We start from the raw sequence: 115,343 nt of genomic DNA, 5'->3' as shown, positions 1-115,343 counted from the left end.
ATCATGAGCGAAATTATTTACGGCATTCACGCCGTCAAAGCCCTGTTAGACAATGATCCACAACGTTTTCTGGAAGTTTTTATTCTGAAAGGCCGTGATGATCGTCGCCTACAGCCGTTGATTGCCGAACTCGAAGCTGCCGGTTTGGTCATTCAGGTTGCTAGCCGCCAATGGCTGGATTCACAAGTTGAGGGTGGTGTCCATCAGGGGATCGTGGCGCGAGTCCGTGAAGGGCGTCAGTATCAGGAAAATGATTTACCGGCCTTGCTGGAAAGTGTGGAAACACCTTTCCTATTGGTGCTCGATGGGGTAACAGATCCACACAACTTGGGTGCCTGTTTACGTAGCGCAGATGCGGCGGGCGTGCATGCGGTTATCGTGCCACGGGATCGTTCTGCACAACTTAACGCGATCGCGAAGAAAGTCGCCAGTGGCGCGGCCGAGAATGTACCACTGATTAAAGTCACGAATCTGGCTCGTACTTTGCGGGTGTTGCAGGAACACAATGTCTGGATTGTTGGGACTGCCGGTGAAGCAGACCACACGTTGTATCAGAGCAAAATGACCGGCCCAATGGCGCTGGTGATGGGAGCCGAAGGTGAAGGTATGCGTCGGTTGACTCGCGAGCACTGTGATGAATTAATTAGTATTCCAATGGCCGGTAGTGTTTCCTCACTGAATGTGTCGGTCGCAACGGGTGTCTGCCTATTTGAAGCGGTGCGTCAGCGAGCACTGAAAACCCAATAAGCTGTTCGTTTTATAAACAATTTTTCTTAAAAAGCCAATATTTCCGGATATTGGCTTTTTGTTTTTTATTTTTAATATAGGGAATTTAATAGCTTTATCAGTGAGATGTAGCGAATAAATCCTAGCCTGTGATGGCGTCTGTCAGCAAAAAACCCCGTCTGCATCATACTTAAGCCTGATTTATGGATACTGATTTCGTAATTAAGTACCGAAATGGAGGAAGGTATGGAGTGGCAGACTCACTTGGTTTTCAATCAGCCTGAGCCCTTGTCGAACAGTAACTTATTTCTGTCAGATATGGCCTTGCGGGAAGCGGTGATACGGGAACATGCTGGCTGGGATGGGGAGGATCTTGCTCAGATAGGGCGACAACTTGGCTCGCAGGAATCACTGGAATTAGGGCGACTGGCTAACGCCAATCCTCCTGAGTTATTGCGTTACGATGCTGCAGGGCAACGCTTGGATCAGGTGCGTTTTCACCCAGCCTGGTATGTGTTGATGCAAGAACTGGTTAGCCATCGGGTACACAATTTACCTTGGCAAGAGGATGCCCGAATAGGGTCTTTTGTCGCGCGCGCGGCACGGTTTATCTTACATGCTCAGGTAGAAGCGGGAACGTTATGCCCAATAACCATGACATTTGGTGCCATTCCGTTGCTGCAAAAGATGCTTCCCCCACTTTTTCAAGATTGGCTGCCGCCACTGCTGTCGGACCGTTATGACTCTCACCACGTCATCGGTGGGCAGAAACGGGGTTTGCTGATTGGTATGGGAATGACAGAAAAGCAGGGTGGCTCTGATGTGTTAAGTAACACCACGAGGGCAGAGCCACTGGATGCGCGCGGCAAGGGCGAAGCTTATCGTCTGGTTGGGCATAAGTGGTTTTTCTCCGTCCCGCAAAGTGATGCGCACCTCGTGTTGGCGCAAGCTGAGGGGGGGCTATCCTGTTTCTTCCTGCCTAAAATATTGCCAGATGGCACCTATAACGCTATTCGATTAGAACGTTTGAAAGAGAAACTCGGCAATCGCTCCAATGCCAGCAGTGAAGTTGAATTTGACAATGCCACGGCTTGGTTATTGGGAGATGAGGGCGAGGGTATTCGCCAAATTCTGAAAATGGGCGGATATACTCGTTTTGATTGTGCGCTGGGTAGCCATGGGTTGATGAGGCGGGCTTTCTCTGTCGCGCTGTATCACGCTTGGCAGCGTCAGGCTTTTGGCAAGGCATTGGTAGACCAGCCCTTGATGCGACAGGGACTCAGCCGCATGGCATTGCGCTTAGAGGGCCATACTGCATTACTGATGCGTTTGGCCAGCGCTTGGGGGAAAACCGGTGATCCCCATGAGCAGATATTCAGCCGATTACTGACTCCCGCGGCCAAATATCGTGTCTGTGGGCTGGGCAGTGCATTTGTTGCGCAGGCGATGGAGGTTTTAGGCGGGATTGGCTATTGCGAACAGAGTGAGTTACCGCGACTTTATCGCGAAATGCCGGTAAACAGCATTTGGGAAGGCTCTGGCAATATTATGTGTCTGGATGTGTTGCGCACATTACACAAGCTGCCAACCGCGCTGGAAATGTTGCAGCAAGAGTTTTACCCGGTGCGTGGACAGAATCGGTTGTTTGACCGTGCATGGCGGCAATTACAGCAGCGGCTGAAAAACCCCAAAGAAGAGCAAGGGCGTGCTTTAACTCAGCAACTGTTTGATTTGTGCTGCGCGGCTCAATTACTGCGTTTTGCCTCACCACCATTGGCGGATGCCTGGTGTCGAATGACGCTGGACCATCGTGACCAGTATATGTTGCCGGAGGTGGTTTGCGCGCGCTTACTTAGTCGCGCAACGGGAGGGCAATAGATCCTCCCTTCTTACTTATACAGCAATGCATTGGCATACCAGATGCCGGGGTAAACACTGTCTGACATCATGATAATCAAATAATAAGGCGCACCACTGGCATTAGCCTTGCGCTTAATTTCTGCCTCAACATCCATCGGGCTGCCAAATACCTGAGCTGAAATAGTGCCCATTTTCTGTAAGTTAGCACTTTGGGCGCGGGTGATTTCTTGTGCATAAGGCTGGGGGGCGGGAGGGGGAACAGGCGTCACGTGAAAAGCACTGCAAGCCGAAAGCCCCAAAGTGATTGCCAAGAACAGCATCGCGCGTTTCATTTTCATCTTTACCTCTTTGTTAGCAGGGCGGTTACTGCCACGTTCGTGATTTCTCTAGTGTAACTCTGTGGCATCAAGTCTGTGGGTAATATCTTGGAAGAAATTGATTTAAGACTTTATATCTGTGTTTTGGCACACTGAATTTATTCGGTATAAATGGCTTTCTCGCGTTTATGCCCAGCCTAATACACAAAGGATTCTCACCATGATTGAGATGTCGCTGGAAAATATTAAGGGTATTGAGGTCATCCATGCAGCCCCTGTGGGTAAGCGCCAGCAGCCATTACCGACTATTTTCTTTTATCACGGTTATACCTCGTCAAAAGAGGTTTACTCCTATTTTGCCTATGCTTTTGCTCAAGCGGGCTTTCGCACAATCGCACCGGATGCGGATATGCATGGTGCACGTTTCAATGGCGATGATACTGAGCGGCAATCTCATTTCTGGGCGATCTTGAAATCGAATATTGATGAGTTACCCGTCCTTAAGCAGCACTATCAGCAAGCGGGATTGATTGAGGGCGAACGTATTGGTGTTGCGGGCGCATCGATGGGGGGAATGACCACGTTGGGGGCTTTTGCTCGCTATCCTTGGGTCAGGGTAGCCGCCGATTTTATGGGGTCAGGTTATTTTACTTCTCTGGCGAAAACACTGTTTCCTCCATTAAACGCTGGTCGCCAAGTCAGCTCGGCAGAATTTCAACGCCGTCTGTTACCTTTGGCCGATTATGATCTTGCTCATCAGTTGGAGAAAATTGCTGATCGCCCACTCTTGGTCTGGCATGGTGAAGCAGATGATGTCGTGCCTGCGGCAGAGAGCGCGAGGTTAGTACAGGAACTGAGGGCAAGTGGGAGGGACAACCACCTGACCTATCTTACCGAAGCGGGCATCGGCCATAAAATTACCCCTACCGCGCTGTCCGCGGGGGTGCGTTTTTTCAGCAAACACCTATAAAAAACCCCCGACAAGCGGGGGGAATTGAGCATGAGGGTTTTCTTTTTATCGGGCTTTCTCTGGTGTTGTATTTGTTTATTGAATCCTAGCGATAGAGAACTGCGTTAACGTGCATAGAACTATTGTCGCCAGGCTCATGCATCGCGATGATCTGATAAGAACTTGCGCCACGTTCATCGGCTAATTTACTGAGTTGCGCAGTGGCATCGTCAGGGGAAATCACATTGTGACCCAGTGACAGTGCTCCAATACTGACGCGCTGTTGTTGCATAGCCTGCTGGGCCGTAATTTCCGTGGCAGCAAATGTACTGGCGGAAAGGAAAAAGCTCAGGATGGCGGCGATGGTAAGTGTATTTTTCATGGGTGACTCCAATATCTTATTTATATACTTTGAATAACTTATCTAGCTGTTGCGCCGCTTGTTATGCGGTGGATGTAAATAATTCTAGTCGCTTTTGTTCATTTAAAAATACGCTTCAATTGATTTACTTGGTCAAAAAAAATGAACGATTATTGAGTTGAGCTAATGATTTTATTGAAAGATTTAGCAAACTAATGGTTTTACATACATTGGTTATTTAATGAACAAAAAGTGCGGTTTTGGTCGCGCAATCCGTTGTACAAGAATAAATCCCCGTCAGTCCTTGAGTTTCCAGCCGCCGACAAGTATAGTTACGCGTCATTTTTCAGCCGCACACAAATACGTTCCTTGCCTCCATGGGCCGCGGTTGACCCTATCAGGAGGCTGAATAATCCGTAAGGAGCAATAATCGATGCGTCATTACGAAATCGTTTTTATGGTCCATCCTGACCAAAGCGAACAGGTTCCGGGCATGATCGAGCGCTATAGTGCAACTATCACTAATGCTGCTGGTACGATCCACCGTCTGGAAGACTGGGGCCGCCGTCAACTGGCTTACCCGATCAACAAACTGCACAAAGCTCACTACGTTCTGCTGAACGTTGAAGCTCCGCAGGAAGCGATCGATGAGCTGGAAACAAACTTCCGCTTCAACGACGCCGTTATCCGTAGCATGGTTATGCGCGTAAAACACGCGGTAACTGAAGCATCACCAATGGTTAAAGCGAAAGACGAACGCCGTGAGCGTCACGACTTCGCGTCTGAAGCCAATGATGATTCTGAAGCTGGGGATTCTGAAGAGTAATTGCCGTGGTGACCACTAATCGTCTGGTACTCTCTGGCACTGTGTGCAAGACACCGGTTCGAAAAGTAAGTCCTTCTGGAATTCCGCATTGTCAATTTGTGCTTGAGCACCGATCAACACAGCAGGAAGCCGGATTTAGCCGACAAACATGGTGCAGAATGCCCATCATCGTTAGCGGGCAAAAGTCACAAGCATTAACTCACAGTATAACGGTCGGCAGTCAGTTAACCGTTGAAGGCTTCATTAGCTGCCATCAAGGCCGCAATGGGCTAAACAAACTGGTTCTGCATGCCGAGCAGATTGAATTTATAGATTCTGGAGACTAGCCAAATGGCACGTTATTTCCGTCGTCGCAAGTTCTGCCGTTTTACCGCGGAAGGCGTTGTAGAGATTGATTATAAAGATATCGCTACGCTGAAAAACTATATCACTGAAAGTGGTAAAATTGTCCCGAGCCGTATCACCGGTACTCGCGCAAAATACCAGCGTCAGCTCGCCCGTTGTATCAAGCGCGCACGCTACCTGTCTTTGTTGCCGTACACTGATCGTCATCAGTAATCGGCCACTGTCCATTAACGACTTTGAGAGGATAAGGTAATGCAAGTTATTCTGCTTGATAAAGTAGCAAACCTGGGCAGCCTGGGTGACCAAGTGAACGTTAAAGCGGGCTACGCTCGTAACTTCCTGGTTCCACAAGGTAAAGCTGTTCCGGCAACTAAGAAAAACGTAGAGTTCTTTGAAGCACGCCGTGCAGAATTAGAAGCCAAATTGGCTGGCGTTCTGGCTGCTGCTGAAGCTCGCGCAGCTAAAATCAACGAACTGGGCAGCGTCACCATCGCATCTAAATCTGGCGATGAAGGCAAACTGTTCGGCTCTATCGGTACTCGCGACATCGCTGATGCAGTCACTGCAGCTGGCGTTGAAGTGGCCAAGAGCGAAGTTCGTCTGCCGAATGGCGTTCTGCGTACCACAGGTGATCATGAAGTTCACTTCCAGGTACACAGCGACGTGTTCGCGCAACTGAACGTGATCGTGGTTGCAGAAGCGTAAGTTACGCTGCTGTTAACCTGCTAAAACGCCAGCCTCGTGCTGGCGTTTTGCTTTTTGACATAGAGCAAAGTGAGTTTAGGGCGTAGTGCCAGACTCTACAATATCAAATTGACATTCTTCGGCCGCCACTCCTGAGCATTGGTAAATCTCAAGGAAGGCTGTTTTTTGGTAGGCCCAGTGGGGTTTCCCATTGATGGATACCGGCCAGGTTTTATTCCCGTAATACATATCAACCTGCCGACCTGCGTCATGTAAATTGTACGTACACTTCTGAAATATCCCCTGCATAGCGTTTTTATCTTTATCACTTTCATTATCGATAATTAAAAGTGCCTCACTAAAATCTTTAATCGCTGCTTTGTTTTCAGGTATAGATTCTTGTAATACCCCAATCCACTCGTCATCCCCATTGCCTGTGGCCGTGTAAATTTGTGCTGCCTGTTTGATTGCACTTATTGCAGGGCAATGATGTTCAGCCAATGCCCCAAAGGGGGTAAAGAAGAGAAGCAAAAAAGGTGTTTTATATTTCATAATCACTCCCTTGTGAATATGGTTATTTGTTGGTGTTATGGATGACGTGAACCACCCAGAAAACAACCTAATTCGGGAGTGAGGCAGCAACAATATCAAAGAAGATAAGGCGGTAGATAGAAAGGGACTATAGCGTGCAGTACTTAACGATCACGACGATAGCTGCCATCGCTTTGCCGGGTAAACAGCACTTGTGTATTGCGAGTGGTTTCAATCGTCAGGGCTGCAACCGCCCCTTGCGCATCCAGCATAATTTTGACTTCTTGCCCGGCTTTGAGGTTACTCAGCGGCTTATCATTACCCTCGACCTGTGCCATCGCAAAAACTTCATTGACTGGCAAATTATTGTCGCGGAATAGCTGCGCCAGTGTTTTCCCTGATTGAATCTGATAACTCTGCCAATTCTCCTGTACTGGGGGAGTGGCTTCAGGTGTCACAGAAGGCGCCACCGTAGGAGGTGGCGGAGCATCAAGATCGTTCTGTAAATGGGCCTGTAGCGGTATCTCAGTCGACGGTGCGCTAACCGGGAATGTGTTATCGGTGTTATCGCGAGACACCGGCCATAGCAGGGCTAGCAGCAAGACTGCCGCCGCAATAATAACCCAGCGACGATGGAATAAAGGCAATGGTTCCATCCACTGAAAATTGTCTGGTAAGTGCCAGATTTTCAGCCATAACCCTTTAATACCGGCTTCCCGCCACGTTGTCGTCACAGGTTCAGGGGCGATATTATTTTCAGTAGAGGCAATATCCTCGGCGGGAGAAATAGGTGCTGATGCACTGACTTCAGACAATAGATTTTGATCATCAGCCGTTTTCGCACCCGGCAAAATCCTCTGCCTGATACTCAGCCAAGTGTGTAGCAGTGGTTGATAAACCCGCGTGCTTTTCCTTCTCCTGGGCGCGATTCTGCCCATGGTGACCTCTCTTCAACTGCGTAGAACAACATAAATATTAAAATGACAATGTACCAATAGGCTTCTAAGTATAACCCTTCTTACTTGAAGTTGATGCAGTCGCTATCTGGTTGATGCTAAAAGACAGAATACTCTGATATCCCTATCGGCTAGCATGCTGCCATTGTTTCTTTTTCTTCGACAAAAGTCATCATTCACGAAGCAAGATTTTACCGCGCTCCCCTGCTGCTGTTATGCTGGCGGCTTCGACATGATTAGCGACTAAAGGAAAATCCATGACAACCCCTTCTTTTGATAGCGTTGAAGCGCAAGCAAGCTACGGAATTGGTTTACAAATCGGGCAGCAATTACAAGAGTCCGGGCTGGAAGGTTTATTGCCAGAAGCATTATTGGCAGGTTTGCGTGACGCGATGGAAGGGAATACACCGACCGTCCCTGTTGATGTAGTTCATCGTGCACTGCGTGAAGTTCACGAGCGTGCTGATAAAGTCCGTGTTGAGCGCCAACAGGCTTTGGTTGAAGAAGGGAAAACGTTCCTGGAAGAGAATGCCAAGCGTGATGACGTCACCACGACAGAATCTGGTTTACAGTTCTCGGTATTGCAGGCCGGTGAAGGCCCAATCCCATCCCGCCAAGACCGTGTTCGTGTGCACTATACCGGTCGTCTGGTTGACGGCACCGTATTTGATAGCTCAGTTGAACGTGGCCAGCCAGCAGAGTTCCCAGTCAGCGGTGTTATTCCGGGCTGGATTGAAGCGTTGTCGATGATGCCGGTAGGGTCTAAGTGGAAATTGTATATCCCGCACAATCTGGCTTATGGCGAGCGTGGCGCGGGTGCAACCATCCCACCATTCAGTGCATTGATGTTTGAAGTGGAACTGCTGGAAATTCTGTAATATTCCTATGCAGTGATATCAGAGAGGGCGACATCTGTCGCCCTTTTGCATTTATTGACCGCGATAGCGTTTGATTGTGAATTTATTCGCCTTTCAGCGCGCGGGGAAACAGCAAATTGTTTTCCAGATGAATATGTTCCATCAGGTCAGTGATGAATTCATTGATGCCGGTGTAAAGCGCCCGCCAGGTATTACAGGCTCCTTCTGGTGGGGTCATGTTTTGTGTCAATTGCTTCACTACTTCCAACTGCTGCCCAACCGCATCGTGTTCCGCTTCCATCACAAATATTGGCCCACCAGCCTGAGAACCCATGCCGCGTTTGATCATCGGGAACAGAATTTCTTCTTCTTTGTACATATGCTGGGTTAGTTCTTCGAGAATCGCCATCAGTTCTACCGCCAATCCGCGAGGGCAGGCTGGTTTTTCACCATGTACGCGCTCAACTTTTTCAGCCATCAGAATCAATTCTGGCAGTTGTTCGCGATGGCGGTTGTGATAGCGGCTAATAATAAAATCAATGATGTCAGTCAGGGAACGTTGCTGCCAGTCTTCAGATGACTGAGGTTCGGTGTGCAATGCACTCAGTTGCGCTTCTAGCTCATCAATATCCAGATTTAGCTTATTGGCTGCCCGCAGTAGTGTTTGCTTGCCCCCACAGCAGAAATCCAATTGATGTTGACGGAAGAGCTTTGTAGCACGTGGGATAGCAATAGCCAGAGCGCCGAGAGATTGATTGCGGTAATCCATGATGACACCTCATTGAGTTATTAAATATCTATAACATGTATAATAAATACATGTTATAGAATGCGATATAGCTCTAAAGGGGTATGTCGAGAGATCAACAGCGCTCCGTAAAGCGCTGTTGCCAGAGATTACTTCTTCTGTAAATCGATTTGGTAAACCTCGAAACCAATCTCGTCAGTTCCCATGGCTTTCATCGGATATTGTGCTTTTTGCTTAATAAATTCAGCTGCTTTGGTACTTGGTGAAGTTTCAAAACGGATATCCAATGGCTGTTTACTCTCAAGGGCTGTCAAACGCCAGTTGTTATCGGCTCGCGGAGTGACTTGCCCATGCTTTTTGGTTTCAGCGCTGATATAAGCAGACAGAACTGCCCGGTTTTCATCCGGCGATGCGAAAGCAATATGGCTGTCACCGGTGCCTGCAAATTTACCGCTGTAAGCACGGTAATTGTTGGTAGCGATCAGGAACGTGGCTTTAGGATCAATGGGTTTGCTGTTAAAAGTGAGGTTTTTAATACGCTCGGCTTTGTCGTTAATTAGTGCGCATTCACCATCATAACGAGCCGGTTGGCTCACATCGATTTCATAATTAACACCATCGATGACATCGAAATTATACGTGCGGAAACCATCCCAATTAATAAGTGATTGTGGCTTATCACTGTTAACGTCAATTTGATTATATTGCGCGGCAGAGCACTCTAACCACTGCTTCACTTCGGCACCACTGGCTTTCACCACAACTAATGTATTCGGGTAAAGGTACAAATCTGCGGCATTACGGAAAGTCAGCTCACCTTTTTCTACTTCGACAAAACTGGCTGGATCATTTTTGCGCCCGCCCGCTTTAAACGGTGCCGCAGCAGAAAGTACCGGTAAGTCAGCCAAATCAGGATCACCCTGAATAAAGTGTTCGGTATAGGCGCGCTGGGCGTTATTCACAATTTGTACTGTTGGGTCATCTTGGATCAGCGCCAGATAGCTATACATATTATCTGATGCGTTGCCGATAGGTTGGCTAACAAAATCACGAGTGCCCTGATGGTCAGCGGCTAACACTTTCACCAACTGTGCATCTTCAGCGGCTAGCGATTTTTGTGTGGTTTTATCAAAGATAGGGCGTGCTTCGGCTTTGGCCTGAGTCACTTGCCACGGGCCTTTGTCATTATTCAGGACAAAATCGACAACCCCCAGATGGTCACCCCACTGGCCTGGCATCACTGCTGGAATACCATTAAGTGTCCCTTGGGTAATATCCGCACCTTTAATCGCAGCAAAATCTTTGCTCGGGAAGACGGCGTGGGCATGACCGAACATGATGGCATCGATACCCGGTACTTGGCTGAGGTAATAGACCGAGTTTTCAGCCATAGCTTTATAAGGCACACTGGACAGGCCTGAGTGGGGGATTGCGACCACTAAATCCGCCCCTTGCTTGCGCATTTCTGGCACCCACTTTTTGGCGGTCTCGGTGATATCGTTAACGGTAACTTTACCGCTCAGATTGGCTTTATCCCATATCATCACTTGGGGCGGTACAAAACCGATGTAGCCTATCCGTAGGTTATGTGTTTTCCCTTCGCGATCTTTTACTGGGGTATCGGCAATAATATAAGGTTGAAACAGCGGTTTACCCGTTTTGACATCAATGACGTTAGCATTCACATAGGGAAATTTGGCGCCTGCCAGTGATTTTTTCAGATAATCCAGACCATAATTAAACTCATGGTTGCCGATATTACCGACGGCATAGTCCAGAGTATTCATTGCCTTGTAGACAGGATGAATTTCCCCGGCGTTGAGTCCTTTGGCTGCCATGTAGTCGCCAAGCGGGCTGCCCTGAATTAGGTCACCATTGTCTACCAGAACGCTGTTTGTCGCTTGTTGGCGGGCGGCATTAATCAGACTTGCCGTACGCACCAGACCGAACTTTTCCGTGGGTTTATCTTTGTAGTAATCGAAATCCATCATGTTGCTGTGCAGGTCAGTGGTTTCCAGTACACGCAAATCAACGGTCGCGGCCTGTGTTGTGCCCATCGTCATTGATGTTGCGATGGCAATCAGGCTGGTAAGCAGGGATAACGTCATCGGACGCTTAGACATGGCTCTCTCCATAGTGGCTTTTCCATTAACAAAAACAACTCGATATGTATCGCAAAAGAATATGTAAATTTAATAAATCGTCATGACAAAGTGTGAAGTTTGGCAGAAAACAGCTTTGGATAACGCGGAGGTACTCACAATTGCAGCAGGTTGATCCTACTGATTTTATTGAGAGTAAGACAAGAAAGGTGGCAATCGGGCAAGGAAATTATTAGTCTGCCAAACCAGTGACAAGCTTTGTGATGATTAATTTTTATTTTGGTTTTGCGTTCTAAAATAAATGTAGAGTGGGTAAGACAGTCCCAAATCATTGTCGAACGGCAGAGATCAATCGAGTGCATTCTGACTATCAATATTCGGCATGACTCATAATACCAAGGGGTGGATGATGTTAGAGCAAATTTGCCAGTTGGCCCGCGAGGCAGGCGTGGCGATTATGGCGGTCTATCAGGGGGAAAAACCCTTAGATGTGGCCCACAAAAAAGATGATTCTCCAGTCACTGCGGCTGATCTTGCGGCACACCAAATTATCAAAGCTGGATTGGCGGCATTGACTCCTGATATCCCCCTGCTATCTGAAGAGGATCCACCAACGTGGGCAGTGCGCCAGCACTGGCAGCGCTATTGGCTGGTTGATCCTTTGGATGGCACCAAAGAATTCTTGAACCGTAATGGTGAGTTTACAGTCAATATTGCCCTGATTGACCAAGGGATTCCGGTGCTGGGTGTGGTTTATACCCCGGTGACGGAGGTGATGTATAGCGCCGAGAATGGTAAGGCGTGGAAGGAAGAATGTGGTAGGCGCATGCAGATTCAAGTGCGCGATGCATTGCCGCCGCTGGTGGTTGTCAGCCGTTCTCACAGTGATGCGGAGTTGGAAGATTATTTGTCGCAATTGGGCGAGCATCAGACGGTATCAGTGGGATCATCGTTGAAGTTTTGTCTGGTGGCTGAAGGGAAAGCACAGCTATACCCGCGCTTTGGGCCAACCAATGTATGGGATACCGCTGCTGGGCATGCTGTTGCTATTGCTGCCGGGGCGCAGGTTCACGATTGGCAGGGTAAGCCATTATCTTATACCCCACGTGAATCATTCCTGAACCCCGGTTTTCGCGTATCGCTGTTTTAAAGTTTCAGCAGTTGGTGCAGTTGGGCGATGACCTGCTGCACTTCTTCGGCTGTCAGAGCGCCATCTTTGACAAATTTAACGTTTCCTTGCGGGTCCAGCACCACTATGGCTGAACCTTTTTCCGCTAAACCCCAAGCCTTTTGAACATTCCCCTTACTGTCTACCACAAACTGTGACCAAGGGAATTCGCGCTTATTACTTTCAATGCTGCTACGCACAAACACCGCAGTGCCAATAATCGCATCATCGGTATTGACGATTGTCGTCGTTTGGTAACGATCGTGTGGCAAATTAGCATGCTTGATAGCTTCTACGAGCGGAGCATTGAGTTCCTTTGCTGAGGTGCGGCCAGCAATATGCTGGACCACTCGCACTTTGCCGGGCAATTGCGAGCTATTCCAGTTTTTATAGCTAAACTGATCAGTAGCCTTATCATAATTCAATTCGCCTTTATCACTGACACCTACCGGCGGTACGCGCTGGTCAAGTTGGAGATTGTGAGCACTGGCAATGAAAGGGGTGAACAGCAGCGATAGGATAAGCAGGCTATTTTTTATCATGGGATGTCCTTGTGGATCTTATGAGTCATGTTGGGCACTTATTTCTGTACCTTGTAATCTACTGGGTATCAGTTTTCCAATCATAGGTGCTGATCAGAGGTCTGTCCTGTTTGTTGAGAATAATTATTTCTACCATTGACTAGATGGTTATTCTGTCTCTATCTCTCATTTTCTCTTTGTGACTCTGTAATTTTATGTAAATCCAGCATCAATGACTAATTTTGGGGGAACTTAAGCCCATACTCTAGGTCTATTACTCTGCAATTATCTTACGCTACCTGTGATCTTGGTCGCTAAGTCGCCAAAAGGTACGTGTTGGTGCTATGGGAGGAAAGTAAAACAATGAGGATCTTCCAACGTTACAATCCGGCAAAAATCGCGATGTATGTCAAAACGTTATTCCGTGGTCGGTTGTATATCAAAGACATGGGGGCTTTTGAGTTTGATAAAGGCAAGATTTTAATCCCGAAAGTTAGGGATAAACGCCACTTTGAGGTGATGTCAGAAGTGAATCGGCAGGTGATGCGTTTGCAAGCCGAAATGGGCTAATCCCCTTCGTACATGAAGTTGCAGCGTTGTTAGTGGCTCTCAATCACCCGAATCACTTACTTGAGTAAGCTCATCGGGATTCGGCCTAGCTGCTTGGTGTTACCCCAGACTAATTGAATTGCGGCTCCTTTATCGGGGCCGCTAATGTTTTAAATGTTCATGGAGTTAAACATGTTGAATGTTTTCTCTATGCATCGCTGCTTTCGTGTGGTGCTTTTGGCAGTATCGGCGCGGGTTGGTCACTGAGTTTGGTAACCAGTAACTGATCGATTTTGTAGCTGTCGATATCCACCACTTCAAACTTGTAACCAGCATATTTGACGAAATCGGTGCGCTTTGGAATTTTGCGCAGCATATACATCATAAAGCCGCCGATGGTTTCATAATTACCAGACTGCGGGAATTCATCAATATGCAGTACGCGCATAACGTCTTCAATGGGTGTACCGCCTTCAATCAGCCATGAACTCTCATCACGAGCAACAATTTGTTCTTCTTGACCCTGGCCGACTAAATCCCCCATCAAAGTGGTCATTACGTCATTCAGGGTAATTATCCCAACGACCAACGCATATTCGTTGAGAATCACGGCAAAGTCTTCACCTGCTGTTTTAAAGCTCTCAAGTGCCTCAGAGAGGGTCAGCGTGTCCGGCACAATCAGCGCTGAACGGATTTGCACTCCACTGCTTAACACCAGACTCTGGTTGCCTAACACTCGGTTCAGCAGGTCTTTGGAGTCAACATAACCCACGACTTGATCAATATGGCCATCGCAGACCAGAAATTTGGAGTGCGGATGAGTCGAAATCTTCTCTTTTATGCTGTCTTCACTTTCCCGCAGATCGAAATAAATCACACTTTCGCGTGAAGTCATCGACGAAGGAACGGTACGTGATTCCAGCTCAAAGACGTTTTCAATTAATTCATGCTCTTGCTTACGTAGCACACCAGCCAATGCCCCCGCTTCCACGACAGCATAGATATCATCCGAAGTGATGTCGTCATTGCGGACCATTGGTAGCTTAAATAAACGGAAAATCAGATTGGCCATCCCATTGAAGAACCAAACTAATGGGCGACAAATCATCAGACAGAAGCGCATCGGGTTGACGATCCGCACGGCAACCGCTTCAGGTGAAATCATACCGATGCGTTTCGGGGTTAAGTCTGCAAAGAGGATAAATAAGCTGGTGACTAAAACGAACGAGCAAATGAAGCTGACTTGATCAGCAAGTTCGGGTGACATAAAGCGCTCAAACACCACTCTGAAAGAAGGGGAAAATGCGGCGTCACCGACAATACCGCCAAGGATAGCAACGGCATTTAGTCCAATCTGGACCACAGTAAAGAATATCCCCGGTGTCTCTTGTAGTTTAAGTACTCGTAAGGCGTTGATATCGCCTTCGTCAGCCAGAAGTTTTAATTTAATTTTGCGTGATGCGGCCAGCGAAATCTCAGATAACGAGAAAAAGGCACTCACTGCAATCAAAAAAAGAATCAGTAAAATACTGTTTAACATAATCTATCCGTGTCGTACCGGCGATAGTGCCGGCGATCGTAAGGAAGGGTTATACTCGTCATCTTTCAAGTGGCAGATTTGTCACCCAAATTTGCAGCCTTCCTGCGCCTTGAAATATATAGGGTATATAGTTCATGTTGAGTTTTAAGACAACGGCAGAAAACCGTTATCGGGCTGAGTGAACAGCCCGGCTAGTATAGCAGCAGCGATGAGAGCGCCGCCAGCCTTACAGATTAGGTGGCATACAAACGCCAATACCGCCTAAGCCGCAATATCCATGCGGATTTTTGTATAAATATTGCTGATGGTCATCTTCGGCATAGTAAAACGGCAGGGCGGTCGCTATTTCGCTTGTAATGGCCCGGCGGTCACCGGCTTTTTCCATCGCTTGCTGAAACTGCACTTTGCTCGCTTTAGCCTGCGCTTCTTGCTCCGGTGTTAATACGTAAATGGCTGAACGATATTGTGTTCCGACATCGCCCCCTTGTCGCATTCCTTGTGCCGGATCGTGATTTTCCCAGAAAATCTGCAATAGTTGCTTATAGCTGATGATGGCAGGGTCAAAAACAACACGAACGACTTCGGCATGAGCCGTGCGCCCACTGCATACCTCATGGTAGGTTGGGTTTGGCGTATATCCACCACTGTAGCCTGCGGCGGTGCTATAAACTCCCGGTTGTTGCCAAAATAGACGCTCGACACCCCAGAAACAGCCCATGGCAAAGAGAGCTATTTCCATACCTTCGGGGACATGTGTCATAGAGTGTCCATTCACCACATGGAGAGTGGCGACCGGCATCGGTGTCAGTCGCCCCGGCAAAGCATTAGCCGCATCAATGACGGCAGTTTTATCAAAATTTTGCACCACAATAGACTCCGATGTTGACAATAGATCCTAAGTTTACAGTAAATTGCTAACAAGATGTTTACAGCGAATGGTTACAGACAGTTGTATCTGATTGCAAGTTTGCACACAATAAGGCCCATTCCGCGTTAATGTAGCGGCTTAAGGTGGAGTTTTAGGGATAATAGGCTTAAATCGGTCTTTGAATGCGGAATGATAGTGTGAGTCCCTACTTTGATTGACCCATATCCGTGAGATCGTTTTACAGGAAAGTATAATTAATAAGCTAGGAGTACGCGTGCCACGATACCCTATTCTATGTTTTTTGTGTGTATTGCTCGCCACACCTACCGCCTTTGCTGCCAATGTTCGGTTGCAGGTTGAGGGTCTTAGCGGGGATTTAGAGAGAAACGTCAGGGCGCGTTTATCAACAATTGACACAGATGAAGTCACCGCTGACGGGCGTTTTCGCTCAAGGGTGGATGAAGCTATTCGTCAGGGGTTGCGGGCTTTAGGCTATTACGACCCCACCATCACCTTTGATTTGCAAGAGCGCCCGGCACCTGCGCGTTCAATTTTAATCGCCAAGGTGGTCCCCGGAGAGCCGGTTTTGATTGCTGGTGTGGATATTGTGCTGCAAGGTGGGGCGAGGACAGATCCCGACTACTTAGCACTGGTGCGCCGAGATAGACCAAAAATTGGCTCCGTTTTGAATCATGGTGATTTTGATAACTTCAAAAGTTCACTGACTGGCCTGGCACTGCGCCGTGGTTATTTTGATGCCAATATGATCAAAAGCCAGCTCGGTGTGGCGGCTGAATTGCGTAAGGCTTTTTGGGATATCGATTTCGACAGCGGCGAGCGCTACCGCTTCGGTAAAGTTATTTTCCAAGGCTCGCAAATCCGCGAGGATTTCCTGCAAAATCTGGTGCCATTTCATGAGGGGCAACTGTACTCTGCCGATGATTTGGCTGAGTTAAACCGCCGTTTATCTGCAACTAACTGGTTTAACTCCGTGGTTGTTTCACCTGATTTCCGCGATGCGAAAAAAACTAAAGTTTTGCCGCTTGATGCGGTGGTGACGCCCCGAACAGAAAATACGGTTGAGCTAGGGGGCGGTTATGCCACCGATGTCGGGCCGCGGCTAACAGCCAGTTGGCGCAAGCCTTGGATGAACTCCTACGGCCACAGCCTGACGACCAGTACCACACTGTCAGCACCTGAGCAGACGCTGGATTTCAGCTATCGAATTCCCTTGTTAAAAAACCCTCTTGAACAGTATTACCTATTGCAGGGTGGGTTTAAACGTACCGATCTTAATGACACCAAATCAGATACCACGACACTCAACGTTGCTCGCTTTTGGGATCTCTCCAGTGGTTGGCAGCGGGCGATAAACCTGCGTTGGAGTCTGGATCACTTTACTCAAGGTAGTGTGACGGACACGACTATGCTGTTGTATCCAGGGGTGAGCATTAACCGTACCCGTCAGCGTGGTGGTGCCATGCCGGTCTGGGGCGACAGTCAGCGTTATTCCATCGATGTGTCAGATACCACGTGGGGGTCCGATGTTGATTTTGGTATTTTCCAAGCACAAAACGTGTGGATACGTACTCTAGGTGAGAAAAACCGCTTTGTGGTACGCGGCAATTTAGGTTGGATTGAAACCAACAATTTTGACCGTGTGCCGCCGTCACTGCGTTTCTTCGCCGGTGGTGATCGCAGTATTCGTGGCTATAAATTCCGCGATGTTTCTCCTCGCGACAGTGAGGGTAAGTTAACCGGTGCTTCTAAATTAGCCACAGGTTCTCTCGAATATCAATATAACGTCACTGGCCGATGGTGGGGGGCGGTATTTGTCGATACGGGGGAAGCCGTTAATGATATTCGTAAGAGCGATTTTAAAACCGGTGCTGGGGTAGGGGTGCGTTGGGCTTCTCCTGTCGGCCCGATCAAGCTGGATATCGCTAAACCTATTGGTGACAACGAAGCACGTGGCGTGCAATTTTACATCGGTTTGGGGCCTGAACTATGATGTCGATAAAGGGATGGCGGTGGGTAAAGAGACTCTGTATCGCATTTCTGCTCATTGTCCTGCTGCTGGTCGGCGCACTGGTAGGTTTGCTCGGTACCACCACGGGTTTACATTTTGTTATCAACAGTGCGGCACGTTGGGTGCCTGGTCTGGATATTGCCAGTGTCAGTGGTGGCTGGCGTGACCTCACCCTTAAAGGCATTCAGTACCAAATGCCAGGTGTCACGGTTAAGACTGGGCAGTTTCATCTGTCATTGCAACTCTCCTGCCTAAAGCGCAGCGAGTTATGCGTTAACGCACTGACAGCCCAGGATGTTGATGTGGTGGTGGATACCAAGGCCATGGCTCCTTCGGCTCCCGCTCCCGCCAGTACTGAGCCTATGGGCGAATTGAGCACGCCATATCCCATCACTTTGCGTTTGCTGTCACTCAACAATGTCAAAGTGACTATTGATGACACTGCGATTTCGCTGGATGAATTCCGCACAGGCGCACATTGGCAACAACGCGCATTGGACCTGATGCCGACTAAAATCAGTGGGTTACTGATAGCACTGCCAAAAACAGTGCCTGCTGTTGTTCCTGATGCAGCGAAACCCGCGGTAGAAACGGCTATCGCCGTCAAAGAGGCAGTTGAGCAGCAAGCTGCCGCTCCCGCAGAACCAGAAACCCCGCTGGGAGAGACGTTAAAAGAGCTTTTCTCCAAGCCCCTGTTGCCTGATTTACCAAACTTCCGCCTGCCGCTCGATTTGAAAATTAACGAAATTTCTGGGCAGCAATTACGGCTCACCGGCGATACTGATGTCCTTATCAGCAGCGTTTTGTTGCGCGCCAATACCCAAGAAAATCAAGTCACGCTGGATACGCTGGATATCAAATCGCCACAGGGTGGGCTGTCAGCCCATGGTGAGGCACAACTGGCGGATAAGTGGCCGCTTAGTTTGGTCGTCAACAGCGCATTGAACATAGAGCCACTGAAAGGCGAGAAAGTGAAGTTGACCGTCGGTGGTGCGCTGCGTGAACAACTCAAGGTGGCGCTCAATTTATCCGGCCCAGTCAGTGCACAGCTTGAGGCAGAAACTGCGTTGGCGCAGGTAGGGTTACCGCTGGCATTAACCCTACAAAGCAAGCAATTGCGTTGGCCGCTGAGTGGTGAGCCTCAGTTCCAACTCAGTAATTTAAAAACACGGTTTAATGGGCAGGCAACAGATTATGCGCTGTCAATTCGTGCTGATTTTAAAGGTACGGATTTACCGCCAGCGGTATTCACTCTCGACGGTAAAGGGAATGTTGAACAATTCAATCTGACGCGCTTGCGTTTGGCGGCATTGCAAGGCAACTCTGATCTCACTGGCGTGGTGGATTGGAGCAAAGCGATTAGTTGGAATTCGGTGCTCACCCTGTCGGGTATTAATACTGTGAGGCAGTGGCCAGAGTGGCCAGCAAAATTGGATGGCAAGATTGTCACACGAGGCAGTCTCCATGGCGGTAGCTGGCAATTACAGGTGCCAGAGTTGACACTGGACGGCAATGTAAAACAGAACCGTGTTACGGTGCGTGGCGCGTTAACCGGGAATGCCGCAGGTCAATGGCATATACCAGGCATCAACTTGGCATTAGGACGTAATACGCTGGATGTGAAAGGCGACCTTAACGACAACTGGCTGCTTGACGCCAATGTTGATGCACCACAGCTTGATGGCGCGTTGCCGGGCTTGGGCGGCGTGGTGAAAGGAACACTAAAATTACGCGGTAATCTGAAAGCTCCGCAACTGCTGGCCGATCTCACGGCGAATCGTCTGCAGTGGCAAGAATTGACGATTAATCGTGTCAAGATTGATGGCGATGTGCGATCGACTGATCAAATTCAGGGCCAGTTGGCAATCCGGGTCGAGCAGCTTAAACAAGCGGATTTGCTGGTTAGCTTATTGACGTTGGATGCGCGCGGCAGCGAGAAGCAGCACCAGTTACGGCTAAATATGCAGGGTGAGCCAGTGTCTGGTCAGTTGGCGTTGGAGGGGAGCTTCGATCGCCAGCAAGAGCGTTGGCGCGGCACACTCAATAACACGCGCTTTGATACGCCCGTCGGTGAATGGCGTTTAAGCCGCGCGATAGCCTTGGATTACCAAAATACCTTACAGCGGGTCACCATTGGGCCGCATTGTTGGCTTAACCCGAATGCAGAGCTGTGTGTACCGCGGGCAATTGAAGCAGGCCCGAGCGGGCAGGCGAGTGTGGTACTCAACCGCTTTGATTTAGCGATGATTAAACCTTTCCTTGGCCCGGACACCACCATGAGTGGGGTCTTCACCGGGCGGGCAGATGTCAGCTGGAAAGCGGGCGGTGCTTTGCCAGATGTGCGGGTCTCACTTAATGGTAATGGCGTCAAAGTACAACAGATGGTGCAGGGTAACCCGCTACCAATTAATTTTGAAACGTTGAACCTGAATGGCGGCCTGACCAACGGGCAAGTGCGAGCTGATTGGCTGGTTAAATTGGTCAATAATGGGCAGTTTTCCGGTCAAGTACAGGTTGCTGATCCAGAAGGGCGGCGCAATTTATCCGGTAACATTGCTATCAGTGATTTCTCGCTGGCAATGATTAATCCGATTTTGAGTGATGGCGAAAAAGCGACTGGCACATTAAATGCCAATCTACGTTTGGGCGGGAATGCGAAAAGTCCATTAGTCTTTGGCCGTCTGGCGCTAGACAACGTGGATGTTGATGGGAGTTGGATGCCATTTGATATCACCGAAGGGCGCTTGGTGATGAATTTTGATGGTATGACCTCGACTCTGGAGGGCTTAATCCGCACGTCTCAAGGGCAGCTCAATCTTTCTGGCGATGCTGACTGGCGTGATATCAATGCCTGGCGCGCGCGGATTGCAGCTAAAGGCAATAAGTTGCGCGTGACTGTGCCGCCAATGGTGCGGATCGATGTGTCACCAGACATTGTGTTTGAAGCTACGCCGCAATTGTTTACTCTCAATGGCTCGGTCGATATTCCTTGGGCGCGTATCACGGTGCAGGAAGTGCCGGAAAGTGCGGTGGGGGTGTCACCTGATGAGGTGATGCTAAATAACGATCTGAAGCCTATTTCACCACGCTCTGCCAGCATCCCAATTAACAGTAATCTGGTGATTCACGTTGGTAATGATGTTCGTCTGAATGCATTTGGTCTGAAAGCGCGCTTACAAGGCGATTTGAAAATGGTGCAAGATCAGCGCGGCTTAGGTCTGAATGGGCAGATTAATATTCCGTCTGGTAGCTTCCGTGCTTATGGTCAGGACTTGATAGTCAACAAAGGGGTCTTATTGTTCTCCGGCCCACCGGATCAACCACTGCTTAATATTGAGGCGATTCGAAATCCTGATGCCACTGCTGACGGCGTAACAGCGGGTGTGCGGGTGACGGGGATGGCTGACTCTCCTCGGCTGGAAATCTTCTCGGATCCGGCGATGTCTCAGCAGGAAGCCTTATCTTATCTGCTGCGTGGGCAGGGATTAGGTAATTCAGGTGCTGACAGTGGTTTGATGACGTCCATGCTCGTTGGGATGGGGGTTGCACAAAGTGGTAAACTTGTGGGTAAAATTGGTGAGGCATTTGGTGTAAGCAACCTGGCACTGGATACTCAAGGCGTTGGCGATAGTTCACAAGTGGTTGTGAGCGGCTATGTCACTAAAGATCTGCAAATAAAATACGGTGTGGGTATATTTGACTCGCTGGCGACGTTAACATTACGTTATCGGTTGATGCCCAGGTTGTATCTGGAAGCGGTGTCTGGTATTGATCAGGCATTAGATGTGCTTTATCAGTTTGAGTTCTAACAATGCGAATTATTGTCTACGGTAGTTTACGGCGCAAGCAAGGTAATAGTCATTGGATGACGGACGCCCAGTTATTGGGTGAACATGACCTGGAAGGTTTTGATATGTACGATTTAGGTCATTATCCGGCAGTTGTGCCCGGAGATGGCACCGTGCATTGTGAAGTTTATCGAATTAACTCGTCTATTATGAATGAGTTAGATGAGCTAAAAAGTAATACCAAAGATTATCGGCGTGAGTTGATCCAGACACCTTATGGCAGTGCATGGATATACCTTTATCGTTTACCGATTGAAGGGTTACCGCGTATTTACAGTGGCGATTGGTTAAAACGCCATGAAGAGAATAATAAGCCGTAAAGTGAAACAACCATAAAAAAACACCGCTCAAGGGCGGTGTTTTTTATTACGGGCGCAACCAAGAATTACTTCTTCGCACGCTCGAAAGAAGACTGGATCTCGGCTTTAGCTGCTTCGGCATTTTCCCAACCGTCAACTTTCACCCACTTGCCTGCTTCCAAATCTTTGTAATGTTCAAAGAAGTGTTTGATCTGTGCTTTCAGCAGTTCTGGCAGATCTTCCACATCTTTAATGTGATCATATTCTTTGGTCAGTTTGCTGTGTGGAACTGCAACCAACTTGGCATCTTCACCCGCTTCATCAGTCATTTTCAGCACGCCAACTGGACGGCAACGAATCACTGAGCCTGGTTGTAACGGATACGGCGTTGGTACCAGTACATCAACCGGGTCCCCATCTAATGACAAGGTGTTATTGATGTAGCCGTAGTTGCACGGATAGAACATTGCAGTAGACATGAAACGGTCTACAAACAGAGAGCCGGTTTCTTTATCGATTTCATATTTGATTGGATCTGCATTCGCAGGGATTTCGATCACAACATAAATATCTTCTGGCAGGTCTTTACCTGCGGGTACTTGGTTCAAGCTCATGTCGGTTTCCTTTTATCAAACCAGAAATGGAGTGCCGGCTATTATAGCCAAGTCTTATGTGAATTCCTGTCCTTTTCATTGCTTGATAGCGGTGAGATTGCCTGAATCAAGGCGATTCTATGGAGATAAAATACCGTCATTCTCTAAATGTATCTATTTTAAGCTGTTTTTCCGGTGAGGGTTCAAGACGATTTCCTTACAGCCGATAACTTAATCAAACAATAAGACAGTCCGCTGTAATGCTAACGCTTTGTAATCTTAACCATTTGCACATAACCGGAAAAAACCGATGTTAAAAAAGATTACCATTAAGAATGGGCTTATTGCTCAACTAAGCCTTATGTCATTGATTTTATTAATTGTCAGTATTATTGGCATCAATTCAATTCAGGAGAGTTCGCGCTCGTTGCAAATAATAAATCAGATCCAAGGGGAGGAACTGGGATCGTTGTCCAATAGCTTTAATGCCACACTAAGTGCCAGAACTGAGGCCGCACTAGCCATTCATCAATTAGAAATAGGGCTGATTGATGAGTCATTACAGACAGCAAAGCAGGCTGAAGGATCACTGGCACTATCGCAAAAAGAAATGGCGCGTTTTGTCAGTGCGGTATCTGACCGGGGAGATGGACAGGAACTGGCAACTAATATCCAAAAAAGTTATAAAAATTATGTTGATAAGGGCGTAGTGCCCATGCTGAAGGCCATCAAGGCAGGTTATGCAGACGAATATTATGACGTGTTGGAAAAGAGTATTACGGATATCAGCAAAGCCTTTAATGATGATGTTGCAGCTTTTCGTAGTTATGCACTGAATGCGGGCCAACTGCAAATTGATAAAGCCAACGGCGATGCCAACATCAAATTAGGCATCATTGTAGCGGCAGGGCTACTCACTTTGATCTCCGCTGTGTTGGCATGGTTTGCGCTGAAATACATCATCTTGCGGCCACTGGAGCAATCAATTCACCAACTTGAATATATCGCTGATGGTGATTTAACGCATAGCATCAACAGTGAGGGCAATACGGAATTGGCCCGATTGGCAAAAGCTTTACAAACCATGCAGCAATCGCTGGTGGCGTCTGTCAGTCAGGTACGAGGCGTGGGCGGGCAAATTGGCGTTGGTTCACGGGAATTAGCTGCGGGTAATAGCCATTTGGCTGCACGAACGGAAGAGTCGGCCTCTTCACTGGAGCAAACGGCAGCCAGTATGGAGCAGTTGACTGCGACGGTAAAAATGAATGCTGAAAACTCGGATCAGGCGAATCGTCTGGCGATGAGTGTGTCAGACATTGCCAATAAAGGGAGTGAGGCTGTCAGTCATGTGATGGATAAAATGCAGGCTATCACCACCAGTTCACGGCGAATTTCGGACATTATTGCGGTGATTGACGGTATTGCATTTCAGACTAATATTCTGGCGCTAAATGCGGCGGTCGAAGCGGCTAGAGCTGGTGAGCAGGGGCGTGGTTTTGCCGTGGTAGCCGGCGAAGTCCGTAATCTGGCGCAACGCAGTGCGCAGTCAGCAAAAGAGATAAAAGACCTGATTGTTGAATCACAAACTCGGGTACGGGAAGGGGCGGATATGGCTGAATCTGCGGGGCAAACCATGGATGAAATTGCCCGTGAAGTTAGCCGGGTAACAGCATTGATGCGCGAAATATCAGCGGCTACTTATGAGCAAAGTAGTGGAATAGAGCAAGTGAATGTGGCTATTGCTCAAATGGATCAAGTTGCCCAGCAAAATACGGCCTTGGTTGAACAGGCCGCCGCAGCCACACACTCATTAGAAGAGCAAGCTGATGCATTATCAGCCAGTATGGCGGTATTTAAATTACAGGGAGATAATTTGGCGATAATGGCATAAAAAAAACAGCGGCTTAGGAACCGCTGCTCTCTGATATACATCAAGCCACCAATAGGTGGCTTTTTACATTATTTCCGACAATTATTTAGCGTCTTCATCTGGGAATTTGGCAATAAAGCCTTCCGCGTCTTCAACCATGGATTTTGTTCCCACGAAGAAAGGTGCGCGCTGGTGCAGTTTTTCCGGCACGATGTCCAGAATGCGATTAACCCCATCAGTTGCTTTACCCCCAGCTTGCTCTGCCAAGAACGCCATCGGGTTGCATTCATACAGCAAACGCAGTTTCCCTTGTGGATGGCTGGCGGTGCTTGGGTAAATATAGATACCGCCTTTCAATAGGTTGCGATGGAAGTCCGCGACCAATGAGCCAATATAGCGCGAAGTATAAGGGCGCTTGGTGGCTTCATCTTGCTCTTGGCAATATTTGATATATTTCTTCACACCCAGAGGGAATTTAATGTAGTTCCCTTCGTTGATGGAATACATGCAACCGGTTGCGGGGTAGCGAACTCTTTCGTGGGATAAACAGAAAACACCCAACGATGGATCGTAAGTAAAGGCATGAACACCGTAGCCTGTGGTATAGACCAACATAGTGGAAGAGCCATAAACCACATAACCTGCCGCAACTTGCTTAGTGCCCGGTTGCAGGAAGTCAGCTTCGGTAATAGGAGTACCAAATGGGGTAATACGGCGATAGATAGAGAAAATAGTACCGACGGACACATTCACGTCAATATTTGAAGAGCCATCCAGCGGATCCATCAGAACCACATATTTGGCATTTTCTGCTCGCCCACCATCAAAGATAACAATGTCGTCTTCTTCTTCGGAGGCAATACCAGCGACTTCGCCACGGGCTTTGAGGGCTGCTTTTAATTTTTCATTGGCAAACAGATCCAGTTTCATCTGGTCTTCGCCTTGAATATTAGAAACACCGCTCGCACCTAAAATATCAACCAGACCTGCTTTATTGATATCGCGATGGATGATTTTTGCGCCGAGTTTGATTGCTGAAAGTAATGCAGTTAATTCGCCGGTGGCGTGAGAGAAGTCCAGCTGTTTCTCAACGATGAATTCGCCTAACGTTTTCATGACACAATCCCTGAATCTACGGTTAAATATCGATTTATTAACGAACAACTCACCTAATGGCAGCAGTGTAGCCCAAAGGTGAGAATGATTCATAGGCAATTCCATTTCTTCTCTTTGATTCTGAGCGGTAGAATGGCTGTAAATTCGAAGCTTATTAATACGGAAAATTTATGCGCATTCACATATTAGGTATCTGCGGCACTTTTATGGGCGGCCTGGCAATGCTTGCCCGCTCATTAGGTCATGAAGTGACGGGGTCGGATGCTAACGTATATCCCCCGATGAGCACGCTACTGGAGAATCAAGGGATCGACTTGATCCAGGGATATGATCCTGCGCAACTGAATCCAGCCCCAGATTTAGTCATCATCGGCAATGCCATGACCCGTGGTAATCCGTGTGTTGAGGCGGTATTAGAGCAAGGCATTCCTTATGTTTCTGGCCCGCAATGGTTACATGACCATGTGTTGCCAGAGCGCTGGGTATTAGCTGTCGCTGGAACCCACGGTAAAACTACCACTGCCGGAATGGTGGCCTGGATACTAGAAGCTTGCGGTTATGAGCCAGGTTTTGTGATTGGTGGAGTACCGGGGAATTTCGACGTCTCAGCCCGTTTAGGCAATAGCCCTTTCTTTGTGATTGAAGCTGATGAATATGATTGCGCCTTCTTTGATAAGCGCTCTAAATTTGTTCACTACAACCCAAGAACACTTATCATGAATAACCTTGAGTTCGATCATGCTGATATCTTTGACGATCTTAAGGCTATCCAGAAACAATTCCACCATTTGGTTCGCATCGTCCCGGGAAAGGGCAAAATCATTGTCCCGGATAATGATAACCATCTAAAGCAAGTGATGGCGATGGGATGCTGGAGTGAGCAAGAATTCGTCGGCGAAACGGGCAGTTGGTTCGCACGTAAAGTATCGACTGACGCGAGTGTCTTTGAAGTGCTGCTCGATAATGAATTAGTGGGTGAAGTGAGTTGGTCATTGGTGGGCGAACATAATATGCACAATGGCTTGATGGCGATTGCTGCTGCTCGCCATGTGGGAGTTTTACCTGCCGATGCATGTAAAGCTTTGGGCCAGTTTATTAATGCCCGCCGCCGGCTGGAATTACGTGGTGAAGCCCACGGTGTCACGGTTTATGATGATTTTGCTCATCATCCAACGGCGATCCTTGCCACGCTGGCTGCGCTGCGCAGCAAAGTGGGGGGGACGGCACGTATTTTGGCGGTACTGGAACCTCGCTCTAATACCATGAAATTAGGGCTATGCAAAAACGAGCTAGCACCGTCATTAGGCCGTGCGGATGAAGTGTTCCTGTTCCAGCCGCAACACATTCCTTGGCAAGTGGTGGAAGTGGCGGAAGCCTGTATTCAGCCTGCACATTGGAGCGCTGATATTGATACATTAGTTGATATGGTTGTGAAGACGGCCCAACCAGGAGATCACATTCTGGTGATGAGTAACGGTGGTTTTGGTGGTATTCACGATAAATTACTGAGTGCTCTGAGTAAAAAAGCCGAGCAGGATGCTCTACCTCAGGATTAAGCAGGATAAAAAAATCCCCCGCAGAGCGGGGGTAAAAGGGTTCGTCGGATAGACGACGAGGGATTATTCTGTTGTGGTACTGACTCCGCTCAGTGGTTTCATCAATACCTTGTTTCAATCAATACTCTATTCAATATCCTGAAAATGAATCTTTCAACCGATTGAATAAACCATTAAGTGCGAAAGTATGCCCCTTTGCGTGGGGCATTTACTTTCAGACTTATTACTTAATCTTATTTATAAATCTTCGCAGTGGCGTGCCAGTTATTTTCATCACGCGCTTCAATCACTTTGTAAGCTTTTGCACCCATAGCATCGGCTTTATCAGACAGTGCCTGACGGATATCAGATGGTGCACCGTTAATGCCGCTAACGGTAATTGTGTCCATTGGCTGTAAGTTAGCTGCTTGATTGTCATTGATTGAATCAGCTGCAAAAACACCAAATGACAGTGCAGATAGAATGCTCATTGTTGCGATTGTAGTTTTAACTTTCATTTTATTGCCTCTATTTATTCTTTTATCACTTCAAAGGAAGTGTGATGTACATCACGAAAATGAGTATACATCTAGTAACTGAGAATATTAATAGCGGGCTAATAATATTTAACGTCACTTTATCGTGGGTGACTATTTTTTAAGAACGAAATGGAATAAAAAATGGTTAAAAAACAACAAGTTTTCGTAAAAATATAAGTTTTTCAATAAGATAAGTGTTTTTGACTAAAAGTGCGAAATAAAGTGGTGACTTTGACCATGAATGGAGAATAGAGAGTGTTATTGAATGGTTTTAAAAACAATAAGCAGTGATATACCCTGATTGAATGGAGCGTTATGGCGGATAAAAGGGCAATCGAAAGAGAATGCGGCATAGTTAGCCGCATCTATTATCAGTATCAGAGATTAAAGCTCTTGTTCAAATAGCTCGAGAATCGCCTTATGCAGCAGTTCAGCGGTAAAACCTCTGGCCGGCGTGGTGAAAATAGTATCGTCACCAGCAATACTGCCCAGAATACCTTCTGCTTTACCTAATGAATCCAACAAGCGGGCGATCAGTTGTGCAGCACCGGGGCTGGTTTTAATCACTACAACCGAGTCGTTATAATCGACATCTAATACCAGATTCTTCAGCGGGCTACTGGTTGTCGGGACGCCCAGTTCTGCAGGTAAGCAATAAACCATTTCCATTTTTGCATTACGCGTTCTGACCGCGCCAAACTTAGTCAACATGCGTGACACTTTGGATTGGTTAATATTTTCAAAGCCTTCTTCCTGCAAGGCCAAAACGATCTCACCTTGAGAACTGAATTTCTCTTCTTTCAATAACGCTTTAAACGCCTTGATAAGATCTTCTTGTTTTGCGGGATTACGCATTTTTTATGCCCTGAGCAGTCAATAGTGAATAGGATTATTATGCATATAAATGAATTTTTATTCAACATGACTATGGAGTATTGGCGATAAAAGCATTGATATCAAGGTGTGAAGGAATTTTAACATCATCTTGCTGTTACGATTATGCTAAATCGGCCCTTATTCGTATTCGGTGCGAGTAAACAGAATGTTATTAAAATGATGTTGTTCTGATGTAACAGAAGGGTGTAATGTAACCGCCGATTAACCTGTCATGAATACTTCAGTAAATTTTAGAATAATGTGCGCTATATCATTAATGAATAAGCGATTTAATCTAAAATACATGATCATTATGCGCCTTTTTGATGCGTGATATCTCAATCTGACTGTTAATAGATTGTGTTTAAAATCGCAATAAATTATGGTGCGTAAATAGATGAATTCACGGCAAATTTAAATTAAATATAATAAGGAGTATAGGATGAAAGTTGCAGTTCTCGGTGCCGCTGGTGGTATCGGCCAGGCCCTCGCTCTTCTACTCAAGACCCAGCTTCCTTCAGGTTCAGACCTTTCATTATATGATATCGCGCCAGTGACTCCAGGTGTCGCGGTTGATCTGAGCCATATCCCGACGGCTGTTAATATTAAAGGCTTCAGCGGCGAAGATGCTACTCCAGCACTGCAAGGCGCAGATATTGTTCTGATTTCGGCGGGTGTTGCACGTAAACCCGGCATGGATCGTTCAGACCTGTTCAATGTGAATGCGGGTATTGTTCGCAACCTGGTTGAGCAAATCGCACGCACTTGCCCGAAAGCATTAATCGGGATTATTACCAACCCCGTTAATACAACGGTTGCTATTGCGGCAGAAGTGCTGAAAAAAGCCGGCGTTTACGATAAAAATAAATTATTTGGTATTACCACGCTGGATACCATTCGTTCGAACACCTTTGTTGCTGAATTGAAAGGTAAGCAACCGCAGGACATCGAAGTCCCGGTGATTGGCGGCCACTCAGGCGTGACTATCTTGCCATTACTGTCACAAATTCCAGGTATCAGCTTCACTGAGCAAGAAGTTGCTGATCTGACTAAGCGCATTCAGAACGCAGGAACTGAAGTCGTAGAAGCAAAAGCCGGTGGCGGATCAGCGACTCTGTCTATGGGGCAAGCTGCAGCACGTTTCGGTCTTTCTTTAGTGCGTGCTCTGCAAGGCGAAAGTAATGTTGTTGAATGCTCTTACGTTGAAGGCGATGGCAAGTATGCCCGCTTCTTTGCTCAACCTATTCTGTTGGGTAAAAACGGCGTTGCTGAACGTAAAGACATTGGCAAACTGAGTGCTTTTGAACAGCAGGCACTGGACAGCATGCTTGATGTGTTACATAACGATATCAAGTTGGGCGAAGAGTTCGTCAAATAACATCGAAATTCTTATCACTTGATAGAGTAGTGAGTTTTGCTCACCTGAATCACTAAACAACGCCGGTGATTCAGGTGTTTTATTGTTAGCCCGATGACTGAGTATAGATAGTCATAACAGAGAGTATCGTCATTACGGAGAGCTACTGTCGCCTCTTAAATGACATCATCAACCGCCGACGATACTCTTCGGCGGTTTTTTTATACCGTGACATTGACCTGCCGTATCCGTATTTTTCGGTCAAGAAGCGCTCCTGTTTTGGGGTCAAAATAGCGTGTCGGCCAGATCTCGGATGGATGAATGTCCAGACACTCTGCAATCAGCCATTCTCCTTTTGGCCAAGGGCGAGTCAATGCATTGGCAAGTGTGGATGAGCTTAAACCCGCCTTTCGAGAGAGCGCTGCCAAAGTCGTGTCTTTTTTACGTAGCGCAGCAATGATGTCGGCTGGATGCCAATCAGATTTCCTTAAAATCATCTTTAATCCTTTTTTTTTCTAAGCGGCTGACGTGTTAGTGATATAAATAACGGTACATTGTTAATCGTACTGTGAACATAAAGTAATCATTTAGAAGCATAGTAACATTTATTTTCTGAAAAATTTTAAATGTTTTCTAAATATTCCTTTTTTGTGTCGCAACGCATATTAGGAAGCAACGCCATGAAAAAAGAGTGGTTTGCCGCTAAGGAACTGGCAGGTCTTGATGGGTTACCGTCATCACCACAAGGAGTAAACCTCATGGCTAAACGTGAGGGATGGGAACAGCGCCGCCGCCGAGGTGTTCAGGGGAAGGCTGTTGAGTACCATATTGAGAGTTTACCTACCACCATACTGAATTCATTACAGTTAAGGGAAGATCCCGCCAAGTACACACCAACACGACAAGACCCGCTATCGCTGTGGGTGGAGGCGTATTATCGTTTTACAGAGGCTGAACGGGAGCAGGTAATTGCTTTTATTTTTCGCGAGGGAGCCAAAAGTCTGATAGAGCGACTGACGACGGAATCAAGTGAGTAAAAGCGAGGAATCGGCGCACAATATGCTTTGCTGAGACTCAAAAAGAAAACTCCGGCAGTGATGCCAGAGTTTCCATATAGTTTCTTAAAATGAGCGCTGTACTGCAATATGAGCTAATCCTTCCAAGGCTTGGCGATAATCACTTTCAGGTAGAATCTGTAGTGAAGCAATCGCCTTATCCGCCTCTTCCTCGGCACGCTGACGGGTATAGTCCAGTGAACCACACTGTTGCATTGTTAGTAATACAGGCTCAAGTAAATGGCGGCCATTGCCTTGCTCAATAGCCTGACGAATCATGGAGGCTTGCTCTGGAGTTCCATTATGCATTGCGTGCAGTAATGGAAGCGTCGGTTTGCCTTCGTTCAGGTCATCACCGGTATTTTTACCCAAAGTTGTGCCATCAGAGCTGTAATCCAGCAAGTCATCAATTAGCTGGAAAGCCGTACCCAGATAACGACCATAATTCTGTAATGCCAGTTCCTGCTCTTCACTGGCATCTGCTAATACAGCTGCTGATTGCGACGCGGCTTCAAATAAGCGCGCCGTTTTGCTGTAAATGACCTGCATGTAATTTTCTTCAGTGATATCCGGATTATTGCAGTTCATGAGCTGCAAAACTTCCCCTTCAGCAATCACGTTGGTGGCTGCGGACATCAAGGTCAGAACACGCAGTGATTCAAGGCTGGTCATCATCTGGAATGAGCGGGTATAGATGTAGTCACCCACCAACACGCTGGCCGCATTGCCAAATGCCGCATTGGCTGTCGCTTTACCCCGACGCATATCTGACTCATCGACAACATCATCATGTAGCAGAGTTGCGGTATGAATGAATTCAATCAATGCTGCGACCGTGATATGCTTGTCGCCCTGATAATTCAGCGCTCGGGCCACCAAAACAGCAATCATTGGACGGATTCGTTTTCCACCGCCACTGATAATGTAATGGCCCAGCTGATTGATAAGGACAACATCAGAGTTCAACTGGTCGAGGATAGTTGTGTTTACTGCCGCCATATCTGGCGCGGTTAACTCGATAATCTTTTCTAGGTTCATTGTTATATTCAGCTGTTTTTCTCTTTAACTGCGATGAGATTACCGCCCACATTATTACATGACGTTCCCTGAGACTATGATTGTACTTGAAAAATCCAGCAAATAAACGAGATGTAAGAAACTGTGCTTTTTTTCTTCTCTTGTGCTGATTATATACTTGTCATTCACAACATTTTTGCGTAGAATTCGCGCCCTATTGTGAATATTTATAGTGCGCTCTGGACTACAAAAGTGGAGTGCGCGGAAAGCGGAGTTTTATATGTACGCGGTTTTCCAAAGTGGTGGTAAACAACACCGAGTAAGCGAAGGTCAAACCATTCGCCTGGAAAAGCTGGACATCGCAACTGGTGAAACTGTTGAGTTTGACCAAGTTCTGATGATTGCTAACGGTGAAGAAATCAATATCGGCGCTCCTTTAGTCGATGGTGGCAAGATCAAGGCTGAAGTTATTGCTCACGGTCGTGGCGAGAAGATTAAGATTGTTAAATTCCGCCGTCGTAAGCACTACCGTAAGCAGCAAGGTCATCGTCAGTGGTTCACTGATGTTAAAATCACCGGCATCAGCGCTTAAGATTTAGGAGAGCGGATAAATGGCACATAAAAAGGCTGGTGGCTCGACTCGTAACGGTCGTGACTCCGAAAGTAAACGTCTTGGCGTAAAACGTTTTGGCGGCGAAGCAGTATTGGCAGGCAGCATCATCGTTCGTCAGCGTGGCACTAAGTTCCATGCAGGCATCAACGTAGGTTGCGGCAAAGACCATACTCTGTTTGCTTTGGCTGACGGTAAAGTCAAGTTCGAAGTTAAAGGCCCGAAAAACCGTAAATTTATCAGCATCGAAGCTGAATAAGTTTTTCGCGTCCTGTAAATAGATGTAAGCCCTGCAATTTCGTTGCGGGGCTTTTTACATTTCTGGGTTAACCCCCCTGGTAAAAAATGGATACGAAGCAGCAGGCTGGTTTAGGTATTTTCTTGGCACTAACCACTGCCGTATTCTGGGGTGCCTTGCCGATTGCAATGAAGCAAGTGCTCGAGGTCATGGAGCCTTATACCATTGTTTGGTATCGCTTCACGATGGCGGCTATCGGCTTGGGGATTATTCTGGCTTCGCGTCGTCAGTTGCCCTCACTTAAACTTTTTCGCCAACGTCGCTGGTTAATCTTACTGATTATTGCGACCTGTGGCTTGCTGGGGAATTTCATCTTCTTCAGCTCATCATTACAATATCTTAGTCCGACGACATCTCAGGTTATCGGGCAACTCTCGCCAGTTGGGATGATGGTTGCCAGTGTACTGATTTTAAAGGAGCGGATGCGCATCACCCAAGTTATTGGCGCGGGTATGCTGATTTGTGGGCTGCTGTTATTTTTTAACACCAGTTTGCATGAAATCTTTACCCGTCTGACTGATTACACTCTTGGTGTGGCATTGGGCGTCTGCGCAGCGGTTGTCTGGGTCAGTTATGGCGTCGCCCAGAAGGTGCTATTAAGGCGTATGGCATCGCAACAAATCTTATTATTGTTGTACACTTTATGTGCAATAGCATTGTTCCCACTAGCGAAGCCGGCCGTTATTTTTCAGCTAAATGGATGGCAGCTCGCTTGTTTACTGTTCTGTGGGGTTAACACCTTGGTTGGCTACGGTGCTTTGGCGGAAGCTATGGCACGTTGGCAGGCAGCGCAGGTTAGCGCACTCGTCACATTGACGCCGCTGTTTACCTTGTTTTTTTCAATTTTATTGGCGCTGGCCTGGCCAGATATGTTTGCCGCTCCTTCCCTCAACGTTGTGGGATACATCGGCGCATTCGTGGTAGTGGCAGGTGCAATGTTTTCCGCAATTGGGCACCGTTGGTGGCCACGTCGGACAGAAATAAACCAGGTTGCTCTGCAAAAGCAGCAGCCTGGTGAATGATTTACGGAGAAAGTAAATGAAGTTTGTAGATGAAGCTACGATTCTGGTTGTAGCCGGTGACGGTGGTAATGGTTGTGTCAGTTTCCGTCGCGAAAAATATATCCCTAATGGTGGTCCTGACGGTGGTGATGGTGGCGACGGCGGCGATATTTATCTGCTGGCTGATGAAAACCTCAACACATTGATCGACTATCGTTTTGTGAAATCTTTCCGTGCCGAACGTGGGCAGAACGGCCAGAGCCGTGACTGTACCGGGAGACGTGGTCAGGATATCACGATTAAAGTGCCTGTCGGCACTCGTGTGCTAGACCAAGGTACTGGCGAGATTCTGGGTGATATGACTCGCCACGGCCAGCGTTTGATGGTTGCGAAAGGGGGGTTCCACGGTTTAGGTAACACCCGTTTCAAATCTTCCGTCAACCGTGCTCCACGTCAGAAGACCATGGGGACTGAAGGCGAGACTCGTGATCTGACCTTAGAGTTGCTGCTGTTGGCTGATGTCGGAATGTTGGGGCTGCCTAATGCCGGCAAATCAACCTTTATCCGCGCAGTGTCTGCGGCGAAACCCAAAGTGGCTGATTATCCATTTACAACCCTGATCCCAAGCTTGGGTGTGGTACGTATGGATCACGAACAGAGCTTTGTGGTTGCCGATATTCCCGGCCTGATTGAAGGTGCTTCAGAAGGCGCTGGCTTGGGTATTCGCTTCCTGAAACATTTGGAACGTTGCCGCGTATTGTTGCATTTAGTGGATTTGGCGCCAATTGATGAATCTGATCCAGTTGAAAATGCCAAAATCATCATTAATGAATTGCAGCAATACAGCGAAAATCTTGCTGAGAAGCCACGCTGGCTTGTTTTCAACAAGATTGACCTAGTAGACCCAGAGGAAGCTGAAACCCGCGCTAAAGCCATCGTAGAAGCTCTGGGATGGGAAGATAAGTATTATATGATCTCGGCAGCAAATCGTGAGAACGTGAATGCGCTATGTTGGGATGTCATGAACTTCCTTAACTCACAACCGAAAGCGATGGCTATTGCTGAAAGCACGCCAGAAAAAGTTGAGTTCATGTGGGACGATTACCATCGTGAACAACTGGCTGAAGTAGAAGCCGAGGCAGAAGCGGAAGATGATGACGATTGGGATGAAGAAGACGATGACGGTGTAGAGTTCATCTACGAGCGTTAAGTCACCCGTTGTTAGTAAAATCTGATTTGAATAAGGGCTGCCATTCGTGGTGGCCCTTTTGTTTGATGAGCCACTCTTTTGAATAAGAGGCTGTTAGGTATGCGTTGTCGTCGGTATCCAACATTGTGCTATTAATCCTGCACGTTCGGGGCGGTTCTCCAGTGTTAGCCTACCCTGATGTAACTGGACAATACGGATAACAATGTTCAGTCCTAAGCCACTGCCTCCATAACGCTGGTCCATACGGCGAAATGCTTGGGTTAGTTCTCCCGCCTGTTCCTGCTTTATTCCTGGCCCTTCATCAATAACTTGCAGCACAGTACCTTGCATTTGTGTGGAGAGGTTGACTGAAATTTGGCTACCTACAGGGCTATAGCGGTGGGCATTTTCGACCAAATTGCGCAGCATCAAACGTAGTAATGTGGCATCACCCTGAGTTGATGCATGGGGAGGAAGTACCCACTGCAGAGTTTGCTGGCGAAGGGCGCACATTTCTTCAAGTTCTTCTTGTAACGGCTGCACTACATTTTCAATCCAGTCCAGTGTTTGATAAAGGCCGCTGGCAAAATTCTGCCCAGCTCTGGACAACATCAGCAATTGTTCAATGGTATGTATCAACAAATCAATGCGGCTAATCAGTTGCTTACTTTCGACAATGCCTTGCTGTTCCATTAGCTCAAGATGGAGCCGGATACCGGCAAGTGGCGTTCGCAGTTCATGTGCTGCATCGGCGGTAAACAGGCGTTCTTGTTGGATAGTGTTGGCCAGCCGAGATAACAGCTGATTGAGTGTTGAGGTGACGGAGACAATTTCTTGCATATCGCTGTTAACAACGACGGGAGTGAGGTTATCAGCCGAACGCTCTGCCAATTTTTGTTGTAGCTGGTCTAGCGGCCGGATAATCCAGCTGATCGCCCAGAAAGAGAGCAATAGGCTGATGGTCATCATGATAAGTGATGGTGCAAGCAATGAGGCAATGGCTTCTGCTATTTCAGTATCCACGCGCTCATTACGCACTTTTGCACTGAGTGTTTCATCGACCAAAAAACTGATTTGCTCTTGGCTTTCATGCCATAGCCAAAATGCGCTGATCAATTGGGTGGCCAGCAATATTAATGCCAGCATTAAAATGAGACGCCGCCTCATACTGATCATCATAGGGTTTCCAGTCGATAGCCTATACCACGTACTGTTCTGATACGATCTTTGCCCAATTTGCGCCGAAGATTATGGATATGCACTTCCAGCGTATTGGATCCGAGATCATCGTTCCAAGTGTAGAGATCTTGTTGCAGTGTTTCACGATTGACTGTTTGACCCGCCCGCATAATTAGCCGCGAGAGAATGGCAAATTCTTTAGGGGTCACTTCCAGCGGTTGATCCTGCAAACACACTTGCTGTGTTGATAGATTAAGACTCAGGTCATCTTGCCGCACCAGATTGTCACTCTGGCCTTGATAGCGGCGAATTAATGCTCGTACACGGGCTAGCAACTCAGCAAGTGCAAAAGGCTTTATCAGATAATCATCAGCACCGGCATCTAGCCCATCAACCCGGTCTTCAAGTGCATCACGGGCGGTAAGGATCAATACCGGTAGCGTGACATTTTGGCGGCGCCATTGGCGCAGCAATACGGCACCATCTTGATCAGGTAAACCGAGATCGAGGATAACCATGCTGTACTGACTGGTCAGCAATAAACTGTGCGCTTGCGCCGCAGTGCTTGCACAATCACAGGCATAGCCCCCGCTGGTCAGCGCCATAGCTATTCCTTGTTGCAACAGTTCATCGTCTTCAACAATCAGTAGTTTCATCGTTCTCAGTTATTCTGATAAATGTCTTTATACAGGCGGCTTTCGAAACGTACTAAAGGCGCCCGGCGATTTTTTTGATCCTCAGGCGGTACAGCGTAGCCTGATAAGAATTGGACAAATGCCATGCGTTGCCCACTGGCGGTGGTAATGAACCCAGCCAGATTATACACGCCTTGTAGTGCCCCGGTTTTAGCTGACACTTTGCCATTAACCCCCGCTTCATGTAGTCCACCACGATAACGTAATGTACCATCGTAGCCTGATAACGGCAGCATTGAGATAAAGTTAAGCTCTTGATCATGCTGCGCAATATACTGCAATGCCTGCATCATAGTGGCCGGGGAAATTAGGTTATGACGTGATAAACCTGAGCCATCGACAACAATGCTGTTCCCCAGATCAACCCCGGCTTTCTGACGTAGAACCTGACGCACAGCATCCGCACCTGCACGCCATGTTCCTGGCACCCCAAAACGTTGATGACCAATAGTCCTGAACACAGTATCGGCAATCATATTGTCAGATTTTTTCAGCATGATTTTCAGTAAGTCATGCAGCGGTGCCGATTGAGCTTGCGCTAATACATTTCCTGCGGCATTTGGTGTCGTTTGACGGCGTAAACTTCCATCAATTTGGATCTCTGCTTTCTTCAACTCATCTTTCAAAATAGCCCCGGCATAGCTGGCACCATTTTGTATAGCAAAAGCCAATGGTAGAGGTTCGCTACGCTGTGTTAAGCAACCGGTCAATGTAAACCGATTTAATTCACCGGGAACGACATCTAATTCGCAATATTGCGCGTCAGGTGAACCTTTGGCTAAGGTGCGAACTTCACTGAACATCTGCACTGGATAATAGGAGGCAACTCGGATAAATGCCATGTCACCAGGATTCGGCGCGCTGTAGAGAGAGACGGAAAAGCAGTTACGATCGACAATAGCTGCCGCCGGTGGCGCGCTGAAGCACTGTGTCATATCGTTCCATGGCCAACCAGGGGCTTTGTCATGACTGGCAAAAACTGACGTATCAATGATCAAATCGCCCGCTATTTGCTTTACACCTGCTTTTCTTAGTGTCGCTACCATATTACGCAACTGCTGGCGTGTTAAAGTGGGGTCGCCATCAAAACGTGCAATTAAATTGCCACGCAATACGCCATCGGTGATCGTACCGTGGCTTTCCAATGTGGTATTGAAACGAAAATCAGGACCAAGCTGTAGCAATGCGGCCAGCGCAGTCAGGACTTTTTGCGTACTGGCAGGTAAGGCCATTTGCTGGGCGTGATAGTCTATTACGGGGGTTGTAGCCCCGATTTTTTGTACAACTAACGCAAGATTTGCCCCATCAGGCAGATATTGTGTGTAATTCTCAACCTGAGCCGCATTGGCGTTAGATATGCTGATATTGAGAGCAAAAGCACAGGCCAATCCACTGACAATTCGTGAAAAATGCATAATTTCGGTATAACTGCTGAATAACGTGTTGCCATACTACGGTGCAACGAGGGCGAAAGTAAACGATGACCCTAAAGGAACTCTACGTTAAAATGCATATCAAAATGCAAAATTGATCCTGACTTGGGGTTTTGGCTCCGGGGGAATTTTTTTTGTTTATCGCCTGGAGGCGGGTAGGGTAGCAGGCTAACCGCATTTTCATTCGAAGACGTTAGGATGACGGTTTTTTGAACAGGATAGATTTAGAGGTATTTAAAAGATGAAACAGATTCCGATGACGGTACGTGGCGCAGATAAACTGCGTGAAGAATTGGATTATTTAAAGGGCGTTCGTCGGCCTAAAATTATTTCTGATATCGCTGATGCCCGTGAACATGGCGATTTAAAAGAAAATGCTGAATATCATGCAGCCCGCGAGCAACAAGGGTTTTGTGAAGGTCGTATTCAAGAAATAGAAGCCAAGCTTTCTAATGCACAGGTGATTGATATCACCAAAATGCCAAATAATGGCCGCGTTATTTTTGGTGCCACAGTGCGTGTATTAAATGTGGATACTGAAGAAGAACAGCAATACCGGATTGTGGGTGATGACGAAGCTGATTTTAAACAAAATCTTATTTCGGTTAATTCACCAATTGCGCGTGGCTTGATTGGTAAAGAAGTCGATGACGTGGTTGTTATTCGTACTCCAGGCGGCGAAGTAGAATATGAAATTCTTAATGTAGATTATGTGTAATACTTGCTCAATTGAAGATTAAGTACACATTTTTTATAAGAAATGAAGTTGTAAAGAAAAGTAAAAGGCCGCTTGCGGCCTTTTATCAGAACAAAGTGCATGGCACCTTTTCTCTAAAACAAGCGTCATTAACGCGGTAAAATAATTTTGCGCTCTTTTGCTGGGCGATAGAGCACTAAAATATTACCGATAATTTGGACGTTAACGGCACCGGTTTCACGCACGATGGCATCAGCAATTAGGGCTTTGGTTTCACGCTCTTCAGCAGTGATCTTCACCTTAATAAGTTCATGATGTTCCAGCGTTTGTTCGATTTCAGCCAGCACCCCTTCGGTTAACCCGTTATTGCCCAGCATGACTACTGGTTTTAACGGATGGGCCAAGCTTTTCAGGTGCTGTTTTTGTTTGTTATTCAGATTCATCGTCTTTTTTGCTTAAGTTGGGATTGAAAACGGTTCATTCTACCGCCATCTCATGTGTATCACCAAATCGGTCTACGCCGAGAGGGAGTTTACGCGAGCTAAGTAATAGATGCGCGGGCTCTTAATTAAGATAGTTGGAAAAAGAGATGTCTAATAAAAAGCGTTCGGCTAGCTCCAGTCGCTGGTTACAAGAACACTTTAGCGATAAATATGTCATTCAGGCGCAGAAAAAGGGGCTACGCTCTCGCGCCTGGTTTAAACTTGATGAAATACAACAGAGCGATAAAATTTTTAAACCGGGTATGACCGTGGTGGATTTAGGTGCCGCACCTGGTGGTTGGTCTCAATATGTTGTAACCCAAATCGGCGGTAAAGGGCGGATCATCGCATGTGATCTTCTACCAATGGATCCTATTGTTGGTGTCGATTTCCTTCAGGGCGATTTTCGTGATGAACTGGTCCTGAAAGCTTTACTTGAGCGTGTTGGGGATAAAAAAGTTCAGGTGGTCATGTCTGATATGGCCCCGAATATGAGTGGTACTCCGGCAGTCGATATACCTAAATCAATGTATCTGGTTGAATTAGCTTTAGATATGTGTCGTGATGTACTTGCACCAGGCGGAAGTTTCCTGGTGAAGGTGTTCCAGGGAGATGGCTTTGATGAATACCTACGGGAAATTCGCTCCCTGTTTACGAAAGTTAAGATTCGTAAGCCAGACGCTTCTCGTGCGCGATCGCGTGAAGTGTACATTGTAGCGACAGGGCGGAAACTGTAGTACCCTAACGCTGTTTGTTAACACAGTTGTAATATGAGGTTAATCCCTTGAGTGACATGGCGAAAAACCTAATTCTCTGGTTAGTTATTGCAGTCGTACTGATGTCTGTATTCCAGAGCTTTGGACCCAGCGAATCGAATGGCCGTAGAGTGGATTACTCTACTTTCATGTCCGATGTAACCCAAGAACAGGTTCGTGAAGCACGTATCAATGGACGTGAAATTAACGTTAGTAAGAAAGATAACAGCAAATATACGACTTTCATTCCGGTCAACGATCCAAAGCTGTTAGATACCTTATTGACTAAAAATGTGAAAGTTGTTGGCGAGCCACCGGAAGAGCCGAGCTTGCTGGCTTCTATCTTTATTTCCTGGTTCCCAATGCTGTTGCTGATTGGGGTCTGGATCTTCTTTATGCGTCAAATGCAGGGCGGTGGCGGCAAAGGGGCTATGTCCTTTGGCAAGAGCAAAGCTCGCATGCTGACAGAAGATCAGATAAAAACCTCTTTTGCTGATGTTGCTGGTTGCGACGAAGCAAAAGAAGAAGTCAGTGAATTGGTTGAATACCTGCGCGAGCCAAGCCGTTTCCAGAAACTGGGCGGTAAGATTCCGAAAGGCGTGTTGATGGTTGGTCCTCCGGGGACCGGTAAAACCTTGCTGGCGAAAGCCATCGCAGGTGAAGCTAAAGTGCCATTCTTCACTATTTCCGGTTCTGACTTCGTAGAAATGTTCGTTGGTGTGGGTGCATCCCGTGTCCGTGACATGTTTGAACAGGCGAAGAAAGCTGCACCTTGTATCATCTTTATTGATGAAATTGATGCGGTAGGCCGTCAGCGTGGCGCTGGTCTGGGTGGTGGTCACGATGAACGCGAACAGACTCTGAACCAAATGTTGGTTGAGATGGATGGCTTTGAAGGCAATGAAGGCATCATCGTCATCGCAGCAACCAACCGTCCAGACGTTCTTGACCCAGCGTTATTACGTCCAGGCCGTTTCGACCGTCAGGTTGTCGTTGGTTTACCGGATGTCCGTGGCCGTGAACAGATTCTGAAAGTTCACATGCGCCGCGTGCCACTAGATATCGATATTGATGCTTCAGTCATCGCTCGTGGTACACCAGGGTTCTCTGGTGCTGACTTGGCTAACCTGGTAAACGAAGCGGCACTGTTTGCTGCTCGCGGTAACAAGCGCGTCGTTTCAATGGTCGAGTTTGAGAAAGCGAAAGACAAAATTATGATGGGTGCGGAACGTCGCTCCATGGTAATGACAGAAGCACAGAAAGAATCTACGGCATACCATGAAGCAGGGCATGCGATTATCGGTCGTTTGGTTCCTGAACATGATCCAGTACATAAAGTGACCATTATTCCACGTGGTCGTGCATTGGGTGTGACATTCTTCCTTCCGGAAGGTGATGCTATCAGTGCTAGTCGTCAGAAACTGGAAAGCCAGATCTCCACTTTGTATGGTGGTCGTCTTGCTGAAGAAATCATTTACGGCCCGGAAAAAGTCTCTACCGGCGCATCAAATGATATCAAAGTGGCTACGTCTATTGCGCGTAACATGGTGACACAGTGGGGCTTCTCCGAGAAATTGGGGCCGTTGCTGTATGCTGAAGAAGAGGGTGAGGTATTCCTTGGCCGTTCTGTCGCGAAAGCGAAGCATATGTCCGATGAAACCGCGCGTATTATCGATCAGGAAGTTAAATTACTTATTGAGCGTAACTACCAACGTGCACGTAAGTTGCTGTTGGAAAACATGGATGTATTGCACTCCATGAAAGATGCGCTGATGAAGTATGAAACGATTGATGCACCACAGATTGATGATTTGATGAATCGTAAAGAAGTCCGCCCGCCAGCGGGTTGGGATGATGCGAACAAAAATAAATCATCTGACAACGACAGTACGCCAAAAGCGCCTACGCCGGTTGATGAACCGCGTACCCCAACGCCAGGCAATACAATGTCAGAACAGTTGGGCGATAAGTAAGTCTGCTGTTGGCATCTAAAAGCGTTGTGATTAATATAAACCCCGGGCTTGCTCGGGGTTTTTCTTTTTCTGTTGTATAGATTCAAAGTAAATAACCACATTAAGGCGCTATTGCATGAAATTAATGGCCAGAGATCGTGTTTTGGATCTCACTCATCCACAGGTAATGGGTATTTTGAATGTCACTCCAGACTCGTTTTCGGATGGCGGACATCACAATAATCTTGATAAAGCGCTGCAACATGCTCAACTGATGTTATCTGAAGGTGCTACTCTGATTGATATTGGCGGTGAATCCACACGCCCCGGGGCTGCTGAAGTCAGTGAGCAAGAAGAGCTTGACCGAGTAGTGCCTGTGGTAGAGGCATTGGCAAAACGTTTTGATGTTTGGTTATCGGTTGATACGTCAAAAGCTGCTGTTATCACCGAATCGGCCCGTGCTGGCGCTCACTTAATCAATGATATCCGCTCCTTGCAAGAACCCGGTGCGCTTGACGCCGCAGTAAAAGCTGGGCTGCCGGTATGCCTGATGCACATGCAAGGGCAACCACAAAGTATGCAGCAGTCTCCTCATTACGATGACTTAATGGCCGATGTAAATCAGTTCTTTGAGTATCATATCGAACGTTGTGTTGCGGCTGGCATCGCAAAAAGTAAATTGTTACTCGACCCAGGCTTCGGTTTCGGTAAAAATCTGGCGCATAATTATCAATTATTGGCGCGTCTGGCTGAACTTCACCACTTTGGGTTGCCACTCTTGGTGGGGATGTCGCGAAAATCGATGGTAGGCCAGCTATTGAATGTCCCGCCAAAACAGCGGGTCATCGGGAGCGTCGCTTGCGCTGTTATTGCTGCAATGCAAGGCGCGCAAATTGTCAGAGTGCATGATGTCAAAGAAACTGTCGAGGCGATGCGTATCGTCGAGGCAACACTTTCAGCGAAGGGATAAACATAAATTATGAGCAACCGTAAATACTTTGGTACAGATGGCATTCGCGGCAAAGTGGGTGACAGCCCGATTACGCCAGATTTTGTATTAAAGCTCGGCTGGGCCGCCGGTAAGGTTCTGGCCAGACATGGTTCTCGTAAAATTATTATTGGGAAAGATACGCGTATTTCTGGCTACATGCTGGAATCCGCACTTGAGGCTGGTTTGGCTGCTGCTGGGCTATCTGCTTCATTTACTGGCCCCATGCCAACACCTGCGGTGGCTTATCTGACCCGAACTTTTCGCGCGGAAGCCGGTATCGTTATTTCGGCATCTCATAACCCTTTCTACGACAACGGCATTAAATTCTTCTCAATAGACGGCACTAAACTGCCAGATGATGTGGAAGAGGCGATTGAAGCCGAGATGGAAAAACCCTTAACCTGCGTAGAATCTGCAGAATTGGGTAAAGCAAACCGTATCGTTGATGCCGCGGGGCGTTACATTGAGTTTTGCAAAGGAACATTCCCAAGTGAACTCAACCTGAACGACATGAAAATTGTGGTGGATTGTGCCAATGGAGCAACCTACCACATTGCGCCAAGTGTATTACGCGAATTAGGTGCAACAGTGATTACCATCGGGTGTGAACCTGATGGGATGAACATTAACGAGAAATGTGGTGCAACAGACGTTCGTCTGCTGCAAGAGCGCGTATTAGCTGAAAAGGCCGATGTCGGTTTGGCATTTGACGGTGACGGCGATCGGCTGATGATGGTTGATCACTTGGGTAATAAAGTTGATGGTGACCAGATTCTTTATATTATCGCGCGTGAGGGGCTTCGTCAGGGGCAGCTAAAAGGTGGTGCCGTTGGCACACTGATGAGCAATATGGGGCTGCAATTGGCGCTGAAAGAGTTGGGTATTCCTTTTGTGCGAGCTAAAGTCGGTGACCGCTACGTGCTGGAAGCCATGCAGGAAAAAGGCTGGCGTATTGGGGCTGAAAACTCGGGCCATGTGATCTTGTTGGATAAAACAACGACCGGTGACGGTATCGTGGCTGGTTTGCAGGTACTCACTGCTATGGTACGTAACCATATGAGCCTGCATGATCTGTGTAGCGGTATGAAGTTATTGCCACAAATTTTAGTGAATGTGCGCTTCTCTGGTGAACATAACCCATTGAAATCAGACACCGTGGAAGAAGTGACCCGTCAGGTTGAAAAAGAGCTGGGCGATCGTGGCAGGGTTCTGCTGCGTAAATCAGGTACAGAGCCATTAATCCGAGTCATGGTAGAAGGTGATGCGGAAGAAACACTGATTACTGAAATGGCGAATCGAATTGCCGATGCAGTGAAAGCGGCGGGTTAATTATTTTTTAAGGGGAAGGGCATCGCTCTTCCCCTGTAAATTATGCTGAAGTTGAATAACTTGACGCTTTTTTCCGCAAATAAACCTCTGTTGTGAAATTGCCCTTGCGTGTACTAGACGCTTTGGTTAGTATTCACACCCGCTTAAGTGGGTGAATAAGTCCCCGCTTGATGGGTGAGAAGCATTTGGCATGCGGTGAACCCGCAAGGATACAGGTACAACTATGTACGAAGCTCTTCTGGTGATTTTCTTGCTGATTTCGATTGGGCTGGTTGCTCTGATCATGTTACAGCAAGGCAAAGGCGCGGATATGGGAGCCTCATTCGGAGCAGGTGCTTCTGCAACTCTGTTCGGTTCGAATGGTTCCGGTAACTTCATGACTCGCATGACGGCTGTATTGGCGACGCTGTTTTTCGTCGTTAGCTTGATTCTGGGCAACATGAGCACCAACCAGGGCAATAAAGGTAGTGAATGGGAAAATCTGGGTCAGCCTGCAAAAACTGAGCAGACTACAGCACCTGTTGCTCCGACTACGCCGAGTAGTGATATCCCGCAGTAATGTTTCAAAAGAAGTTGTAAGAAATAGAAAGAAAGCTTTAAAGTGGTTGTAGTGACTTAAATAGTAAATACAACCAGTTAAATCAGTGCCGGGGTGGTGGAATTGGTAGACACGCTACCTTGAGGTGGTAGTGCCCGATTGGGCTTACGGGTTCAAGTCCCGTCCTCGGTACCAAGTCAGATAGATAACTTGCTTTTTTGTCGTTATCAACGTAATATTTGCCACGTTTTCGGACGCGGGGTGGAGCAGCCTGGTAGCTCGTCGGGCTCATAACCCGAAGGTCGTCGGTTCAAATCCGGCCCCCGCAACCACTTTCCTAAAGTGTTTTTTTTCAAATGTTGTATTCGGTAGACCTCAGATACTTTCGATTTCAATTTGAAAAAAATACTTGTCAGAAAGTTGTACCGAAGCCGCTTTGCGGCAAACAGGGTCCAGTTGCATAAAGCCCCGAATTTCGGGGTTTTTTGTTATTTGACAGCAGAATCACTGGGCTATTAGGCCCTTTTTTTATGTCTTGGGGGTGGGCTTGTCCACATTAGAACAAAAGTTAACAGAGATAATTTCAGCACCGGTTGAGGCCTTAGGCTATGAATTAGTCGGCATCGAATTCATCCGGGGGCGCCAATCGACGCTACGAATCTATATTGATAGTGACGACGGAATCACTGTTGATGCTTGTGCTGATGTCAGCCACCAGGTCAGCGCTGTATTGGACGTAGAAGATCCGATTACGGTCGCTTACAACTTAGAAGTTTCCTCTCCGGGCCTTGATCGCCCAATGTTCACTGCTGAACACTATACTCGTTACCTTGGTGAAGAAGTCACTTTGGTTTTGCGTATGGCGATGCAGAACCGCCGTAAATGGCAGGGCATTATCAAAGCCGTTGATGGTGAAATGATCACGGTTACTGTGGATGGAAAAGATGAAGTGTTCGCGCTGAGCAACATCCAGAAAGCGAACCTGGTACCCCACTTTTAAAGTTTGGATGAGGCAACTAGGATGAACAAAGAGATTCTGGCTGTTGTAGAAGCAGTTTCCAATGAGAAATCCCTTCCGCGCGAGAAGATTTTTGAGGCGTTGGAAACCGCTCTAGCGACAGCGACCAAGAAAAAATACGAACAAGAAATTGAAGTTCGCGTCAGCATTGACCGTAAAACAGGTGATTTCGACACTTTCCGTCGCTGGGTCGCTGTTGACGAAGTCACGATGCCAACACGTGAAATCACATTAGAAGCAGCTCAGTTTGAAGACCCTTCGCTTCAGTTAGGCGATTATGTTGAAGACCAAATTGAATCTGTCACTTTTGACCGCATAACAACTCAAACGGCCAAGCAAGTTATCGTACAAAAAGTACGTGAAGCTGAACGCGCTATGGTTGTTGAACAGTTCCGCCAATACTTGGGCGAGATTGTGACCGGGACAGTGAAAAAAGTTAACCGTGACAGTATTGCACTGGATCTGGGGAATAATGCTGAAGCCGTTATTGGTCGTGAAGACATGCTGCCGCGTGAAAACTTCCGTCCAGGCGACCGTATCCGTGGTGTTCTGTATGACGTGCGCCCAGAAGCTCGCGGCGCTCAGTTGTTCGTCAGCCGTTCGCGCCCTGAAATGCTGGTTGAACTGTTCCGCATTGAAGTGCCAGAAATTGGCGAAGAATTGATCGAAATTAAAGCAGCTGCTCGTGACCCGGGTTCGCGTGCTAAAATTGCGGTTAAAACCAACGACAAACGTATTGACCCAGTCGGTGCTTGTGTTGGTATGCGTGGTGCCCGTGTTCAAGCTGTCTCCAGCGAACTTGGCGGCGAGCGCATTGATATTGTATTGTGGGATGATAATCCAGCCCAGTTTGTTATTAATGCCATGGCGCCAGCTGATGTTGCGTCAATTGTGGTTGATGAAGACAAACACACGATGGATGTTGCCGTTGAAGCCAGTAACCTGGCACAGGCAATCGGCCGTAATGGCCAGAATGTGCGTTTAGCTGCACAGCTAAGTGGCTGGGAACTGAACGTAATGACGGCGGACGATCTTCAGGCGAAGCATCAGGCCGAGGCTCATGCCGCTATTGATACCTTCACCAAATATCTTGATATCGATGAGGACTTTGCCACCGTTCTGGTAGAGGAAGGTTTCTCTTCTCTAGAAGAATTGGCTTATGTGCCAATGAAAGAACTTCTGGAAATCGATGGTCTTGACGAAGATACGGTTGAAGCGCTGCGTGACCGCGCCAAAGCTGCATTGACCACGCTGGCCCTGGCACAAGAAGAAAGTCTTGGCGACCAAAAACCCGCTGATGATCTGCTGAATTTAGCGGGTCTGGAACGTAGCATGGCATTCAAATTAGCTGCGCGCGGTGTGTGTACGCTGGAAGATCTTGCCGAGCAGGGTATCGACGATCTGGCAGATATTGAAGGGCTTAGTGATGAGCAAGCCGGCGAGCTGATTATGGCCGCACGTAATATCTGTTGGTTTGGCGATAACGCGTAATAAACTGTAGCAGGAAGGAACAGCATGACAGATGTAACCGTAAAATCGCTGGCAGCTGAGATTCAGACCCCAGTTGATCGCCTGGTACAGCAATTTGCTGATGCAGGGATCAAGAAGTCTGACGTAGACTCAGTTACCCAGCAAGAAAAAGAAACATTGCTGGCACACTTAAACCGTGAACACGGTAGTGCGCCTAATAAACTCACGCTGCAACGCAAAACGCGTAGCACCTTGAATATTCCGAGCACCGGCGGAAAAAGTAAATCGGTGCAAATAGAGGTCCGCAAGAAACGCACTTATGTAAATACGCCGGAAGCTGAACAAGCGAAAGCGGAAGAGCAGGCACAGCGTGAAGCGGAAGAGCAGGCACAACGTGAAGCGGAAGCAGCAGCGCAGAAAATCGCTGAAGAAAAAGCTAAACGTGCGGCCGAAGAACAAGCCAAACGTGAGGCCGCTGAAAAAGCTAAACGCCAAGCAGCGGAAAAAGAAAAAGTGACGAATCAACAAACCGACGAAAAAACCAAGCCAGCTCAGACCGATAAAGCACGCCGTGAAGCGGAAGCTGCCGAGCTGAAACGCTCAGTAGAAGAAGAAACGCGCCGTAAGGTCGAGGAAGACGCGAAACGCGTTGCTGAGGAAGCCCGTAAAATGGCAGCCGAAAACGAAGGTAAATGGCCAGAGCCTGTGACTGAGCAGACTGAATCAGCTGATTACCATGTAACCACTTCACAACATGCGCGCGCCGCGGAAGATGAAAACGACGCCAAAGTTGAAGGTGATCGCCGTAGCCGTACTCGTGGTGGTAAAGCAACTAAGCAGAAGAAAGGTAATAAACTTTCTGAGTCTAAAGCTGATCGCGAAGAAGCACGTGCAGTTGGCCGTAAAGGCAAACGTAAACCAAGCACCTTGCAACAGAGCTTCAACAAGCCTGTTGTAGCCGTTAACCGTGATGTTGTTATTGGCGAAACGGTAACTGTGGCTGAATTGGCAAACAAAATGGCTGTTAAAGGCTCTCAGGTCATCAAAGCGATGATGAAACTGGGCGCAATGGCAACCATTAACCAGGTTATCGATCAGGAAACAGCACAGCTGGTTGCTGAAGAGATGGGCCACAAAGTGATTCTACGTCGTGAAAACGAACTGGAAGAAGCACTGATGAGTGACCGTGATACTGGCGCTGAAGCCGCAGCAGAGCATCGCGCTCCAGTTGTGACCATCATGGGCCACGTTGACCACGGTAAAACCTCTCTGCTTGATTACATCCGCTCCACGAAAGTGGCGTCAGGTGAAGCCGGTGGTATTACTCAGCATATCGGTGCTTATCACGTTGAAACTGAAAACGGCATGATCACCTTCCTGGATACCCCAGGACACGCCGCATTTACTTCAATGCGTGCTCGCGGTGCTCAAGCGACTGATATCGTGGTGCTGGTTGTTGCAGCCGACGATGGCGTGATGCCACAGACTATCGAAGCTATTCAGCATGCTAAAGCCGCGAATGTGCCGGTTGTGGTTGCTGTGAACAAAATCGATAAGCCAGAAGCTGATCCAGACCGCGTTAAAACCGAACTGTCTCAGTACGGTATCCAGCCAGAAGAGTGGGGCGGTGAGTCTCAGTTCATCAACGTATCAGCGAAAGCCGGTATCGGTATTGATGAATTGCTGAACGCCATCTTGCTGCAAGCTGAAGTACTGGAGCTGAAAGCTGTTCGTACTGGCATGGCAAGTGGTGTAGTTATCGAATCCTTCTTGGATAAAGGCCGTGGCCCTGTTGCTACAGTGCTGGTTCAACAAGGTACACTGAACAAAGGCGATATCGTACTGTGTGGCTTTGAGTATGGCCGTGTGCGTGCGATGCGTGACGAGCTGGGTCGTGATATCACGTCTGCGGGTCCGTCTATTCCAGTTGAAATTCTGGGCCTGTCCAGTGTTCCGGCTGCGGGTGATGAAGTTACCGTTGTTCGTGACGAGAAAAAAGCGCGTGAAGTTGCACTGTATCGTCAGGGTAAATTCCGTGAAGTTAAGCTGGCTCGTCAGCAGAAATCTAAACTGGAAAACATGTTTGCTAACATGACCGAAGGTGAAGTTTCTGAACTGAACATCGTTATCAAGTCAGATGTTCAAGGTTCTTGTGAAGCCATCTGTGATTCACTGGAAAAACTGTCTACCGATGAAGTGAAAGTCCGTATTGTGGGTTCAGGCGTCGGTGGTATCACCGAAACTGACGCAACGCTGGCTGCGGCTTCTGGTGCAATCATCCTTGGCTTTAACGTTCGTGCTGACGCTTCAGCGCGTCGCGTCGTTGAAACCGAAGGCTTGGATCTGCGTTACTACTCAGTGATTTATAGCCTGATCGACGAAGTTAAACAGGCAATGAGTGGTATGCTGGCACCTGAGTACAAACAACAAATCATTGGTCTGGCTGAAGTTCGTGATGTGTTTAAATCACCGAAATTTGGTGCCATTGCTGGTTGTATGGTTACTGAAGGTGTGATTAAGCGTAACAATCCAATCCGTGTTCTGCGTGACAACGTGGTTATCTATGAAGGCGAGCTGGAATCTCTGCGCCGCTTCAAAGATGACGTTAACGAAGTCCGTAATGGTATGGAATGTGGTATCGGCGTTAAGAACTACAATGACGTCCGTGCTGGTGATGTGATCGAAGTCTTCGAAATTATCGAAATCAAACGTACCATCGCTTAACCACCTCTGATTTGCTTATATCCATTTGGGGGGCCTTGGCCCCCCAAATTGTCTGGAGAATCCAAATGGCAAAAGAATTCAGCCGTTCTCAGCGTGTTTCACAGGAAATGCAGAAAGAGATCGCACTTATCCTACAGCGTGAAATCAAAGACCCTCGTGTTGGCATGGCTACTGTGTCCGGCATCGAGTTATCTCGTGATTTGGCTTACGCTAAAGTCTTTGTGACCTTCTTGAACGTGTTAACGGATAAAGCTGATCCGGATACAGTCAAAAACGGCATTAAAGCACTGCAAGATGCCTCCGGCTATATCCGCACTCTGCTGGGTAAAGCGATGCGTCTGCGTATCGTGCCAGAACTGACTTTCGCTTATGACAACTCTTTGATTGAAGGGATGCGGATGTCTAACTTGGTGACTAACGTCATCAAAAATGATGTAGAGCGTCAGGTTAATTCAGGTAGCGACGAGGAGAAGTAATGGGGCGTCCACGTCGTCGCGGCCGTGACATTAACGGCGTTCTGTTATTGGATAAGCCGCTGGGCCTCTCCTCTAATGATGTTTTACAGAAAGTGAAACGTCTCTTTAGCGCTAACCGCGCAGGCCATACCGGTGCACTCGATCCATTGGCGACCGGTATGTTGCCTATCTGTCTGGGTGAAGCGACCAAATTTTCCCAATTTTTGCTCGATTCAGATAAACGTTATCGGGTTGTGGCGCGTTTAGGGCAACGTACTGATACTTCGGATGCCGAAGGTGCGTTAATCAGCGAGCGGGAAGTCAACGTGACTCAGGCTCAGATGGATGCTGCTCTAGACAGTTTCCGTGGCGACACTCAACAAGTGCCGTCGATGTATTCTGCACTGAAGCATCAGGGCAAGCCACTGTATGAGTACGCTCGTCAGGGGATTGAAGTAGAACGTGAAGCCCGCAGTATTACCGTTTACGAACTGCTGTTTATCCGCTGGGAAGGCAATGATCTTGAGCTGGAAATCCATTGCTCTAAAGGGACTTACATTCGCACCATCATCGATGATTTGGGTGAATTGTTAGGTTGTGGTGCCCATGTGAGTTATCTGCGTCGGTTGCAAGTTGCCACTTATCCAAGTGACCGGATGGTGACTTTAGAGCAGTTGGCGGCGATCGTGGAAAAAGCGCAGGCAGAAGAGCGCTCACCTAATCCTGAACTGGATTTATTGCTACTGCCGATGGACAGTGCCGTCTTAAACTTCCCTGAAGTCAACTTGTTACCGACTGTTGCTGCCTATGTAAAACAAGGGCAGCCAGTGCATGTTTCTGGTGCACCAAGTGAAGGCATGGTCCGTATCACTGAAGGCGAAGAGCGTAATTTCATTGGTATTGGCACGATTGCAGAAGATGGTCGAGTCGCGCCGAAGCGTTTGGTAGTGGAATACGCGGAGTAAGTCCAAGCGGCCTATCTTGCGATCCCACGGCTCAAAGAGTAGAATAGTGCGGCTTACATATTGGGTTGCTGAATTAGAGATCGGCGCCTGTCTTAATTTATCTATATATTTGGAGTTGTATCATGTCTCTAAGTGTTGAAGCGAAAGCTAAAATCGTTGCTGACTTCGGTCGCGGTGCCAATGACACCGGTTCAAGCGAAGTTCAGGTTGCTCTGTTGACTGCTCAAATTAACCATTTGCAAGGTCACTTCTCCGAGCACAAAAAAGATCACCACAGTCGTCGTGGTCTGCTGCGTATGGTATCCACGCGTCGTAAGCTGCTGGACTACCTGAAGCGTGAAGATGTAGCACGTTATACTTCCCTGATCGAACGTCTGGGTCTGCGTCGCTAAGTCTGCGAGTTTCGGGAGAAAGGGGCCAAATTGGCCCCTTTTTTCTAAGAAGCAATGATAAAATACGCTAGTATATTATTGTTGTTGTTTTACATTTTTATAAAATAGGATCTTCCGGTGCAGAGGTTCGCGCGGCTAATGAGAGACTTTAACTCAATCAGAGTTAAGGATTGTCATTAGTCGCGAGGATGCAGTGTGAAGGTAATAGTAATAGGTGGATGAGATCGTCAATACGATCCGGCACCGCACATAGTATAAGGATACTACTTTGCTGACTCCGATTATTCGTAAATTCCAGTACGGCCAACATACCGTCACTATTGAAACCGGCATGATGGCTCGCCAGGCAACTGCTGCTGTAATGGTAAGCATGGATGACACCGCAGTATTCGTTACTGTTGTTGGCCAAAAGAAAGCGAAACCAGGCCAGAGCTTTTTCCCTCTGACTGTTAACTATCAGGAGCGTACTTATGCTGCTGGTCGTATTCCAGGCAGCTTCTTCCGTCGTGAAGGCCGCCCAAGTGAAGGCGAAACACTGACTTCTCGTCTGATTGACCGTCCAATTCGCCCACTGTTCCCAGACAGTTTCCTGAATGAAGTTCAGGTTATCGCAACCGTTGTTTCCGTTAACCCACAAGTTAACCCAGACATCGTGGCTCTGATTGGTGCATCTGCGGCACTGAGCCTGTCAGGTATTCCATTCAATGGCCCAATTGGTGCTGCTCGCGTTGGTTTCATCAACGACCAGTATGTACTGAACCCAACTACTGACGAGCTGAAAGAAAGCCGTCTGGACTTGGTTGTTGCCGGTACTGCTGCTGCGGTATTGATGGTTGAATCTGAAGCAGACATCTTGTCTGAAGATCAAATGTTGGGCGCGGTTGTCTTCGGCCACGAACAACAGCAAGTTGTGATTGAAAACATCAATGCACTGGTTGCGCAAGCAGGCAAACCTAAGTGGGATTGGCAGCCAGAAGTTGTTAACGAAGAGCTGCATGCGCGTGTTGCTGTATTGGCTGCGGATCGTCTGGGTGACGCATATCGCATCACTGAGAAACAAGAACGTTACGAACAAATTGACGCTATCAAAGCTGACGTTACTGACACACTTTTAGCGCAAGACGATACGTTAGATGCTGCGGAAATTCAGGATATCCTGGGCAACGTTGAGAAAGATGTAGTTCGTAGCCGTGTATTACGTGGCGAACCACGTATCGATGGCCGCGAAAAAGACATGATCCGTGGTCTGGACGTGCGTACTGGTGTCTTGCCACGTACCCATGGTTCTGCGTTGTTCACCCGTGGTGAAACTCAGGCATTGGTTACCGCAACATTGGGTACTGCACGTGATGCGCAAAATATTGATGAGCTGATGGGTGAGCGTACTGACTCATTCCTGCTACACTATAATTTCCCTCCATATTCTGTTGGTGAAACAGGTATGGTTGGCTCACCGAAGCGTCGTGAGATTGGCCATGGTCGTCTGGCGAAACGCGGTGTGATGGCAGTGATGCCAAGCCCGAGCGAGTTCCCTTATACTGTACGTGTGGTTTCTGAAATCACCGAGTCTAACGGTTCTTCCTCAATGGCTTCTGTTTGTGGTGCTTCTTTGGCCCTGATGGACGCAGGTGTGCCAATTAAAGCCGCTGTTGCGGGTATCGCAATGGGTCTGGTTAAAGACGAAGAAAACTTTGTTGTTCTGTCTGACATTCTGGGTGACGAAGATCACTTGGGCGACATGGACTTTAAAGTGGCCGGTAGCCGTGACGGTATCACCGCACTGCAAATGGACATTAAAATTGAAGGTATCACCCGCGAAATCATGCAGGTGGCTCTGAACCAAGCTAAGGGTGCGCGTCTGCACATTCTGGGTGTTATGGAACAGGCTATCAGCACACCTCGTGGCGATATCTCTGAGTTTGCTCCACGTATCTACACCATGAAAATCAATCCTGAGAAAATCAAGGATGTGATCGGTAAAGGTGGTTCTGTGATTCGTGCGCTGACTGATGAAACGGGCACCACTATTGAAATCGAAGATGATGGCACCATTAAGATTGCAGCAACTGACGGTGACAAAGCAAAACATGCTATCCGTCGTATCGAAGAAATTACTGCTGAAATCGAAGTGGGCCGTATCTATGCGGGTAAAGTGACTCGTATCGTTGATTTCGGTGCATTTGTTGCTATCGGCGGTGGTAAAGAAGGTCTGGTTCATATTTCTCAAATCGCTGACAAGCGCGTAGAGAAAGTGACTGACTATCTGCAAATGGGCCAAGAAGTGCCAGTGAAAGTAATGGAAGTTGATCGTCAGGGCCGTATCCGCCTGAGCATCAAAGAAGCTACTACTCCTGACGCAGAAGCACCGGCACCAGAAGCAGCAGAGTAATTTAGTATTTCACTGCTCCTTACTCACTCGTGAGGAGCAGTGTTATCTCGAGGGCAGGATGCTCTTGTATTAAACAAATGGATGAAAGGATATTTATCCAATGTTTGTCTTCGGGAGTAGGAAATGAAGCCTTTCTTGCGCTGGTGTTACGTTGTGACAGCACTCATGCTGGCAGGATGCAGCAACCATGATTGGCGTAAAGACGAGGTATTGGCAATCCCGTTGCAACCTACGTTGCAGCAGGAAGTGATTCTGGCGCGCATGGAACAAATCCTTGCAAGTCGGGCACTTACGGATGATGAGCGCGCACAGCTTTTATATGAGCGCGGAGTGCTGTATGATAGCCTCGGGCTACGGGCACTAGCGCGAAATGATTTTTCGCAAGCGTTAGCTATTCGTCCTGATATGCCAGAAGTTTTCAACTATCTGGGCATTTATTTAACGCAGGCAGGCAATTTTGATGCTGCCTATGAAGCGTTTGATTCTGTACTAGAGCTTGATCCAACTTACAATTACGCGCGTTTAAACCGGGGTATCGCTCTGTATTATGGCGGTCGACTCCCGTTGGCGCAGGATGATCTGCAGGCGTTTTATCAAGACGATCCAAATGATCCCTTCCGTTCGTTATGGCTGTATCTGGTGGAAAGAGAAATCGATCCTAAGACAGCTGCAGTAGCGCTACAACAGCGCTATGAAAAATCGGACAGAGGGCAATGGGGATGGAATATTGTCGAATTCTACCTGGGCACGATCAGCGAAAAAACGCTGATGGAAAGGCTCAAGGCAGATGCAACGGATAACACTTCGCTCGCTGAGCATCTCAGTGAAACTGACTTCTATTTAGGTAAGCATTACCTAAGTCTGGGGGACAAGGACACCGCTTCGGCGCTGTTCAAACTGACGGTAGCTAACAACGTTCATAACTTTGTTGAGCACCGCTATGCATTGTTGGAATTGGCGCTTTTGGGCCAAGAACAAGACGACCTATCGGAATCGGACCAGCAATAGCTGACGAACAACTATCAGCCTGATATACCTTGGTTTTTACCAAAGTTTATCACCTTAACGGGTGATGGCCTTTTTGTTCGTTTTATAATCTAATTTGAGCCGGTTCACACTTTTCAATGAAAATGACTGAAAATTTTCTCGACGAGTTATGTAGACTGGCTGCCATTATTAATGAGGCACGTGTACATGACTACTGAGCTTGAAACCTCTTTCGCTGATTTGGGGCTGTCTGCTCCTATTCTTTCTGCCCTGACTACTTTGGGTTATGAAAAACCATCTCCAATTCAATTGGAATGTATTCCACACCTGTTGAACGGTCGCGATGTTCTTGGTATGGCGCAAACCGGTAGCGGCAAAACTGCTGCATTCGGGCTTCCGCTGTTGCACAACATCGACCCAGAACTGAAAGCACCGCAGGTGCTGGTACTGGCTCCAACCCGTGAGTTGGCGATTCAGGTTGCTGAAGCATTAACGAGCTTCTCTAAAGATATTAAAGGCGTTAACGTTGTGGCCCTTTACGGTGGCCAGCGTTATGACGTTCAATTACGCGCTTTGCGCCAGGGGCCACAAGTTGTTGTTGGCACCCCAGGTCGTCTGTTAGACCACCTGAAACGCGGTACTCTTAATTTGTCCAACCTGAAAGGTTTAGTATTGGACGAAGCAGATGAAATGCTGCGCATGGGCTTTATCGAAGACGTTGAAAACATTCTGGCGCAGATCCCGGCTGAACATCAGACCGCCTTGTTCTCTGCAACTATGCCAGAAGCTATTCGCCGTATTACCCGTCGCTTTATGAAAGAGCCACAGGAAGTACGTATTCAGTCTAGCGTGACAACTCGTCCTGATATTAGCCAAGTCTATTGGAAAGTGGGCGGTGGCTATCGTAAAAACGAAGCGCTGGTACGTTTCCTGGAAGCGGAAGATTTTGATGCCGCTATCATCTTCGTGCGGACTAAAAACGCCACTCTGGAAGTTGCTGAAACCTTGGAGCGTAGCGGTTATAGCAGCGCTGCACTGAACGGCGACATGAACCAAGCGCTGCGTGAGCAGACTCTGGAACGTCTGAAAGATGGCCGTTTGGATATCCTGATTGCAACTGACGTTGCCGCACGTGGTTTGGACGTTGAACGTATCAGCCTAGTAGTAAACTATGATATCCCTATGGATTCAGAGTCTTACGTTCACCGTATTGGCCGTACTGGTCGTGCAGGTCGTGCTGGCCGTGCGTTACTGTTCGTTGAGAACCGTGAACGCCGTCTGTTGCAGAACATTGAACGTACTATGAAGCTGACCATTCCTGAAGTTGAGCTGCCAAATGCACAGCTGCTGAGCGAACGTCGTTTAGCTAAGTTTGCTGCTAAAGTTAGCCAACAACTGGAAAGCAGTGATTTGGATATGTACCGTGCGTTGCTGACTAAACTGCAACCAGAAGAAGAGTTTGATATTGAAACTCTGGCTGCGGCATTGCTGAAAATGGCACAGGGCGAACGTCCTTTGATCCTGCCACCAGAAGCGCCACGTCGTCCACAGCGTGAATTCAATTCTCGCGATGACCGTGGTAACGACCGTGGCCGTGATCGTGGTGATAGCCGCCGTGACAACCGTTCTGACAGTCGTGATGGTGGCGATCGTCCAGCGCGTCGCGAGCGTCGTGATGTCGGCGAGATGGAACTGTACCGCATTGAAGTGGGCCGTGATGATGGTGTTGAAGTTCGTCATATCGTTGGTGCTATTGCTAACGAAGGTGATATCAGCAGCCGTTACATCGGTAACATCAAGCTGTTTGCTTCCCACTCAACTATCGAACTGCCAAAAGGCATGCCGGGCGAAATGTTATCTCACTTCACCCGCACCCGTATCCTGAATAAGCCGCTGAACATGCAGCTGTTGGGTGATGCACAGCCACATGAACGCCGTGAGCGTCCAGCTGGCGGTAACGGTGGTGAGCGTCGTGGCGGTGGCCGTTCATTCGGCGGCGAACGTCGTGATGGTGCTGGTGCTCCTCCTCGTCGTTCATTCGGTAGCGATCGTGCCCCAGCCGGTGGTGGCGAACGTCGCCCACCACGTGATGCTCAGCGTTCATCAGCACCACGTCGTGATGATGCAGCAACACCTGCTGCGCCAGCACGTCGTCGTTTTGGTGATGCATAAGTCTTAATCATCTCTGGTGATTAAACAGAAAAACCAGCCTTCGGGCTGGTTTTTTTATGGGGGTGAAACATAACGCAGATCGTCCAACAATAGAGTAAGCCTATGTATTAGTGACTCAATTAATTAGGATAGAATTTATGATGTTAATTCTTAATTAATAATAACGATAAAAAAAATGCAGCTTATATCTTTTTAATTTAATCAAATATAATATTTGCATATTATGGAGCATCATAATTTCTCCACAATTACCAATTAATTTACATATATTTTCATTGAAATAAAGATATTTTATTCGATTGTGCTAGAATTGTTTTGAAATAGAAAAATAGTTATTTGTCACAAGGAACACTAAAATGAAAGCTTATATAGTCATCCCTCTTTTCTCTTTTATTCTCACTGCATGTTCAACACCGGCAACATCACTCAGTAATGAAGACCTTTGTGCAAAGTTAGCGGAAGGTGAGTATTTTAAAAATAACTGGATTTGGGATCCTACGTATAAAGAATATCAGCAGAGAAAAGATAAAGGGACTATCTCTGTAGATCAATGCGATACGATAAGGGCAAAGAATATCGCTATCTTTACCCAAAAGGATGCTGAAGCGGAAGTTGAGTCTGACTAACTAAGTCAGCACCCATAAGGCTTTCCTTGTAGAGAGGTATTTTCTTAGTAAGTGATGAGGTGTTATCGCACACAGCAGAGTACCCCAAGTGAGTATCAAATATAAACCTTAATAGCCATTATCAGTTTTACTATGATTCATTCCTGTTATCGACTTTATTATTTATAATAAGGTTCGCTAAAATTGAAAATGATATTGAAACTCAAAATGGAGTTTATGGTATTTAACACGTTTTATTTTTTATAAAGTAATGGTGTTTATATTGTTACTCATTTTTTTCAAAGAAATTCAATGGGCTCTTAAATTAAACAAAACATATGAAAAACGTATGTGTAGTTATTATGGTCACTGAAAAAAACCAGCCCGAGGGCTGGTTTTTTATGCCGGTGGTAGTGAGCTTATTAATTAGGTTACAGACGCTCAATCGGTTGCAGGTCTTGCTGCAAACTGGCAATTATCTCAAATGAATACAAACGTGCTTGATGGTCAAAAATTTGGCCGTTCACCATGAGTTCATCCGCTTGAGTTTCCCGTAATAATGATTGAAGTCCGTGTCGGACTTTGCTTTTGTCTCCAATGATGGATAAGCGCAACGCCTGATCAACACCAAACTGCTCGGCTGGAGAGCAAATATGTTCCATATTTTCGACCGGTGGCGGAAGTTGGCCCGGTGTACCGCGACGCAAACTAACAAATTGTTGCTGCATAGAGGTAAACAGGAAGCGAGCATCACGTTCGCTGTCTGCCGCCACGACATTTACGCAGACGATGGCATAAGGTTTAGGCCACTGGGCGGAGGGCTTAAAGTTTTCCCGGTATAACTTGAGTGCCTGCAATAACATATCCGGCGCAAAATGCGAGGCAAAAGCAAAAGGCAGCCCCATAGCAGCAGCCAGTTGCGCGCTATACAGGCTGGAACCCAAAAGCCACAGGGGGACATGTAAGCCTTGGCCGGGAACAGCTTGCACCGCTTGTCCAGGTTGAGTTTCTGCAAAATAGCTTTGTAACTCACGGACATCGGCTGGGAAATTATCGATCTCTCCTGATAGATGACGGCGAAGTGCCATCATGGTGCGTTGATCACTGCCGGGTGCCCGACCAAGCCCCAGATCGATACGATCAGGATAGAGTGAGGCGAGGGTGCCAAACTGCTCGGCAATCACCAGTGGTGAATGGTTAGGCAGCATCACCCCACCGGAGCCAACGCGAATACTGCGGGTACCACCAGCAATATACCCAATCAATACAGAGGTTGCGGCGCTGGCAATCCCTGTCATATTGTGGTGTTCAGCCAGCCAGTAGCGGTGATATCCCCATTTTTCAGCATGTTGAGCCAGATCCAGCGAAGCATGAAACGCATCTCGCGGAGTTTTTCCCTGAGCGATTGGGGATAAATCGAGAACAGAAAGTGGCACTGGCTTATTATCGGTCATTGAATCGTCCATCTTTACCTCATGTCGAGTCGCTTGAAGGGCGAACGCATTAATTTACAAACATATTTTTAACGCTATATTCAGTAATAACCGCATTTATGCACTCACAAAAAATGGCATAAAATGCGAGGCTATTACCTGTTGCAGCATAATCTAAATGATCCATGCTGAAGAGGTAATAAATGCGGCGATTAAAGGACTACTGAACCCATGAAGAAGAAAACGTTATTTACCCTGTTGTTAGTCGTGGTGGTCATTGCCATGGCGGTACTGTTCCGTGCTCATAATCAAGATTTACTCTTACAAGGTGAAGTGGATGCACCGGAAGTGATTGTGTCGTCTAAAGCGAAAGGGCGGGTAATCGAACGCCATGTGGAACGGGGTGATGACGTCAAAGCAGGGCAATTGTTGATTACGCTAGAAAGCCCAGAGCTGATGGCGCAATTAGCAGGCTTAGAAGCAGCTCGTGATCAGGCGCAGGCGCAGCTAGATGAGTCGCTACATGGGACGCGGGAAGAGAGTATTCGTAATTTAAGGGCCAATTTGGCACAGGCGCAGGCCGAATATGAAAACGCACTTCATACCTATAACCGCAACAACAGTGTAGCAGCAAAAGGGTTTATTTCAGCCTCCGAGTTGGAAGATTCACGCCGTGCTAAAGAGACTGCCTATCAGCAAGTTCAAGCTGCTCAGGCCAATTTGGATGAAGGCCTGCATGGCGATCGTTCGGAGTTACGTGATAAATATGCCGCGGCTGTTCGTCAGGCCGAGCAAGATTTAGTGCAATTGAAAGCGCAAACTGATGATTTGCAGGTGCGTGCTCCGGTCGCCGGTGAAGTTGGCCCTATTCCGGCAGAAGTGGGAGAATTGCTTAATGCTTCCAGCCCCTTACTCACATTAATTCGCCTGCCGCAGGCTTATTTTGTCTTTAACCTGCGCGAAGATATTCTGGCAGATGTGCGTAAAGGCGATAAAGTGACTGTGCGGGTTCCGGCACTGAAAGAGAAAGACATCACAGCTGAAGTGCGCTATATCGCCCCCTTAGGTGACTATGCTACCAAACGTGCGACACGCGCTACTGGCGATTTTGACCTGAAAACCTTTGAGGTTCGTCTTTATCCTGCTCAACCTGTTGAAGGGCTACGCCCAGGGATGAGTGCACTCTGGCAGTGGAAAGAGTAAGTGGAAAAGGTCAGAGGTAAAACTATCGACAGAATGCGGGCTGGTTGGCGCTGTTTTAGTCGCTATTTTGGCCAGGAAACGCGTTCGGCATTTCGCAGTCCGGTGTTTCACTGGCTCAGTTGGTGCTTCCCATTACTGCTGTTTATCTTAATCAGTAGTAATTTTTCCGAAGGGACTTTGTTGGATTTGCCGGTTTCAGTGGTTGATAACGATCATTCGCCACTCTCAAAGTCATTAATTCGCAAACTGGATGCGGGCTCTCATGCACAAGTCGTGGCCTATGAAGGCGGGTTAGATGAAGCATTGCGCCGTCTGCGTAGTGCGCAGGATTATGCTTTACTTTATATTCCAACAGACTTCGAAGCGGATGCTTTGGCAGGCCGCCAACCCAGCATTGTGCTGTATTACAATGCGCTGTTTTATGGGGCTGGTTTATACGCGACACAAGATTTCAGTGGGTTGATGACGGAGGCCAATAGTACTTTCCGTACGATTATTGCCGGTGAAATGGGGAAGACTTTGCCGCCACTGGCCAATGTGACGCTCTCTTATGGCAGCTTGTTTAACGCCAGCGGCAGTTATATTTATTATCAGCAGTTTGCCGCTACAATCCATTTATTGCAGTTATTCGTTATCACGTGGATGATCTATGTTTTGGCGCGCAGTAAGGCACTGCTGACCGCCAAGCCTTTTAGTTTGGCCCTGTTAGGCAAGTTGGCACCTTATACCCTGTTTTTTACCACGTTACTGATGGTAGAAATTGCCATGTTGGTGGGGTTCTTTGGGGCCAGAGTCAGTGGCAATCCACTCTTTATGCCGCTGATTGGGTTCTTTTACGTTATGGCAGCCCAAAGTATTGGTGTATTGCTTTTCACCTTCACCAGCAGCGCCATCACGGCCTACAGCCTGATTGGGATCATCGTGAGTATCGCGTTAACTTTTTCGGGCATGGCGGTGCCGGAACTGTCGATGCCTCTGCCTGCGCGCATTATTTCCAATATCGAACCACTGACCCATGCGCTTTACGCTATGTTCGATGTGTTCCTGCGCCAAGTACCGGCCAGTGCTATTTTCAGTGTCTGCGCTATCTTGTTGATTTATCCGCTAGTGACCTCCCTGTTGGTGCGTAATCGCTTACTGATTCGGCTACAAAAGCAGGAGACTGTCTGATGAATAGCAGTCTAAAAAGCTATTGGCAGACATTCAGTCGGGTGCTGATGGGGATGCTGGAAAAGCCCATGTGGTTGATGCTGTTGGTTTCACTTTGCGTGATGAGCATGGTCTATGCCAATCACACGGTGTGGGATCTTCCGGTTGCTGTGGTTGATCAAGACCACAGTACCGCCAGCCGCCAATTGATTCGTCAGTTGGATGCCACCTCAAAAATTTCTATCAAAATTTATGACAATTTGCCGGATGCCCAGCGAGATCTCGCGTGGCGTAAATTATTTGCGGTGATCATAATGCCGACGGATCTGGAGAAAAAGATCCTCAATGGCGAAAGCATTGTGATCCCGGTCTACGGTGATGCCACTAACCGTTTGGCAAATGGGCAAATCCAGCAAGATGTGGTGACGGCTTATCAACAACTGCTGAATGAATATAATAGCGGCTTATTATTACGCAGTGGTTTTACTCCGCGTCAGGCTGAGGTGTTGTTGACCCCGATTCGTGGACAGACACTAGATGTGTTCAATCCCGGTATCAGTTTCGCCGCCATTATTTTCCCTGGTTTGTTAGTCATGCTGCTACAGCACTCATTATTGATTGCCTGTGTGCGCGTCAGTATTGCCATGAAGAGCGCACCTTCAGGGAAACCTTCCATTCCGGTTTATTTGGGGGGGCTTTCTGCACTGCTGCCTATTTGGTTATTTTTGTCGATTGTGTTGTTTGTGCTGTGGCCGTGGGTACTGGGTTACCGCCAAACGGCATCGATTCCTGAAGTGTTGCTACTGACTTTTCCATTCTTGCTGGCGGTGTTGGGGCTGGGTAAGCTGGTGACCGAGTGTCTGCGCAGTGTCGAAATGATCTATTTGACGCTTTCGTTTGTCACCATGCCAATTTTTTATATTTCTGGCACCATTTGGCCGCTCCAAGCCATGCCGGGGTGGGTGCGAGCCATCTCTTCAATGCTGCCCTCAACTTGGGCGACCAAGGCTATCGCCGGAGTCAATCAGATGGGACTCCCCCTGCGCGATGTGGTTGGTGATGTGCTGATGTTGCTATTATTAGGTGCGATTTATACTCTGATTGGCATTAGCGTTGGAATATTACGCAATCGCGTGAAATTGCGCGCACTGATCCGGCGGAAATCGGCGTTTAAATAATGAAATACCGGGCGAGATACTGCGCCCGGTGACATGCTAGGAAACTAACTCTAATCCGGCAAGCCGCCGCCAGTAACCATTGCAATCGGTTTTATCCGCCAACGTCAGCGGGTTCATTCCCAACTCATTTGCGCGGAATTGATCAATCATGTCTAACGTCTCGATACTTTGTGGCGAAAGACGGACGATATCCACCAATCCTTGCATAGAAATCAGGTCGTTACCGAGATTATAGCAGTAGCCACTTTGGGTCTGAATGCCGTTGAGGATGAACACTTGTTGGTCTTCCTGTGATAGCACTGGACGCCCTTGCGGGTACTTAATGCAGCAGGTTTCGCATTCATCTTTGGCCCGATCTTCTGAACGTGCAGTGAAACAGCGAGCAGAATACGCCAGCGGTAAATGACCGTAGCTCATCACTTCGACTTCAAACTGGTTGCGGAACCCCAGCTCTTCACACTGTTGCAGCACATTCGCCAGCCAGTCACGGGAGAGTTCAACCGGCATACACCAACGCATCATGCCCTGACGATGTAAAATCCGCAGGGTATAGGCGTTGTAGCAATTCAATGCATGGCCCGCAACAAATGGCAAACTGCGTTCAGCTGCCATATTCACTGCGCCCAAGTCGTTCGCTTCCAGCAAGAATTCCCCATTTTCTACATAGCGCTTGAGTTCATTTAGTTCTGATGGCGCTTGTAGCAGTGCCAGAGTGGAAATCACCACTTGTTTCCCGCTAGCGGCAACTTCTTTGGCAAGGGCTAACCAGTCGCCGACCTTCATCTCGCGGCGCTTGGTACACACATTCTCACCCAGATAAATGATGTCGGCGCTGCTGGAGGCTGCGGCCTGATAAAAAGCTTCAATATCGGTTTTTGGCCAGTAATAGAGAACTGCGCCTAAGGCGTACTTCATGTTTCCTCCGGCTACTGCCACTTACGATGATAAGCACCCAGGGTTGTTTGGGTACCTTCGGACATTGCGCCCAGTTGTTCCATCCATTCCGCTTTGGCGGAAAATTGCGCTGGGTTGGCCTGATAGCGGTCAATCGCCTGTCGCCAGACTTTAGCCACCTGACTGACATAAGCAGGGCTGCGCTGACGGCCTTCAATTTTTACCGAGGCGATATTGGCAGCAAATAATTCAGGTAACAGCGCTAATGTGTTCAAACTGGTTGGCTCCTCCAGTGCATGATAGCGCTGGCCATCTACCAGATAGCGCCCTTTGCATAGTGTCGGATAACCCGCATTTTCGTTATCTTCATAGCGGTCTATCAGCACCTCATTGAGGCGTGACTCCATCCCTTGCGGGGTTTGTTGCCAGCGCACAAAGCGTGCGGGTGAACAAGCGCCGACCGTATTGGGGGATTCGCCGGTTAAATAAGATGAAAGATAACAACGGCCTTCAGCCATAATACATAAACTACCGAAGGCAAAAACCTCCAATGGAACTGGGCTGGTGCGTGACAGTTGTTTTACCTGATGCATGGAGAGCACTCGCGGTAAAACCACTCGTGCCACATCAAAGTGGCGCTGATAGAAGCGGATGGCTTCATCATTGGTGGCGGATGCTTGCACCGAGACATGGCGTTCGACTTCTGGGTAACGCTCGGCGGCATATTCCAGCATCGCCAAATCTGCCAGAATTAGAGCATCGGCTCCCAGTTGTGCCGCCATATCTACAGCTCGCTGCCAGCGGGAATAGCCGTCCGGGTGGGCGAAAGTATTAATGGCGATATGTAATTTACGTTTGCGGTTGTGAACATAATTGACCGCTTCCTGTAGCTTTTTATCGGTGAAGTTAAGTCCGGCAAAATGGCGGGCATTAGTATCATCTTTCAAGCCGATATAAACCGCGTCAGCACCATTATCGATTGCAGCCTTTAATGCGGGTAAATTGCCGGCAGGGCAAAGCAGCTCCATAGAATTTTCCCCATCCGAAGATGATATTCGTATTTTATCGAGTGGCGATTTTAGTCAACCAGCCAGAAACTGACCTTGATTTAAGGCAGTTTCTTTCGCATTGATGGCTTTCTTCCGCTATTTAGCAAAGAGCTGATGCAAAATTTATTGATATAACCCGCTTTCCTATTTCACCAATGTGGCAAAATACTTCTATTCGGCATCACTTTTTATTAAAAGGAGACATCGCCTGTGTTGGAACAACTACGTGCACGCCTCGTGCGTCAAGGACCGGCGCTGCTGCGGGGTCCATTAAAACTGACCCCATTTGCCTTGCAACGTCAGGTACTGGAACAAGTTCTGGGTTGGCAATTCCGGCAAGCATTGCTGGATGGCGATCTGGAGTTTCTGGAGTCTCGCTGGTTAAAAATTGAAGTGCGTGACCTCGCATTGCAATGGTTTATGACAGTAGAAAACGGTAGGCTGGTGGTAAGCCAACAGGCTGAAGCTGATGTTAGCTTTAGTGGTGATGCTAACGATCTGATTTTGATCGCTGCCCGTAAAGAAGATCCGGATACGCTATTTTTCCAGCGCCGGTTACGAATTGAGGGGGATACCGAATTGGGCCTGTATGTGAAAAACCTGATGGATGCCATTGAATTGGAATCTATGCCGACTCTATTAAGAGTGGGTTTGCAGCAGTTAGCTGAATTTGTCGAAGCGGGTCAGCAAGAGGGTACGGCCAGTGCTTCCCGTACATTAGCATCGTGCTGATCCGGGTCGAAATTCCGGTGGATGCACCGGGGATCGACGCACTATTGCGCCAGGCATTCCAGCGAGATGATGAAGCTGATTTGGTGCAGCAATTGCGCGAGGATGGCTTACTGACACTGGGCATTGTGGCAACCGATGATGAAGGCGGCGTTGTGGGCTATGCGGCATTCAGCCCGGTTGATGTCGGGGGGGAAGATCGTCAATGGGTCGCCCTAGCTCCGCTGGCCGTGGAAGAGAGTCTGCGTCGGCAAGGCTTGGCTGAGAAACTGGTGTATGAAGGGTTAGATTCTCTCAACGAATTTGGCTATGCCGCCGTTGTGGTGCTAGGTGAACCTTCCTATTATCAGCGCTTTGGCTTTGTTCCTGCCGCTCGTCATCAATTGACTTGCCGCTGGCCTGGTACTGAAGAGGCTTTTCAGGTTTACGCGCTGGCAGAAGATGCATTGACCGATGCTCATGGTGAAGTGGTATTTTCTGAGCCGTTTAACCGGTTTTAATCGCTCATTCTTTATCTAGAAGTAATGTTTTCAACGACGAAGGCTGGCTCACCACCAGCTTTTCTTTTTGCTGCTTAGTGAGCTGCTTTACCCGATATTCCAGTTTCAACGCAGTCGAACGATCCCCTGCCTCACAATGATATACCAGCGCTAGCTCACCTTTGCCTCGCAGTGCTTTTGCGCCTTTCCCGGTCTGATGCTGCGTTAACCGGCGAGTGACATCTGTCGTAATACCGGTGTACAGCATGCCAGTGGTGGTGCGCAGCAGATAGAGGTGCCAAAGGCTGTCCGACATAATCTTATTCCAGTCCGGGGGTAGCGGTTCGGAACATTATTACCGGAATTCCATATTGCATCCTGTCTTTTTTATCTGCTGGCACCTGTTCTGATTAAATTATGACTATTTTACTTACTTCACTTTTGCTGCAAATTCAAAGCGTGGTGAAACCAGACCATACAGTGTCCAACCAAGGAAGGTCACAATCGCGCCCCAAGTCATGGCTTCCTGACCTGAGCTGTACAGAGCATAGAAGCTGTACATCGCACCGATAAAGGCAATGATATTGGCTTTCCGGGCTTTGGCTGGCGCAACATTGGCTGTTTTCTGGATAATGACCAGTGCGGCCATCGACAGAATGTAAGGGATGATATTGGTGACTACCGCCAAATTAACCAGTACGTTGAACTGCTTATTCAGTGATGGGCTAATAGTCATCAGAGATAGCACGCTCTGGATGATAACAATGGTCAGCATCCCTTTAATCGGTGCATCGGCCTTGCTGACTTTGGAGAAAATTTTCGGGAAGAAGCCTTCGTCAGCAGAAGATTTAAAGACTTGAGCAATAGTGAACTGCCAACCAAGTAATGAACCCACGCAAGACATGATCATCAAAGCCATGATGATTTTACCGACGGCGGGGGTGAACATATAAGCAAATGCCAGACCAAATGGTGCTGTAGAGTTAGCCAAATCCATATTTGGCACGATACCGGCAATCACATTGGTTGAAATAATATAGATAACGGCTGCACCTAAAGTCCCGCCCAACACAGCTATCGGAACATTACGTTCAGGGTTTTCTACGGCGTCGGTGTTAGCACAAGCAGATTCCAGACCCAAGAAAGCCCACAGTGTCATGGAAATGGAAGAGCCAATAGCTTCAAAGGTTGGCACACCGTGCGGGTTCCATGCTGCGGCATACGCGGAGCCGCTAAACCAGAACCAGCCAATAATGGAAATACCCACTACCGGGATGATAACCCCCCAGATAGTGACACTACTGATTTGCCCGGTGATACGTGCACCGCCGAAGTTAGCTACTGTTGCTAGCCACAGTACGCCGATGGTGGCAATACAAATTCCCAGAGGTGTTAAGGTTGCCCCCAGTAATTCTGTTCCGTAGCCAACAGCCGAAATGGCAATGGCGATGTTGGCGATTAACAGTGATGCACCATAGGTATAGTTAGCCATAAAATTGCCAGATTTGCCGAAAGCATACTCAGCATAACCTCCCATTCCGCCTGATTTACGGCTGAACATACCGCATTGGGCGAAAGCATAAGCCAGTGCCATGGAACCCACTGCGGTGACTAACCAAGAAACGATAGAAATCGTCCCGACTTCGGCGAGTTTGGTCGGCAGCATAATTATGCCTGACCCCATCATATTGACGGCAGTCAGAATAGTTAACTGTACTACTCCCATCTTATTATTTGTTTTACTCATTTTTATTATCTCTTTTTTAATTTCAGAGACTGCGGGAATAATTTATCCCCGCAGGTTTGAGCTAAGGTTGGTGTTGTCAATTCCCGCGATTATTTAAATTACAGCGTGGTTTGTTGCCCAACTGTATTTCTAAATAACAGGGAGGAAGTTATTTTGTTCTATTGATTATTTCATCATATAGCCGTATGCACGGTTCCATCCGTCTTCATCGACTTGTAAATAAACACCTTGTAATTCAGGTGCAAAGCCTGGCAATAAATTAATACTCTCTTCGAGTGCCAGGAAATAACGTTGAGCGGCACCTCCCCATACTTCACCAGGGACAACACACAAAACTCCTGGTGGGTAAGGAAGTGCACCCTCAGCGGCAATTCTCCCCTCGGCTTTACACAGTGGCACTAATTCAGCATGACCACGGACGAATTCAATATTGGCATCCTGAGGATTCATCATGACTTTAGGGAAATACTGTTTACGGAACATTTCTTTTTGTAATTGCTTAACGTCATAACTGACATAAAGGTCATGCATTTCCTGACATAGTTTACCGATGGTATAACCTTTATAACGAGTTTCGTTATTACGATAAACTGTCGGTAATACATCGCTTAACAAAGCATCTTCTTCAATGAAACGTTCAAAGCGAGCAATTTGCGCCACTAAATGTTGCATTTTCGCCAAGTCTTCTGCTGGCGTTAATAAGAACAGAATGGAATTAAGATCGCACTTCTCTGGTACAATTCCATTCTCACGTAGGAAATTAGCCAGAATGGTTGCTGGAATCCCAGATGCTGTATATTCACCTGTGTTGGTATCAATACCTGGTGTGGTTAATAACAGTTTACATGGGTCAACAAAATATTGTGACTCTTCATAGCCCTCGAAAGCATGCCATTTTTCACCAGGAATAAAATTAAAGAAGCGTAGGTCTTGGGCCATGGCTTCAGTGTCATATTCTTGCCATGGTTTACCATCAACCTCTACCGGAACAAATGGCTTAATCATATTACAGGTATTTAGGAGCATTTTACGGGCTTCAATACCGGTCTTAACACAATCGAGCCACATGCGTTGGCCACTTTTTCCTTCATGCATTTTCGCATTAACATCTAATGCTGCAAATAATGGATAGAATGGGCTGGTGGATGCATGCAGCATAAAGGCGTTATTAAAGCGTTTGTGATTACAGTAACGATCCTGACCTTTAATATGTTTATCTTTTTTATGAATTTGTGATGTTTGTGAAAAACCCGCTTGTTGCTTATGTACTGATTGCGTCACGATAATGCCCGGATCGTTCTCATTTAGTTCAAGCAATAGGGGGGAACAATCTTTCATCATTGGAATAAATTGCTCGTAACCCACCCATGCTGAGTCAAACAGAATATAGTCACAAAGGTGGCCGATTTTATCCACGACCTGGCGTGCGTTATAAATTGTACCGTCGTAAGTACCCAGTTGGATAATCGCCAAACGGAATGGACGCGCTTCCTGAGCACGGTCAGGCGCGACGCTACGTATTTGTTCACGCAGGTATTTTTCTTCAAAGCAGTGCGCATCAATCCCACCAATAAAGCCAAACGGGTTGCGGGCCGTTTCCAGATAAACTGGCGTTGCCCCAGCCTGAATCAATGCGCCATGGTGATTGGATTTGTGATTATTACGGTCAAACAGTACCAGATCGCCACGGGCTAATAGGGCATTAGTTGCCACTTTATTTGAAGCAGATGTTCCGTTCAGTACGAAATAGGTTTTATCAGCATTAAATACTTTCGCTGCATGTTTTTGAGCATCACAAGGAGCACCTTCATGAATGAGCAAATCACCTAATTTGACGTCAGCATTACACATATCAGAGCGGAAAATAGTTTCACCGTAGAAGTCAAAGAACTGACGACCAGCCGGGTGTTTACGGAAGAATTGACCGCCTTGATGCCCTGGACAAGCAAAGGTTGAATTCCCCATTTCGACATATTTTTTTAATGTACTAAAGAAGGGTGGCAGTAACTCTTTTTCATATTTTTCAGCGGCTGATTCTAGCTGTTTACCGTAAAAATCAGTATTGTCGCCGCACAGTTCAAATACCCCGTTTAAAGACGGTAATACATCGGTATTTAATTCTTCTTCACAGCAAACCGCTGCAAAAATTGGAATCTCAAGGCCTAATGAATGGATACTATCAATCACACCATTATTAATGTCATGAACAGAAAGTACAACGGCGGCAACATCTGTAAAGTCCGTATGTAAAACATCCACGACTTCTCGCTGTGATTCAAAGCAAGCGATAGCTGATGTACTCGCCGCGATATTTAATTTTTTCATTATAAATTCTCGTTTATTTTAAGAGGCTATTACGCCCACATTATTTGTTAGTTTGTTGACGTTAATTTTTATTAAATTTTATGTATAGCAGTCCGTATCAATGAAATTGAATTCATTAATATATGATTTGCTAGTCTGCGAAATACTATGGCTGAATTTTAGGCATAGTATTCCCTATGTCATTTAACATGAACGACAAAGGAGACATTGCTTTTTACGGGATAGCTATGTTTCTGCTGGAAGGTTCAAAAACACTTTGCCGATATTGATTGATTAATAGCAACAATCTAATAGGCGTGAAAATAAAACTGAGTGTTTGAATCTTCGGAGAACGCAGACAATAATTAACATCACGCAAAGGCAGTGAGCACTTTTCGCTTCTGTTAAAAATTGTGCATAGACAATGACTATCCAATAAAAATGGATGCCATCGCAGGAAGGATTTTATCTGAAATGGAAATAGGAAAAGTTAAAATAACTACGGTGCGCCGGCATCATTAAATGCGTTGTCCGCCTTATATGCGCCATTTTCTTGTTATTATTTTCCATTTGTGTAAGGTCTCTGTTTTTTTAAACAAATATTGGTTTTAAACAAGCTTTTCGTTTTAAACAGTCATTTATAAAAACGTACTGATGGCGGCTATTTTAGTCATAACACTTATTCATTCTGTGACTCACATCATGTTTTTCACCGATTTAAAAATGCTTTTTGACTAGAAGATGAATAAAACCCTCTATTTATTCATTTTAAACGTTGTTTATTCAAAACTGTACTGAGTATTATGCAAAACAGTAGGGTTATATTTAACACGGCAGATACATTGGTAGGTCTATTATTATTCAATATACGCAATGAGAGCGGGTTCTTAATAAATATTGTATTTTAATTGTTAATCCAGAATGATTTGTTACATCCCCATTTATACAAATTTTTTGCATAGAAATGCATATTTATCTTATGCAGTAAATGCTAACTAAATCACATTATAAGGCACTTTTTCGCCATATTCCCCATTATCAGGGAGGATATGCTGGGATTGATCCCTTGAGCAGCGATAAGTGTGGGGAAAGAGGGGCAAGGGCTACCCCTACATGAATAAACTTAACTGAATAGCGGCAGGCTGCTGCGCGTTAAAGGGACTTTGACGTGTATTATCTTCTGTTGGCGAGTCAATTCGATAGAGAGTATCTCGCCATCATTCTCCACCTGCACCTGTGAAAGCGGGTCGTGATTGTTCATATCAAACACGCAGGTTATCTGAGCTTCAGGCTGGCGGTTACGTAAAATTAAATAGCTTATATCACGCACTGATGGGTTGGCTGGTGCTAAGCCTTGCAATAAGGTGGCATCTGCGGCTAGCCACAATGAGAGTGGGCGCGCTGTGGTTTGATAGTTGCACTGGGTGATCGTTTGAAGCTGCCGGGCAGTGACCTGATGCAGATATTGCAATGGCCCGCTACCACTTAACGTGATGTTTTCCCCCTCCTTCAGTATGGCGTTCCCATCAATATGTAGTGTCCAATCCCACTGTTGTTGATGTGGATTGATAATGCTGCTGATATCGATGATGGCATCTTCTAGCCAGAGAATACGGCGGCGGAATTTAACGTCACGATAGGCTTCGCAATCCCATTGTACGCGGGTATGGCTATCCAACTCCGGCGCTTTTTGGCCCCAATCCACCTCAGTATCCAACCAACTGTAGTTTGCAGATTGATGCCAGTTATGAATCACCGGAACTGCCGGCGGTTGGTTCGCCTGATTTATACTCAGCGTGTTGTGAGTCGCACTGTTTTTGTAGTAGCCATAATGCAATTGCGCGCCATAGCCAGTGGTGCCTAAATCCGGCAAGATCTCGTGCTGTTGCTCAAACAGGATTAAATTCAGTCGATCATAATGGTCGTGCTCACCCCCATAAGGACTGTGTTTGACCAGTAAAGCTCGGCCAGACTGTGGTTGACGTAAAATGGTTAAACCGCAGTCTGGGGCATGCAAGGTATCCGTTGGAATGACATCAATTATTTGTGGCGGTAATGTCTCGACACCGTACAGCAAAGCATCCAGATTGAGGCGGGGTTGTTGACGATAAATATGGTGCAGGGCGGCAGCATATTCATCATTGCCATAAGTTTTAAAGGCAAATTCATATAAGTGAGCATGATTGAGCTGTTCCTGTCCGGCAGTACAGTCATTAATGCGTGGGAAGGTGCCATCTGGCATCAACAGCTTAAGCGGAAAACTAAGCATATCGCGGTAGTATGGCAGGGCCAGTAGGCTATATTGGCTCCCCGCGGCCAGTTTTTCAAATGACCAAAAGCCTTGCAGCGCATAAAAGTGATAATGCACTGAGCCTTCAAACCACAATCCTTCATTGAATAGCCCATGCTCCAACTGATAGCGCAGGCCGTAATCGTCATTAACGGCAAACTCAATATAGTGTTCTTCCGCCAGAATCAGACCTATCACGGCAATCGCGCTACTGATTTTGACTTCATGATTATGTAACTGACGAGTGCGGTGCTGCATCAGAAAATCAGCGCCTTCACGTAATAGGCGCCCGGCAATGCAGTCACGCTGTTCCTGACTGAGTGCATCGGCGATAAAATCATAACCCAGTGCAAAATCGAGCAGGCAATTGGCTTCACACAACGTTTGTGCATTGGCTTTACCCGGCCCATTGTATGGGATGCCGCCGTGCACCTGATAGTCAGGGTAGTAGTGGGCGTAGTTGATGAGAATATCCCGTACTTTATTGAAGTAGGTTATTTCACCGGTTAATTGCCACAGTAAGCCCAACTGATTACAGGCTTTGGCATTCAGGCCATTGAGTGCCCGCCACCAAGCACCGTCATAAGGTTCGCCACTAAACAATTGTGAGTCCACCGGGCAACGGTGTTGGGTAGGGGAATTAAGATCCCACTCCAACCGCACACCGTGGTCTGGGCAATAATAGTAGTGGTTCCAAGTGGCGATTCCGGTCGCGGGGACCCGTGTTTCCGAGCCCAAAACCACCTGATTATCCGCAATCAGTGTGGCAATAATCTCCGGATGTTGTACAACTCTCTGGCGGATTTCAACCATCTGCCTGTCTGTAAACTGCTTCATATCTGGTGCTTCCTCGGCTATACCCTTGATATTTGAAGTCGCAGGATTGTTAGCTGCGTTCTATTACTCGGCCCATCCTTGGGCCTTGCCTCTTCGAGGCTGCGCTAGGCCACGTTCAAACCAGCTCTCAACAGATTTATCATCCGAATCAACTCGTTGGGTTAGTTTATCGGGATGAGTTCGCTAGCCGCCTGCCTGCAACTCCAATAGTTGTGGGTATTGGCTTATTTTTGTTTTATTGGGTAGAGCAGGATTTCAACAGCATCAGGGTATTTGGCTATCAGATATTGTGCTTTCTGCTCGAAATCAGGGTCTGCCGGGTAGGCTCGTGCGGCTGCCATCATATTGACCAGCGCTTTTTTATCTTGCACGCCATCTAAGTCTTTATATGGCCAGGCTTGGTCGGTATTGATAAAACCAGCTACATATTGATAGCCTTTTTTCAGACTGTGTTCGTCCAGACTAAAGTTCCAGATATCTTTATCGGCTACTTCTCCCAGACGGCCTAGCTTGTTGTAGGCTTCCAGATGAAAATTGCTGTAATGCCACGGGCGAGTGCGTTCCAGTTCTGCATTTTGGCGGCCTTGGATATCAAAATGCGATGGGATGCGGCGCAGTTGAGTGATTTCCAAACGTTTCTGCGCGGCAGCTTTTTGGTCGCTGAACAGCGCAAAAGAGGCGGCCTGCATATCAAAATAGGTGCCGTGATTATTGTGCCAGTTATCTTCTTCAAAGCCGTTCTGGCTGGTCGTCATCCATTGATAAAAATCTTTGTACCAAAGTTTGATTGCCTGATAGTCATTTTCAGTGAGCACATTGGCCGGTCTTATCAATTCAACTGCGTCAATAACATCGACAAGCGCCCGGCTATCAATCAAACCAATACCGCGGCCTTCATTAATTCCTGGTATAGCTTGCGCATATTGTAGATTCGGATTCATTCGGGTATTGGGATTGACGAACCAGTTGACCAATTGGTCTCGTGCTTTTTCGGCATACTCCGGCTTGCCAGTAAAGCGGTAAGCCAATGCCAGATAATAGACATCCTCACTGAAACTGTTCATGCGTTTTTTATCAGTGGCGTCACTATTGGCGTCTGGATTTGTTTCCCCATCTTTGCGCAAATAAGGCATACCGTCTTTCTTGCTTGGGTCTGGCCACCAATAAGGCGGGAAGCTGTAATAGTCATGTTTATCACCACTGGCGGCCAACAGGCTTTTATCCATTACGGAATAGAGTGGTTTTTTTAGTGCCTTATCAGCCTTAGTTATCAGATTTTTATAGGATTTTTCATATAGTGGATTATTTTGCTTAACTTGATCAATGCTATAGTTTATGTCGTCCACTTTTAATAGTAATGGGTGACTTTCTGCCGCATAAATAAATGGCGACGATCCTAGAAGAATAGCCAGTAATAGGTTTTTTTTACCCAGAGTTTTCATCATTACTTTCCTTATTCTTTATGTTTTACATGATTAAAAATAAAGTAAATTGATTCATTTAATTAATTTATCATTTTTTATCAAATAGATTTTTCACCTAATAAAAACAAGGTTATTGACTATTCTCGTACTCTTTTTATAAAAAAGAACACTGTTCCATTTCACGAGGATTTGAATTCTAGGGCAAAGTTTTTGGACTTTTGTGATCCAAGTCGATCTTATAAATTATCTGTAAATAAATGATTTAAATTGTGATTGTCATCAAGTTAAATCTCTATTTTAGACGTTTTTTAGCCAATTAAAATAATTACACCATTTTTTTAATTTTTAAAATGAATATTTAATCTTATTGTTTTATATGAATATTTTTGTTTTTTGTGATTTTTGTATTATTTTTCAAGTGTGATCTCAAGCAGAAATTTATAAATGGAATTAAGTTTTATTTTTTATGGTGTAGTTTTTTGTTTTCCTCTGAGTTCTAATGTTATCGAGTGTTTCGTGATTTTATTCTGTTATTTAAACCTCTGGGTAAATTCAAAAAAATTAGATATCAACGAGGACGCTGAGATGAAGACAAAAATGATAATGTCAAAAGTAAAAATAAAATCTTTGCTGTTATTAACTTATTTAGCCATGGGGATTCCTTCCCTTCACGCGGCGGAAACCTTGCAAGTGTGGATCCGCGCCAGTAATGATTCTAAAAATATTTATAAAAAAGAAGCTGACACTTTTGAGAAAAAAACCGGTATCAAAATTGAATATTTCAATGCAACAACCGATTTTGAACAGCGTCTAGCGCGGGCTGCTGCGGGTAACGCACTACCGGACTTGATTTTCAACGATGCCGTGGCTATTGGACAGTTCGTTCAACTGGGTATTGTTGAGCCGATTGAGCCGAAAAACATTATTGGTGGGGAAGATATCTTCGAAACCGCCTGGAAGAGTGCGCAATATATTGATGGCAAATATTATGGTGTACCGACCTCAGCACAAACTTTTGCCTTGTTTATACGTAAAGACTGGCGGGAGAAGCTGGGGTTAGAGCAACCTAAAAACTGGCAAGATATCAGTGAAATGGCGAAAGCTATTACCTTTAATGATCCAGATGGTAATGGTAAGAATGACACCTACGGCTTTATTCTGCCGGGTTCAACTACCCGTGGTTACGCCAGTTGGTTTATCAGTTCCTATCTTTGGCAGGCTGGGGGCGACTTCATTCGCCCGGCAGGTGAGGGCAAGTTTAAAGGTTCACTGGAAGAGCCAGCCGCAACTGAAACCCTGAGCTTCATGCGTGGCATGGTGTGCGATAAAACTGTCCAGCCGGGGGCAATTAACGCCACCACTGCTGATGCCATCCCTTCATTCCGCTCTGGTCAAAGTGGCATGTTCTTCTCTGGCCCTTATCACATCGCCTTATTTGATAAAGATCCCGGTAAAGACGCTTTCGAAGTGATCCCGCCACCGACGGGGCCAAAAGGGCAGGCAACACTGGCTGAGGGTACGACGGTGTTTATGATGAAAAGCAGCAAACAGAAAGAAGCTGCTCAGAAATTCATTGAATTTATGATCTCTCCGGAAGGCCAGCAAATCGGCATGGGCATGGGCAGCAACAATATGCCAGTCGTGCGGTTATCGATTAATAAACAAGTTGATACCAAAGCCGTCTATAACGACCCTCGCTGGGCAATGTTTGCTGATTTGTATGCCGAACATGGCCGCTATATTCCACAAGTACCTAACTGGACGCCAATTCGTCAAGTGACGGCTGAAGGCTTCAACCGCATCTTAGCTAGCTGTGACAGTGATATCCCTGCTGAATTAAAAGCAGTGAATCAGAAAGTGAATGATGAGTTGGCTAAACAGAATGTCTTAGGGCAGTGAGTAAATCATGATAACGCTAACCCCCCGACTAAAACGTAATCTGGTCCCGTGGCTGTTTCTGGCCCCGGCACTGGTCATCTTCACCTGGTTTAAATTCATCCCGATGTTACAAGGGTTGGTGATGAGTTTTTACAAGGTTAACTTTAACCAGCCAAATGAGTGGGTCGGGTTTGATAACTTTTCCCGCGCGATGGGTGATGAAGCACTGCATTCAGCCGTTTTCAACACCCTGTTATATGTGGTGGTCACCATGGTGGTGGCCGCTTTCATCTCCTTCTTTTTAGCCATGCTATTAGAAGGGCCAGCTCGGCATCTGCGTTTTATCCGTACCGCGATCTTCCTACCAGCGGTAACCAGTGCGGCGATCGTCGCTGAAATGTGGCGGATTCTGTTTAATCCAACCAGTAACGGTGTTGTGAACCATATTCTGTCGTGGTTCAGCATTGAAGCGCAGGGTTTTCTGGCAGATACCGATCAGGCGCTGTGGACGGTGATGATGCTGCATATCTGGAAAGCCGTGCCCTACAACATGGTTATCTTTATTGCCGGGTTAGCGGGTATTAACCGCGATTTATATGACGCCTCGAATGTGGATGGAGCCAACTGGTGGAACCGCCTGCGTTACGTCACGTTGCCGGGCATGATCCCTGCACTTTCTGTGGTACTGATGTTGTCGTTTATCCGTGGTTTTCGTGTATTCGCTGAAGTCTATGCCACCACAGGCGGTGGTCCGTCAAATGCAACAGAGATGATCATGACTCATATCTACAAGCTGGGCTTTGAGCAGTTTGACTATGGTTATGCGTCAGCGGTCTCCTTCCTGTTATTCGCTTTCACTGTGGTATTGACGATTTGTCACCTCACATTGAAAAAGCGTATCGCCCGTTACTAACCTGAGCCGGAGACTGGTAATGAAAAGTAAAACGTGGAACAGTATCGGCCGCTGGATAATTTATGGCCTGCTGCTGGTGGTCTTTGTTGGTCCGTATTGGGGCATCATCGCCACCGCATTTAGCGGCGCGCCGGTCAAACCTGGTGAGCTACTGGCCTGGCCAAATCAGTTCTCATGGGAGAACTTTATCTTTGCCTGGATGGATATCGGCGTCTGGCAATACCTGCTGAACTCCATCATCGTGGTGTTCTTCGGTACGATTTTACAGGTGTCAGTCAGTGCGTTAGCCGCTTATGCGCTGGCCCGTAAAAAGTTTGTAGGGGTCTCTCTGACGAGCTTGATCATTCTTTCGACCATGATGTTGCCGGAAGAAGTGATCGCCATCCCTCTCTATATGATCATCAACTGGCAACTGCCAGTGATCGATGCTTCGCTGTACAACAGCTATTTGGGCATGATCTTGCCGATAGTCGGCTGGGCTTTCTCAATCTTTGTTCTGACCGAATTTATGGCGGCTATCCCGAAAGAGCTGGAAGAGGCGGCACGTATTGATGGGGCCAGTGAATGGCAAATTTTCTTCCACGTCATCCTGCCACTGGTTAAACCGGCATTGGGTACGGTCGTGACCTTCGGCTTCATCATGATTTGGGACCAATACCTGCTGCCATTGATCGTGGTGAATCAGGACAGCCTGAATACCATTCCGGTGATCCTCGGCACTTTACGTACCGACGAGAGCATCACACCAAACATCTTTATTGCCATCACTCTGCTGGCGATGTTGCCAAGCATCATCGTGTATCTGGGTCTGCAAAAACATTTCAATCGCGGGATCATGTCTGGCGCGGTTAAAGGCTAGGGAGAAACAAAATGGGATCGGTTGTACTTAAAAATGTCTGTAAATCTTACGGTGACACCCATGTGATCCGCGACGTATCACTGGAAATTCCTGATGGTGAGTTTTGCGTGTTGGTGGGTCCTAGTGGCTGCGGAAAATCCACCTTATTGCGGATGATAGCAGGGCTGGAGGAGATCTCCGGTGGCACGGTAGGAATTAATGATAAAGATGTCACCGACGTCGAACCTAAGATGCGCGATATTGCCATGGTGTTCCAAAGCTACGCTCTTTATCCGCAGATGACCGTGCGCGAGAACATGGGTTTTGCGCTGAAAATGGCCAAAATGTCTAAAGCTGACATCAGTAAAAAAGTGGAAACCACGGCCGAGTTATTGGGCTTACAGGCACTGCTGGAGCGGCTACCTAAAGATCTCTCCGGCGGTCAGCGCCAACGTGTTGCCATGGGGCGAGCCATTGTGCGTAATCCGCAGGTCTTTTTATTCGATGAGCCATTGTCAAATCTGGATGCCAAATTGCGTACTCAAGTGCGTGGTGAGATCCGCGAATTGCACCAGCGGCTGAAAACCACTTCAGTTTATGTGACGCATGATCAGATAGAAGCAATGACCATGGGGCAGATGATCGTGGTGCTACGCGAAGGGCGAATTGAGCAAGTGGGGTCGCCATTAGATCTTTATGATCGCCCAGCCAATCTGTTTGTTGCCGGCTTTATCGGATCACCAGAGATCAATCAGTTGAAAGGCACCGTTGTGGAGCAGAGCGGGGAATTCCTACTGCGGCTGGAAGATGGCTCCTTACTGACACTGCCTGCTGGTTTACAAGTGACGCAAGGGCAAAGTGTGGTGTACGCCATTCGCCCGGAGCAGGTCAATGTGGTGGACGAGACTCACAGCGCCAGTGCGCTGAAAGCGACCATTACTGCCATTGAAAATACGGGCTCGGATATGCAGCTATTTTGCAGCACGGGCGGCGGACGTTTTACCTCGGTGTTTAAGCAGCGTCTGGCGGTAAACGAGGGCGAGACGGTCTATCTGCAACCGAAACTTGCTGGTATCCACATTTTCGATGCCGCAACTGGCGAGCGGGTTGCTTGCCAAGCGGTATAAAGGAAGCCATGCCCATGACACCAATAAAAACATCTGCGGCACCGATGAAATTGTACACGCTGGATACTGACTGCTTAATCAAAGCTAAGGCGGTATTACAGCAGCCTTTTTCACCTTTGCAACCGGCGTTGCGTCGGTTATTAAGTGAAGCAGATGCCCTACGGGATCAGCCACCGGAGAGTGTGACACACAAGACGCTGCTGCCCGTCAGCGGTGACATTCATGATTATTACAGTTTTGGTACTTACTGGTGGCCAAATCCGCGTAAACCCAACGGATTGCCTTATGTTCGGCGTGATGGTCATACTAATCCGCAGAGTCAAAATGACGATACTGACACCCAGCGTATTGTGCGCATGTGTGACCGCTGTTTGACACTGGGGTTAGCCTACTATTTTACCGGCAACAGCCGGTATGCGCAGGTGGCGGCGGAACAGATTCGTTGCTGGTTTTTAGATGCTAAAACGCGCATGAATCCACACCTGAATTATGGTCAGGCCATTCCCGGGATTGTCTCTGGTCGCGGCACGGGGTTAATTGATACCCGCCTGATGTGGATGGTGATTGATACCGTCGGTTTGATATTGCCGGCTAAACTGCTGGATACCGAGGATACTGCGGTTTTGCAGCAATGGTTCCGCGACTTTAACCACTGGATGTTCCACAGTGAAGTGGGCCACTCTGAATATGTCTGGCACAACAATCACGGCACTTGGTATGACGTACAGCGCGCAGCCAACGCTATGTTCTATGGTGATCGTGGGCTGGTTTCCACCATCATTCGGCAAGGAATAACCCAGCGGCTGGCAGCGCAAATTGCTCAAGACGGTAAACAGTGGATGGAGCTGGAACGAACAGTGCCGTTCCATTATTCCCTGTTTAATCTGGAGGCGCATTTGCTGCTTTGCCGCTATGGTGAGCATGTCGAAATTGATCGCTGGGAGTGGGTGCAGGATGGCCGTAATGTGCAACAGGGTATCGACTATTTGCTGCCCTTTATTGCCGAACCTGAATTATGGCCTTACCGTGATTTGCGTGGTATCGATTATGACAGTGCGCTGCGGCTGTTATTGCAAGCCGCCAGAGGTTACCCAAAAGATGCCCAGCGCTATCAGGCGGCACTCGCTACTTTACCGGCAGAAACACTGACATCCCGTGATCGTCTATTGTGGCAAAGCTAGTAGAAAGACGAAGTTGAGGTACACTCAAGGCTGCTTTTCAGCCAGTGAGTGATATGAATAATGCGTGACCTGAATAACCCTGATGACTTAGCCTTCATTACCCGCTTCCTGCGCCGGCAACATGTACTGACGCTGTGCGCTGGCAGCGGTATGGATATGTGGTGCGCCAACTGTTTTTATGTGTTTGATGAAGCACAAATGGCGCTTTATCTGATGACAGAAAAACATACCCGCCACGGTGAACTGATGCAGATTAATCCGCAGGTTGTCGGCACTATTGCCACGGCACCACGCACCGTGGCTTTGATCAAAGGTATTCAATATCGCGGTGAAATAGCCCCATTACAGGGCGAAGCCGAAGATGCCGCCCGCCAACGTTACTGCCGCCGCTTCCCCGTTGCAAAAGTGGCTTGTGCCCCTCTCTGGCAGTTGACGTTGCTGGAAATCAAGATGACCAATAATACCCTCGGTTTTGGCAAAAAATTGCATTGGAATGCCCCTCGACCTTGAAGCTGGAGGGGTGTTGGGCGCGTTCACTTACCCGAATCACTGACCTTGTTGTTGACCTTATTTGAATAGGCTCATCGGGATAAGCTCGCTTACCGCCTAGCTATAACGCCAATGACTTTGGGGCATAGTCTCTTGGCTCTGATTATAACTGGCTGTTTTTCGGTGTTATGTCATAGTGTTTCTTGTATGTATTATCAATCGCAATTGATTTAATCATTGCCTCCATACCGTGGTGGCGCAGGTGTTTTTATCAGGGGGTCAGATGGCGAAGGTATTATTGCTGGGAGCAAGTGGTTTGGTGGGCGGCGAATTACTGCGCTTGCTACGTTTGGATGCCAGAGTGACATCGATCATTGCACCAACGCGTAAGCCATTGCCCAATATGAACAAACTGATGAATCCACAAGGTGAGAATATCGCCGAGTTGCTGAAAACCTTGGTTGAACCGGTGGATTTGGTCTTCTGCTGTCTGGGGACGACGCGCAAGCAAGCGGGTAGTCAGGCGGCGTTTCGTCAGGTCGATTATCGGCTGGTGCTGGTCGCGGGCGAAACCGGTTTACGGTTGGGCGCTCGGCATTTCTTACTGGTGAGTGCGATGGGAGCCAATCCCCACTCGTGGATGTTTTATAATCGCACCAAAGGCGAAGCCGAGCGAGATTTACAAAACCAAGGTTGGCCGCAACTCACTATTGCTCGCCCCTCCATGTTGGCAGGTAAGCGCACAACACCACGCTTAATGGAAAGTCTCAGTGCTCCCCTATTTGCTTTATTGCCAGACAAATGGCGTTTAATTAAGGCCAAAGATGTGGCGCAGGCACTGCTGGATGAGGCTTTTGCCCCACCACAAGAAGGGGTTAAAATTTTGACCTCCGCCCAGATGCAGCGCGCATCATAATAAGGATATTGTCTGGTTATCTTGGGCAATCACCACCTCTGCGGGGAGTGTGTTGTCGAGCGCCCAAGCATCCAACTGGTGGCTGATATGTGTCAGCCATGTCACTTTCGGCCTCAATAATTCACTGATGGCGAGTGCCATTATCACGTCATTATGATTGCGTGGCGGTGGTGTTTGTGGCGGGTGGCTACAATCGACGACCAGTAAATCAATCTCTTTACTGGCCAAAAATAGCGCACTGTCAGCAGGCAGCCCGAGGGTGTCAGTTAAATAAGCAATGGTCCGATTTGGGCTTTGCAGCAAGTAACCAAAGGTGATTTTGGAGTGATTCAAGGGGATCGGCGTCACCCGTAAATCGCCAAATTGGTGCGATTTAAATGGGCTTAAGGGCGGCTGAAAAGCCAGTATTCCCGGGTGCTTAAACAGATCATCGCAGCCGTCTGGATCCGGCGGACCATAAACCGGGATCGCATTTCCACACCCCCAACGCAACGGAAATAACCCCTGAACATGATCCATGTGGTAATGTGTAAGCAAAAAACGCTGAATTTCCCCCGCCGTAAATTGGCTCTCCAGTGTTGGCAGCCCCGCATCAATCAACGTTGTTTCCCCCTGATAACGCAACATGGCACTACAAGGTTTACGGCGTAAAGTCGGTTGTACTCTGGCTTTTGCGCAAACCACACAGTCACAACCAAACACCGGTACTTGTTGGGCGCAGCCAGTACCTAACAATGTGAGTTCCATGTTTGATTCCCTATTTCATTGTTTAAAGGGATAGTCTCTGCCAATAATTGCTGAAACTGCTTTAGCGTATGGTGCAATTCACCATCATTACAAAGTTGCAGACAGTTATCTGGCAGTTGTTGCTGATAATATTGCGCTCGCAGTAAGCGTTCACTTATTTGCTCACTATTTTCACGCCCACGTTGTTGTAACCGTTGCCTCAAAATCGTGGGTGAAACCGTCAGGCACAGTGGCAATAATTGGTGGTGATAGCGCTGTTCGGCTTCGGGTAAATAAGCTCTGGAGCCATTCACTACCACATCCAATCCGTGTTGCAGCCAGATATCTATCTCAATACCTATCCCATAATGGTACTGATGTGCCTGCCAAAACAGGGCAAATAATCCCTGTTTGGCCCGCAATAGAAATTCCTGCTCACTCAAGGCGATATGGTTTTCTGCGCCTGCATGGGCCTCGCGAGTGATATAGCGGTGCGCCACCGTCATATTGGTGGGCATGGCTGCCCGCAGAGCGGACAGCAGACAATCCTTGCCTGCACCGGAAGCCCCCATTAGATAGATTAAGCGCGCCATCAGAACACCTGTATTCCCTGACGCCAGACGTTTTGCACGTAAACATGTTGGCTCTGCAAACCCGCATGAGCGCGTGCCAATATCAAATCCGCTCGTTTGCCTTCTGCAATGACCCCGCGATCTCTTAGCCCCAAAGCCTTGGCAGGGTTGCGCGTGACTAAATTGACCGCCTGCGGCAACGTGAAGCTGTTGGTTTCATCGTGTGCGATACGAAATACCGCATCCAACAGGCTGGCTGGGTAATAATCAGAAGATAGAATATCCAATACTCCCAGTGATGCGAGCTGGTGGGCGGCGACATTACCAGAATGAGAACCGCCCCGAACAATATTGGGCGCGCCCATCAAGACCTGTAATCCATGTTGATGTGAGGCTCTGGCCGCCACTTCGGTGGTGGGGAACTCCGCAATCACACTGCCCAGAGCTTGGGACTCCGCCACATGTTCGGCGGTGGCATCATCGTGGCTAGCGAGTGCGATTCCCTGCTGGCGACAGTGGCTGGCAATCGCTTCTCTATTTGGCCCTGACCAGCGAGCGGAAAGAGTGATTTGTTCCTCTTCAAATTCCACCATCTGTTGATCATTAAGGTGATATTTGCCCTGATAATACTCGCGGTATTTCTCCCGTGAGGCGAATTGGCGCTGACCCGGTGAGTGATCCATTAGTGATACCAATGACAGTTCCGGCTGCATCATTAGTTTTTCAAATAAGGGAAGGGTACTGTCATGAGGTAACTCACAGCGCAGATGAATCCGATGCTCAGCCCGATTCAATCCCGCCCGTTGGCTATCCACCACTGCATTAATCATTTTTTGCAGATTATCCAGCCGATGGCCACCATCGCGCACATCACCGACGGCGACAGCATCCAAAACCGTCGTGATCCCGCTGGCAACCATCAAGGCATCGTGACTGCTCATTGCTGAGTGGGCTGGCCAATCAACCTTGGGGCGCGGTGTAAAAAATTTGTCCAGATTGTCGGTATGCAGCTCGATAAGCCCTGGCAATAACCAGCTATTTTGCCCATCAATCGCGGCAGAAAGTTGAGTGGGACGATCGCTATAGCTACGGATCACGCCATTTTGGATTTCCAGTGATCCGTTGACCACGCTTTCTTCAAGAATAAGATTAACGTTATTGAGGATCATGCGGGGATCTCCGTGCCGACATGAGAAGGTGGTGGGGTCATCACCAGCAGGCGGTCACTGACAAGGTTGCGTATATTTTCATCATGGAAAATCCCGACGATAGCAGCTCCGCGCTGCTTGGCTTCATTAATCAGATCAACCACCGCCGCGCTATTGGTGCTATCAAGTGATGCGGTTGGCTCATCAAGCAGTAAAATGGGGTAGTCCACGATGAAACCGCGGGCGATATTCACCCGCTGTTGTTCGCCGCCGGAGAAGGTTGACGGAGCCAGATCCCACAACCGTGGCGGCACATTAAGGCGCGTCAACAAATCCTGAGCGCGCTGCTGACACCAACTTCGTTCTATCCCCAGTTCCAGCAAGGGCTGCATCACCACATTCAACGCACTGATCCGAGGGATCACCCGCAAGAACTGACTGACCCAGCCCACAGTATGACGGCGCACTGCCATAATTTGTCGGGCTTCGGCGGTGACGATATCCAGCCACTCTCCCTGATGGTTGACCCAGATATGGCCACTGTCGGGTAAATAATTGGCATATAAAGAGCGTAGCAGAGTGGATTTACCGCTGCCGGAATGACCGTGCAACACCACACATTCACCTTTGCTGACCTCCAGAGAGGTTTGGTGTAGCACCGGTAGGTGAATACCGTGCTGATGGTGCAGCACGAAGGTTTTACTGAGATTTTCAACTTTGAGTTGCAGGGGGTTCATAGTGAGTTCTCGTTAGCTGACTTACGGATTAGGGCCGAAAGCTGAAAATCAGTTTTGCAGCACCGATGACACCAACAACTGGGTATAAGGATGATGCGGATCATCGAGTACCCGGTCGGTCAGGCCACTTTCAATGACCCGGCCTTCTTTCATCACCAACAGGCGGTTTGCCAGTAGGCGAGCAACCCCTAAGTCATGGGTGACAATCACCACGGCTAGCTGCATTTCCACCACCAGATTGCGCAGCAAATCCAATAGCCGAGCTTGCACGGAGACATCCAGTCCGCCTGTGGGTTCATCCATAAATACCAGTTTGGGATGCGTCACCAGATTGCGGGCAATTTGCAGCCGCTGTTGCATACCGCCAGAGAAAGTGGTGGGCAGGTCATCCAATCGGGAGAGTGGAATTTCGACGTCTTCTAGCCAGCGGCCTGCTTGTTGGCGTATTTCGCCATAGTGACGCTGGCCGATAGCCATCAAGCGCTCACCAATATTGCCACCCGCCGAAACCTGTGGGCGCAGACCATCGAGTGGATGCTGATGAACCACTCCCCACTCGGTGCGGAGCAAGCGGCGGCGCTGGCTTTCGGCCATCTGATATAAATCAACAGATGACTGCGTGTCAGGGCGGTAAATAATCTGCCCCTGCTGGGGGGCCAGACGGGCCGAAATGGATTTCAGTAGCGTGGTTTTCCCTGAACCGGATTCACCCACAACCCCCAACACTTCACCGGGGTACAGTTGGAAAGAGACATCGCTGAACCCTTTACCCGGCGCGTATAAGTGGGTGAGACTTTCCACAGACAACAGTGGATGAGCAGTGGCCTGTTTTTGTGCGGTAATCATTGGATTGCTCCCTCCTGAGTCAGGTTATTTTGCGCGGCACCCTGCGCTAATTGCTGCTGACAAAAATCCGTATCCGAGCAGACAAACATCCGGCTGCCCCTATCATCCATGACCACTTCATCAAGATAACTGTGACGCGAGCCGCACAGGGTGCAGGGTTCATTCCATTCCTGCACGGTAAATGGGTGATCGTCAAAATCCAGACTTTCCACTTTGGTAAAGGGCGGCAGAGCATAAAGGCGTTTTTCACGGCCAGCGCCAAACAGTTGTAGAGCGGGCATCATATGCATTTTGGGGTTATCAAATTTTGGGATCGGCGACGGGTCCATTACGTAGCGATCATTCACTTTCACCGGATAGGCATAGGTGGTGGCGATATGGCCGTAGCGCGCGATATCCTCATACAGTTTCACCTGCATCACGCCATACTCTTCCAGCGCATGCATTTTTCGCGTCTCGGTTTCGCGTGGTTCAATAAACCGCAGTGGTTCGGGGATCGGCACTTGATAGATAAGGATCTGATCCTCAGTTAACGGTGTCTCAGGGATGCGATGCCGGGTTTGGATCAACGTGGCATCGGTGGTTTTTTCCGTGGTAGCAACTCCACTGACGCGCTGGAAAAAGCGGCGGATCGATACCGCGTTGGTGGTGTCATCAGCCCCTTGGTCAATCACTTTCAAGACATCAAAGCGGCCAATTAGACAGGCCGTTAGCTGAATGCCTCCAGTGCCCCAACCGTAAGGCATCGGCATTTCACGTCCACCAAACGGGACTTGATAACCGGGGATCGCCACAGCTTTAAGTAGCGCGCGGCGTAACGTTCGTTTGGTCTGCTCATCTAGGTAACCCAGATTGTAGCCGGTGAGAACGTCAGTCATGATGTGGCTCCTGTGCTCGAGAGGATGACTGTAGGGGGGATGACAAATGTTCACGGCGCAGACGTTTCAGTAGCTCCAGTTCAGCCTGAAAATCGACGTAATGGGGCAATTTAAGGTGAGAAACAAAACCGGCGGCTTCGACGTTATCGGCATGCGCCAAAACAAATTCTTCATCCTGCGCTGGGCTAGTGACGTTTTCGTCATATTCACGACTTTGCAGTGCGCGATCCATCAATGCCATCGACATTGCCTTGCGCTCACCGCGCCCAAAGACCAGCCCGTAGCCGCGAGTAAAATGTGGCGGCTCGGATTCCGGGCTAACAAATCCATTCACCATTTCGCACTCAGTGAGCAAGATCTCGCCAATATCGATAGCAAAACCCAGCTCTTCGGGCTGGATGGAAATGGTCAGGTAGCCGGTACGGATTTCGGCGGCGAAGGGATGTGTGCGGCCATAACCGCGCTGAGTGGAATAACCGAGTGCTAGCAGAAAGCCCTCATCGCCGCGCACCAGTTGTTGCAGCCGAGCCGAGCGGTTGCAGGGGTAAACTGGCGGGTTGCGGGTGATATCTTCCGGCTGGGCACCGTTATCACACTCGACTTTCGCTAACTGTTCTTGTGCTAATAAATCAAACACATGAGTGCAAGGATTTTGTGAAAATACGTCCGGTGCTGTTTCTCTGCCTTTACGGATATGGGGGGTATCGCCGGAGGCCAACAGGGTGAAATCCAACAGACGATGGGTGTAATCGTAGGTTGGGCCGAGCACTTGTCCACCCGGCAAATCTTTGTAAATGGCTGAAATACGTCGTTCTAGCCGCATATTTTCACTTGCCAGCGGCTGGCTGATTGCCAGACGAGGTAGGGTCGTGCGATAAGCGCGCAGCAGGAAAATGGCTTCCACCAGATCGCCACTGGCCTGTTTGATCGCCAATGCCGCCAGTTCGCGATCATAAATACCGCCTTCGGTCATCACGCGATCCACCGCCAGACCTAATTGCTGCTCGATCTGTTCGCAATCGACAGCCGGGATCTGTGTGTTACCCCGCCGCTGGTGTTCCAGCAATTGATGGGCTGCCGCAATAGCTTTCTCACCACCTTTGACTGCAACGTACATCAGCACACCTCCACATAGGTGGTTCGTGGAATAGCCATCAGGTTTTCACCACAGGTCAGTAAGAAATCGACTCCCGCAGGGAATGCCGCAGGGCGGTTGAGCAGGTAATTCAATACGGAGGTTGGCAGTTGTGGCGCGACGGTACGACGGTGTTCAATGCCCGGTCCGTGTAGGCGCAGCGGCACGCCTTGGTGCAGACTATCAACCTGAACAATCACCGTGGCAGAGTGTTCCGGAGACAGCTCGCTACCCACCGGGCAGTTCGCAATCTGTTTCTCTGTTATCGCATTGCTAAATAAAGCAAAACTGGAATCACTGCTACTGGCGACCAAAGGCGCGCCAGTGTGAAAGCGTAAATTCTGTTGCACAGAATCGCTGTTCAGCGGGGCCTCTAGATAGAGTGGTGTTTCCTGATCTGCCAGTGTTAGCAGAATGCTGGTTGCTGCGGGGGTCAATGGCTGCCAACCCATGCTATGTGGCAATGAAACCAGCACACCGGGTTCGCTTAATGCTTTGAGAATACGCCGAAAAGCGTGTTGGGCATCGTCAACCGGATGGTCGAAATGGCTGAGTATAGTCATCAATCTTCTCCTCGCACCAATGTGAAGAAATCAACCTTGCTGGTGGCGATGGCACGAGCGCGTAATTCCCGCCGTTCCTGTTGTACTGCTGCCAGCGGGTAAATGACGGTATTAAGCAACAATTCGTTTAATCCCGCCGATGTGGTACTAACAGTAGACAGTTGCAGCAAAGCATCGAGCAGTGCGCAAAGTTCAGCATGAGGTTTATTGCGCCCAGCGATGTAGCTGTAGCCGTAAATATCCGCGTGGTCATTGAGCTTAATGACGGCACGGGTAATGGTCATATCACCGAGAATAAACCGACGGCCTGTGCCCCCCATTCTGGCTTGCAATTGGTTCAAGCCAATTTCCGGTGCACGGATAACCTGATAGTGCGGTGATAAATTCAATGGTTGCCAGTGGGCAAGTAATTCATCCGGTTGGCTATGAGCCAGCACTGACATCCAGCTCTGTCGAGGTGTAGAGGCGCTTTCCATTTAGTGCTCCATGGTCAGTTCAATCATGTCGGCACGGGTCAGGCTGACGGAATATTCCGCCACTTGCTGGCTATCAGCACAGACATTCAGGGTTCGTACACACAGCAGCGGCGCATGGGTAGCAATTTCAAGCAAACGGCTCTCTTTTGCCTGAGCACGTCGCGCACTGATTCGGGTCTGGCTGCGACGCAGCGGTTGTTGTAGATGCTGGGTGATAAATTGATGTAGTGAACCGGCGTTAAACTGTTGAAGAACAGGCCACCAATTCAGGTCTGGCAGGTAGTGATCGATAACGCAGACTGGCACACCATTGACACGCCGTAACGTGCGCAGATGGATAACAGGCGTCCCTTCGGTCAGTGACAGCGCTTTTGCTACATGCTCAATACAAGGACGTAGAACTGCAAGTAAGCGCTCACTGGTGGGGTCACTCCCTTGATCGAGTAAGTTCTGGCTAAAGCGAGCATTGGCATGCAGCGGATAGTTATAAGGGCGCATCAACACCAAAATGCCGATGCCCTGACGGCGCTGTAACCAGCCGCGTTCGACCAATTCATCCACTGCCCGCCGTAAGGTGTGGCGGTTCACTTGATAGTGGTCAGCCAACTGTTGCTCTGAAGGCAGATAATCGCCACAGCGATAGGCGCCACGCAGTTCTTGCTCCAATTGGGCCGCAATTTGTTGATAGCGGGTGGGATAACTGGTCGGTGGTCTAGATAAGTGCATGGCGGATATACCCTCTCTGAGTCTTAGCCCCCCCTGACCGTGACCACGATGAAATGACAGAAAAATAAGCATGGACGGGTAGGTGGCAGCTTGTCATGGCGATAACCAGTAAGTGATCTCACCGCTATGCTGGCGGTTTTTAATGACAATAGGGTTAAGCTGAGATGGCGGTACGATGAAGTTTTTTTGCGGCTAGAGGGGCATGTAAAGCGAATAAAAAAATTTATCACATTGAGTTATTTCTACGCCGTGGTGGTGTCCTTCTGAGAGGGCGTAGCTAAAATCAATGGACTGAGCAAAGTCAGCTTGGTGATATTGCTGGCTTGCCCAGTGATGATAGTCTGCTCTGGATGTTGTGGAGCGTACTCAGATTGATTACGCCTTGGAATAGGCTAGCGCAGATAATGGATGACCTGATTACCGCTACCACGCCAAATAAGTGACGGGTCTTTGAGGTCTTGCACAAATTTGCCATCGACCAGTACGTTGATCAGTGAAACCACTTGCTGTTGTTCGTCGGTCAGTTCGTCAAGTGTGTAGCCAGTCCAGAGCCAGATATCTTTGTCATCGCACTCTTGGCGTACGCGTTTTACCAGCGACAAAATAGCTGACAAATTTTGCGGGTGCAGCGGATCACCACCGGAGAGGGATAACCCTTGCCGCTGGATACGGGAGTCATTCAGATCAGCAATGATCTGATCCTCCATTTCCTGAGTAAACGGCTTACCCGAATTAAGCCGCCAGGTACTTTTGTTATAGCATCCCACACATTCGTGGACACAGCCGGAAACAAACAGCGTGCAGCGAGTGCCAGGGCCATTAATCACGTCGACTGGGTAATATTGATGGTAATTCATCAGTGTCTCCCTTGTACTTGAAGCCTCAGGGATTGGCTATGTTCTATTGCTCGGTCCATCCTTGGGCCTCGCCTCTTCTAGAGCACAGCAAACAGCGTTCAAATCGGCTCCCGGCTAATTTGTCACCCGAATCACTTACGTGGAGTAAGCTCATCGGGATGCGTTTGCTTAGTGTCTACAGTAGCCGCAATGACTTTGGGTCATTGTTTTTAGCCATCAACCCAATTGCCCGTTAGCCAAGTGTTTTACCCGACGTTTCACTTCTTCTTGCTTACCGGCATTGAATGGTCGTGCATCCGGGCTGCCCAGATAGCCACATACCCGACGAGTGACAGACACTTTCGAGGGTTCATGATTGCCACATTTCGGGCAAGTGAAGCCTTTGCTGGTGCAAGAGAACTCACCGGTAAAGCCGCACTCGTAGCACTCATCAATTGGCGTGTTGGTGCCGTAATAAGGGACTCGGCTGTAGCTGTAATCCCAGACATCTTCCAGTGCTCTGAGGTTATGCTGCAAGTTAGGGTATTCGCCGTAACAGATGAAACCGCCGTTAGCCAAAGGTGGATAAGGTGCTTCAAAATCGAGTTTGTCGTACGGGTTCACTTTCTTTTCAACATCCAGATGGAAGCTGTTGGTGTAATAGCCTTTGTCTGTGACGCCCTCTACCACGCCAAACTCGGCGGTATCAAGGCGACAGAAGCGGTCGCACAGATTTTCACTCGGAGTACTGTACAAGCTGAAGGCATAACCGGTTTCTTCTTTCCAAGTATCGGTTGCTTGCCTCATTCGCTCGACGATCGCCACGCCTTTTTCACGTAATTTTTCGTTATCAAAGACATGAGTCTGATGACCAAACAGCGCATTAACGGTTTCGTGAATACCAATAAAGCCCAAAGAGATAGAAGCGCGGCCATTTTTAAAGATTTCAGCAACATTATCATCTGCTTGCAACCGCACTCCGCAGGCACCTTCCATGTATAGGATCGGGGCGACACGCGCTTTAATCCCCTCCAGACGGGCAATACGGGTCATCAAGGCTTTTTTGGCTAGCAGCAGACGCTCATCCAGCAATTGCCAAAATTTCTCTTCATTCCCTTTGGCTTCCAGTGCAATGCGTGGCAGGTTAAGACTAATAACCCCCAGATTGTTACGGCCATCATGGATTTGCTCACCATTCTCTTCATACACACCCAAGAAGCTGCGGCAACCCATAGGCGTTTTAAAGGATCCCGTGACTTTCACCACTTGATCGTAATTCAGAATATCGGGATACATGCGTTTGGTGGCGCACTCAAGCGCTAACTGCTTGATATCGTAGTTGGCATCGCCAAATTTGTGGTTCAGGCCATCACGAATAGCAAAGACCAGTTTCGGGAACACCGCTGTTTTACGGTTTTTTCCCAAACCGGCGATGCGATTACGCAGGATAGCTTGCTGAATCATGCGCGATTGCCAACTGGTGCCCAACCCAAATCCAAAGGTAACAAACGGTGTTTGGCCATTGGCGGTATGCAGCGTATTGACTTCATATTCCAATGATTGGAAGGCGTCGTAGCACTCTTTTTCGGTACGTGACATGGCATAACCAGCGGCATCGGGGATCTGCCACTCTTCAGCCACAGCCTTATGCTTATTAAAACTTTCAGTGACAAATGGGGCCAGAATTTCATCTATGCGGTTGATGGTTGTACCACCATATATATGGCTGGCGACCTGCGCGATAATCTGTGCTGTCACTGCGGTGGCGGTAGAAATGGATTTTGGCGGTTCGATTTCCGCGTTACCCATTTTAAAGCCTTGAGTCAGCATGCCATTAAGGTCAATTAACATGCAGTTGAACATGGGGAAGAAGGGTGCGTAATCCAGATCATGATAGTGAATTTCACCGCGTTCATGAGCCAGCACCACGTCACGTGGCAATATATGTTGTTTCGCGTAGTGTTTCGCAACAATACCGGCCAGCAGATCGCGCTGAGTCGGGATGACTTTACTGTCTTTATTGGCATTTTCGTTCAGCAGGGCTTTGTTACTTTGCTCTACTAAACCCCGGATTTCTTGGTTCAGGCGACCGCGCAGTTCCCGCGAAATATCTCTGTCATGGCGATACTCGATATAGGCTCGGGCGAGCTGCTTGTATTGACCGGCCATCAGTTGGTTTTCTACCGCAGTCTGGATATCGCGGATATCAACCTTCGACTGGTTCTCCATCGTCTGAGCGACCACTCGGGCAACAGTTGCACAATAATCTGCATCGACAACGCCAACAGCTAAAGCTGCGCGTTCGACGGCTTCCTTGATTCGCACCTCATCAAAAGGCACCTGACAACCGTCCCGTTTAATCACTACTGTTTTCACAATGTCGCTCCTGTATCCTGCAGCAAAGGTTATCCACAAGACAACCCACAGCACATAAGGGCTGCGAGAGGGTGTGGATGGTTTTGTGGATAACTACTACATATAGGTCTCTTTGTTTCCTGAAGACACTATATATAGATAACAGTAAACAAGTTTGACTTAGAACAAGGAAATTAGCGTTTGCTCTATTCCTGTTCAATGCTGGCTGACATGGGGAGTTTTATCTCCCGTTGTGTGGCAGGTCTGATGATGGCAGGTTTTTGTGATTGGGCCACTGTTAATCAAAGCCCGCTCATATTCCTCAAACCTGCCCTATTGTGAAGGATAAAACGTTACCCCATAAAATGCTCGGCAAGCTCTAAATCTCGCCGGGTAAAGGTTCTCACTATCTTGCCGCCGTCCATCATTGCGGCTCGTTCGGACATATGCGCAACCACATCACTATCGTGGCTCACGAGTAAATAGGTCATCCCGTATTCACGCTTCAGATGATTGAGTAAATTGAGGATTTCAGCCTGCACCGACATATCTAATGCCGAAGTGGGTTCATCTAATAGCAACAATTTTGGGCGTAATAACAGGGCGCGGGCGATGGCAATCCGCTGGCGCTGACCACCGGAGAACTGATGGGGGTAACGCTGGGCCGCAGATGCCGGTAAGCCCACTTGCTCGAGGGCTTGATCAATTCGCTGCTGAATGTTCTGTTCACCATGAATTTTTAACGGTTCACCCAGTGTGCGCTGAATATTATGTTGCGGATGGAGTGAGGCATAGGGGTCTTGGAATACCATCTGCACCTCCTTACGCAACTGGCCCGTAAAACGTTGCCCTGACCGTATTGGCTGGCCCAGCAAGGTTATCTCGCCTTGCCACTCTCGCTGTAAACCCGCTAATGTGCGCAACACCGTCGACTTGCCGCAGCCAGAAGCCCCGATCAGGCTGAAAGTTTCGCCCTCTTCAACCACGAAACTGACTGATTCAACCGCCGTTTTCATCTGGTTTTTCTGGGCAAAGCGGACTTGCAGATTATTAACTTCAATCAGTGCCACGGAGGCCTCCAGAAAAATCGGCATGGCGATCCAGTACCGGCAAGTCAGTGCCATAGGTGCTGGCATTCGGACGGCAGGCCCAGAGCGTATGGGTATAAGGATGTGTTGAATGAGGTAAATCTGCCGCCAGCCCTTGATCCACTAACTTTCCCTGATACATCACCAGCACGCGGTGACAATGTTCGGCGACGAGCGGCAGATCATGGCTGATCAGTAGCAAGCTCATATTGCGTTGTTCGGTTTGTTCGACGATCAGCTCAAGGATCTGATTGCGCAGTTTGGCATCTAACGCTGATGTGGGTTCATCCGCGATTAGTACTCTGGGGTTATTCACCAAGGCGATGGCTAACATCGCACGCTGCCCCATACCGCCAGATAGCTGGCCGGGGTAGCTGTGATATGCACTTTCGTTTAACCCAACAGAGGCGAGTGCATTTAACACCCGCTCACGTGTATCGGCAGCGGAAAGAGCATTATGCAGGAGCAGGGACTCTTCAACTTGCTTCCCCACGGTGCGTACCGGATTGAGCGCATAACGGGGGTCCTGCAGCACCATGGCAATTTCACTGCCACGCAATGCGCCCCATTGTTTAGGTTTCAGGCGAGTTAAATCGTGTTCAACTACCTGACCAGAATTACCCTGTTCGTCAGTATTATCTGCATAATAACTCAGCTTCTTGGCACTGACTTTCCCCGGTGCGCGCACTAATCCCATTAACGCTCTGGCGGTAATCGACTTACCTGACCCAGATTCACCCACCAGTGCAACCCGCTCGTGACCGAGATGAAATGAAATATTATCCACCACCCGCTGTTGTTGAAAATCGACACACAGATTATCGACAGCGAAAATTTTATCAGTCATGGTGAGGGTCCAAAATATCACGCAGGCCATCGCCTAGCAGGTTAAATGCCATACTGCTGAGTAAGATAGCGCAGCCCGGAATCGCGGCAATCCACCACTGGTCGAAAATCACCTGCATACCGTCGGCGACCATCGACCCCCACTCGGACATTGGGGGTCTGGCCCCCAGTCCGAGGAAACCTAACCCCGCGGCCGCTAAGATAATACCCGCCAAATCGAGTGCCAGACGCACGACTGCAGAAGGGAGGCACATCGGTAAAATATGGCCCCACAGCAACCGTAGGCCTTTGATTCCCATCATTTCAGCCGCCGCTAGATAGTCACTTTTGCGTAATAGCTGAATTTCGGCTCGGGCCTGACGGGCATAAGCCGGCCAAGTGGTCAGGGCCAAAGCCAGTGCACCGTTGATTAAACCGGGGCCAAGCATGGCAACAAATGCAAAGGCCAGAATCAGCCGTGGCATCGACATCACCACATCAGTGATACGCATCAGAATACGCTCGAGCCAGCCACCGTAATAGCCGGAAAGCACCCCAACCAATAGCCCCAGCGGTAAGGTGATTACCGTGACCAGCAGCACTAATCCCAAGGTTGGGCGAGTGCCGTAAATCAGTCGCGATAACATATCGCGACCATAGCTGTCAGTTCCCAACCAATGGCTCTCCCCCGGCGGTAATAATCGGTCTGCCGCGTTCTGCCAGTTAGGATCAAAGGGGGCGAGCACCGGTGCAAAAAGGGCGATGATAACCAGCAAAGAGAGAATAAACAGCCCAATGCTGGTGGAGGGCGAACGCTTCAGCGCGTGGCAGAATTTTGTTATCGACATATCAGCGCGTTCTCGGGTCCAGCAGGCGGACCAGCAGATCCGTCACATTGTTAATCAAAATAAAGCACATCCCGAGCAACAGAGTTCCGCCCATAATGGCCGTGGTATCGCCAGCAAATAGTGCACTGGTCAAGTAGCGGCCAATGCCCGGCCAGGCAAAGACAGTTTCCGTTAACACCGCCCCTTCCAACATGCTGGTATAGGCCAGAGCAATGACGGTTAGCAAGGTGCCACGGATATTCGGCAGCACATGCATCAGCAGAATTCGCATCTCACCTGCGCCTTTGGCTCTCGCCAATGTGATGTACTCTTTATTCAGTTCACTCAGGCAGGCCGACCGCGTCAGACGGGTGATACTGGCTAATGCATAGTAAGAGAGCAGAGCTACCGGTAAGACCAAATGGGCAATCGCGTTACCAAAGGCACCGGCGTCACCGGACAGCCACGTATCAATCAGGGCAAAACCGGTTTTCGCTTCCACAGTGTATTGATAGATATCATCAAGGCGACCGGGGCCGGGACTCCATTGCAGACGAGCATAAAACAGTAGCAACATCAGCAGACCGAGCCAGAAGATTGGCACGGAGTTACCCAACAGGGTGATGAAACGAATCGTGGCATCCAGCTTGCTACCCGCCCAACGAGCGCACAATAAACCGAGGATAACCCCCAGAACAGCGCCGATGACAAGCGACAATGTCGCCAGTTCTAATGTGGCAGGGAACACCGTGAGCAGGTCATGTAAAACCGGCTGCCCACTAGCACTGGCAAGCCCCAGATCCCCATGAGCAAGGCGCTCTAGATAGTGCCAAAACTGTACAGGTAATGGTTGGTCTAGCCCCAGTTGGTGTTTAACTTGCTGGTAAGTGGCTTCACTGGCGTGATCGCCCACAATTTGTAATACCCGATCCACTGGCGACAACGCCGAGAGGAAAAAGGTAATAACCAGTAGTCCGAATAAGGTCAGGGCCAGGGTAAATAATCCCTGTAATAGCCCCCAAAGACGACGCCGGGATTGAGTTCCCGGCGTATGATTTAATGCTACAGACATCTACTCGTAACTCACTGTTTCATCGATAAGATTATCAATGTGCCAACGCTATTTGGTGACACGGTCATAATAGACCATATCCGCATTTAGACCTTGTTGATAGCCTTTTACATTATCTCGCAAAACAACTTGTGCTTTGGCTTGGTCGATAAAGATATAAGGTGAATTTTGTTGCAGTTCTTGTTGCATTTGAGTGTAGAGCGCCGTGCGCTTGGCGGGATCTGCTTCGGCGACAGCGGCTAATGTCTGTTTATTCAACTCGGGGATCACCCAGCCATTTAAACCGGCAACTGTGCTGCTCTTACCGTCGTTATAAGCAAAAGCGCTGGCATTGGAGTGCGCATCGAAATAATCCGGGATCCACAGGCGGATAGCCGACTGATGCTGCTTGGCACGCACGCGACCATAAACCTGACTACCTGCTGCTGGCAGCAATACCAATTTCACGCCACCCTGTGCAAAGCTGGCTTGCAGTGATTGGGCGATGGTAATAAACGGCGGTTTATTCTCCACATCCAGTGTCAATGTGGCATCTTTAATACCGGCTTTTGTCAGAATTCCTTTTGCCTTAGCGGGATCAAAAGTAAACGGATTGCTTTCTAGCGCGCCCGGTAAACCAACAGGTAAGAAGCTTTGATGCACAAAATACTGGCCTTTGAGCAAGTCTTTGGTAATGCCTTGATAATCCACTAAATAACGGGCAGCTTGCCAAAACTCGGGTTTACTCAACAGTGGGTTGGCTGGATTGGCGGTGTTAAAGACCAAATAGTTTTGTTCCGCAGAGGGGATCTCAACCACTTTTACGCCAGCTTGTGTTTTAAGCGCTGCAGTTTGGTCCGGCCCCAATTCACGGGCGATATCGGCATCACCTTGCTGAATCAGCAAGCGGCGAGCACTTGGATCTGGCACGTTTTTGATGATGATATTTTTAATCTGCGGTTTATCGCCAGGTGATGTTGGATTGGCATCCAATACGATGGCCTGATGCGGCTGATAAACACGCATTTTGAACGGGCCACTACCAGCTGAATGCATTTTCAACCAGGCATTACCATAGTCGTCTTCTTTCACATTGGCGGTTACGGCTTTTTTATCCACAATCGACGCAATCGGCGTTGATAAAATATTCAGGGCCACCGCTGGGCTGACATCCGCACTCCAGCTCAGTTGCACGGTATTGTTATCAATCTTCTTCAGATTTTGTTCGATATTATTCGGATCCCAGCCCAGTACGTTAAGAATGAAGGCCGGTGAGCGATTCATTTTGACTGCACGGGTGAATGAGTAAATGACATCATCGGCTTGCACTGGATTACCGGAGGAGAATACGGCTTTTGGGCGTAATTTTACGGTAAGTGTTTTTGCGGCGGCGTCGCCTTGCCAGCTTTCAGCCAGCACCGGAACGACTTTTGCTGGATCATCACGATCAGCCTGAACCAGACGCTGATACAGACTTGGAACTGTTTGAATACTAGACAGTTCATTGCTTTCTGCCGGATCAAGGCTGACGATATCATCTAGGGATTGTACGACGACCAGAGTATCAGGTGGTGTTGCTGCCAGTGCGCCACTCGATAGTGCTGTCAAAATCAAGAATGACAGAATTTTAGCTTTCATTGAGACTCCCTGAAGATGGATTAGCGCCATTATGCTGTTAATAGATATTGCGGGTGATAGATAGTTACACCAATAGGAAATTATTGTTTTTTCGACTATTTCATCGCAGTTTCTCACGATAATGACTTTGCTGTCTGTGGTCAAAGTCTCAACAGTTATTTGTTATAACAATTAGTGATAAAGAAATATTACAAAAAAGTAATGATTCTGAGGAAATATCGACAAGGAGATGAACTTAGTCAAGAAATACAGCTTTCAATATGGGTATGAATAAATGTTAGAAACCTCCCACTAAATATAGGTGGAACTGGTTATAATGGAACGTCATTTCATTTTACACCCCAAATGATGCGAGTTGCTGGAAAGCGGCAAGAGAAATAATCCCAATGAGCTTACTGTGATGAGTGATGTGGGTTATTGAGCGTAGCCAACACACATGCAGCTTGAAGCATGAAGGGTCTATTTGTACAAAAGGGAAAGCCATGATCACCGGAAATATTCATCATTTGGAATTGTTGCCTTATCTGCCTGCGGAATTAAAAGACGCCATTGAATATGTGAAAAAAAATATCACCCCAGAAACCCCATTGGGTAAGCATGATATTGATGGCAATAATCTGTTCGTATTGATATCCAATGACAGCACTGACTATCTGGAAAACCGCCGGGCGGAGTATCACGCTAAATATCTGGATATCCAGATCGTGCTGGCTGGAGTTGAGGGGATGACGTTCAGTAATTTACCTGCCGGTAAACCTGATACTGACTGGCTTGCAGATAAAGATATTGCCTTTTTACCCGCAGGTGAGCAGGAGAAGCAGTTTGTGATGCAAACCGGTGACTTCGTGGTGTTTTATCCAGGGGAAGTACATAAGCCATTGTGTGCGGTGGGTGAGCCTGCCAATGTGCGTAAAGCCGTTGTTAAACTGGCAGTGAAATAACCTATTTTACTTGCCGTTTTGAATGTGGCCAGTGCTCGCCGCCGTTGCGGGCTACATGTACGCTCCGTTTGCCGTGCGCTGTCCGTGTTCAATCTGCCTTCACCAATAACGCCCATTGGGTCGAAAAAAGGCCAAACAATAACTGTATTGGCCTTTTGCTATGCTAACTATTCTTATGCGTGACTGAGGGTGGCGACCATCACTGCTTTGATGGTATGCAGACGGTTTTCAGCCTGATCGAACACAATGCTGTGGGCGGATTCAAACACTTCATCAGTCACCTCCATGCCACCCGGTAGGTCATAAAGTTCAGCCATTTGTTTGCCGACGGTAGTTTGGTCGTCGTGGAATGCGGGTAAACAGTGCAGGAATTTAACCTGCGGGTTGTCGGTCAGTTTCACCACATTCATATTGACCTGATAGGGCTTCAATAGGGCAACGCGCTCTTGCCATACTTCTTTCGGTTCCCCCATAGAGACCCAAACATCGGTATACAGGAAATCAGCGCCTTTTACACCCTCGGCAATATCTTCAGTCAGGGTAATTTTACCGCCAGTTTTTTGTGCCTGAGCCTGACAAACCGCGACCAACTCGGCCTCTGGCCAGCACGCTTTTGGCGCAACCAGACGTAAATCCATCCCGACCAGTGCTGCGGCCTCCAGCATTGTGTTGCCCATGTTGTTGCGCGCATCACCAAGATAAGCAAACTTCATTTCACTGAGTGACTTACCCGGTAAATGCTCCTGCATGGTTAGTAAATCGGCTAACAACTGGGTGGGGTGGAACTCATTTGTCAGTCCATTCCATACTGGCACACCTGCAAATTCAGCCAGCGTTTCAACTACCTTTTGGCCGTGACCACGATACTGAATACCGTCATACATGCGGCCTAATACTCTGGCAGTATCTTTAATGGACTCTTTATGCCCGATTTGGCTCCCACCTGGGCCGAGATAAGTCACGCGCGCACCTTGATCATATGCGGCAACTTCGAAAGAGCATCGAGTACGGGTCGAGTCTTTTTCGAAGATGAGCGCGATATTCTTACCGACCAGTTTTTGCTGCTCAGTGCCGGATTTCTTGGCTTGCTTCAATTTAGCAGCCAATGCCAGCAGGGCCGTTATCTCGGTGGGGGTAAAATCCAGTAACCTCAAAAAGTGACGTTTATAGAACTGACTCATCTGTTCATCTCCATGTGTCCCTTCATATTCGATGCCTAGCCACAACACCAATTATTTTGGGTTTAATTGAACTTCGATATGAATTTAAATTCAATTTATACGTATAAATATTCAATTACAACCCCAATCAACAAATCTTTCTCGTTTGTAGTGGAGGCAACCGCGTGGGTGTGGGAAAATAGCAGCATACAAAGCCCATTGACTGAGGATAAAGGCATGGCAAACCGCGAAATGCTGGACGAACAACGTGACGAGACCCGCCTGATCATCGAAGAACTGCTGGACGATGGCAGCGATCCGGATGCGCTATACACTATTGAACACCACCTTTCAGCCGAGAAGTTTGAAGTGCTGGAAAAAGCTGCTGTTGAAGCCTTCAAGCTGGGTTATGAAGTGACCGATGCTGAAGAACTGGAAGTGGAAGATGGTTCAGTAGTGATGTGCTGCGATGTGATTAGTGAAGTTGCCCTGAATGCTGAAATTATTGATGCGCAGGTAGAACAGCTGATTGCACTGGCTGAGACTTGTGGTGTGAATTACGACGGTTGGGGCACTTACTATGAAGATCCTAATGGCGAAGATGACGAAGACGGCGAGTTCGATGACGAAGAGCTGATTGATGAAGATGACGACGGTAAACGTCACTAATATCCCTTTGTACTTGAAATAACAGGGTTGTTAGCTTCGTTCACTCACCCGAATTAGTTACTGATGTAAGCTCATCGGGATTTGCGCTATTGCGATTCCAACGACTTTGAGGATTTAAAATCGCAAGGTTGTTAGCCAATAATATCAGGGCGCTTGATGCGCCCTGAATAATTACAATTTTTTCAGCATAGTGACTTCACAATCCACATGGCCAGTATTGCCCATCGAACTGCCAATATGCTCAAAACCTAATTTTTCATATAAACCGATGGCGCTGGTCAGGCTGGCAGTCGTTTCCAGATAGCAGCGGCCAAACCCCTGCTGGCGAGCAAATTCCAGTGCTTGTAATGCCAACTGCTTGGCTAACCCTTTACCGCGTAATACCGGCAGGAAATACATTTTCTGCAATTCACACAGATCTGCTTCTCCGCCCGCTAAAGGGGCAACGCCGCCGCCGCCCGCAATATTACCGTCCACTTCAATCACCCAATATGCACTACGTGGCTGACTATACAGCTCATATAAGTGATCCAGATTGGGATCAGACACGGTATAGCCTTTGTCCGCGGTTAGGCCAAATTCAGCCGAAACGTCACGGATAACATTGGCGATAGCAAGGTTGTCCGCTGCGGTAATAGGGCGCACCAACAGGCGGATAGGTGTAGCTGTGGTCATGGTGTATTACTCTATAAATCGAATGGTAATAACTTAGTCATAATCTGTAATACCATTGAATGACGCAAGGAGGCAATGATAAAAAAACAGCGGGTATATTGAATATCCCGCTGTTTTGGTTTTATGAATCTCAGATTAATTACAGTGCGGCGATAACTGCCTGCTGCTCAATTAATTTCTGCTTGGCTTCAGCACAGGCCGCCATTCTTTCGCGCTCTTTAGCAACGACGGCTTCTGGCGCACGCGCCACAAAACCTTCGTTACTCAATTTACCTTCGATACGCTCAATCTCGGCTTCCAGTTTTGCCACTTCCTTGGCCAAACGATCAAGCTCCGTGGCTTTATCAATCAGACCGGCCATCGGGATCAGTACTTCAGCGCCTTCAACCAATTTGGTCACGGATACCGGGCCTTTATCACCTTCAGCTAGCAAGGTGAGGGAGGATAGGCGCGCTAACGACTGAATGAAGCTCTGGTTTTCCAGCACGCGACGCTGGGCGTCAGCACTGGCACCGCGCAGCATCACGTCCAGTGGTTTACCCGGTGCGATGTTCATTTCTGCCCGAATATTACGTACGGCAATAATGGTCTGCTTGATCCATTCCAAATCACTCAACGCTTTTTCATCAACTTGGCTGGCGTCATATTCCGGGAAAGGCTGCAACATAATGGTGTCCGCAGTAATGCCTTTCAGGGTTTTAACCCGCTGCCAGATAGTCTCAGTGATGTAAGGAATGATAGGGTGCGCCAAACGCAGCAGCGCTTCTAATACTTCAATCAGCGTATGGCGTGTGCCGCGCAACTCCGCTTCAGAACCACTGTTCATTACTGGTTTGGTCAGTTCCAAATACCAGTCGCAGAACTGGTTCCAAGTGAATTCATACAAAATACCAGCCGCCAGATCAAAGCGGTAGGTATCCATCGCTTCACGGTAGGCCTTAATGGTTTGATTGAATTCAGCCAGAATCCAGCGGTCAGCCAGTGACAGCACCATCTCGCCGCCATTCTGCCCACAATCTTGCCCTTCGGTATTCATCAGCACGAAACGGCTGGCGTTCCACAACTTATTACAGAAATTGCGATAACCTTCCAGGCGCTTCATGTCCCAATTGATATCACGGCCCGTGGAGGCCAATGCAGCTAAGGTGAAGCGCAGGGCATCAGTACCATGCGGTTCAATACCGTTCGGGAACTGCTTCTCGGTGCGTTTACGAATTTTCTCGGCCAGTTGCGGCTGCATCATGTTGCCGGTGCGTTTTTCCAGCAGCTCTTCCAGCGAAATGCCATCGACCATATCCAGTGGGTCAATGACGTTACCTTTTGACTTGGACATTTTCTGCCCTTCATCATCACGGATCAGACCGGTCATATAGACGGTCTTGAATGGCACTTGTGGCTTACCATTTTCATCTTTCATAAAGTGCATGGTCAGCATGATCATGCGCGCAATCCAGAAGAAAATAATGTCGAAGCCACTGACCACGACACTGGTCGGGTGGAAAGTTTTCAGTGCTTCGGTTTGCTCAGGCCAACCCAGTGTTGAGAAGGTCCACAGGCCGGATGAGAACCAAGTATCCAGCACATCTTCATCTTGACGCAATGCAACATCTGCACCGAGGTTGTTTTCGCGGCGCACTTCAGCCTCATCGCGGCCGACGTACACTTTACCCTGCTCGTCATACCAAGCCGGGATCCGGTGGCCCCACCACAATTGGCGTGAGATACACCAGTCTTGAATGTCACGCATCCACGAGTAATACATATTTTCGTACTGCTTAGGTACGAATTGGATCTCGCCGTTTTCGACCGCTTCAATGGCAACTTTGGCCAACGGTGCGGTACGGACATACCATTGGTCGGTCAGCATCGGTTCGATAACCACGCCGCCACGGTCGCCATAAGGCACCGTCAAATCGTGCGGTTTAACCTCTTCCAATAGGCCGAGTTTATCGAATTCAGCCACCACCGCTTTACGCGCCGCGAAACGCTCCAGACCTTGGAACTGTACTGGAATTGCATTGCTGCATGCATCGGTGGCTTCACCGTGGGTATCAAACACTTCTGCTTCTGTGCGAATATCGCCGTCAAAGGTCAAAATGTTGATCATAGGCAGGGCGTGGCGCTTACCGACTTCATAGTCATTAAAGTCGTGGGCCGGGGTGATTTTTACGCAACCGGTGCCTTTTTCCATATCGGCGTGTTCATCACCAAGGATCGGAATGCGGCGGCCAACCAGTGGCAGGATCACTTCTTTGCCGATCAGATCTTTATAACGTGGATCTTCTGGATTAACTGCAACACCCGTATCACCCAGCACGGTTTCCGGACGGGTGGTGGCGACAACCAGATAATCTTTACCTTCTGCGGTCTTCGCGCCATCGGCCAGAGGATAACGCAGATGCCACATGGAGCCTTTGGATTCGCGGTTTTCCACTTCTAAATCAGAGATAGCGGTACGCAGCTTGGGATCCCAGTTCACCAGACGTTTGCCACGGTAAATCAAATCTTCTTTATGCAAGCGGACAAACACTTCTTTTACGGCGTTGGACAGGCCTTCATCCATGGTGAAACGCTCACGTTCCCAATCCACAGAGTTGCCCAAACGACGCATCTGACGCGTAATAGTGCCGCCTGATTCGCCTTTCCATTCCCAAATTTTATCGATAAATGCATCACGGCCATAATCGTGGCGGGTTTTGCCTTCTTCTGCGGCAATCTTGCGCTCAACCACCATTTGGGTCGCGATCCCGGCATGGTCAGTACCGGCTTGCCACAAGGTATTTTTACCTTGCATACGCTGATAGCGAATCAAGGTATCCATGATGGTTTGCTGGAAAGCATGGCCCATATGCAGGCTGCCGGTCACGTTTGGCGGCGGGATCATGATGCAGTAACTTTCTTTACTGGTATCGCCGTTTGGCTTGAAATAACCCTGCTTTTCCCAGTGTTCATACAGCGGCTGCTCGATTTCCTGCGGACTGTATGTTTTATCGAGGGAAGGTTCAGCTTTATCGATATTAGACGGTGTGTTTTCCATTTTCTTTTTTAGTTCAATTAGTTGGCGGCGTTGCCGTAGTCAAGTGGAAGCCGACGCTGCGATAAGACTTATATCGGTCGCGCGCCAACTGTTTCAAATTTTCTTCGTAAGGGACGAAGTCTACCACTTCATGGAAAGCAGTGGCAAAACCTGCGAACTCTGGCAGCAGGCTAATAAGCAGATCTCGGGGGGAATTTCCACGTCGTTCCGGCCATGCCAATTCGACCGGTGCACCATATTTTGGCCCTTCACCCGCCAAATTATGAGGCACAAATTGCTCAGGCGCGCGCTGCCACAGGGCTTCGTCTAGCCGTTGGGCCTGCTCCTGACTTTCACAGGCGATCAGCACCCGTTTGCCAGCTCGCCAACGAGCAGCAGCAACCTCGCAGGCCAACGCTTCATGAGCGCGCAACTCGCCTGAGGGCGTGTCGTGTTCGAGCAAATAAAAGGTGGCGTTTTTCATTGTTTTCTCTGCACCCTTCATCCTTGAAGCGGCAGGATTGTTAGCGGCACTCACTCACCCGAATCACTGACTTAATGACTAACGTCAGCCAGCTCATCGGGATGAGTTCATTTGCTATCTACCTGCAACTTCAATGACTTTGGGTGTATATCAAATCAAAATATCAAACGATTAATCGTCGCCGTTTAACCCAGCACGGTTAAGCAGGAACTGAGACAATAACGCGACTGGCCGGCCTGTTGCACCTTTGTTCTTACCCGAACGCCATGCTGTGCCCGCGATATCCAAATGCGCCCAACTGTATTTACGGGTAAAACGCGACAAGAAACAGCCTGCGGTAATGGCCCCGCCAGCACGGCCACCAATATTGGCCATATCAGCAAAATTGGAGTCCAACTGCTCGTAGAACTCATCACTCAGTGGCAAGCGCCATGCACGGTCACCCGCTTGCTCTGATGCGCCGATCAGCTCATGAGCCAGCGGGTTATGGTTCGACATCAGACCGGTGATGTGATGGCCTAGTGCCACGACGCACGCGCCGGTTAGTGTGGCAATATCAATCACCAGTTCTGGCTCGAAACGCTCAACGTAGGTCAGCGCATCACACAGTACCAATCGGCCTTCTGCATCGGTATTCAGCACTTCAACTGTCTGACCAGACATCGTGGTCAATACATCACCGGGACGATAAGCACTGCCACCCGGCATGTTTTCACAGCCAGCCAACACGCCAATGACGTTTAACGGCAATTGTAATTCAGCCACCACGCGCATGACGCCATAAACTGTTGCGGCACCGCACATGTCATATTTCATTTCATCCATGGCTTCGGCAGGCTTAATAGAAATACCGCCAGAATCGAAGGTTAGCCCTTTGCCCACTAGCACAATTGGCTTAGCGTCAGGGTTTGGATTGCCCTTATATTCTATCACCGACATCAATGATTCATTTTGCGAGCCATGGCCAACAGCCAGATAAGAGTGCATGCCCAACTCTTTCATTTGCTGCTCGCCAATCACGCGAGTGACGATATTAGTGCTAAATGCATCAGCCAATTGGCGCGCTTGAGATGCCAGATATGCAGCATTACAAATGTTAGGCGGCATATTGCCCAGATCTTTCGCGGCTTTAATCCCTGATGCTACCGCCAGACCATGCTGGATGGCACGCTCACCGCTGGTCAATTCACGGCGAGTTGGCACGTTGAATACCATTTTACGCAGTGGACGACGAGGCTCGGTTTTATTGCTTTTAAGCTGATCAAAGGTATAAAGCGTCTCTTTGGCTGTTTCTACCGCCTGACGCACCTTCCAGTAAGTGTTACGGCCTTTGACATGTAACTCTGTCAGAAAGCAAACCGCTTCCATCGAGCCGGTGTCATTTAGGGTATTGATGGTCTTTTGGATCACTTGCTTGTATTGGCGTTCATCAAGCTCGCGCTCTTTGCCACAGCCAATTAACAAGATGCGCTCGGAGAGAATATTAGGCACATGGTGCAGCAACAGCGTCTGCCCGACTTTGCCTTCAAGTTCACCGCGGCGCAATAAAGCGCTGATGTAGCCATCACTAATTTTGTCGAGTTGTTCGGCAATGGGAGATAGACGGCGAGGTTCGAAAACGCCGACTACAATACAGGCACTGCGCTGTTTTTCCGGGCTGCCGCTCTTTACACTGAACTCCATGCACTCTCCTGAATCTTAAAGACAAAGGCGGAAGCTACCGCTAGAATGTAGCGCTCCGCAACGATCTCTCTCCGTTGTGTTAACGACGTGTGTTAACCTTAACGGCATAAGTTGTTTTGTTTTGGCGACTATAAGCATGTTCCTATAGGACACCTAAACGCTAGATGCTGTAATACTATTTTAGCTGTGAAGGTTGCCATATGATGAGAATAAATGGCGGATTAACGATGAAACTATCGATTTTCCTGCAAAAAGACAAGTTTTCACAGGCGTATTAGCGTGATCATCATTAGATATCTGGTACGGGAAACACTTAAGAGCCAAATTGCGATTCTGTTCATCCTGCTATTAATCTTCTTTAGTCAGAAGTTAGTTCGGATATTAGGCGCTGCGGTTGATGGTGAAATCCCGACGAACCTTGTTTTATCCCTTTTGGGGCTTGGCGTGCCTGAAATGGCACAACTTATCCTGCCATTGAGCTTATTTCTTGGCTTGTTGATGACGTTTGGCCGATTGTATACGGAGAGTGAAATCACCGTGATGCATGCCTGCGGCATGGGTAAGAAGTCCTTGATTATGGCCGCATTGATTCTGGCGCTTGCCACTTCGGCATTAGCGGCAGTTAACACTATTTGGTTGGGGCCTTGGTCTTCTAAGCATCAAGATGAAGTATTAAATGATGCCAGAGCCAACCCGAGCTTGGCTGCTTTAGCTGGTGGGCAGTTCAAATCCTCAACAGATGGCAATTCAGCCCTGTTTATCGGCAATGTGTCGGGCAAAGAGTTTAACCGTGTATTTTTGGCACAATTGCGGCCAAACGGTAATCAGCGTCCCTCTGTTGTTGTGGCGGACAGCGGTCATATGACTGAGCGCCCGGATGGCTCACAAGTGGTTATCCTAAACAAAGGCACTCGTTATGAAGGCACGGCGTTATTGCGTGATTTCCGCATCACTGATTTCATTAATTATCAGGCGATTATCGGTCATCAAGAAGTACAGCAAAATAACAATGTGGCCGAGCAAATGACGATGAGCCAACTGTGGCAATCTACCGAACCTGATGCTCGTGCTGAGTTTCATTGGCGTCTGACACTGATTGTTTCAGTGATCATTATGGCGTTGCTGGTGGTACCGTTGAGCGTGGTCAATCCACGTCAAGGGCGGGTATTGAGCATGTTGCCAGCCATGTTGCTCTATTTGATTTTCTTCCTGCTGCAAACGTCGCTGCGCTCTAATGCCAGTAAAGGCAACCTAAACCCGTTGGTCTGGTTGTGGGTGGTGAATGGGGCTTATTTGGCTCTAGCGGTGTTGTTAAACTTGTGGGATAGCCTACCGGCTCGTAAGTTACGTGCTCGATTGAGAGGTACTGCCTGATGTTTGGTGTATTAGACCGTTATATTGGACGGACTATCCTCAATACCATCTTAATGACCTTATTTATGTTGGTCTCGCTGTCGGGCATCATCAAGTTTGTTGAGCAGTTGCGTAGGGTGGGGCAGGGCGATTATTCAGCAACCTCCGCTGCGATGTTTACCTTACTGACGGTGCCAAAAGATATTGAGGTTTTCTTCCCGATGGCTGCGCTATTGGGGGCATTGTTGGGCTTGGGATCGCTGGCTACTCGCAGTGAACTCGTCGTGATGCAAGCCTCTGGTTTTACTCGCATGCAAATTGCCGCCTCGGTGATGAAAACGGCTATTCCGCTAGTGTTGCTCACTATGGCCATTGGTGAGTGGGTTGCGCCTCAAGGCGAACAGATGGCGCGTAACTTCCGTGCACAGCAAATGTACGGCGGTTCATTGTTATCAACGCAATCGGGTTTGTGGGCAAAAGATGGCTCTGACTTTATTTATATCCAGCGTGTGTCAGGCGACAAAGAACTGACCGGCGTCAATATTTATCATTTTGATCAACAGGATCGTTTGCTCTCGGTTCGTTACGCGGCCACGGCGACTTTTGAAGACAATCTGTGGCGTTTATCGCAAGTTGATGAATCTGATTTGAGCAATCCAAATAAAGTGACTGGCACGCAGACATTAACTGGAGAATGGAAAACCAACCTGACACCAGAAAAGCTGGGTGTGGTCGCTATGAACCCTGATTCACTCTCTATCAGTGGCTTGCACGACTACAGTAAGTATCTGCGACAAAGTGGTCAGGAGTCGAGCCGCTACGAACTGAACATGTGGGGCAAGATATTTGCACCCTTCTCTGTGGCGGTGATGATGCTGATGGCGCTGTCATTCATATTTGGTCCACTACGCAGTGTGCCAATGGGGATTCGGATTGTCACCGGTATCTTCTTTGGCTTTGTTTTTTACGTATTGGATCAGATTTTTGGTCAGTTGAGTCTGGTTTATAGCATCCCACCGGTCATCGGTGCACTGCTACCGAGTATACTTTTCCTTCTAATCAGTGTTTATTTGCTACTAAAACGGCGCTGATGGCGGTTTTTTCAGCACTTAGACTAAACTTGATGGGATAACAGTTGCATGCGGATCACAGGTAAGTATAATTCACCTCGTTCTCCGCATACTACTTCAGTGCCGAAGTGGCGAAATCGGTAGACGCAGTTGATTCAAAATCAACCGCCGCGAGGCATGCCGGTTCGATTCCGGCCTTCGGCACCATTAGTATGAAAATCAAGTCACCGAAAGGTGGCTTTTTTTTGCCTAAAATCCAGTCCCCGCAAGGCTTAGCCCCGCTTTTTCACTCAACCTAAGTCAACCTGATTCAATCTACATCAACTTACTGATGCGGGTACAACTGCGGGTATATCTCGGTTCGATAATGTTTGTACCCACACAGAACCCTTGAAAGGATACTCATCATGGCTCTGAGTGATGTGGAGGTTCGTACGGCCAAGCCTGAAGAAAAAGCCTATAAACTTACCGACGGCGAAGGCATGGTGTTACTGGTTTACCCTAACGGCTCCAAATATTGGCGGCTTCGTTATCGTTTTGGCGGTAAGGAGAAGATGCTGGCGCTGGGGAAGTACCCTGAAATATCGTTGGCTGATGCTAGGGCACGGCGTGACGAAGCTAAAAAACTACTAGCACAGGGAATAGATCCAAAAGCTGAGCAAAAGGAAGCATAAGCCGAGACTTCGGGAGTATTCACTTTCGAAACTGTAGCCCGCCAATGGCATGCCAGCAATAAGCGCTGGAGTGATTATCATAGCGCACGGGGGCTTCGCTGCCTTGAGTTGTATATTTTCCGCATATAGGAATGGCAGATATCCGTAAGCTAAAAACCAGCAACCTTTTAGCCCCTATTAAAGCTGTTGATGCTACAGGAAAAAACGATGTTGCTCAGCGCTTGCAGCAGCGTGTTACGGTTATTATGCGTTACGCCGTCCAGAACAATTACATTGATTTTAATCCTGCTAGTGATATGACTGGTGCACATACTACGACTAAGGCTTGCTATTACCCGGCCTTGCGTCCTAATCGTTTCCCTGAGTTTCTTGCTCGTCTCGCTTCTTATCGTGGCCGGATGATGACAAAAATAGCAGTAGAACTTTCATTGTTAACCTTTGTACATTCTAGTGAGTTTCGTTTTGCCCGTTGGGATGAGTTTGATTTTGACAATGCTTACTGGTGTATTCCGGCACAATGAGAAGAGGTAAAAGGGGGGCGTTACTCATATCGTGGTATAAAGATGAAAGAGGAACATATTGTGCCGCTGAGTCATCAGGCTCTGGTATTATTGGCAAAATTGAAAAAGCTCTGTGGTACAAATAAGCTCTTATTTCCCGATGACCACGACCCCGAGAAGGTCATGAGTGAAAACACAATCAACAATGCATATGGTGTATGACACAAAGACAGAAGTTTGTGGCCACGGTTTCAGAACAATGGCCCGTGGTGCACTGATTGAATCAGGTTTATGGAGCGATGACGCTATAGAATGCCAGTTAAGCCATTCTCTGGTAATCATAACCTATAATGTGGAGCTAAAAGACTAGTTGTAGCATCTTATTTTAGGGATATTGAACATCATAAAATTAAACGACTTGGTATCCCGCAATGTAGTGGGATGTATTTCAGGTAGACTTAATTATTTATAATAAGTTGTACTTAACAGGTTCTGGGAAAATTAAGTCTAGATCTCTTGAGTTTATTTTAAATAATGGTCCTTTTTCCGATACTCTACCATTTTTTGCTGAGCGTTTAATCAGATGATCCATCGTTATGGTTCCGCTTTCAAGCAAAGGCATTAATTGGTTCAAAAGGGGGGTTTTTGTATGAGTAACAGAAATTAATTGAAAGTATTCAACGCCATCAATAAATTGACTTTTAGCTTCAATCCAGAATGTTTCAGAGTGCTTTTCTTTCAATCGGTTACGAAGTAATTTACCACTCCAACTTGCTATGTGTTCTTTAAATATATTTCTGTAATCTTTATGTTCAGCGCACCATTCCTGCAAAACATCCTTTTCAACCTTGAATACTAACCCTTGGCTATTAGGCTTTCGAGTACTAATGGTACAATAGAGTTTAAAATCATCTTCTCTGAAGTAGCCAAATTTATCTAAAATATCAGCACTTTTCTTATAGGGACTTATTTCCCATTCCGCAACTTGAGCGAAAATTGTTGTTCTATTTTTTTCTGCATTACGCCCAGATTTCAGTTCAATACCTTTATAATCGGGTAACTTGCTTGAGTTTGCTTGAATACCTAATGCGTATTCAATAGACATACCTACTGCGGTATCACCAATGTGTGTCGATTTTATTGGTGCTTTTGCTAATTCTTTTAACTTATTGAGTAGTTCATTAGCAATAGAATTATGTTTAGCTAAATATAGGTCTAAAAAATACCTAATACAGCTTAGATTATTTTTTAATTCTAAATCTAAGCTAATTTCACTTAGATTTAATAAATAAATTTTATCGTTATATATGATAATAGCTATTTGGTCTCCGGCAGAAGCAAAAGAAGCTAAGTTCGAAAACCACATACGGGGATCTCCTTGTTTTGTTTTTGGCCGATATATACTGACTGTAGTGGGGGTAATATTTTCAAATGTCATAAAATTAGCATTTTTCTTTCTTCCGTGTTCTTTTGCTCCCAAGCCTTGGCTGGCATAATAATGGAAATCAGTAAGTTCAAAATGAGTTCTTACAACTTGAGTTGCATCTAATATACTTTTTTTTAACCCTGTTTTCGTTGGTTCAAAAATAGAGAATTCGATAGCTAATTGTGTAAGGACTTTTTTATTATTGTGGACTCGTAATTTTGTTGCTTCGTCAATATCTTCAGTTCGTTCCTGCTGAAGTAATTGTTGGTCATTATCATCTAAAACAACATCGGGGTCATCGATAAAAGTCTGAGATATATTAGGTGTAGGTGTTTTGATGCTAGCATCATCATCACTAGCTTTAACTACAGCTTTCCAATTACCAAAGCAATTACGTCTAGCAACAATCTCAAGTGCTTCAGCATGAGATATATTTTTTTCTTTCTTGATTTCTTTTGCTTGATTTTTAAGCTTTTTAAGTTGTGATGCAGTAATTCTTGAGGGTTGTGACATGTATAGCCTCTCTGTAATTTAGTTTCAGAAATAAATACATGCACCATTTCTTACTGCCCATAAATAAGTGATGCATAAATATTGAAACTTAAAAATTACAGAGAGGACTCGAAAGTCTTTGCTTGCTTGGGCTGAAGGCTTCTCTCTAAGCCGTAAATGGACTCTATAATTTCAGAGAAACTATGTCAATGAAATTGAAATTTAGGCCTGGACATTTCTAAATAATTCCTTTAGAATCTGTCAATTATCATCAATACTGTATATTTATATAGGCTATGAAAAAAGAAAATAAATTCAATCATATAGAGCTTTTCTCTGGGTGTGGGGGGCTTTCTCTTGGTCTTGAAAAAGCGGGATTTGAATTATTATTGGCTAATGAGCTATCGCCTATGGCAGCAGAAACATTTTCATATAACTTTTTTAATGAAGATTACCAAGATCTTGCTAAAAAAGATAAAAATCCCAAACATTCATTTTGGATCAGTAGCAAGTATGAGAAGTTATTACCTCGGCTAAGAGAAAATCCATTTGAATACCCTGAATATACAGATAACAGTAGGGTTACTGATATCCCTAAAGATATTAAAAGCTTGAAAGGTAATTTATTAATAGGAAATATTATTGAGTTAAACAAGCTTATAGAAAGCAAAGAAGAGCTGCGCCAAGAGCTACTGTCAGGTTTCTCTGGTGATGGTGTTGATCTTGTTTCCGGAGGCCCACCATGCCAAGGTTTTAGTATGGCTGGGTTAAGGGAAAAAGACAGTGACAAAAATATGCTTCCTTGGGAGTTTGCTAAGTTTGTTGAATATGTGCAACCTAAAATCGCCGTTTTAGAAAACGTAACTGGGATCTTAAGGGCATTCAAAGATAGCGATGGAAAGCCCTTTTATGCTTGGTTTGAGGTTGCAAAAGCGTTTGCTGAAAAAAAATATATTCCACTATGCTTACATACCAATGCTAGGTTTGCTGGTGTCCCACAGAATAGACCTCGCTTTATAATGATAGCAATACGCTCTGATATATTTGAGGATATAAGAAGCTCATTTGATAGTGAGAGTGTCGATTATCAATTACTTTCTTCTTCAGAGAACTTCTACAAGCTTGTTCAAAATAACCCAGATAAAGCGATTATGGGAACACTTGAATGTTATGATCCAGTGAAGAATATTTCGTTGTTTGAAGGCTCATTCTTACACCATCTCGTTGGTCATGACCTTGTGTCGGTCAAAGAAGCTTTAGATGATTTAAAGCAAACTTCTCCTGCAAAGCCATCGAAATTTGTTGAGAGTTTGAATGAAACATTTTCAACAGTGTTGTTAAAGCATGAGAAATTAAGTAACCATGATCATAGAAGTAATGGTTATCATGTTCAGCGTAGATTTCGGTTATACCAAGTAGTACAAGAAAGCCAAAGTACAACGGTAAAAAAAGAGATATTCGATATATTGAAAGGTAGCTCTTGCTCACTGTCGGATGCTGTCTGGGAAAAAGTAAAAGGCTATGAGTTTTTAAAGGATAATAATAAAATTGAATGTTTTGACTCAAAAGATAGTTTTATTGAATATTTACGGAATCATCCAACTAGGAAGCACTCGCAAAAAGCGTTAGATCCTAGTCAGCCGGCACCTGCTGCATTATCGATACCTGATGATGCATGTCATTATGATAAAAATGAATTGAGGGTTCTTACTGTTAGAGAAATGGCAAGAATTCAGTCATTCCCTGATAATTTCGTATTTCGTTCAAAAGTGACTACTGGCGGGCAGATGCGTAAATTTGAAGTTCCTCAATATACTCAGGTAGGAAATGCTGTGCCACCGTTACTAGGCATCGCACTTGGTAAATCTATAAAAGAGCTATTAGTCTCACTGAGAAATAAAAAATTATGCTAATATTAAACGTAATGGAAAAGTAATAGAGGATGTAATGGATATTATATAAACACCTAATTAATAAGGCTACTTATGCTTTTTTAGATAGTCCTGATAAAGAGCATGAGTTAGCAGTAATAGTGAAAGAGTATTTCAATGTTGATTATAAGGGTTTTGTTATTGTAGGTTCTGCTAAATTAGGCTATGGCTTAAAGCCATAACAAAAATTATAGAAATTTCACATCCAGTTTTGATACAGATTTGGCTATTATAAATCAAGGTTTGTTTATTAATTTATAATAAGAGCTTTATGATTTTACTGATGGCTTATGTTATGATTGGAATGAGACGGTTTTTCATAAAATACAACATAATATATTCATTCTGCCGATTTAGAAAAAAAAGAGAATATATGAGAATCAATTTAAATTATGTGGATAACAACTGAAAGATAA

The 115,343-nt window shown here is 47.5% G+C and carries 106 protein-coding genes, 3 tRNA genes and 1 pseudogene; 59 read left to right on the top strand and 51 right to left on the bottom strand.

Going from position 1 to position 115,343, the window contains the following annotated elements; translation table 11 throughout:
- The first annotated feature begins 3 nt into the window (after window positions 1-3).
- Both rlmB and HUZ92_RS17095 read left to right on the top strand, forming a co-directional pair.
- Complete coding sequence (gene rlmB, locus HUZ92_RS17100) at window positions 4-747, top strand: 23S rRNA (guanosine(2251)-2'-O)-methyltransferase RlmB (protein ID WP_050099792.1); 744 nt, start codon at window positions 4-6, stop codon at window positions 745-747.
- 213 nt (window positions 748-960) lie between these two features.
- Window positions 961-2,604 carry an isovaleryl-CoA dehydrogenase gene (locus tag HUZ92_RS17095; RefSeq protein ID WP_050140946.1) on the top strand — a complete coding sequence of 548 codons (1,644 nt, stop codon included), beginning with the start codon at window positions 961-963 and terminating at the stop codon, window positions 2,602-2,604.
- Window positions 2,605-2,615: 11 nt separating this feature from the next.
- Here HUZ92_RS17095 and bsmA read toward each other — a convergent pair whose 3' ends face one another.
- Window positions 2,616-2,924, bottom strand: coding sequence for a biofilm peroxide resistance protein BsmA (gene bsmA, locus HUZ92_RS17090; protein ID WP_050295933.1), 309 nt, complete (start codon window positions 2,922-2,924; stop codon window positions 2,616-2,618).
- Between the two features lie 199 nt (window positions 2,925-3,123).
- Here bsmA and yjfP point away from each other — a divergent pair, with 199 nt between their 5' ends.
- Window positions 3,124-3,873, top strand: coding sequence for an esterase (gene yjfP, locus HUZ92_RS17085; RefSeq protein WP_145580091.1), 750 nt, complete (start codon window positions 3,124-3,126; stop codon window positions 3,871-3,873).
- Between the two features lie 85 nt (window positions 3,874-3,958).
- Here yjfP and HUZ92_RS17080 read toward each other — a convergent pair whose 3' ends face one another.
- Window positions 3,959-4,234, bottom strand: a complete 276-nt coding sequence (locus tag HUZ92_RS17080; RefSeq protein ID WP_050099799.1) for a YdgH/BhsA/McbA family protein — start codon at window positions 4,232-4,234, stop codon at window positions 3,959-3,961.
- Window positions 4,235-4,646: 412 nt separating this feature from the next.
- On the opposite strand from HUZ92_RS17080, the gene rpsF reads away from it, so the two are divergent.
- Genes rpsF through rplI form a run of 4 tightly spaced genes read left to right on the top strand, consistent with a single transcriptional unit; the run spans window position 4,647 to window position 6,089 of the window.
- Window positions 4,647-5,039, top strand: coding sequence for a 30S ribosomal protein S6 (rpsF, locus tag HUZ92_RS17075; RefSeq protein WP_002210153.1), 393 nt, complete (start codon window positions 4,647-4,649; stop codon window positions 5,037-5,039).
- A gap of 5 nt (window positions 5,040-5,044) precedes the next feature.
- On the top strand, window positions 5,045-5,365 hold the full coding sequence (gene priB, locus HUZ92_RS17070) for a primosomal replication protein N (protein ID WP_020282467.1): 321 nt from the start codon (window positions 5,045-5,047) through the stop codon (window positions 5,363-5,365).
- 4 nt (window positions 5,366-5,369) lie between these two features.
- Window positions 5,370-5,597 (top strand): 30S ribosomal protein S18, encoded by a 228-nt coding sequence (gene rpsR, locus HUZ92_RS17065; RefSeq protein ID WP_002210155.1) that lies wholly within the window; start codon window positions 5,370-5,372, stop codon window positions 5,595-5,597.
- A 39-nt stretch (window positions 5,598-5,636) separates the two neighbouring features.
- Window positions 5,637-6,089 (top strand): 50S ribosomal protein L9, encoded by a 453-nt coding sequence (gene rplI, locus HUZ92_RS17060; RefSeq protein WP_004707026.1) that lies wholly within the window; start codon window positions 5,637-5,639, stop codon window positions 6,087-6,089.
- A 75-nt stretch (window positions 6,090-6,164) separates the two neighbouring features.
- Here the strand turns inward: rplI and HUZ92_RS17055 are convergent, their stop codons facing one another.
- Both HUZ92_RS17055 and HUZ92_RS17050 read right to left on the bottom strand, forming a co-directional pair.
- Window positions 6,165-6,620, bottom strand: coding sequence for a DUF3757 domain-containing protein (locus tag HUZ92_RS17055; protein WP_050099801.1), 456 nt, complete (start codon window positions 6,618-6,620; stop codon window positions 6,165-6,167).
- 143 nt (window positions 6,621-6,763) lie between these two features.
- On the bottom strand, window positions 6,764-7,537 hold the full coding sequence (locus tag HUZ92_RS17050) for a LysM-like peptidoglycan-binding domain-containing protein (RefSeq protein WP_050099802.1): 774 nt from the start codon (window positions 7,535-7,537) through the stop codon (window positions 6,764-6,766).
- A gap of 275 nt (window positions 7,538-7,812) precedes the next feature.
- Here HUZ92_RS17050 and HUZ92_RS17045 point away from each other — a divergent pair, with 275 nt between their 5' ends.
- Entirely contained in the window at window positions 7,813-8,433 is a 621-nt protein-coding gene (locus tag HUZ92_RS17045; protein WP_050099803.1) for a peptidylprolyl isomerase, read from the top strand.
- Between the two features lie 82 nt (window positions 8,434-8,515).
- Here HUZ92_RS17045 and ytfE read toward each other — a convergent pair whose 3' ends face one another.
- Together ytfE and HUZ92_RS17035 are read right to left on the bottom strand one after the other, a co-directional pair.
- Window positions 8,516-9,181, bottom strand: coding sequence for an iron-sulfur cluster repair protein YtfE (gene ytfE, locus HUZ92_RS17040; protein WP_145580090.1), 666 nt, complete (start codon window positions 9,179-9,181; stop codon window positions 8,516-8,518).
- A gap of 128 nt (window positions 9,182-9,309) precedes the next feature.
- Window positions 9,310-11,295, bottom strand: a complete 1,986-nt coding sequence (locus HUZ92_RS17035; protein WP_050099805.1) for a bifunctional 2',3'-cyclic-nucleotide 2'-phosphodiesterase/3'-nucleotidase — start codon at window positions 11,293-11,295, stop codon at window positions 9,310-9,312.
- A 376-nt stretch (window positions 11,296-11,671) separates the two neighbouring features.
- Between HUZ92_RS17035 and cysQ the strand changes: the two genes are divergently transcribed.
- Window positions 11,672-12,412 (top strand): 3'(2'),5'-bisphosphate nucleotidase CysQ, encoded by a 741-nt coding sequence (cysQ, locus tag HUZ92_RS17030; RefSeq protein ID WP_050099807.1) that lies wholly within the window; start codon window positions 11,672-11,674, stop codon window positions 12,410-12,412.
- Here the strand turns inward: cysQ and HUZ92_RS17025 are convergent.
- Window positions 12,409-12,972 carry a YtfJ family protein gene (locus HUZ92_RS17025; protein ID WP_050140955.1) on the bottom strand — a complete coding sequence of 188 codons (564 nt, stop codon included), beginning with the start codon at window positions 12,970-12,972 and terminating at the stop codon, window positions 12,409-12,411. The two genes, cysQ and HUZ92_RS17025, sit on opposite strands and share 4 nt — an antisense overlap.
- 342 nt (window positions 12,973-13,314) lie before the next feature.
- On the opposite strand from HUZ92_RS17025, the gene HUZ92_RS17020 reads away from it, so the two are divergent.
- On the top strand, window positions 13,315-13,521 hold the full coding sequence (locus HUZ92_RS17020; RefSeq protein ID WP_032910425.1) for a DUF1107 domain-containing protein: 207 nt from the start codon (window positions 13,315-13,317) through the stop codon (window positions 13,519-13,521).
- A 187-nt stretch (window positions 13,522-13,708) separates the two neighbouring features.
- Here the strand turns inward: HUZ92_RS17020 and HUZ92_RS17015 are convergent, their stop codons facing one another.
- On the bottom strand, window positions 13,709-15,040 hold the full coding sequence (locus HUZ92_RS17015; RefSeq protein ID WP_050075661.1) for a polyamine export protein PaeA: 1,332 nt from the start codon (window positions 15,038-15,040) through the stop codon (window positions 13,709-13,711).
- Between the two features lie 226 nt (window positions 15,041-15,266).
- On the bottom strand, window positions 15,267-15,905 hold the full coding sequence (gene msrA / locus HUZ92_RS17010) for a peptide-methionine (S)-S-oxide reductase MsrA (RefSeq protein WP_072086650.1): 639 nt from the start codon (window positions 15,903-15,905) through the stop codon (window positions 15,267-15,269).
- Window positions 15,906-16,182: 277 nt separating this feature from the next.
- On the opposite strand from msrA, the gene tamA reads away from it, so the two are divergent.
- From tamA to HUZ92_RS16995, 3 genes are read left to right on the top strand one after another with little or no spacing between them, the layout of a single operon-like run.
- Window positions 16,183-17,919 (top strand): autotransporter assembly complex protein TamA, encoded by a 1,737-nt coding sequence (tamA, locus tag HUZ92_RS17005; protein WP_050099812.1) that lies wholly within the window; start codon window positions 16,183-16,185, stop codon window positions 17,917-17,919.
- A complete protein-coding gene (gene tamB, locus HUZ92_RS17000) occupies window positions 17,919-21,746 on the top strand; it encodes an autotransporter assembly complex protein TamB (RefSeq protein WP_145580095.1) in 3,828 nt (1,275 codons plus the stop codon). The genes tamA and tamB overlap by 1 nt, the downstream gene beginning before the upstream one ends.
- Window positions 21,747-21,748: 2 nt before the next feature.
- On the top strand, window positions 21,749-22,105 hold the full coding sequence (locus tag HUZ92_RS16995; RefSeq protein ID WP_050140957.1) for a gamma-glutamylcyclotransferase family protein: 357 nt from the start codon (window positions 21,749-21,751) through the stop codon (window positions 22,103-22,105).
- Window positions 22,106-22,170: 65 nt separating this feature from the next.
- Here the strand turns inward: HUZ92_RS16995 and ppa are convergent, their stop codons facing one another.
- Window positions 22,171-22,698: an inorganic diphosphatase gene (gene ppa, locus HUZ92_RS16990; RefSeq protein ID WP_050099817.1), complete on the bottom strand. Its 528-nt coding sequence runs from the start codon at window positions 22,696-22,698 to the stop codon at window positions 22,171-22,173.
- Between the two features lie 289 nt (window positions 22,699-22,987).
- On the opposite strand from ppa, the gene HUZ92_RS16985 reads away from it, so the two are divergent.
- The gene (locus tag HUZ92_RS16985; protein ID WP_145580089.1) at window positions 22,988-24,568 is read left to right on the top strand and encodes a methyl-accepting chemotaxis protein; all 1,581 of its coding nucleotides are present in this window, start codon (window positions 22,988-22,990) and stop codon (window positions 24,566-24,568) included.
- An 81-nt stretch (window positions 24,569-24,649) separates the two neighbouring features.
- Here the strand turns inward: HUZ92_RS16985 and fbp are convergent, their stop codons facing one another.
- A complete protein-coding gene (gene fbp / locus HUZ92_RS16980) occupies window positions 24,650-25,663 on the bottom strand; it encodes a class 1 fructose-bisphosphatase (protein WP_050099820.1) in 1,014 nt (337 codons plus the stop codon).
- 170 nt (window positions 25,664-25,833) lie between these two features.
- Here fbp and mpl point away from each other — a divergent pair, with 170 nt between their 5' ends.
- The gene (gene mpl, locus HUZ92_RS16975; protein ID WP_050099822.1) at window positions 25,834-27,219 is read left to right on the top strand and encodes a UDP-N-acetylmuramate:L-alanyl-gamma-D-glutamyl-meso-diaminopimelate ligase; all 1,386 of its coding nucleotides are present in this window, start codon (window positions 25,834-25,836) and stop codon (window positions 27,217-27,219) included.
- Between the two features lie 233 nt (window positions 27,220-27,452).
- Here the strand turns inward: mpl and yhcN are convergent, their stop codons facing one another.
- Both yhcN and argR read right to left on the bottom strand, forming a co-directional pair.
- A complete protein-coding gene (yhcN, locus tag HUZ92_RS16970) occupies window positions 27,453-27,716 on the bottom strand; it encodes a peroxide/acid stress response protein YhcN (protein WP_145580088.1) in 264 nt (87 codons plus the stop codon).
- 405 nt (window positions 27,717-28,121) lie between these two features.
- Window positions 28,122-28,592 carry a transcriptional regulator ArgR gene (argR, locus tag HUZ92_RS16965; protein ID WP_050099826.1) on the bottom strand — a complete coding sequence of 157 codons (471 nt, stop codon included), beginning with the start codon at window positions 28,590-28,592 and terminating at the stop codon, window positions 28,122-28,124.
- A 463-nt stretch (window positions 28,593-29,055) separates the two neighbouring features.
- Between argR and mdh the strand changes: the two genes are divergently transcribed.
- Window positions 29,056-29,991, top strand: coding sequence for a malate dehydrogenase (mdh, locus tag HUZ92_RS16960; RefSeq protein ID WP_004707044.1), 936 nt, complete (start codon window positions 29,056-29,058; stop codon window positions 29,989-29,991).
- 200 nt (window positions 29,992-30,191) lie between these two features.
- Here the strand turns inward: mdh and HUZ92_RS16955 are convergent, their stop codons facing one another.
- A complete protein-coding gene (locus HUZ92_RS16955) occupies window positions 30,192-30,467 on the bottom strand; it encodes a helix-turn-helix domain-containing protein (RefSeq protein ID WP_050099828.1) in 276 nt (91 codons plus the stop codon).
- Window positions 30,468-30,650: 183 nt separating this feature from the next.
- On the opposite strand from HUZ92_RS16955, the gene HUZ92_RS16950 reads away from it, so the two are divergent.
- The gene (locus HUZ92_RS16950; protein ID WP_050099830.1) at window positions 30,651-31,007 is read left to right on the top strand and encodes a DNA-binding protein; all 357 of its coding nucleotides are present in this window, start codon (window positions 30,651-30,653) and stop codon (window positions 31,005-31,007) included.
- A gap of 84 nt (window positions 31,008-31,091) precedes the next feature.
- Here HUZ92_RS16950 and ispB read toward each other — a convergent pair whose 3' ends face one another.
- On the bottom strand, window positions 31,092-32,063 hold the full coding sequence (gene ispB / locus HUZ92_RS16945; protein WP_145580087.1) for an octaprenyl diphosphate synthase: 972 nt from the start codon (window positions 32,061-32,063) through the stop codon (window positions 31,092-31,094).
- Window positions 32,064-32,322: 259 nt separating this feature from the next.
- Here ispB and rplU point away from each other — a divergent pair, with 259 nt between their 5' ends.
- From rplU to cgtA, 4 genes are all read left to right on the top strand, one after another.
- On the top strand, window positions 32,323-32,634 hold the full coding sequence (rplU, locus tag HUZ92_RS16940) for a 50S ribosomal protein L21 (RefSeq protein ID WP_005186422.1): 312 nt from the start codon (window positions 32,323-32,325) through the stop codon (window positions 32,632-32,634).
- Window positions 32,635-32,653: 19 nt separating this feature from the next.
- On the top strand, window positions 32,654-32,911 hold the full coding sequence (gene rpmA / locus HUZ92_RS16935) for a 50S ribosomal protein L27 (protein WP_002210179.1): 258 nt from the start codon (window positions 32,654-32,656) through the stop codon (window positions 32,909-32,911).
- An 86-nt stretch (window positions 32,912-32,997) separates the two neighbouring features.
- Window positions 32,998-33,972 (top strand): DMT family transporter, encoded by a 975-nt coding sequence (locus HUZ92_RS16930; protein ID WP_050099834.1) that lies wholly within the window; start codon window positions 32,998-33,000, stop codon window positions 33,970-33,972.
- Window positions 33,973-33,988: 16 nt separating this feature from the next.
- Entirely contained in the window at window positions 33,989-35,161 is a 1,173-nt protein-coding gene (gene cgtA, locus HUZ92_RS16925) for an Obg family GTPase CgtA (protein WP_050099836.1), read from the top strand.
- Between the two features lie 93 nt (window positions 35,162-35,254).
- On the opposite strand, the gene pmrB is transcribed toward cgtA, so the two are convergent.
- Genes pmrB through dacB form a run of 3 tightly spaced genes read right to left on the bottom strand, consistent with a single transcriptional unit; the run spans window position 35,255 to window position 38,429 of the window.
- Window positions 35,255-36,316: a two-component system sensor histidine kinase PmrB gene (gene pmrB, locus HUZ92_RS16920; RefSeq protein WP_145580094.1), complete on the bottom strand. Its 1,062-nt coding sequence runs from the start codon at window positions 36,314-36,316 to the stop codon at window positions 35,255-35,257.
- Window positions 36,316-36,975 (bottom strand): two-component system response regulator PmrA, encoded by a 660-nt coding sequence (gene pmrA, locus HUZ92_RS16915; protein ID WP_050099838.1) that lies wholly within the window; start codon window positions 36,973-36,975, stop codon window positions 36,316-36,318. The genes pmrB and pmrA overlap by 1 nt, the downstream gene beginning before the upstream one ends.
- 5 nt (window positions 36,976-36,980) lie before the next feature.
- The gene (gene dacB, locus HUZ92_RS16910) at window positions 36,981-38,429 is read right to left on the bottom strand and encodes a serine-type D-Ala-D-Ala carboxypeptidase (RefSeq protein WP_145580086.1); all 1,449 of its coding nucleotides are present in this window, start codon (window positions 38,427-38,429) and stop codon (window positions 36,981-36,983) included.
- 259 nt (window positions 38,430-38,688) lie between these two features.
- Between dacB and greA the strand changes: the two genes are divergently transcribed.
- Complete coding sequence (gene greA, locus HUZ92_RS16905) at window positions 38,689-39,165, top strand: transcription elongation factor GreA (RefSeq protein WP_050099842.1); 477 nt, start codon at window positions 38,689-38,691, stop codon at window positions 39,163-39,165.
- 128 nt (window positions 39,166-39,293) lie between these two features.
- Here greA and yhbY read toward each other — a convergent pair whose 3' ends face one another.
- On the bottom strand, window positions 39,294-39,587 hold the full coding sequence (gene yhbY, locus HUZ92_RS16900; protein WP_004389225.1) for a ribosome assembly RNA-binding protein YhbY: 294 nt from the start codon (window positions 39,585-39,587) through the stop codon (window positions 39,294-39,296).
- Window positions 39,588-39,733: 146 nt separating this feature from the next.
- Between yhbY and rlmE the strand changes: the two genes are divergently transcribed.
- The 18 genes from rlmE (at window position 39,734) to HUZ92_RS16810 (ending at window position 58,389) form a co-directional block, all read left to right on the top strand.
- Entirely contained in the window at window positions 39,734-40,363 is a 630-nt protein-coding gene (gene rlmE / locus HUZ92_RS16895; RefSeq protein ID WP_050075677.1) for a 23S rRNA (uridine(2552)-2'-O)-methyltransferase RlmE, read from the top strand.
- Window positions 40,364-40,419: 56 nt separating this feature from the next.
- Entirely contained in the window at window positions 40,420-42,354 is a 1,935-nt protein-coding gene (gene ftsH, locus HUZ92_RS16890; RefSeq protein WP_050099844.1) for an ATP-dependent zinc metalloprotease FtsH, read from the top strand.
- Window positions 42,355-42,469: 115 nt separating this feature from the next.
- Window positions 42,470-43,303, top strand: coding sequence for a dihydropteroate synthase (gene folP / locus HUZ92_RS16885; protein WP_050099846.1), 834 nt, complete (start codon window positions 42,470-42,472; stop codon window positions 43,301-43,303).
- A 9-nt stretch (window positions 43,304-43,312) separates the two neighbouring features.
- A complete protein-coding gene (gene glmM / locus HUZ92_RS16880) occupies window positions 43,313-44,653 on the top strand; it encodes a phosphoglucosamine mutase (RefSeq protein WP_050099847.1) in 1,341 nt (446 codons plus the stop codon).
- Window positions 44,654-44,876: 223 nt separating this feature from the next.
- On the top strand, window positions 44,877-45,212 hold the full coding sequence (secG, locus tag HUZ92_RS16875; RefSeq protein ID WP_145580085.1) for a preprotein translocase subunit SecG: 336 nt from the start codon (window positions 44,877-44,879) through the stop codon (window positions 45,210-45,212).
- 87 nt (window positions 45,213-45,299) lie between these two features.
- Window positions 45,300-45,386, top strand: a tRNA-Leu gene (locus tag HUZ92_RS16870).
- Window positions 45,387-45,446: 60 nt separating this feature from the next.
- Window positions 45,447-45,523: transfer RNA gene (locus HUZ92_RS16865), tRNA-Met, on the top strand.
- 215 nt (window positions 45,524-45,738) lie between these two features.
- The gene (gene rimP / locus HUZ92_RS16860) at window positions 45,739-46,191 is read left to right on the top strand and encodes a ribosome maturation factor RimP (protein WP_002222054.1); all 453 of its coding nucleotides are present in this window, start codon (window positions 45,739-45,741) and stop codon (window positions 46,189-46,191) included.
- A gap of 21 nt (window positions 46,192-46,212) precedes the next feature.
- Window positions 46,213-47,700 (top strand): transcription termination factor NusA, encoded by a 1,488-nt coding sequence (gene nusA, locus HUZ92_RS16855; protein WP_050099851.1) that lies wholly within the window; start codon window positions 46,213-46,215, stop codon window positions 47,698-47,700.
- 24 nt (window positions 47,701-47,724) lie between these two features.
- Entirely contained in the window at window positions 47,725-50,403 is a 2,679-nt protein-coding gene (gene infB / locus HUZ92_RS16850; RefSeq protein WP_050099853.1) for a translation initiation factor IF-2, read from the top strand.
- 65 nt (window positions 50,404-50,468) lie between these two features.
- Window positions 50,469-50,879 carry a 30S ribosome-binding factor RbfA gene (gene rbfA / locus HUZ92_RS16845; protein ID WP_145580084.1) on the top strand — a complete coding sequence of 137 codons (411 nt, stop codon included), beginning with the start codon at window positions 50,469-50,471 and terminating at the stop codon, window positions 50,877-50,879.
- Window positions 50,879-51,823, top strand: a complete 945-nt coding sequence (truB, locus tag HUZ92_RS16840) for a tRNA pseudouridine(55) synthase TruB (protein ID WP_145580083.1) — start codon at window positions 50,879-50,881, stop codon at window positions 51,821-51,823. The genes rbfA and truB overlap by 1 nt, the downstream gene beginning before the upstream one ends.
- Window positions 51,824-51,945: 122 nt before the next feature.
- Window positions 51,946-52,215 (top strand): 30S ribosomal protein S15, encoded by a 270-nt coding sequence (gene rpsO, locus HUZ92_RS16835; protein ID WP_050099857.1) that lies wholly within the window; start codon window positions 51,946-51,948, stop codon window positions 52,213-52,215.
- Window positions 52,216-52,483: 268 nt separating this feature from the next.
- A complete protein-coding gene (gene pnp / locus HUZ92_RS16830) occupies window positions 52,484-54,604 on the top strand; it encodes a polyribonucleotide nucleotidyltransferase (RefSeq protein WP_050099858.1) in 2,121 nt (706 codons plus the stop codon).
- 123 nt (window positions 54,605-54,727) lie between these two features.
- Window positions 54,728-55,612, top strand: a complete 885-nt coding sequence (nlpI, locus tag HUZ92_RS16825) for a lipoprotein NlpI (protein WP_005156264.1) — start codon at window positions 54,728-54,730, stop codon at window positions 55,610-55,612.
- A 116-nt stretch (window positions 55,613-55,728) separates the two neighbouring features.
- The gene (gene yrbN / locus HUZ92_RS21050) at window positions 55,729-55,809 is read left to right on the top strand and encodes a protein YrbN (protein ID WP_096335046.1); all 81 of its coding nucleotides are present in this window, start codon (window positions 55,729-55,731) and stop codon (window positions 55,807-55,809) included.
- Entirely contained in the window at window positions 55,799-57,763 is a 1,965-nt protein-coding gene (locus tag HUZ92_RS16815) for a DEAD/DEAH family ATP-dependent RNA helicase (protein WP_050295927.1), read from the top strand. The genes yrbN and HUZ92_RS16815 overlap by 11 nt, the downstream gene beginning before the upstream one ends.
- A 356-nt stretch (window positions 57,764-58,119) precedes the next feature.
- The gene (locus tag HUZ92_RS16810; RefSeq protein WP_050099861.1) at window positions 58,120-58,389 is read left to right on the top strand and encodes a hypothetical protein; all 270 of its coding nucleotides are present in this window, start codon (window positions 58,120-58,122) and stop codon (window positions 58,387-58,389) included.
- Between the two features lie 410 nt (window positions 58,390-58,799).
- Here HUZ92_RS16810 and HUZ92_RS16805 read toward each other — a convergent pair whose 3' ends face one another.
- Window positions 58,800-59,834 carry a luciferase-like monooxygenase gene (locus HUZ92_RS16805; RefSeq protein ID WP_128451313.1) on the bottom strand — a complete coding sequence of 345 codons (1,035 nt, stop codon included), beginning with the start codon at window positions 59,832-59,834 and terminating at the stop codon, window positions 58,800-58,802.
- Between the two features lie 198 nt (window positions 59,835-60,032).
- Between HUZ92_RS16805 and HUZ92_RS16800 the strand changes: the two genes are divergently transcribed.
- Genes HUZ92_RS16800 through HUZ92_RS16790 form a run of 3 tightly spaced genes read left to right on the top strand, consistent with a single transcriptional unit; the run spans window position 60,033 to window position 63,331 of the window.
- Window positions 60,033-61,004 (top strand): HlyD family secretion protein, encoded by a 972-nt coding sequence (locus HUZ92_RS16800; protein WP_050099862.1) that lies wholly within the window; start codon window positions 60,033-60,035, stop codon window positions 61,002-61,004.
- Between the two features lie 33 nt (window positions 61,005-61,037).
- Window positions 61,038-62,174, top strand: coding sequence for an ABC transporter permease (locus HUZ92_RS16795; RefSeq protein WP_050295960.1), 1,137 nt, complete (start codon window positions 61,038-61,040; stop codon window positions 62,172-62,174).
- A complete protein-coding gene (locus tag HUZ92_RS16790; RefSeq protein ID WP_145580082.1) occupies window positions 62,174-63,331 on the top strand; it encodes an ABC transporter permease in 1,158 nt (385 codons plus the stop codon). The genes HUZ92_RS16795 and HUZ92_RS16790 overlap by 1 nt, the downstream gene beginning before the upstream one ends.
- A gap of 36 nt (window positions 63,332-63,367) precedes the next feature.
- Here HUZ92_RS16790 and HUZ92_RS16785 read toward each other — a convergent pair whose 3' ends face one another.
- Together HUZ92_RS16785 and ubiU are read right to left on the bottom strand one after the other, a co-directional pair.
- Entirely contained in the window at window positions 63,368-64,246 is an 879-nt protein-coding gene (locus HUZ92_RS16785) for a U32 family peptidase (RefSeq protein ID WP_128451314.1), read from the bottom strand.
- 11 nt (window positions 64,247-64,257) lie between these two features.
- Window positions 64,258-65,253 carry a ubiquinone anaerobic biosynthesis protein UbiU gene (gene ubiU, locus HUZ92_RS16780; RefSeq protein ID WP_050099865.1) on the bottom strand — a complete coding sequence of 332 codons (996 nt, stop codon included), beginning with the start codon at window positions 65,251-65,253 and terminating at the stop codon, window positions 64,258-64,260.
- A gap of 231 nt (window positions 65,254-65,484) precedes the next feature.
- On the opposite strand from ubiU, the gene ubiT reads away from it, so the two are divergent.
- Both ubiT and HUZ92_RS16770 read left to right on the top strand, forming a co-directional pair.
- Window positions 65,485-66,006, top strand: a complete 522-nt coding sequence (gene ubiT / locus HUZ92_RS16775; protein WP_050099867.1) for a ubiquinone anaerobic biosynthesis accessory factor UbiT — start codon at window positions 65,485-65,487, stop codon at window positions 66,004-66,006.
- Complete coding sequence (locus HUZ92_RS16770; RefSeq protein WP_050099869.1) at window positions 66,000-66,503, top strand: GNAT family N-acetyltransferase; 504 nt, start codon at window positions 66,000-66,002, stop codon at window positions 66,501-66,503. Before ubiT ends, HUZ92_RS16770 begins: the two co-directional genes overlap by 7 nt.
- Before the next feature lie 4 nt (window positions 66,504-66,507).
- On the opposite strand, the gene HUZ92_RS16765 is transcribed toward HUZ92_RS16770, so the two are convergent.
- The 6 genes from HUZ92_RS16765 to HUZ92_RS16740 all read right to left on the bottom strand — a co-directional run bounded on the left by HUZ92_RS16765 (window position 66,508) and on the right by HUZ92_RS16740 (window position 75,105).
- Entirely contained in the window at window positions 66,508-66,798 is a 291-nt protein-coding gene (locus HUZ92_RS16765) for a GIY-YIG nuclease family protein (protein ID WP_050099871.1), read from the bottom strand.
- A 114-nt stretch (window positions 66,799-66,912) separates the two neighbouring features.
- Complete coding sequence (gene potE / locus HUZ92_RS16760) at window positions 66,913-68,229, bottom strand: putrescine-ornithine antiporter (protein ID WP_050099873.1); 1,317 nt, start codon at window positions 68,227-68,229, stop codon at window positions 66,913-66,915.
- 165 nt (window positions 68,230-68,394) lie between these two features.
- On the bottom strand, window positions 68,395-70,554 hold the full coding sequence (gene speF / locus HUZ92_RS16755) for an ornithine decarboxylase SpeF (protein WP_050099874.1): 2,160 nt from the start codon (window positions 70,552-70,554) through the stop codon (window positions 68,395-68,397).
- A gap of 444 nt (window positions 70,555-70,998) precedes the next feature.
- Window positions 70,999-71,082, bottom strand: coding sequence for a leader peptide SpeFL (speFL, locus tag HUZ92_RS16750; RefSeq protein WP_390900123.1), 84 nt, complete (start codon window positions 71,080-71,082; stop codon window positions 70,999-71,001).
- A gap of 574 nt (window positions 71,083-71,656) precedes the next feature.
- A complete protein-coding gene (locus HUZ92_RS16745; protein WP_145580081.1) occupies window positions 71,657-73,660 on the bottom strand; it encodes a heparinase II/III domain-containing protein in 2,004 nt (667 codons plus the stop codon).
- 224 nt (window positions 73,661-73,884) lie between these two features.
- Window positions 73,885-75,105 (bottom strand): alginate lyase family protein, encoded by a 1,221-nt coding sequence (locus tag HUZ92_RS16740; RefSeq protein WP_072086639.1) that lies wholly within the window; start codon window positions 75,103-75,105, stop codon window positions 73,885-73,887.
- 564 nt (window positions 75,106-75,669) lie between these two features.
- Here HUZ92_RS16740 and HUZ92_RS16735 point away from each other — a divergent pair.
- The 7 genes from HUZ92_RS16735 (at window position 75,670) to HUZ92_RS16705 (ending at window position 82,426) form a co-directional block, all read left to right on the top strand.
- Window positions 75,670-76,983: an ABC transporter substrate-binding protein gene (locus HUZ92_RS16735; RefSeq protein WP_050100138.1), complete on the top strand. Its 1,314-nt coding sequence runs from the start codon at window positions 75,670-75,672 to the stop codon at window positions 76,981-76,983.
- A gap of 7 nt (window positions 76,984-76,990) precedes the next feature.
- A complete protein-coding gene (locus tag HUZ92_RS16730; RefSeq protein WP_050110295.1) occupies window positions 76,991-77,875 on the top strand; it encodes a carbohydrate ABC transporter permease in 885 nt (294 codons plus the stop codon).
- A 19-nt stretch (window positions 77,876-77,894) separates the two neighbouring features.
- The gene (locus tag HUZ92_RS16725; RefSeq protein WP_050099881.1) at window positions 77,895-78,734 is read left to right on the top strand and encodes a carbohydrate ABC transporter permease; all 840 of its coding nucleotides are present in this window, start codon (window positions 77,895-77,897) and stop codon (window positions 78,732-78,734) included.
- A gap of 11 nt (window positions 78,735-78,745) precedes the next feature.
- Window positions 78,746-79,840: an ABC transporter ATP-binding protein gene (locus HUZ92_RS16720; protein ID WP_050099883.1), complete on the top strand. Its 1,095-nt coding sequence runs from the start codon at window positions 78,746-78,748 to the stop codon at window positions 79,838-79,840.
- A 14-nt stretch (window positions 79,841-79,854) separates the two neighbouring features.
- On the top strand, window positions 79,855-81,021 hold the full coding sequence (locus tag HUZ92_RS16715; protein ID WP_050099884.1) for an alginate lyase family protein: 1,167 nt from the start codon (window positions 79,855-79,857) through the stop codon (window positions 81,019-81,021).
- Between the two features lie 60 nt (window positions 81,022-81,081).
- On the top strand, window positions 81,082-81,531 hold the full coding sequence (locus HUZ92_RS16710; protein ID WP_050099886.1) for a YhbP family protein: 450 nt from the start codon (window positions 81,082-81,084) through the stop codon (window positions 81,529-81,531).
- Window positions 81,532-81,793: 262 nt separating this feature from the next.
- Entirely contained in the window at window positions 81,794-82,426 is a 633-nt protein-coding gene (locus HUZ92_RS16705; protein ID WP_050099888.1) for an NAD(P)H-binding protein, read from the top strand.
- On the opposite strand, the gene phnP is transcribed toward HUZ92_RS16705, so the two are convergent.
- From phnP to HUZ92_RS16620, 17 genes are all read right to left on the bottom strand, one after another.
- The gene (phnP, locus tag HUZ92_RS16700) at window positions 82,421-83,173 is read right to left on the bottom strand and encodes a phosphonate metabolism protein PhnP (RefSeq protein ID WP_050099889.1); all 753 of its coding nucleotides are present in this window, start codon (window positions 83,171-83,173) and stop codon (window positions 82,421-82,423) included. The two genes, HUZ92_RS16705 and phnP, sit on opposite strands and share 6 nt — an antisense overlap.
- The gene (phnN, locus tag HUZ92_RS16695) at window positions 83,155-83,745 is read right to left on the bottom strand and encodes a ribose 1,5-bisphosphokinase (RefSeq protein WP_050295925.1); all 591 of its coding nucleotides are present in this window, start codon (window positions 83,743-83,745) and stop codon (window positions 83,155-83,157) included. Before phnN ends, phnP begins: the two co-directional genes overlap by 19 nt.
- Window positions 83,745-84,893 carry an alpha-D-ribose 1-methylphosphonate 5-triphosphate diphosphatase gene (phnM, locus tag HUZ92_RS16690; RefSeq protein ID WP_050099893.1) on the bottom strand — a complete coding sequence of 383 codons (1,149 nt, stop codon included), beginning with the start codon at window positions 84,891-84,893 and terminating at the stop codon, window positions 83,745-83,747. The genes phnN and phnM overlap by 1 nt, the downstream gene beginning before the upstream one ends.
- Window positions 84,890-85,609, bottom strand: coding sequence for a phosphonate C-P lyase system protein PhnL (gene phnL, locus HUZ92_RS16685; RefSeq protein ID WP_050099895.1), 720 nt, complete (start codon window positions 85,607-85,609; stop codon window positions 84,890-84,892). Before phnL ends, phnM begins: the two co-directional genes overlap by 4 nt.
- A gap of 48 nt (window positions 85,610-85,657) precedes the next feature.
- Window positions 85,658-86,455, bottom strand: coding sequence for a phosphonate C-P lyase system protein PhnK (gene phnK, locus HUZ92_RS16680; protein WP_050099896.1), 798 nt, complete (start codon window positions 86,453-86,455; stop codon window positions 85,658-85,660).
- Window positions 86,452-87,333: an alpha-D-ribose 1-methylphosphonate 5-phosphate C-P-lyase PhnJ gene (locus tag HUZ92_RS16675; RefSeq protein WP_050140966.1), complete on the bottom strand. Its 882-nt coding sequence runs from the start codon at window positions 87,331-87,333 to the stop codon at window positions 86,452-86,454. The genes phnK and HUZ92_RS16675 overlap by 4 nt, the downstream gene beginning before the upstream one ends.
- Entirely contained in the window at window positions 87,326-88,450 is a 1,125-nt protein-coding gene (locus tag HUZ92_RS16670) for a carbon-phosphorus lyase complex subunit PhnI (protein ID WP_050099899.1), read from the bottom strand. The genes HUZ92_RS16675 and HUZ92_RS16670 overlap by 8 nt, the downstream gene beginning before the upstream one ends.
- Entirely contained in the window at window positions 88,450-89,031 is a 582-nt protein-coding gene (phnH, locus tag HUZ92_RS16665) for a phosphonate C-P lyase system protein PhnH (protein ID WP_050099901.1), read from the bottom strand. The genes HUZ92_RS16670 and phnH overlap by 1 nt, the downstream gene beginning before the upstream one ends.
- Window positions 89,031-89,507 carry a phosphonate C-P lyase system protein PhnG gene (gene phnG / locus HUZ92_RS16660; protein WP_050099903.1) on the bottom strand — a complete coding sequence of 159 codons (477 nt, stop codon included), beginning with the start codon at window positions 89,505-89,507 and terminating at the stop codon, window positions 89,031-89,033. Before phnG ends, phnH begins: the two co-directional genes overlap by 1 nt.
- A complete protein-coding gene (gene phnF / locus HUZ92_RS16655) occupies window positions 89,508-90,233 on the bottom strand; it encodes a phosphonate metabolism transcriptional regulator PhnF (RefSeq protein ID WP_050099905.1) in 726 nt (241 codons plus the stop codon).
- A 392-nt stretch (window positions 90,234-90,625) separates the two neighbouring features.
- The gene (gene nrdG / locus HUZ92_RS16650) at window positions 90,626-91,090 is read right to left on the bottom strand and encodes an anaerobic ribonucleoside-triphosphate reductase-activating protein (RefSeq protein WP_050099907.1); all 465 of its coding nucleotides are present in this window, start codon (window positions 91,088-91,090) and stop codon (window positions 90,626-90,628) included.
- A gap of 216 nt (window positions 91,091-91,306) precedes the next feature.
- Window positions 91,307-93,445 (bottom strand): anaerobic ribonucleoside-triphosphate reductase, encoded by a 2,139-nt coding sequence (gene nrdD, locus HUZ92_RS16645; RefSeq protein WP_050099908.1) that lies wholly within the window; start codon window positions 93,443-93,445, stop codon window positions 91,307-91,309.
- 332 nt (window positions 93,446-93,777) lie between these two features.
- A complete protein-coding gene (locus tag HUZ92_RS16640) occupies window positions 93,778-94,494 on the bottom strand; it encodes an ABC transporter ATP-binding protein (RefSeq protein ID WP_050099910.1) in 717 nt (238 codons plus the stop codon).
- Entirely contained in the window at window positions 94,481-95,359 is an 879-nt protein-coding gene (locus tag HUZ92_RS16635; RefSeq protein WP_050099911.1) for an ABC transporter ATP-binding protein, read from the bottom strand. The genes HUZ92_RS16640 and HUZ92_RS16635 overlap by 14 nt, the downstream gene beginning before the upstream one ends.
- Window positions 95,352-96,185, bottom strand: coding sequence for an ABC transporter permease (locus HUZ92_RS16630; protein WP_050099913.1), 834 nt, complete (start codon window positions 96,183-96,185; stop codon window positions 95,352-95,354). The genes HUZ92_RS16635 and HUZ92_RS16630 overlap by 8 nt, the downstream gene beginning before the upstream one ends.
- Window position 96,186: 1 nt before the next feature.
- A complete protein-coding gene (locus tag HUZ92_RS16625; protein WP_050099914.1) occupies window positions 96,187-97,236 on the bottom strand; it encodes an ABC transporter permease in 1,050 nt (349 codons plus the stop codon).
- Window positions 97,237-97,284: 48 nt separating this feature from the next.
- The gene (locus HUZ92_RS16620) at window positions 97,285-98,853 is read right to left on the bottom strand and encodes an ABC transporter substrate-binding protein (RefSeq protein ID WP_050099916.1); all 1,569 of its coding nucleotides are present in this window, start codon (window positions 98,851-98,853) and stop codon (window positions 97,285-97,287) included.
- Between the two features lie 482 nt (window positions 98,854-99,335).
- On the opposite strand from HUZ92_RS16620, the gene HUZ92_RS16615 reads away from it, so the two are divergent.
- Window positions 99,336-99,794 carry a YhcH/YjgK/YiaL family protein gene (locus tag HUZ92_RS16615; RefSeq protein ID WP_050099917.1) on the top strand — a complete coding sequence of 153 codons (459 nt, stop codon included), beginning with the start codon at window positions 99,336-99,338 and terminating at the stop codon, window positions 99,792-99,794.
- A 173-nt stretch (window positions 99,795-99,967) separates the two neighbouring features.
- Here the strand turns inward: HUZ92_RS16615 and argF are convergent, their stop codons facing one another.
- A complete protein-coding gene (gene argF, locus HUZ92_RS16610) occupies window positions 99,968-100,975 on the bottom strand; it encodes an ornithine carbamoyltransferase (protein WP_050099918.1) in 1,008 nt (335 codons plus the stop codon).
- Window positions 100,976-101,191: 216 nt separating this feature from the next.
- On the opposite strand from argF, the gene rraB reads away from it, so the two are divergent.
- Window positions 101,192-101,623 carry a ribonuclease E inhibitor RraB gene (gene rraB, locus HUZ92_RS16605; RefSeq protein WP_050100141.1) on the top strand — a complete coding sequence of 144 codons (432 nt, stop codon included), beginning with the start codon at window positions 101,192-101,194 and terminating at the stop codon, window positions 101,621-101,623.
- A 171-nt stretch (window positions 101,624-101,794) separates the two neighbouring features.
- Here the strand turns inward: rraB and HUZ92_RS16600 are convergent, their stop codons facing one another.
- The 4 genes from HUZ92_RS16600 to pepA form a co-directional block, all read right to left on the bottom strand.
- The gene (locus tag HUZ92_RS16600; RefSeq protein ID WP_050099920.1) at window positions 101,795-102,298 is read right to left on the bottom strand and encodes a GNAT family N-acetyltransferase; all 504 of its coding nucleotides are present in this window, start codon (window positions 102,296-102,298) and stop codon (window positions 101,795-101,797) included.
- Between the two features lie 139 nt (window positions 102,299-102,437).
- On the bottom strand, window positions 102,438-105,335 hold the full coding sequence (locus HUZ92_RS16595) for a valine--tRNA ligase (RefSeq protein ID WP_050099922.1): 2,898 nt from the start codon (window positions 105,333-105,335) through the stop codon (window positions 102,438-102,440).
- Between the two features lie 13 nt (window positions 105,336-105,348).
- Window positions 105,349-105,798 carry a DNA polymerase III subunit chi gene (locus HUZ92_RS16590; RefSeq protein ID WP_050099924.1) on the bottom strand — a complete coding sequence of 150 codons (450 nt, stop codon included), beginning with the start codon at window positions 105,796-105,798 and terminating at the stop codon, window positions 105,349-105,351.
- 171 nt (window positions 105,799-105,969) lie between these two features.
- The gene (pepA, locus tag HUZ92_RS16585; RefSeq protein ID WP_050099925.1) at window positions 105,970-107,481 is read right to left on the bottom strand and encodes a leucyl aminopeptidase; all 1,512 of its coding nucleotides are present in this window, start codon (window positions 107,479-107,481) and stop codon (window positions 105,970-105,972) included.
- 279 nt (window positions 107,482-107,760) lie between these two features.
- Between pepA and lptF the strand changes: the two genes are divergently transcribed.
- The 4 genes and pseudogenes from lptF to HUZ92_RS16565 all read left to right on the top strand — a co-directional run.
- A complete protein-coding gene (gene lptF / locus HUZ92_RS16580) occupies window positions 107,761-108,855 on the top strand; it encodes an LPS export ABC transporter permease LptF (protein ID WP_050099926.1) in 1,095 nt (364 codons plus the stop codon).
- Window positions 108,855-109,925 (top strand): LPS export ABC transporter permease LptG, encoded by a 1,071-nt coding sequence (gene lptG / locus HUZ92_RS16575; RefSeq protein ID WP_050099928.1) that lies wholly within the window; start codon window positions 108,855-108,857, stop codon window positions 109,923-109,925. Before lptF ends, lptG begins: the two co-directional genes overlap by 1 nt.
- A gap of 101 nt (window positions 109,926-110,026) precedes the next feature.
- Window positions 110,027-110,111: transfer RNA gene (locus HUZ92_RS16570), tRNA-Leu, on the top strand.
- Window positions 110,112-110,311: 200 nt separating this feature from the next.
- Window positions 110,312-111,409: pseudogene (locus HUZ92_RS16565) on the top strand (tyrosine-type recombinase/integrase); the annotation flags it as partial.
- Between the two features lie 135 nt (window positions 111,410-111,544).
- On the opposite strand, the gene HUZ92_RS16560 reads toward HUZ92_RS16565, so the two are convergent.
- A complete protein-coding gene (locus HUZ92_RS16560; protein WP_145580080.1) occupies window positions 111,545-113,017 on the bottom strand; it encodes an MvaI/BcnI family restriction endonuclease in 1,473 nt (490 codons plus the stop codon).
- Between the two features lie 275 nt (window positions 113,018-113,292).
- Between HUZ92_RS16560 and HUZ92_RS16555 the strand changes: the two genes are divergently transcribed.
- The gene (locus HUZ92_RS16555; RefSeq protein WP_145580079.1) at window positions 113,293-114,909 is read left to right on the top strand and encodes a DNA cytosine methyltransferase; all 1,617 of its coding nucleotides are present in this window, start codon (window positions 113,293-113,295) and stop codon (window positions 114,907-114,909) included.
- Window positions 114,910-115,343: the final 434 nt, after the last annotated feature.

The sequence above is a fragment of the Yersinia vastinensis genome, from assembly GCF_902726565.1.
In the GTDB taxonomy this organism is placed as follows: Bacteria; Pseudomonadota; Gammaproteobacteria; order Enterobacterales; family Enterobacteriaceae; genus Yersinia; species Yersinia vastinensis.
The sequence above is the reverse complement of the archived record's forward strand: the minus strand, read 5'-3'. Positions and strand labels throughout refer to the sequence as shown.

What these genes read in the sequence shown, in the direction of transcription:
- rplI (WP_004707026.1), top strand. Translation starts at nt 5,637, where the DNA reads ATGCAAGTTATTCTGCTTGATAAAGTAGCAAACCTGGGCAGCCTGGGT.
- mdh (WP_004707044.1), top strand. Translation starts at nt 29,056, where the DNA reads ATGAAAGTTGCAGTTCTCGGTGCCGCTGGTGGTATCGGCCAGGCCCTC.
- HUZ92_RS16815 (WP_050295927.1), top strand. Translation starts at nt 55,799, where the DNA reads ATGACTACTGAGCTTGAAACCTCTTTCGCTGATTTGGGGCTGTCTGCT.
- HUZ92_RS16615 (WP_050099917.1), top strand. Translation starts at nt 99,336, where the DNA reads ATGATCACCGGAAATATTCATCATTTGGAATTGTTGCCTTATCTGCCT.
- cysQ (WP_050099807.1), top strand. Translation starts at nt 11,672, where the DNA reads ATGTTAGAGCAAATTTGCCAGTTGGCCCGCGAGGCAGGCGTGGCGATT.
- yjfP (WP_145580091.1), top strand. Translation starts at nt 3,124, where the DNA reads ATGATTGAGATGTCGCTGGAAAATATTAAGGGTATTGAGGTCATCCAT.
- rpsF (WP_002210153.1), top strand. Translation starts at nt 4,647, where the DNA reads ATGCGTCATTACGAAATCGTTTTTATGGTCCATCCTGACCAAAGCGAA.
- HUZ92_RS17020 (WP_032910425.1), top strand. Translation starts at nt 13,315, where the DNA reads ATGAGGATCTTCCAACGTTACAATCCGGCAAAAATCGCGATGTATGTC.
- HUZ92_RS16725 (WP_050099881.1), top strand. Translation starts at nt 77,895, where the DNA reads ATGAAAAGTAAAACGTGGAACAGTATCGGCCGCTGGATAATTTATGGC.
- HUZ92_RS16620 (WP_050099916.1), bottom strand. Translation starts at nt 98,853, where the DNA reads ATGAAAGCTAAAATTCTGTCATTCTTGATTTTGACAGCACTATCGAGT.
- ppa (WP_050099817.1), bottom strand. Translation starts at nt 22,698, where the DNA reads ATGAGCTTGAACCAAGTACCCGCAGGTAAAGACCTGCCAGAAGATATT.
- mpl (WP_050099822.1), top strand. Translation starts at nt 25,834, where the DNA reads ATGCGCATTCACATATTAGGTATCTGCGGCACTTTTATGGGCGGCCTG.
- rraB (WP_050100141.1), top strand. Translation starts at nt 101,192, where the DNA reads ATGGCAAACCGCGAAATGCTGGACGAACAACGTGACGAGACCCGCCTG.
- HUZ92_RS16600 (WP_050099920.1), bottom strand. Translation starts at nt 102,298, where the DNA reads ATGACCACAGCTACACCTATCCGCCTGTTGGTGCGCCCTATTACCGCA.
- HUZ92_RS16670 (WP_050099899.1), bottom strand. Translation starts at nt 88,450, where the DNA reads ATGTACGTTGCAGTCAAAGGTGGTGAGAAAGCTATTGCGGCAGCCCAT.
- HUZ92_RS16955 (WP_050099828.1), bottom strand. Translation starts at nt 30,467, where the DNA reads ATGATTTTAAGGAAATCTGATTGGCATCCAGCCGACATCATTGCTGCG.
- tamB (WP_145580095.1), top strand. Translation starts at nt 17,919, where the DNA reads ATGTCGATAAAGGGATGGCGGTGGGTAAAGAGACTCTGTATCGCATTT.
- ytfE (WP_145580090.1), bottom strand. Translation starts at nt 9,181, where the DNA reads ATGGATTACCGCAATCAATCTCTCGGCGCTCTGGCTATTGCTATCCCA.
- HUZ92_RS16720 (WP_050099883.1), top strand. Translation starts at nt 78,746, where the DNA reads ATGGGATCGGTTGTACTTAAAAATGTCTGTAAATCTTACGGTGACACC.
- pmrB (WP_145580094.1), bottom strand. Translation starts at nt 36,316, where the DNA reads ATGATCAGTATGAGGCGGCGTCTCATTTTAATGCTGGCATTAATATTG.
- nrdG (WP_050099907.1), bottom strand. Translation starts at nt 91,090, where the DNA reads ATGAATTACCATCAATATTACCCAGTCGACGTGATTAATGGCCCTGGC.
- HUZ92_RS16950 (WP_050099830.1), top strand. Translation starts at nt 30,651, where the DNA reads ATGAAAAAAGAGTGGTTTGCCGCTAAGGAACTGGCAGGTCTTGATGGG.
- HUZ92_RS16745 (WP_145580081.1), bottom strand. Translation starts at nt 73,660, where the DNA reads ATGAAGCAGTTTACAGACAGGCAGATGGTTGAAATCCGCCAGAGAGTT.
- bsmA (WP_050295933.1), bottom strand. Translation starts at nt 2,924, where the DNA reads ATGAAAATGAAACGCGCGATGCTGTTCTTGGCAATCACTTTGGGGCTT.
- HUZ92_RS16740 (WP_072086639.1), bottom strand. Translation starts at nt 75,105, where the DNA reads ATGATGAAAACTCTGGGTAAAAAAAACCTATTACTGGCTATTCTTCTA.
- HUZ92_RS17080 (WP_050099799.1), bottom strand. Translation starts at nt 4,234, where the DNA reads ATGAAAAATACACTTACCATCGCCGCCATCCTGAGCTTTTTCCTTTCC.
- rpmA (WP_002210179.1), top strand. Translation starts at nt 32,654, where the DNA reads ATGGCACATAAAAAGGCTGGTGGCTCGACTCGTAACGGTCGTGACTCC.
- HUZ92_RS16785 (WP_128451314.1), bottom strand. Translation starts at nt 64,246, where the DNA reads ATGAAGTACGCCTTAGGCGCAGTTCTCTATTACTGGCCAAAAACCGAT.
- ubiU (WP_050099865.1), bottom strand. Translation starts at nt 65,253, where the DNA reads ATGGAGCTGCTTTGCCCTGCCGGCAATTTACCCGCATTAAAGGCTGCA.
- HUZ92_RS17045 (WP_050099803.1), top strand. Translation starts at nt 7,813, where the DNA reads ATGACAACCCCTTCTTTTGATAGCGTTGAAGCGCAAGCAAGCTACGGA.
- HUZ92_RS16930 (WP_050099834.1), top strand. Translation starts at nt 32,998, where the DNA reads ATGGATACGAAGCAGCAGGCTGGTTTAGGTATTTTCTTGGCACTAACC.
- potE (WP_050099873.1), bottom strand. Translation starts at nt 68,229, where the DNA reads ATGAGTAAAACAAATAATAAGATGGGAGTAGTACAGTTAACTATTCTG.
- HUZ92_RS16810 (WP_050099861.1), top strand. Translation starts at nt 58,120, where the DNA reads ATGAAAGCTTATATAGTCATCCCTCTTTTCTCTTTTATTCTCACTGCA.
- HUZ92_RS16995 (WP_050140957.1), top strand. Translation starts at nt 21,749, where the DNA reads ATGCGAATTATTGTCTACGGTAGTTTACGGCGCAAGCAAGGTAATAGT.
- pmrA (WP_050099838.1), bottom strand. Translation starts at nt 36,975, where the DNA reads ATGAAACTACTGATTGTTGAAGACGATGAACTGTTGCAACAAGGAATA.
- HUZ92_RS16595 (WP_050099922.1), bottom strand. Translation starts at nt 105,335, where the DNA reads ATGGAAAACACACCGTCTAATATCGATAAAGCTGAACCTTCCCTCGAT.
- nlpI (WP_005156264.1), top strand. Translation starts at nt 54,728, where the DNA reads ATGAAGCCTTTCTTGCGCTGGTGTTACGTTGTGACAGCACTCATGCTG.
- HUZ92_RS16765 (WP_050099871.1), bottom strand. Translation starts at nt 66,798, where the DNA reads ATGTCGGACAGCCTTTGGCACCTCTATCTGCTGCGCACCACCACTGGC.
- HUZ92_RS17035 (WP_050099805.1), bottom strand. Translation starts at nt 11,295, where the DNA reads ATGGAGAGAGCCATGTCTAAGCGTCCGATGACGTTATCCCTGCTTACC.
- pepA (WP_050099925.1), bottom strand. Translation starts at nt 107,481, where the DNA reads ATGGAGTTCAGTGTAAAGAGCGGCAGCCCGGAAAAACAGCGCAGTGCC.
- HUZ92_RS16790 (WP_145580082.1), top strand. Translation starts at nt 62,174, where the DNA reads ATGAATAGCAGTCTAAAAAGCTATTGGCAGACATTCAGTCGGGTGCTG.
- HUZ92_RS16735 (WP_050100138.1), top strand. Translation starts at nt 75,670, where the DNA reads ATGAAGACAAAAATGATAATGTCAAAAGTAAAAATAAAATCTTTGCTG.
- phnN (WP_050295925.1), bottom strand. Translation starts at nt 83,745, where the DNA reads ATGGCGCGCTTAATCTATCTAATGGGGGCTTCCGGTGCAGGCAAGGAT.
- HUZ92_RS16675 (WP_050140966.1), bottom strand. Translation starts at nt 87,333, where the DNA reads ATGACTGACGTTCTCACCGGCTACAATCTGGGTTACCTAGATGAGCAG.
- phnP (WP_050099889.1), bottom strand. Translation starts at nt 83,173, where the DNA reads ATGGAACTCACATTGTTAGGTACTGGCTGCGCCCAACAAGTACCGGTG.
- speFL (WP_390900123.1), bottom strand. Translation starts at nt 71,082, where the DNA reads ATGGCGCATATAAGGCGGACAACGCATTTAATGATGCCGGCGCACCGT.
- HUZ92_RS16625 (WP_050099914.1), bottom strand. Translation starts at nt 97,236, where the DNA reads ATGTCTGTAGCATTAAATCATACGCCGGGAACTCAATCCCGGCGTCGT.
- HUZ92_RS16630 (WP_050099913.1), bottom strand. Translation starts at nt 96,185, where the DNA reads ATGTCGATAACAAAATTCTGCCACGCGCTGAAGCGTTCGCCCTCCACC.
- dacB (WP_145580086.1), bottom strand. Translation starts at nt 38,429, where the DNA reads ATGCATTTTTCACGAATTGTCAGTGGATTGGCCTGTGCTTTTGCTCTC.
- phnL (WP_050099895.1), bottom strand. Translation starts at nt 85,609, where the DNA reads ATGAACCCCCTGCAACTCAAAGTTGAAAATCTCAGTAAAACCTTCGTG.
- HUZ92_RS16560 (WP_145580080.1), bottom strand. Translation starts at nt 113,017, where the DNA reads ATGTCACAACCCTCAAGAATTACTGCATCACAACTTAAAAAGCTTAAA.
- ftsH (WP_050099844.1), top strand. Translation starts at nt 40,420, where the DNA reads ATGGCGAAAAACCTAATTCTCTGGTTAGTTATTGCAGTCGTACTGATG.
- HUZ92_RS17055 (WP_050099801.1), bottom strand. Translation starts at nt 6,620, where the DNA reads ATGAAATATAAAACACCTTTTTTGCTTCTCTTCTTTACCCCCTTTGGG.
- phnM (WP_050099893.1), bottom strand. Translation starts at nt 84,893, where the DNA reads ATGATCCTCAATAACGTTAATCTTATTCTTGAAGAAAGCGTGGTCAAC.
- HUZ92_RS17050 (WP_050099802.1), bottom strand. Translation starts at nt 7,537, where the DNA reads ATGGGCAGAATCGCGCCCAGGAGAAGGAAAAGCACGCGGGTTTATCAA.
- rbfA (WP_145580084.1), top strand. Translation starts at nt 50,469, where the DNA reads ATGGCAAAAGAATTCAGCCGTTCTCAGCGTGTTTCACAGGAAATGCAG.
- phnF (WP_050099905.1), bottom strand. Translation starts at nt 90,233, where the DNA reads ATGCACTTATCTAGACCACCGACCAGTTATCCCACCCGCTATCAACAA.
- HUZ92_RS16805 (WP_128451313.1), bottom strand. Translation starts at nt 59,834, where the DNA reads ATGGACGATTCAATGACCGATAATAAGCCAGTGCCACTTTCTGTTCTC.
- glmM (WP_050099847.1), top strand. Translation starts at nt 43,313, where the DNA reads ATGAGCAACCGTAAATACTTTGGTACAGATGGCATTCGCGGCAAAGTG.
- truB (WP_145580083.1), top strand. Translation starts at nt 50,879, where the DNA reads ATGGGGCGTCCACGTCGTCGCGGCCGTGACATTAACGGCGTTCTGTTA.
- HUZ92_RS17015 (WP_050075661.1), bottom strand. Translation starts at nt 15,040, where the DNA reads ATGTTAAACAGTATTTTACTGATTCTTTTTTTGATTGCAGTGAGTGCC.
- phnH (WP_050099901.1), bottom strand. Translation starts at nt 89,031, where the DNA reads ATGACTATACTCAGCCATTTCGACCATCCGGTTGACGATGCCCAACAC.
- rlmB (WP_050099792.1), top strand. Translation starts at nt 4, where the DNA reads ATGAGCGAAATTATTTACGGCATTCACGCCGTCAAAGCCCTGTTAGAC.
- HUZ92_RS16590 (WP_050099924.1), bottom strand. Translation starts at nt 105,798, where the DNA reads ATGAAAAACGCCACCTTTTATTTGCTCGAACACGACACGCCCTCAGGC.
- cgtA (WP_050099836.1), top strand. Translation starts at nt 33,989, where the DNA reads ATGAAGTTTGTAGATGAAGCTACGATTCTGGTTGTAGCCGGTGACGGT.
- greA (WP_050099842.1), top strand. Translation starts at nt 38,689, where the DNA reads ATGAAACAGATTCCGATGACGGTACGTGGCGCAGATAAACTGCGTGAA.
- HUZ92_RS16800 (WP_050099862.1), top strand. Translation starts at nt 60,033, where the DNA reads ATGAAGAAGAAAACGTTATTTACCCTGTTGTTAGTCGTGGTGGTCATT.
- phnK (WP_050099896.1), bottom strand. Translation starts at nt 86,455, where the DNA reads ATGATTACCGCACAAAAACAGGCCACTGCTCATCCACTGTTGTCTGTG.
- ispB (WP_145580087.1), bottom strand. Translation starts at nt 32,063, where the DNA reads ATGAACCTAGAAAAGATTATCGAGTTAACCGCGCCAGATATGGCGGCA.
- HUZ92_RS17025 (WP_050140955.1), bottom strand. Translation starts at nt 12,972, where the DNA reads ATGATAAAAAATAGCCTGCTTATCCTATCGCTGCTGTTCACCCCTTTC.
- yhbY (WP_004389225.1), bottom strand. Translation starts at nt 39,587, where the DNA reads ATGAATCTGAATAACAAACAAAAACAGCACCTGAAAAGCTTGGCCCAT.
- yrbN (WP_096335046.1), top strand. Translation starts at nt 55,729, where the DNA reads ATGAAAATGACTGAAAATTTTCTCGACGAGTTATGTAGACTGGCTGCC.
- HUZ92_RS16710 (WP_050099886.1), top strand. Translation starts at nt 81,082, where the DNA reads ATGCGTGACCTGAATAACCCTGATGACTTAGCCTTCATTACCCGCTTC.
- rpsR (WP_002210155.1), top strand. Translation starts at nt 5,370, where the DNA reads ATGGCACGTTATTTCCGTCGTCGCAAGTTCTGCCGTTTTACCGCGGAA.
- HUZ92_RS16985 (WP_145580089.1), top strand. Translation starts at nt 22,988, where the DNA reads ATGTTAAAAAAGATTACCATTAAGAATGGGCTTATTGCTCAACTAAGC.
- speF (WP_050099874.1), bottom strand. Translation starts at nt 70,554, where the DNA reads ATGAAAAAATTAAATATCGCGGCGAGTACATCAGCTATCGCTTGCTTT.
- phnG (WP_050099903.1), bottom strand. Translation starts at nt 89,507, where the DNA reads ATGGAAAGCGCCTCTACACCTCGACAGAGCTGGATGTCAGTGCTGGCT.
- yhcN (WP_145580088.1), bottom strand. Translation starts at nt 27,716, where the DNA reads ATGAAAGTTAAAACTACAATCGCAACAATGAGCATTCTATCTGCACTG.
- rpsO (WP_050099857.1), top strand. Translation starts at nt 51,946, where the DNA reads ATGTCTCTAAGTGTTGAAGCGAAAGCTAAAATCGTTGCTGACTTCGGT.
- argF (WP_050099918.1), bottom strand. Translation starts at nt 100,975, where the DNA reads ATGAGTCAGTTCTATAAACGTCACTTTTTGAGGTTACTGGATTTTACC.
- HUZ92_RS16555 (WP_145580079.1), top strand. Translation starts at nt 113,293, where the DNA reads ATGAAAAAAGAAAATAAATTCAATCATATAGAGCTTTTCTCTGGGTGT.
- HUZ92_RS16635 (WP_050099911.1), bottom strand. Translation starts at nt 95,359, where the DNA reads ATGACTGATAAAATTTTCGCTGTCGATAATCTGTGTGTCGATTTTCAA.
- rlmE (WP_050075677.1), top strand. Translation starts at nt 39,734, where the DNA reads ATGTCTAATAAAAAGCGTTCGGCTAGCTCCAGTCGCTGGTTACAAGAA.
- infB (WP_050099853.1), top strand. Translation starts at nt 47,725, where the DNA reads ATGACAGATGTAACCGTAAAATCGCTGGCAGCTGAGATTCAGACCCCA.
- HUZ92_RS17095 (WP_050140946.1), top strand. Translation starts at nt 961, where the DNA reads ATGGAGGAAGGTATGGAGTGGCAGACTCACTTGGTTTTCAATCAGCCT.
- nusA (WP_050099851.1), top strand. Translation starts at nt 46,213, where the DNA reads ATGAACAAAGAGATTCTGGCTGTTGTAGAAGCAGTTTCCAATGAGAAA.
- HUZ92_RS16730 (WP_050110295.1), top strand. Translation starts at nt 76,991, where the DNA reads ATGATAACGCTAACCCCCCGACTAAAACGTAATCTGGTCCCGTGGCTG.
- fbp (WP_050099820.1), bottom strand. Translation starts at nt 25,663, where the DNA reads ATGAAAACGTTAGGCGAATTCATCGTTGAGAAACAGCTGGACTTCTCT.
- rplU (WP_005186422.1), top strand. Translation starts at nt 32,323, where the DNA reads ATGTACGCGGTTTTCCAAAGTGGTGGTAAACAACACCGAGTAAGCGAA.
- folP (WP_050099846.1), top strand. Translation starts at nt 42,470, where the DNA reads ATGAAATTAATGGCCAGAGATCGTGTTTTGGATCTCACTCATCCACAG.
- argR (WP_050099826.1), bottom strand. Translation starts at nt 28,592, where the DNA reads ATGCGTAATCCCGCAAAACAAGAAGATCTTATCAAGGCGTTTAAAGCG.
- secG (WP_145580085.1), top strand. Translation starts at nt 44,877, where the DNA reads ATGTACGAAGCTCTTCTGGTGATTTTCTTGCTGATTTCGATTGGGCTG.
- HUZ92_RS16795 (WP_050295960.1), top strand. Translation starts at nt 61,038, where the DNA reads ATGCGGGCTGGTTGGCGCTGTTTTAGTCGCTATTTTGGCCAGGAAACG.
- HUZ92_RS16705 (WP_050099888.1), top strand. Translation starts at nt 81,794, where the DNA reads ATGGCGAAGGTATTATTGCTGGGAGCAAGTGGTTTGGTGGGCGGCGAA.
- HUZ92_RS16715 (WP_050099884.1), top strand. Translation starts at nt 79,855, where the DNA reads ATGACACCAATAAAAACATCTGCGGCACCGATGAAATTGTACACGCTG.
- lptG (WP_050099928.1), top strand. Translation starts at nt 108,855, where the DNA reads ATGTTTGGTGTATTAGACCGTTATATTGGACGGACTATCCTCAATACC.